Consider the following 115343-nt stretch of genomic DNA (forward strand, 5'->3'; position numbering starts at 1 on the left):
CTTGCCGGTCATTCCTTGCACATTTACGGCTATCAAGCGCTTGTTCGTGAAGACCACGTAGTCGCGGGCGCCTTTGAAGGCAGCAAGTAGCTCTTCGCCATGGACCAGCATGGGCATGACCTCTGGTGCTACGTGTGAAAGCTCCCAAGGGCCCAATTTGAAGACGGAGGAATTATTAAAATCAATCATGTCCTGAGCGTAGATGAGACTAGGGACAATATAGAAAGCGACAATTTGCGCAATTTATTGTAGGCGGGCTCAAAATGTCGGCTGGCTCGGGTTTGTTGAAATAATTAGAGCTTCAACCAAACAATGGGGGAATGATGCCGCAGCAACTTCGTTCGAAGATTGACCACGCTACCGGTGTGCGAGATATCCAAGAATACTTCCGGACGTTGGAAAACGGGCGGCCATTATTTTCTGGTTCGCGTTTCGAGACTCTTGGCGCAGAAAACAAAATTGATCCAAATTAGATAATGGCTACCGACCTAGTAGCTGTATCCATGCTCTCTGTAGATGTGCCAGCTCAGGCATCTTTGGGAATCCTCGAGACTTATGCAGAGGGAATTAGTGAACTACTGTCACAGATTCCTTCAGACTTGAAGTTCGAAGATCTGACGCGCGAGTCGTTCGATAAGTATCTGTCCACGGGGTCACCAGCAGACAAACTTTGGGCGCTTCTGCGCCAGCATGGCGACCGTTGGAACGTTGGCCCGACGACAGCTAGCAAGATCATGGCTCGAAAGCGGCCAGAACTGATTCCAATTTGGGACTCAGTCGTCAAAGAGGTATGTGGAATCAGGAGTAGTGCAGAGCAATGGGAGATTTGGTTCGCTGCTTTTCATGATGGCTCGACTGAAGCGGCGGAATTCGTAGACAAGCTCCGATCGATCAAGACTGAAGCAGGCCAACCTCATTTGTCGCTGCTACGAGTACTAGACATTGTTTTGTGGCGACAAGGCAAGCTTGGCATTTCTTCAAGCGAGCAGGAACAGAGCTGAGAGCAAAAAACAGCTCAGGCGTGTTGATTAGTCCTCATGAGTGGGACTTATCAACACGCCTGAGCGTTAGCTAACTGAAGCTTAGATTTCGATAGCTGCTACTGCTCGAACAGCTCGCGCTGCCTCGGCACCCTTCTTGAGGAAGTGCTCGAAGTAGAAGTTCTGGTGCTCATCGTTGGAGTGGAAGTGGTGCGGGGTCAGGCTGACTGAGAACGTTGGTACGTCGGTATCAAGCTGAACGCGCATTAGGCCGTCGACAACGGCCTGGGCTACGAAGTCATGGCGGTAAATTCCACCATCAACGACCAAGGCAGCGGCAACAATCGCATCGTATTTCCCGGTCTTGGCCAAGCGCTGGGCCTGCAAAGGCATCTCGTAGGCGCCGGGAACGCTGATGGTATCAACCGTGTACTGGGTGCCGGAGGCATCCATGTCAGCGGTGAAACCGGCCAATGCCTGATCGACGATATCTGCGTGCCAGCTGGCCTTGATGAACGCAACCTTCAATGGGGAACTCATAAAAATCTCTGCTTTCTGTCCGATAATGATCTGACTCTTAGACTCCAGCCTAATCACTGGTTGCCCAAGGGCTTAATGACCAAGAGAAACGGCGTAACTATGTGAAGTTAGCGCCATCCAAGCTGCGGAGCAACGTGTTTGAGTACCGACTCGATGACATGCGCGTTGTAATCCACGCCCAACTGGTTGGGGACGGTGAGCAACAAGGTGTCGGCAGCAGCGATCGCTTCATCTTCAGCCAGTTTTTTGGCCAGTTCATCAGGCTCGCCGGCATAGGATTTGCCGAAGACCGCACGGGTCTTCTCATCGATGTTGCCAATCTGGTCCGAGCTGTAGCGGTCGCGACCGAAGTACTGCCAGTCGCGCTCATCGGTGAGCGCAAAGATGCTTCGGCTCACCGAGACCCGAGGCTCGCGCTGATGGCCGGCTTCTTTCCACGCGTCGCGGTAGAGCTGGATTTGCTCGGCCTGCTGGACGTGGAACGGTTTACCCGATTCGTCGTCCTTCAGGGTGGAGCTTTGCAGGTTCATGCCCAGCTTGGCCGCCCAGACGGCAGTGGCGTTAGAGCCTGAACCCCACCAGATGCGTTCGCGCAAACCAGGGGCGTGCGGCTCAATGCGCAGGAGTCCTGGAGGATTGGTGAACATCGGGTTGGGGCTTGGCTCGGCGAAGCCAACGCCAGTAAGAACTTCGAGTAGGCGTTCGGTGTGCCGGCGTCCCATATCGGCGTCGGACTCACCGTTTTCTGGTTCAAAACCAAAGTGGCGCCAGCCATCGACAACCTGCTCGGGTGAACCACGGCTGATGCCTAGCTGCAGCCGGCGATTGGAAATCAAGTCCGCGGAGCCTGCGTCTTCGGCCATGTATAGCGGATTCTCGTAGCGCATATCAATGACACCGGTGCCAATTTCGATGCGGTTGGTCTTGGCGCCGATGGCTGCGAGCAACGGGAAAGGGGACGCGTATTGCTGGGCAAAGTGGTGCACGCGGAAGTACGCACCATCCGCACCGAGCTCTTCAGCGGCCACTGCAAGATCGATGGCCTGCAGTAGAGCATCCGAGGCGCTGCGGGTGCCAGATTGCGGATGGTCGGTCCAATGACCGAAGGATAAGAATCCGATGTTCTTCATACTTGAACCAACAAGTAGCTCTGGTCGGTTATTCCTAGGAGGATCTTGCTATCTGTCAGAACTGCCGGGCAGCGACGTCGGGTCGTTGTGAACCTAGGAGCACCGCTTCTAGCTGCGCGAAGGTCACCGGTTGACCGCGATCGGCGAGGTAGTCGGCAGCAAAACCAGCACGATCGGCAGCGTAGGTGAGCGTATAGCCCCCTGATTCGGGCTCGGTGCGCCAAGAATCAGCTAGGTTGCCAGCATCAACTGTGTCGAATCCCAGAGTTCGGATAAGTTCCAGCACTTCAGCCTTGGTGGCCTGATCATCCCCGAAAACGGGCAGTGCGGTCTTCGGTGTGGAGTGGGCAAGCAGTGGGATGTGGTGCGCCACGATGTTGTTAAAGGCTTTAACGATACTGGCGTCAGGAAGCAGAGCTGTTTCTAGCTCGGCCGTGGTGGATTTCAGAGAATCGAGAATCTCGATACGACCATCGCGGGCAGGGTAGTAGTTGCCGGTGGACAGTACCGTTTTGCCTGCTAGTGCCTGGGTGGGGAGTTGTGCGTAGGCCGAGAGAGGAATGGCCAAGATAATAATGTCACCAAACTCGGCTGCCTCAGTGGCGGTTGCAGCGTGCGCGTTGGAACCAAGGTTCTTAATGAGATCGGACAGGGATTCAGGTCCGCGTGAATTGGAAATGGCGACGGACAGTCCAGCTGCAAGAGCTAAACGTGCAATTTCTTGGCCAATCGCTCCACTGCCGATAATGCCGATGTTGTTAATGCTCATTTGTTTCTCCGTCTAAATCAACGTTGCTCTTGCGAGCGATTTCTTGTTGAACTGTGCTCATCAGTCCGGGGAATCGGTCGTCCAGTTCATCAGAACGCAACCAATTGCGGTGGCGAGTTCCGTCGACTTCTTGTCGGATTAGGCCTGACTCACGAAGAATGCGCCAATGACGAGTGAGTGCTGATTTTGAGACGCCAAAGTCAGAACTGCTGCACGCCCCGCCAGGCGTGGCAGCTATGTGGGCGATGATGGCGCGCCTGACTGGATCGGCCAATGCTGCCATGATTTGAAACAGATCCATCTCTTCCTTGGAAGGAAGGGAGAGGGGGAGTGTGAGGCGGCTTGCCACAATAAGTTCCTTCGCTCCACAGGGTGTATGTACGCATAAAAGCGTACATTGGCGTCAGGATGAAATGCTGCTGTTTAGCGGTGCGCTAGTTGCTTGGCGCGAGGTGGTACTGCATCTAAGGTTGCTTGCAGATTGATGGTTGACCAGATCTCGTCCAGCGATAGATTCAGTACGGCGGCTACGGCTGCAATGGTGGAGAAAGCGGGGGTGGCTACCCGTCCGGTTTCGATTTTCCGTAACGTCTCGGGGGATAACCCGGCTTCCAGCGCGACGTCAAGAATGGTGCGTTCGCCTCGTGCGCGTCGCAGGATTGACCCGAGAGTCTTTCCCTGTTCGAGTTCTTTGGCAGTGAGCGGCAATCTAACCATAAGAAAATTATAGTACCGGTACTATATGACCGGTATAGTTATTGGCATGATTGAAATTCTTACACCTGTTGAGGTGGATAAGGCTCGCGCATCCGGAGAACTAGTAGGCACCATTCTTGCCACGCTCAAAGAGCGGGTGCAAGTGGGCACAAATCTGCTAGAAATCGATGCCTGGACCAAAGAGATGATTTTGAGTGCAGGTGCCGAATCATGCTACGTCGACTACGCGCCATCCTTCGGCAATGGTCCATTTGCTCACTACATCTGCACCGGAGTAAATGACGCGGTGCTGCATGGGCTGCCACGCGATTACAAGCTGGTCGAGGGTGACCTGCTTTCGCTGGATTTGGCAGTCAAACTGCACGGCATCGCCGCGGACGCTGCCATTAGCTTTGTTGTTGGTTCCCCGGGTTCGGCTGAAGATCAGAAGCTGATCAAAACCACACAGCTTGCGTTGGCCGCCGGAATTGCCGCAGCGAAGCCCGATGCCAAGGTGGGTGACCTTTCCTATGCAATGGGGTCGGTCATCAAGGCCGCCGGGTACAAGGTCAATATGGAATTTGGTGGACACGGCATTGGTAGCACCATGCACCAGGACCCGCACGTATCCAACGACGGTCGCCCAAACCGAGGCTATAAACTGCGCCCCGGTCTGCTGCTGGCGCTGGAGCCATGGATCATGACCAACACGGATCGATTGATCATGGACAAGGACGGCTGGACCTTGCGCAGTGCTACCGGCTGCCGTACCGCTCACACCGAGCACACCATTGCCATCACCGAAACCGGTGCGGAAATCCTGACGTTGCCACGCAGCTAATGCCACTAGGCGTTGGGTAGTTGTTGTGTTCCGGCCCCTCGCCGACGTAATGCCGGTTCGGTATTTGTTGGCGAGGTGGTGCAGCAATCGCCACCGCACGAGTCATGGTCGGAGCACGGTTTATGCGTGCTGTCGGTCTGTGCGGAGATATCGGAATGGCTTTGGCCTAGAACGACAAAGCCAGCGTCGGTGATCATCTGAAGATCGGCCCGCGAATCCTGGCCCTCACTGGTTAGGTAGTCTCCGAGGAAAAGGGAATTGGCTACCTCCAGTGCGGTGGCCTGTAACGAACGTAGGTGCATTTCTCGACCGCCGGCAATCCTCACCTCCTTATCTGGGCAGGCCATGCGAACCAGGGCAAGAATTCGTAGGCAAGCTAGCGGGGTGAGGTTCCATGTTCCCTCAAGCGGAGTGCCGTCAAAGGGCATGAGGAAGTTGATCGGAATGGAGTCTGCGTTCAGTTCCCGCAACGCAAATACTGCCTCAACAAGCTGTTCATGAGATTCGCCCATCCCCACGATGAGCCCTGAACAAGGGGACAGGCCGCTGGCTTGGGCCTGCTGAACTGTGGCCACCCGCTCATCAAAGTCATGTGTGCTGCAGATTTCCGGGTACATGGACTCTGCGGTATTCAGGTTGTGATTGTAGGCGTCGGCACCCGCTGTTTTTAGGCGGTCTGCCTGACCATCCTTGAGAATTCCGAGGCAGGCGCATACTTCAACGTCAGGGTGCTCGTCCTTGAGTGAGTTAATTAGGCCCGCCACGCGATCGACATCGCGATCCGAAGGGGATTTTCCGGACGCAACAAGACAAACGCGCGAGGCACCACCTGCAATGCCCAGCCCGGCTTGGTGCACCGCCTCTTCGGTTTTTAGCCACGTGTATTTCAAGATTTGTGCTTTGGAACCAAGGCGCTGGGAGCAGTACGTGCAATCTTCGGGGCACAGGCCTGATTTGAGATTCACCAGATAGTTCACCTTGACCGTGTTGCCAAAATATCTACGTCGTAGTCGCCCAGCTTCATTGACCAATCTGAAGGTATCGGCGTCGCTGGTAGAAAGTAGGCCAAGGGCTTCACTGGTTGCCAGTCGGTGGCCCTGCTTGATGCGTGTAGCTAGTTCAGCGAAAGTTGTGGTGTTTTTTGGTTGGGTTTCGGCTGACATGGATCCCTTAGGTGTTGTTGGTAGCGGCGTTCTACAGATTCTTGAACACTGTTCAATTGTGATAACTAAACTAGCACGGAACAAATCAGGAATGGCGATTTCTGGATTATTACACTCTCGTTCGCCATGTCGGGACCCACGCTAGGGTGGGGACTACAGCTGAAATACGCTGCCTTGGAAAGGAGCGCCGTGAGAGCGAATCACGATTGGGAATTGGTTGGAATCGAACGAGCAAAGCTTGCAGAGATTCTAGGAAATCTGAGCACGCAGCAGTGGCAGGAATCCACGCTGTGTGACCAGTGGCAGGTTCGTGACGTCGTGGCGCATCTGGCCGCGGCAGGCGCAACAGGCACCGGCGCGTGGCTCGTCAACATGCTCAGCAGTGGCTTTAACACTGATCGGCATAATGACCGCCTGCTTGGTAGATACTTGGGGTCCGACCCCGAAGCAACGCGGGAAAATTTTGAGCAGACAGTACACAAAACGGTGGCGCCACTGAACTCAGTGCACGGCTTACTGACGGAAATAATCGTTCACGGCCAAGACATTGCCGTGCCGCTGGGCATCAAACTGGAGCCATCGCGTCAAAGCCTCAGGCTCGTCGCAAGTTTTATGGCAACGAAGAACTTTGCCGTCAACAGCCATACGTTGGTCAAAGACCTGAGAATCAGTGCCACCGATTATCCATTTGCCCATGGTGAGGGACCGGCGGTCACTGGAAAACTATTGGATTTGGTGATGGTCATGGCCGGGCGCAAAAACTTCGTGGCCAAGCTGGACGGTGAAGGTGTCGCTCAGATTGGACGGCGGCTTTCTTAAAAACCAGAAGAAAAACGCATCGCGCCACACGATGACTGTGTGACGCGATGCGTTCGAAAGCTACGGTCTAGCTTGCCGGAATCACCGCGGTAGCCAGCGGATTTTCCAGGTCGCCGGCATAAAGCAGACCTGAGGACTGATCGGTGAGATCAAGCATTTGCTGATGATTGCGCAACTGCAATCGGTTCAGGCACGAGAGCGGGAAGGAAGACTCAAAGAGTCCCAACTCGTCAAAGCGCCCAGCAAACTGCGGATGCTCTGAACGGTATTCCAGCAAGCGTTGCGCAACAACGCTCCAGAACTCTTCTTCTGCCAGTACACCTTCGTTGTCCAACAGCGGAGCAAGGAAGCGGAAGAACGAATCAAAGACGTCGGTGAAGACCGAGAGCACCGGATCACCACCGGTACGTACCCGACGAATTTCTTCAGGTAGCTCTACACTGTCAGAAAGCACCGCTACCTCTTCGCCCAGATCCTTATGCAGAACCTTGCGAACCGCACCGTTTTCCAGAACCATGATCACGTTTTCCCCGTGTGGCATGAAGACCAGATCGTAGGCGGCCAAACAGTGGACCAACGGCACCAAGTAAGCATCAAGATACTGCGCCAGCCAAGTCGACGGTGCCAAACCGCTGCGACGAATCAGCGCGGCGGCGAAAGAACGACCTTGGGCATCCACGTGTAGCAGGCTGGCCATGGTGGCCAACTTTTGGTCTTCTTCCAGGAGGTTGATCGGCGACTCGCGCCACAAGGCGGCCAGCATCTTGCGCTGTGGATCTGATTTCACGGTGGCCGCTTCAAACTGAGGATTGCGATAGCCCACCGCGGCCACTTCGCGCAGCAGCGAAACTGGTTGAGCGCTGAGTACTGGGTCGTTCTCGAACAGTTCTCCCAACCATTGATTGATAGCCGGGGTGACTTTCATGTACTCGGCGCTGAGTCCACGCATGAAGCCCATATTCAGGATCGACATCGCGGTTTTCACGTAGTGGCGAGTTGGCTTCGAGAGGTTGAAGAAGGTGCGGATCGACTGCTGGGCTTGGTACTCATCGTGACTAGAGCCAAGCCAGATGAGCTGTTTGCGGGCAATATCGTTGGCGAAGGTGATGGACAAACGGTTTTCCCACTGCCACGGGTGCACCAGCATGAAGATGTAATCCTCAGGCGAGTATCCGGTGCCAAACAATGCCGATGCTAACGCGTCATCGAGCTGTTTGCGTTCCTCCGGGCTCAGCTCTTCGGCCAGCAGCGTTTCATAATCCAGGGTGCTGATGGAATCGAACTGGGCACGCGATGTGTGGGCGGCAGCCCAGCCGAGGTTCAGCGCGGAACCGGTCTCGGGGGCAAAACGTAGATAGTCGCTACGTCCTACACCCATGCGTCCGTTGTTGGCGACAAAGCACGGGTGGCCTTCGGTCATTGACGACTCAATGAGCTGGAAGGATTGTGCTGCGGTGCCTGGGAATTGTGCCAAAGCCGCCGAATCATGGGTGGTGTGCACCTGCTTGTAGCAGTGGCTGGACAGCGTGGAGGAGAGCTCTTCCAAATAGGTCGGCAACTGCGCAGGGTTCAGCGTGAGTTCAGTGGCGAACAGCGTGACGAAGTTGATGACATCCACGTCTGCAGGTTGCCAGGATCCGTCGATGAATTCTAGATGTTCGATGCTGGCCGGCTGAACTAACCAGTGGTTAAGTTGAAAACGACGTGCGGTGAAGAGATAACGATGTCCCTGTTTCTGCACACAGTAGGTGTCATCACCTTGTTCGGCTGGTTCCAACAGTCGTTCGTGTGAGAATTCGCCCAGGGCCTTGGCCAGCACATGGCGGTTGGCTTGCTCCCACTGTTCGGGGCTAAGGAAGGAAGAACTTAGGTTGTTGCCGGTGGCGCTCTCAAAGTCGTTGCGGGTACAAATCGAGAGAAGTGCCTGCTTGGTGGAACCATCGTGCTCGGCCAGTTTGATGGGGCGAATCGGTCGGAAACCAATACGCGCATTCAGTGCGTGGATGGCCTTGTTGTGAACATCCGGTTCAACAACAAGGCGCTGAACGCCGGGCTTGGCGAAAGCATACTGCGCTGCGGCAGTCAGGGCTTCTAGGGTGAATCCCGGCGCAGGGCTCTGGGTTGCTGGAGACAAGAAGTGGAGGCCGCGATCACCTCGGACGTAGTTATACGTATCGGCTAGTGGCGAGGTGGCCGGGTTGTAGAGCTCGATGAGGAACCGAGCCGTGCCATCGTGATCCAGACCTAGGAGCACCTCGTAGTCTTCGGTGTCCAGCAAGGTGGAGTATTCCTCGAAGATTTCGTTAGACGTAGCGTTGGGCATGCCCCAGAAAGCGGCGTGTTCGGTGGCGATCCAGGAATGCAGCAAGTCGGTGTCTTGCGGCAGGGCAACGGAGCGGAAAGCGTAGTTTGTCATGAAAATTTGTCCTTAGGCGTGCAGATTGGCGGGGGAAGCGGTGGGTAGTCCGGTCAGCTGAGCTGCCCCAAATACTTGGAAGGCGATTCGCTCTTCGACCGGGTACACCTCGCGGCCGGCGATGCGGTTGATGATGACCGAATTACGGTAGGCACCCATGCCAAGATCTGGCGCGGTGAAGCCATGGGTGTGCAGTTCAGCGTTTTGCACAAAGATGTCCTGCTTACTACCGATTGAATACTCGCGGTCAACGTTGAACCGGCCATCGGCGAGGTATTCGATGCGTTGGGAAATCCCACTCAGGAAGTCTGGGACACCTGCACGGTAGCCGGTAGCCATCACCAGATTGTCGACGACAAAATCTAGGTCCTCTTCGGTGCGCTCATGATGCAAACTAATGCTGATGCCTTCGGCTACCGCGTCGATATTCTTCGCGGCGCAACCGGTGCGAAGGTGCACATTGGCTGCACCGTCAATGCTGCGTTCATAAAGTTCTTCGTGGATCTCATTGATCAGATCCGCGTTGATGCCCTTATATAGCCCTTTCTGCTCGGCATTAAGCTGATCGCGTTTGGCCATAGGCAGGCCGTGGAAGTGGTCGATATATTCCGGCGAAGTCATTTCCAAAGTGAGTTTGGTGTATTCCAGCGGGAAGTAGCGTTCGGAACGGGTAGCCCAGATGAGATGATCAGCTTCTGGCAGGCTCCGCAGTAGATCAAGGAAGATCTCGGCCGCGCTCTGACCGCTGCCTACAACGCAGTGCACTTGCGGGCGTGAGGTATCACCGGCAGACGCCAGTAAGGCATCACGCTCGAAGAGGTATTGGCTGGAGTGGATAATTTTGCCGGTCTTGGCAGCGGCGTCGGTAATCACCGGTGGCAAGAATGGTTGGGTGCCGGTTCCGAGTACTAGCTTGTTGGCGGTGAAGTGGCTCAGACCAGCTTCGGTCAATACCGACAGGTGGTAGCGGCCATCGCGGTATTCGGTTTCCAAGACGCGGTGGCCAAAACGCACACTGTGAATATTTTCAGCGGCCCACGCCAAATAGTTGGAGTACTCCTGACGTAGCGCGTAAAAGTCTTCGCGGATATAAAACGGGTAGATCCGCTCTTTGCTCTTGAGATAGTTCAGGAATGAGTATTTGTTGGTGGGGTCAGCCAGGGTCACCAGGTCGGCCATAAATGGAACCTGCAAGTGGGTCCCGGGCAACATCATGCCTGGATGCCAGATGAACTGGTCGCCGGCTTCGAGGACAGCAACGTTGAAGTCCTCAATTCCATCGGTCAGTGCAGCAAAACCAAGGTTGAAGGGGCCCGCTCCGATGGCAATAACATCAAAGTGTTCGTTTGGCTGATTCATGCGTTTTCTCCAGTGGTGCGCTCGGTGAGGATCTGCGTGCCGGTGCGGCAAATAGCGTCGAGGATTTCGCTGATATCGCTCAGCGTGGTGTTGGGGTTGAGCAATGTGAGCTTGAGCAGGCGTTTGCCAGCCACAGTGGTGGCAGCGATCATTGCTTCACCGCTGGAATACAGGCGTTGACGGATCTGGTTGGCCAGCTGGTTGTGCTCTTCAATTTCCAGTGGATGAATGGGGTCTTCGAAGGAGAAGACCAAAGTGCTTAGCTGGACATCGGCAACCAGGTGAAGTTGGGCGCGCATGGCGACTTCTTGTTGCGCGTCTTCGGCCAGCGCGATGACTTGATCAAACATTGATCCCAGACGTTGGGCGCCGAGCGTGCGTAGGGTTACCCACAACTTCAGAGCGTCAAAGCGGCGCGTAGTCTGCAAAGACTTCGACACCTGATTAGGAGTAGCGGCTGCCTCGGAGGCCGGATTGAGGTATTCGGCGTAGTGCGCGATCGATTCAAAACTTGATGCCGCTTTTACGATCAAAGCACTGGAGCCGATGGGCTGGAAGAAGGACTTGTGATAATCCACGGTCACCGAGTCAGCCTGCTCGATACCGTCCAGACGATGCCGGTGTCGTTCTGAAAGTAGTAGCCCGCATCCATAGGCGGCATCAACATGCAGCCAGGCGCCGAACTCGGTAGCCAGCTGGCGTAGGTCCGGTAACGGATCGATGGCGCCGAAGTCGGTGGTCCCGCTGGTGGCTGAAATCGCCATGGGTACCAGCCCGGATTCACAATCCTGAATTAGTTGGGCTTGTAGGGCCTGAGCGTCCATGCGGTGCTGGGCATCGGTAGGAATGGCAACTGCTGCTTCGTAGCCCAGTCCTAGAAGCATCGCTGCGTTGCGGATCGAGAAGTGCGCGTCTTCGGAGCAGTAGATTCTCAAGTTGGCCAGTCGCTGAGGCAACGGACCTTTCAGCTTGGCTGTGGCGGTGTTGCGAGCGATGAGCATCGCCTGCAGGTTGGACTGGGTGCCACCGGAGGTGAAGATCCCATCAGCCTGTACCGGGTCGTAGCCGATCAGGTTAGCGGTGAAGTCAACCAATTTTCGCTCAATGTGCGTGGCCGCGGCGCTTTGGTCGAAGGTATCCATTGAGGTGTTGATGCTGGTAACGAAGTTTTCTGCCACGACTGCCGGCAAAGCTACGGGGCAGTTTAGATGTGCTGCGTACTTTGTGTCGTGGAAGTAGGCAGCGTCTTTGAGGTACAGGTCGTTGAGTTCCGCGAATGACTCCTCGGTGGTACCGAGGGGAAAGTCCAGATCAACGTGGTTGATCTTGGTTGCCATCTCTTGTGGGGTCGGTCCGGTCGTGGGGGCGTGAACGGTTTTGAACTTGTTGGCGACAATGGTTGCTGCCCTGTGGGAGATTTCTTCGTAGATTTCCGCCGTACTCGCGCACAGGAGCGCGTCGTCGTAGAGCGGCACCGGAACATCAGGGAATTGCAGGGTAGGTAGTGAGGCACCCAAGAGCATGCTCCTCAGATAGGATCGAAAGATATTTGGTCAGGCTCACCTAACAAGAATCTATTAACAACACAAAGTAATTAGTTAATGCAAGCCGACTAACCCAAGTGGAGTCGCGGTGAGATTTTTTCGACATCTCGCTTGCTAGGTGTGCCAGTTGTGATAAATTGACCGTTGACCTGATGTTTGAAGCTTCATCTATTTACCCTGAGGGCGCGAAAACCGCATGAAGTCCTCGGGTTCTTGTCTTTTTAGGTATCACTAATTGTTTGATTGCAATTGGCGGGTAATCCGAATATGCTCAAGCGGTTAGATCAAGGAGACTCAGGTGACCATCGATGAGGCCAGGGGAAGTCAACGTAGCCAGCGCTACTTGATTACCTCCAATGCGTCCGACGCCGCCGGCCGAGGCCTTGGTGACATTACGATTGACTTGCTCTTTGTCTCAGCACTGGGCGCGAGTGCATTCCAGATGGGCCTGCTCAATACCTTGGGCTCGCTGGCTTTTGTTTTCGCCAGCATCCCGGCCGGTCATCTGGTCGACAAATACTCGGCACTGCGTTTCCTGCGTATTGGCCTGAGCGGAAAAATCGCCGTGATGATGTGCCTGGCGATCTTGGCGTTTGTCGGCGCACTAAGCATCGCTATGGGCATGCTGCTGTGCACATTGTTAGGTGTCTGCAACGTATTTTCGGAAACTGCACAGACCTCGGCCGTTCCTCGACTTATCGGAATGGACCCTGAACGCAGGTCTTCGAGCATCAGCAATCTCATAGCCCGACTCAGTGCGGCAGACCAATCGATGACGGTCATCGTGCCAGCGCTCGCCGGTACCGGATTTGCCTTGCTCGGTGCACCAGCTCTACTGGGCATATCTGCAGCGTTGGCCGTATTGGCACTCATGCTCGCATTGCGGATTCGCGATCATCACCATGAGCCCAAGGCAGATCTTACTCAGGGGTCAACGCCGGAAAAAGGTGCTGTCCTCGCCGGTATCAAGTACCTGTTTGCACACCGAGAACTTAGAACCGTGACGATGGTTGTGGCACTTTCCAATCTGGGATTAGCCACCGGCTCCTCCGTCGAAGCCATCTTCATCATCAACGACCTAGGTTTTGGCGAAGTCGGGTTCGGGCTTTATGCCTCGGTTTGCGCGGTTGGCGGACTGATTGGAGCCTTGGCCGCCAGCAAAGTAGTAGGACACTACTCGGCGGCGAAATTACTGATGTTCACCGGAGTAGTCCAAACTATCTTGGCCGGATTTGTATTGTTAGCCGCCTTCGTCGGCGATTTTTGGAGCATCGTATTGCTAGCCATCCAAGCACTGGGATGGGGGAGTGCGACGCTGATCTTTAATATCGCGGCCTCCTCATGGCTGGTGGAACTTGTTCCGGAAGCGTTATTAGGCCGAGTGCTTAGTGCTCGCCGACTCTTTACCTTTGGCGCCATACCGCTGGGAAGTCTGCTCGGTGGTGTTCTGGGTAGCGCCTTGGGAATCGTCGCTGCGCTCATTGGGTGGGTAGGCGCCGCTCTGATCGCAGTCGTGTGGTTCTGGATCATGCGCCACCCGGCGAAGCGCTAGGCTGGAATACATAAGCTTCCGAAGAACCGAAGGCAACTGCGCCCGTGAAATTAGTTATCGACGCCCGATACACCCGCATCACCCATCATGACGGAATCAGTCGCTACACCGCTGGTCTCATCGCGGCAACAAGCAAACTCGCCGACGTCACCATGCTGATCAACGACACCCGGCAATTGGCGATGCTCCCTGACGTTCCCTATCTGTTAGTCACGGCGCCAACTAGCGTGCTGGAACCATTAGTTGCGCTGCAGATTAATAAGCTCAAGCCCGATGTGGTCTTCTCTCCAATGCAAACCATGGGCACGATCGGAAGAAAATTCCCGGTCATTCTTACCTTGCATGATCTGATTTACTACGCGCACCCGCACGCACCGAAGTTCCTGCCAGCACCGATTCGGGCCGGATGGTTCCTCTTCCACCAGGTCTATTGGCCACAACGCTTGTTACTGAACCGAGCCGATGCGGTGGCCACCGTCTCGAACACAACGGCTGAACTTATGCGCAAGCACCGACTGACCAAGAAGCATATTGGTTTGGTATCCAACGCGCCGACCGGAAATTTTGTTCGCCGGGACCCCTCGCTGACACCCAAAAAGACGTTGCTCTACATGGGCTCCTTCATGGAGTACAAAAACGTTGAAACTTTGCTTCGCGCGATGCAATACCTGCCGGAATTCGAGCTGCACTTGCTTAGCGGAATCAATGAACAACGTTCTGCGGAACTGCGTGCGCTGATTCCCGATGGTGCCAGCGTAGTGTTCCACAACGGAGTCAGCGACGAAGAATACGAGCAACTGCTCAGGGAATGTACCGCTTTGGTGACGCTCTCGCGTGAAGAAGGCTACGGGCTTCCGCTGGTTGAAGCGATGAGTATGGGTACTCCTGTAGTCGTGACCGATATGCCGATCTTCAGGGAGGTCGCCGAAGACGCCGCGTTGTACGCCTCGCCGGATGACGCACAAGAGTTTGCGCAACAAGTACGTAAGTTGGATGAGCCTACAGTCTGGGAAGAGTATTCGCAGCGTGCAGTTCACCGTGCAGAGCACTATTCGTGGCAGCGCTCCGCACAGCAACTATTGGAGCTAGCCAAGTATGCCTCAGATCACAAGAAGCGATGAAGCGGATCTAGCTCTGGGGCCTAGCGAGGTAGTGGTTCAAATCGCCGAATTTTGGGGATAAATCACCGGTGGCGCCACCGAAGCTCACCGATTTGAAAACCTGAGTTGGCCAGTGCTAAAGTATTACTCGTTGCATTCCTCCATAGCTCAATTGGCAGAGCATTCGACTGTTAATCGAAGGGTTACTGGTTCAAGTCCAGTTGGAGGAGCCAAGAAAAAACTTCCCAGTTACTTAGGTAGCTGGGAAGTTTTTTTTATTTCCCCGACCCTAAAGTCAACTGGGTATTTCGACTGAAATAAGTCTGATGGGCGGATCTCCTATAACCTCAGGTGATAAGACGATAGACTTTCGAATCGTTAACAGTTACACCCTAAGCATGAGATTGAGCTATGGGTTTTACGCCTGAAGACTGAGTCGTTGAAGGTAGCCGGAATGTTAGCGTGAGTTATACCGGTTGCCGCGCGATCGAGAATATGGAGAAACCATGACTGAAGCTGAATCGATGCAAGCTGACGAAAGCCTGAAGTCGAGCGTCAAAAGTGCAAAGTCGCAGGTTGATGGACTTAAGGAGCTTGTTCCCCAACAGCTCTCCGACGAAGTCAAGCTCGCCACCACGGTACTCAAGGGCAAAGGAATCAGGCTCGGCACCGCCGCAGCGCTCGCGGGTGCCGCGTTGCTCTTGGTATTGCTTTTTGTGATCGCTGTAGTCGTGACCTTGGTAAATGTTCTGGCTATCTGGTTGCCCGGTTGGGCCGCCGCTTTGATCATTGCAGGATTCTTCCTCCTGGTCGCCGCTATTTTGGGATTGGTCGGATACGCCAAGATCAAGAAGGCTCTACCTTTGAAGCCGGAAGCAGCAATCCGTGGCCTGCGTCATGACTTCGGCGTGCTCAAGGACGGTAGTGGATTTGACGTTTCTACCCTCGACGAGCCGCTAAAGAAGAAGTCTGAAGAAGACGATGACAACGACAAGGACAAGAAGAAGGAACCAAAGCCGCCAGCACCAAGTGCTGACGAACTGATCCTTCGTACCCGTCGCCGTCGTCGCCAGATCCAGGCTTTGCGCGACAACCTAGGCGAGAGCGTTCAGGCGCCTCTGGCCAAGATCGATAAAGTACGTACCTTTACGCAGAATGCTGGAGATCGAGTTTCCGGTGCTGCTGCTAAGGCTCGTGGATTTGTCCGCCCTTCGTCTTCGGCTTCCGAAGATCAATCGGAGGCTGACAGAGTCAGCGGTAAACGCGCAGAGCAAGCACGCCCCTATGTAGTGATGGCTGGTTCAACGCTGGCACTCGGGGCTGTAATCCGCGCTTTATTCAAGCGCTCCTAAGTTTTCTGCTGACGGGGCGGTGCGACAGCGCCAGGGCGAAGAGGACCGCCCCGTCATGTACAAAAAATTTGGGCTAGAAAGGCACTGACATGGTTTGGATCGCTATTGCAGCGGCACTATGCAGTGCCTTTTGTCTTGCCTTTGGGGCCCACTTCCAGTCCAAAGCGGTACGTGAATCCGTGGATGGTCTGGAACTAACCCTAAGGAATTCAGGAAACCTCGCCAGCAATAAAGGCTGGATGGGTGGACTGCTCCTGATGATTTTGGGCATGGCTCTGAACGTTTTTGCCTTGGCCAGTGCCCCACTTACCGTGGTGCAGCCAATTGGTGCCATCGCTCTCGTGGTCACTGCAGTGGTTAATGCCAAAGAAACCGACATCTCCATGAACCGGCCAACGGTGCTGGCGATCATCAGTTGCATGATCGGCTCCGTTGGCTTTGTGTTGCTGGCAGTTACAGCTACCAACAGCAATCATGCAGTGACCGAAGAACAGTCACATTTGATTGAAATGATCCTGGCCGGGGTAGTTGCCATCGTGGGATTGGCCACGATCTTGTTCCACCGCAAGTTGGTAGCGATCTTCTTTATTGTTGGTGCAGGCGTGCTGTTTGGGTTTGTTGCGGTACTGGTTCGAACCATCGCCATCGCCGTGCTGGGTATCGGAAACAGTAGCTTTCTACAGCTTCCTTGGATCGCTGGAGTCGCCGTGGTGGTCGCTGGGCTCCTCGGTTCATTTTTTGTGCAGAAGGCCTACTCAAAGGGGCCTCCGGAGCTTGTGATCGCGGGACTGACCGTCATTGACCCGATTATTGGCATTGCTATCGGAGCGAGCATCTTGGGTGAATTGCGCCCCGATGTTCCACTTCTAGTCACCGTGCTGATGGTCGTGGCAGCTGGCTTTGCAATAGTCGGAGTTGTGGCTCTCTCGCGCTATCACCCAGACGTGATCGAGCGCCGAAATCGATCCGAGGCGAACAAAGAACTGCCCGAGCCCAAATAGACTGAACCTACAGACTTTTCATCAACCCAAATTTCTTGTGAACGACTAAGGATGCCCGTGGCCGAGGAAAAACCACTGACCATTGTCATTGCAGCTGACACCTACCTGCCGAACGTAAACGGCGCAGCGATGTTTTGCTATCGGTTAGCCACCGAAATGCATGCCCGAGGACATCGGGTGCACGTGCTAGCTGTACGTGGTGACGATGGTAAGACTTTCACCGAAATCCGTGAAGAAGCAATTGTGCATCGTCTGAAATCGCACTCGGTTCCGACCCACGAGTATTTCCGAATCGTCGCCCCCTGGGAAGTCAACAGGCAGATTGATAAGTTGTTGGCCGACATCAAACCTGATGTCATTCACGCGCAGAGCCACTATATGATTGGTCAGCGTTCCGTTGGATGGGCCAAGAAAAACAAGGTTCGCTCAGTGGCCACGAACCACTTCATGCCTGAAAATCTTGACCCTTTCCTCCCATTCCCTCAGTGGTTCAAACGCATCGTGGCGCATAACTCCTGGAAGGACATGGGCAAGATCTTTGCTCGCGCTGACGCCGTGACCACTCCAACACCTTTGGCTGCCAAAGCCATGCGCGAGCGTGCCAAGCTGATGAACGTTTTGCCTTTGTCTAATGGCATTGAGGTTGGCAACTACGAGTTGGCTCCCGGGGAACAGATCATCAAGAATGACTTCCCAACCATCCTCTTCGCTGGTCGTTTGGCTGTTGAAAAGAACATCCACGAACTCATCGAGGCGCTGCCTTTGATGACTCAGGTGCCGGACGCCATCATCGAAATCGTCGGTGGTGGCGAGCAACGAGTCCACCTGGAAAAGATTGCCGATGATCTGGGAATTCGGGACCGCGTACGCTTCCTCGGACTGGTCAGCGACGAAGAACTTCGACAGGCCTACTTGCGATGCGATGTGTTCTGTCAGCCAGGAACCGCGGAGCTCCAATCGTTGGTCACACTCGAAGCGCTCTCCGCGTCAAGGCCGGTAGTGCTGGCTAATGCCATGGCGCTGCCTCATCTAGTTGATGAAGGGGTCAATGGCTACATGTTCAAACCTGGCGACCGCCAAGATTTGGCCGACAAGCTCGACCGCATTCTGGCCCTGAGCGAAGATGAGCGGGCCAAACTTGGCCAGGCCGGACACCGTAAGGTGATGAACCACGCGCAGAAAAAGACAATGGACTCCTTCGAAGCGTTGTACCGCGGTGAAAAGGTCTCCACGCACTAAGTCTTGTGTCACGACGGGGTGCGCCAAATCGGTGTTTTGGCTAGTGATGCCCTAGAATATTTCGAGTGTGCTTGCACCAATAGGTGTTGAACACATGTGGGGAGTTAGCTCAGTTGGTTAGAGCAGGGGACTCATAATCCCTTGGTCATGGGTTCAAGTCCCATACTCCCTACCAACACTGATCGCTCGACAACTAGTTACATCTAGTTGTCGGGCGATTTTTCTTTGGGACGGGTTTTGAAGCTACTCGTGAAGCGGTAAGAGGATCGACGGGCGCATATCGCGCACCAGTAATGCGGGGTCAATATATTCGCCCTCTAGCCGCACACCCCAGTGGATGCAGCGCCCAGAGCAGTGAGCTCCAGTGGCTACGGTTCCCACCTGATCCCCGGCGTTCACCGTTGCGCCGACTTTCACAGTTGCGGTCACCGGTTCGATGCTGGTCTTAAACCCGCCACCGTGGTCAATAACCACCACAGGTCGGTCAACAACGGTAGAAGCGAAAGTAACTTTCCCGCGCTGTGGTGCATAGACCTTAGTTCCCTCGGATGCACCGAGGTCCACTCCGCGATGACCAGGTAACCAATTTTGGGCGGGTTTATCAAAGGGCTCAAGGACCTTGGGTTCACCGGCTAGCGGCCATCGCCAACCTGCCGCGGTACTTAACGCTGCGGGTTTGGCCAGTGATTGACTTGACCCGGTGGACGCTGAGGCAGCGGATGAGCCGAAGGTAAGTGCAAGTACAACTAAGAAGTAGAGACAGCGTTTAATATTCATTTATTCAGCCTGCGTGGTGCTTGTCAGCAACTGGAGGCAGTGGGGACGAAATGTGGGTAAGTTGATGGGCTCTAGATCACTTTCCTGCGTGTGGGTGGTTATCATCTCTGTAGTACACTTGAAACAGCAGTTTCCTGTCATAGGTGTGTCCAAAATTGGATGCAGCGGATAGGGGATTGACTTCGCGTATGAGTTTCCATGACCACTTTGGTTGTGGCCTGAGGTTCCAGTGGTCCGAGAGAATCGGTGGATCGAAGGCGAGATGCTAAGCATCTTCGGCGCTCGTACTAGGGCGGATAACCACAATGGCTATCTGCATCAACCCGAACAAACAAGAGCAGTTACCGCGGGCGCATCTGTGCCCGGTCCGCCACTGCTGAAAGGAGTTGCGACATGCCAGTCGTAACCATGCGAGAGCTGCTTGACAGCGGCGTCCACTTCGGCCACCAGACCCGTCGCTGGAACCCAAAGATGAAGCGCTTCATTTTCACCGAGCGCAACGGCATCTACATCATTGACCTGCAGCAGTCGCTGTCGTTCATCGACCGCGCTTACGAGTTCGTCAAGCAGACTGTTGCCCACGGCGGCAGCGTTCTGTTCGTCGGTACCAAGAAGCAGGCTCAGGAATCGATCGCCGAGCAGGCTAACCGCGTTGGCCAGCCATACGTGAACCAGCGTTGGCTCGGCGGTATGCTGACCAACTTCCAGACCGTCTCCAAGCGCGTTCAGCGCATGAAGGAACTGGAAGAGATCAACTTCGAGGACGTTGCTGGCTCCGGTCACACCAAGAAGGAACTTCTGCTGCTCAAGCGCGAGCTGACCAAGCTGCAGAACAACCTCGGCGGTATCCGTAACCTGACCCGCACCCCTTCGGCTATCTGGATCGTTGACACCAAGAAGGAACACTTGGCTATCGACGAAGCTCAGAAGCTGGGCATCCCAGTTGTGGCCATCTTGGACACCAACTGCGATCCAGACGAAGTTACCTACCCAATCCCAGGCAACGACGACGCTATTCGCTCCGTCAATCTGCTGACCCGCGTTGTTGCTGACGCTGTGGCCGAAGGCCTCATCGCCAAGAACAACAAGGCTGCCGGTAAGTCTGAGGGTGCTGCTGAGCCTTTGGCTGAGTGGGAGCGCGAACTGCTTGAGGGCGAAAAGGCTAAGGAAGAAACTCCTGCCGCTGAAGCTCCAGCTGAAGAAGCTCCTGTTGCAGAAGCTGCAACCGAGGCAGACGAAGCTAAGTAGTCACCTGCGTGACTCTAAGAATTTGCCTTGACACACTAGCGTGTTGATCGAGGCAAATTCGACTAAGTCTTGTGGGACGGGCCGGAAAACCGACCCGTCCCACAAGCAAATCAAACTTGAAACTCCTAGCTGAATGGGATTGCACGTGGCAAACTACACCGCTGCTGATATCAAGGCACTGCGCGAGCGCACTGGCGCCGGCATGATGGACGTTAAGAAGGCTCTGGACGAGGCTAACGGCGACGCCGAGAAGGCCATCGAGATCATTCGCGTAAAGGGCCTGAAGGGCGCTACCAAGCGCGAAGGCCGTTCGACTGCTGAAGGCTTGGTTGCTGCCAAGGTTGAAGGCACCGTCGGCGTTATGATCGAGATCAACTGCGAGACCGACTTCGTCGCAAAGAACGAGAAGTTCATCGCACTGTCCAACAAGGTTCTGGATGCCGCTGTGGCTTCCGGCGCAGCAGATGCAGAAGCACTGCTGGCTTACGAGCTGGACGGCAAGACCATCGGCGACACCGTCATCGAAGAGGGCGCAATCCTCGGCGAGAAGATCGTTGTTCGTCGTGTAGCACGCATCGAGGGTGCCAAGGTTGCAGCCTACCTGCACAAGACCAGCAAGGACCTGCCAGCTCAGGTTGGCGTTCTGCTGGCTGTGGATGCTGACAGCGAAGCTGCCGGCACCGTTGCACACGATGTTGCTGTTCACACCGCTGCATTGGCTCCAACTTTCCTTACTCGCGATGAGGTTCCAGCAGATAAGGTTGCCGATGAGCGCCGTATCGCTGACGAAACCGCTCGTGCAGAAGGCAAGCCAGAAGCTGCTTTGACCAAGATCGTTGAAGGCCGTCTGACCGGTTTCTTCAAGGAAATCGTTCTGGTTGACCAGGCTTTCGCCAAGGATGCCAAGAAGTCCGTAGGCAAGGTCTTTGAAGAAGCTGGCACCAAGCCAGTTGCTTTCGCTCGCTTCCGCGTAGGCGCCTAAGCTTTAGCGCATTAGGCACTAGCCGCACGTTTTAAGCGAACGGCGGGCAGGGTAACCTGACCGCATCAGAGAAAAGGGAGGTGAGCACCGAGAGAAAACTCGGTGACTCGCCTCCCTTTTCTCGAGCCCGGATCTCAAGATACCTTGGGAACTGGGAAGTACTACCCCCAGCTTGATTCCGACCTCCAGGAGTAAGACAACTTATGACAACCACCCCAGAAACCAAACGTCGTCGCGTCCTGCTCAAGCTCTCCGGTGAGGTGTTTGGCGGCGGCAAGGTCGGTGTTGACCCGGACACCGTGCGTGGCGTTGCACGGCAGATCGCTGCGACCGTTGGAGAAGTTGAGGTGGCCATCGTTGTTGGCGGCGGCAACTTCTTCCGCGGCGCAGAACTTTCCGCTGCGGGCATGGACCGTTCACGTGCCGACTACATGGGCATGCTGGGCACCGTCATGAACTGCCTGGCCCTTCAGGACTTCTTGGAACAGTGCGGTGTTGAAACCCGCGTTCAGTCCGCCATCGCTATGGCTCAGGTCGCAGAGAACTACATTCCACGTCGCGCCATCCGCCACATGGAAAAGAACCGCGTGGTCATCTTCGGTGCCGGCGCTGGTCTTCCTTACTTCTCTACCGATACCGTGGCCGCTCAGCGTGCCTTGGAAGTCGACGCAGACGAGGTACTGATGGCCAAGTCGGGCGTTGACGGCGTGTACACCGCTGATCCGAAGAAGGACCCAAGCGCCAAGAAGCTGGACACGCTGACCTACAGCGAAGCCCTGCTGAACAACATCCGCGTTATGGATCAGACCGCTATGACCATGTGCCAGGACAACAAGCTAGACATGCTGGTCTTCGGCATGGAAGGCGAAGGAAATGTCGCTGCAGCCATCCGCGGTGAGCGGATCGGAACCACCGTCACCGTTTAATCGGTGAACGTGGCCTAGGATTGAAGTAGATTTATTTTCCCGTAGCGGAAACACAGATGAAGAACTTGAGGAGTACCGGTGATTGAGGAAACGCTGGCGGAGACCGCCGATAAGATGGAACGCACCATTGATGCCGCCAAGGAGGACTTCGCGACGATCCGTACCGGTCGCGCCCACCCTGGTATGTTCTCAAAGGTCATGGTTGACTACTATGGTTCGCCAACCCCACTGCAGCAGCTGGCATCCTTCGCGGTTCCAGAAGCACGCACCATCACCATCACCCCATTCGATGTGACCGCACTGCGCGAAATCGAAAAGGCTTTGGGTGACCCAGAAGTAGGCGCTAACCCTTCTTCGGACGGCAAGATGATCCGCGTGACCCTTCCGGTACTGACCGAAGAGCGTCGCAAGGAATACGTCAAGCTGGCCAAGGCCAAGGGTGAAGACGCTCGTGTTGCACTGCGTAACCACCGTCGCAAGGCTAAGGACACCATCGACAAGTTGGTCAAGGATGGCGAAATTGGCGAAGACGAGGGTACCCGTGCAGAAAAGGACCTTGACGCGCTGACCAAGAAGCACGTTGATTCAGTCGATGAGATCCTGAAGAAAAAAGAAGCCGAGCTGCTGGAAGTCTAATGCCAGGCTCGACAGAGAACACTGAGGGCAACGCTTCGGCGGTGCCCTCAGTGGCATCCGGTAATTCTCAGCCGATGTCCCGGCGAGAGGCTCGCGCACTGCGTGAGGCTCAAAGCAAGGGGCAGCAAAATGCGACCGAGGCAAACAAAGGTGCAGACCAAAAGTCGTTGGGCGTAAGCAAGTCGGAACTTCGTGTGCCGGCCCCGCCGGAAACCGACTCAGAGGATCTTGCCGAAACTGGTGAACCCGATGCTAAGGAAGCGGCAATCCCGCCCGAACTGCTCATCGGCAACCCCGAACCCAAGGTCTCACGCGCCGGCCGAAACCTGCCGGCCGCTATCGGCGTCGGGGTAGTACTGCTGGGCGTTGTGCTCGTAGGACTATTCTGGGTGGAACCGTTGCTGGTCTTTGCCGTCACCGTACTAAGCGGCATCGGCTGCTGGGAAGTGGCACGAGCAACAACTCATGCCAAAACTGCGGTGCCTCAAATACCGCTGTATCTGGCATCGATCCTGCTCCCGGTCAGCGCCATACTTGGGGGAGTAGAAGCCCTCGGGTTTAGCTTTGTTGCCTGCGTTTTGGTTGCACTGCTCTTTAGGCTGATGGAAGGTCTGAAGGGTGCGGTCGCCTCGGTGATGAGCAGTGTGTTCATCATTAGCTGGATTCCGCTGTTGCTTTCCTTCGCGCTGTTGATGCTTGACGGAGAAGACGGACAGCTGCTGATTGCTACGATCCTGCTTTTGGCCGTTGCCAATGACACCTTCGGCTACATTGTTGGTGTGCTCATTGGTAAACATCCAATGGCGCCGAAGATCTCTCCGAAGAAATCTTGGGAGGGCTTTGGCGGATCGCTAATTGGCTCAATGGCTATTGGTGCTTGCGCAATGTACTTCTGGCTGGATATGCCGTGGTGGACTGGCGTGATCTTGGCCTTCTTCACCACTATCGCAGCAACCACCGGCGACTTCGCGGAGTCGATGGTCAAGCGTGAACTGGGCATTAAGGACATGAGCAACCTGCTTCCTGGGCACGGCGGAATTATGGATCGACTTGATTCGGTGCTCTTTGTTATCCCGCTGGGATACTTAATTTCGCACTTGCTTGCGTGGGGCGTAACGGTCTTCTGATCCGAGGTTTTCGCAGCGGGAATGGTGTAATCCTTGATTGGAGAACACCTGCTGGTGTGGCCATCGGGCCAAGTATTGGTTTGAACAAATAGAATATGAGGGTATCGCCTGAGGGTGATACGCCACTGACATCTCTCTAGAGAAAAAGGAACTGTCGTGTCGCAGCAGCAAGATGCTCCGTTTTCCCGCGTACCGGATGCGGAGTTTGGCTACAACGCAAAGCAAGTTGATGCGTTCCTTAGTCGTGCCCGTGCCACCTTCAACGGCGGGGGAAACGACGACAGCGTGGTGACCAGCCACCTGATTCGCCGAACCACTTTTGCTCCTCAAAAGGGCGGCTACCAGGCGCGCGAGGTTGATGGTGCGCTGGATAGGTTAGAGGACGTGTTTGCCAAGCGGGAACGCGACGATCTGATCAGCCACCAGGGCGAAGAAGTTTGGTTACAGCAGGTTGGACGACTAGCTGCCATTCTGCGTGGACGCCTGCACCGTGCCAAGGGTGAGCGCTTCCGCCGCCCATCGCGTACCAACGCCTCAAGCTACAACGTTGAAGATGTTGACCGTCTATGCGACCAGCTCATCGATTACTTCGAAAACGATGTTCCGATGGCCGTGGACGCCGTACGCCGTGTTGAATTCCGTTCTGCTCAGGGAACTGATGGTTATGAGGAGTCGCAGGTTGATGCGTTCCTCGACCGCGTAGTTGAGCTGATGGCATCCATCGACTAGTTCGCTGCGAACTACGCTGAACTTTAACCGCGAGGACGGACAGGAGATTTCTCCTGTCCGTCCTCGCTTTTTCTTATTGTGGGTGCCTCAGGCATGCGGGTCAGCCTTGCGGTGACTCATAGTGTTTAAGCCAGCTCTTTAGGGCGCCTTCAAGCGCAGATTGCTGCGTAAGAGAGAGCTGGGCGATTAGTCGAGCCTCATTATCGAGGTGGTCGGTCATGACTTCATCGATCTTTGTCTTACCTGTGGCGGTCAAGGAGATGCGGCGTCGACGTTGATCACCGTCCGCGCTCTGACGCTCGACATAGCCGGCCGATACTAGCCGGTCTAATCGCTTAGTTGTGGCTCCCGAAGTGACCATAGTCTGGGCAGCCAGTTCGCTTGGCGCTAGGCAGTAGGGTTCTCCGCTGCGGCGCAGGGTGGCCAGAACATCAAACTCGGCTTCGGTCAGCCCATGGTCTGCATACACGGTGCAGATATTTTCGCGCAGGAAAATTGCGAGTCGATGGAGTCTGCCAATGATCCCTTGGGGTGTTGGGTCCAGATCGGGGCGCTCGGCAGCCCACTGCTGTTGGATACGTGCAACGTGGTCTAAATGCTCCATACTCTTCATTATACTTTCCGCGGAAGCTATTATAGTTTCCATGGAAACTAATTTAGGAACGAGGCAAGCCCGCGGCTTCCAGCTAGGCAGGCTGGCCCTCACCGCCATCGCGCCCATCGCGTGGGGATCCACGTACTACGTCACCCGGGAGTATCTGCCCAGCGATGCAGCACTTTGGGGAGGTGTCTTCCGTGCATTGCCTGCGGGGCTGATTCTGTTGTTGGTTTGCCGAAGGCTTCCGCGAGGCAGTTGGTGGTGGAAATCCTTGGTCCTGGGCACCTTGAACATCGGAGCGTTTTTCGCATTGGTGTATGCGGTGGCTCAGATACTTCCTTCAAGTGTTGCGGCAACAACGATGGCTGTTTCTGCTGGGGTGCTGATGCTCATGGCGTGGCTACTGATGGGGGAGCGGCCGACTCGCTGGCCACTGATCGGGGCCGGGCTGGGGTTCCTCGGCGTGGCGATCATGGTCTTTGACGGGCAGAGCCAAATCAATATGCTCGGTATTCTCTTGTCGCTCACCGCCATGGGTATTTCAGGCCTTGGATTCATCCTCGCCAAAAAATGGTCAAGCGGGCAACCGATCCTAGACACCACCGCTTGGCAGTTGGTCGCAGGAGGGTTGTTGCTCCTGCCGGTCGCAGGACTCGTTCAAGGGCAGCCGCCGGCCCTCGATGGGCAAGCGATATTGGGATTCGGTTACCTCAGCATTGTTGCTACGGCGGCAGCATTTCTCGCGTGGTTCAGTGGCCTGCGCTACTTGCCATCTGCCACGGTGGGACTGCTCGGCCTGCTGAACCCGGTCACCGGTGTAATTCTGGGAACCCTGCTGGCCTCTGAAACCCTTGGTGTTCAAAGTCTGAGCGGTATGGCCATGGTGCTTGCCGGGGTGTTTTTGGGGTTCTTAGCTAATCGCGTGCAGGTTAGAACTTCGGATCATGATCAGGCACATGCAACAGTGTCATCACTCGATCAGCATTCTCAGGAACAGCGTGTTGCGTGCCCCGAGAGACTACAATCATCACCACAAAAGCTAGTGGAACGCTCCACGCGGCAGGTTGGCGCAACAGGTGAATCCACCACTGATCGGTAGCGGGCAGGAAGATGCCGATGATTAACGATGTGCCGCAGGTGATGGCTCCGACCAGCAGTCCGGCGATTGCTCCCTTGGCGGTCAGTGAACGCCACCAAATCCCTAGAAGCAACAATGGGCAGATCGTGGAAGCGGTAAAGGCGAAGACGTTGCCGATGGCTCCAGCCAGAGCCAGCGAGCTGGTGAGCACAGCAATAAGTACTGGCAGGGCCGTGGCCAGAACGGTGGAAATGCGGAAGCCTCGAACCGTTCCTTTGAAGAACTCTTGGGAGATTGCCCCGGAGAGCGAGACTACTAAACCAGAAGTAGTCGACAAGAACGCGGCGAAGGCGCCACCGACCACGATGGCCGTGAGGGCATCGGCGAGGAAGCCATCAAAGAGTCGGGATGGCAACAAAAGAATCGTGGCGTCGGTTTCATTAGTAGCCCCCAGCTCAGGGGTGTAAAGAATGCCAAGGACGCCCAAAGTGGTGGGTAAAAGGTAAAACGCGGAGAGAAGGCAGAGAACAATCACCGTGGTGGTGCGGGCGCTCTGACCGGTGGGATTGGTATAAAAGCGAACCAACACATGAGGAAGGCCCAAGGTGCCAAAGAGCAGGGCCAAGATGATTGAGATCGTCTCGTACATGTTCATGGTGTTGACCGATTCCAACTGCACGTAAAGGCTCTGCGCCCGTTCGCTGGCCGCGTGTTCTGGGACGGCACGGGAAAGCAGGAAGATGGTCGGGATAACCAAGGCGGCCAATTTGAACCAGTATTGGAAGGCCTGCACAAAGGTTACTGATCGCATGCCGCCGGAGAGCACGGTTACGCAGACGACCACAGCCACTACGACCGGTCCCACCCAACTGGGCAGGCCTGTGGCGATTGAGAGGGTCAGTGCCGCGCCGTGCATTTGCGGAACGATGTATAGCCAGCAGATCACCACCACTAGGTAGGTGGTCAGCTTGCGCAACATCGGTGAATTATCGAAGCGGATCTGTGCAAAGTCAGGAATCGTGTAGGCCCGAGATCTGCGCAACGGGGCAGCCACAAACAAGAGCAGCATCAGGTAACCGGCGGTATAGCCGATGGGGAACCACAAACCTGATTGACCGGAAAGCACAATGAGCCCGGCGACGCCGAGAAATGATGCGGCGGAAAGATATTCGCCACCGATGGCCGAGGCATTCCACCACGGAGGCACGGTACGCGAAGCAACATAAAAATCTGAGGTGGTGCGCGAAATTCGCAGGCCATAAAAAGCGATCAGCATGGTGGTCAGACAGACCACGATGAGGGCGGAAACCGAAAGTAAACTAGCCACGGCTGATGCTCCGATACCTGCGCTCATTGCGTGCTGCCGCCCGATTATAGAGTATTCCGGCCACAATGATCAGTGGGTACATCCCTACCCCGAGGACCCACCAGGGCAAGGGGATATGGAACAGATGAATATTCGAGACCACTGGCCAAAACACCAGTAGTGAACAGATGCCCACCAACAGTGCCAATAATCCTGCAGCCACCGAGCAGCCTAATCGCAGTTGGGAACGGATCAGCTGACGGACATAAAATTCTTCGGCTGTGTGCTCTGGTGGCTGACGAGTCACGGTCAGCGAGGCATCTTGCGGTGCCTGGACAAGCACTCGTTGTGGGCGCTGTTGTGCAAATCGTCCTGGCAAAGCTTCGTCAGGCGAGTTTGTGTTCTGGCGTTTGTCGCCAGCTGCTGGATTCTGCACGCGGGCCCCGGGCAATCCTAGAGTGGACGGACGCGGTTGGCCGCTAGACGCTCGCGGAGGTAGGGCAGGGCACGTCGAGAAATTGGAAGTTCAGCTCCGTGAACAACCACTGCCGCCTTGCCTGTCTGTAGCCGCACGGTCTCGATCTTATCCATGCAGACCAGATAGGAGCGGTGGATACGTACAAAGCCGGACTCACCCCACTGCTGCTCAAGATCATTGAGTGGAACACGAATCAGGTAGCTAGATTCTTTGGTGTGTAGCCGGGCGTAATCACCTTGAGCCTGAACGTAGGCGATGTCGCCGCGCGGGATGAGTTTGGTGATGCCACCCTGATCTACGGTGATCATTTCTGGCTTGGCAGGCGTTTCCTCCACCAGTTCACAAATGCGGCGCACGGACTCGGCCAAACGCTGTGGGCGGATGGGCTTGAGGACGTAGTCGATAGCGGCCAGTTCAAAAGCCTGGAGCGCTTGGTCTTCATCAGCGGTGACAAAAACGACCAGTGGGGGACGGGCAAAGCGCGTGATGACTCGGGCGATATCTAGACCGGAGAGGGCTGGCATGTGGATGTCCAAAAACAGGGCATCAACTTCGTTTTCTTCTAAGGCTTTTAACGCCGCAGCGCCAGAAGTAGCGCGGTGGATTTTGCCAATTCGCGAATCTTGGCTCAGCAGGAAACAGATCTCTTCCACTGCTGGGAGTTCATCATCGGCAACCACCACATTAATCATGCAAAAATTCTACCGTTTTCTTACTGTTTCTAAACATTTGGGATTCCTAAACCTCGGCACCCGTGGTGTCTGGCGCACGGAATTTAGGAACGCGCAGGGTGATCAAGGTTCCAGCTCCCGGGGCGGTCTCGATGATCAGCCCATTGGAGTTGCCGTAAAGCTGACGCAGTCGCAGGTCAACATTTCGAAGCCCCACATGCATGGTTGTGGTGGTGCCAGCGAGCACGCTGGCCAATTGCTCCGGGTCCATGCCCATCCCGTCATCTTCAACCGAGATCACCGCATGCATGCCGTCCTCGGTGGCGGTTATTGAAATGACACCACCATCGGGGCGAGCCTCCAGTCCGTGGCGGACGGCGTTTTCCACCAATGGTTGCAAGGCGAGGAATGGAATTTGAGTGGGGAGAACCTCGGGAGCAATCTGCAAGCTGACCTTGATTCGATCGCCGAAGCGGGCTTTTTCAAGTAAAAGGTAGCGGTCGATCGCTTCGAGCTCTTCGGCCAACGTAGTAAATTCTCCGCGGCGCCTAAAGGAGTAACGAGTGAAGTCGGCAAACTCAATCACCAATTCTCTGGCACGGGCTGGGTCGGTATTAATAAACGAGGCAATGGCGTTTAGCGAGTTGTAAATGAAGTGTGGGGAGATTTGCGCGCGTAATGCGCGCATCTGAGCTTCAAGCAACATTGCTTTGGACTCATCTAGTTGCGCAGTGGATACCTGTGCGGAGACAAAAACCGCGACTTCTGACACTGCACGAACAAAGCTCGCACCGGCGCGCTGCGAGAGAGCAATCACCGCGCCGACAACTTGATCGCCCACCATGATGGGAGCGGCAACAATGTCCATTGACGTTGAATGCTTCACCTGAGTTTTGCCGGTAGCCAGTGTAGAAGCCGAAGCCTCGGCGGCATCCTCTTCTAATTGTGCGGTGAACTCGATTCCGGAGTCGGTGGCGAGGATCCGGGTGCTGTCGCTGATCAAAAGCACCTGGCAATTGAGTAGCCGGCGCAGTGCCTTGGCGCTTTTTACGGCGCCTTCTTTAGTCAGCCCGCGTTCCAAATGGGGTACGGCAACTGACATATGGTGCAGGGTTTTGTAGGTAGCTTCTTCGGCATCGGTGCCCATCTCTCTGGTTGAGCGAGAAATCCTAAAACCGAAGTAGCCAACGATAGTAATGCCAAGCACCACGATGACCACGATCAGGGTGACTTGCAATGCTGGAGACATGTTCTCATCCTAAAGGCCTTCAAGACCCTGTGCGTTGAGCGCGATGGTGCGTGCCGTTGAGCGCATAAAACAGCCCGTTGAGCCACGCTCCCTCGAATTTCCCTAGTAGCGCGAGGAATCATCACTAATAGTGAATTGAGTCACACTTTCGATGTGAGCTCGCCCGCATCTCTAACTCGCTCAAGGAGGGCCTCAATGAGTGCCAACCCGGAACCCGACGTCACTGGCGACGTCGATTTCGTCAAGGAGAGTCAATCTGAGGAATTTCAGGAACTACGCAAAACTCACCGTAGCTTCGTATTCCCCATGGCGATCTTCTTCCTCGTCTGGTATTTCGCCTACGTACTGCTAGCTGACTATTTCCACGACTTCATGTCAATCAAGGTTTGGGGCAACGTCAACCTCGGCATTCTCCTTGGGCTCTTGCAGTTTGTTTCGACCTTCATCATCACGGCAGCCTATGTCAGCTACGCCAATAAGAAGATCGACCCGCAGGCCACGCGCATTCGCGAACGCCTAGAAGATAAAGGAGTGAAATAAATGCAGTCACTAACACTCCTTGCTCAAGGTGCGGCCGCATCAACCAAGGTGGGTAACCCACTGGTTAATATCGGCATCTTCATTGCCTTTGTTGGCATTACCTTGGTGATCGTTCTGCGAGCATCCAAAAACAACAAGACCGCCGCGGACTACTATGCCGGTGGCCGTTCCTTTACAGGAACGCAGAACGGTACAGCTATTGCCGGTGACTACCTCTCGGCGGCGTCCTTCTTGGGCATTGTCGGAGCCATCGCCATCAACGGCTACGACGGCTTCCTGTACTCCATTGGCTTCTTGGTCGCCTGGCTTGTCGCGCTGCTGCTCGTTGCCGAGCTGTTGCGAAACACCGGTAAGTTCACCATGGCGGACGTACTTTCCTTCCGCCTCAAGCAGCGTCCGGTTCGCATTGCTGCCGCAATCTCCACCCTGGCAGTTTGTGTGTTCTACCTGCTGGCACAGATGGCTGGCGCAGGCGCGCTGGTTTCGTTGCTGTTGGGTATTGATCAGAAGCTTGGTCAGTCACTGGTGATTGTCATCGTTGGTGCGCTGATGATTCTCTACGTACTGGTCGGTGGCATGAAGGGCACCACCTGGGTGCAGATCATCAAGGCCTGCCTGCTGATCGCTGGCGCGTTGATCATGACCGTCTGGACCCTGGCTAATTTCGGTTTCAACTTCTCGGAACTGCTGGGCAAGGCCGCCGAAGTGGCTGGCAACCCAGAGATCCTGAACCCGGGTATGCAGTATGGCAAGAGTGAAACTTCCAAGTTGGACTTCATCTCCTTGGCGTTGGCCCTGGTGCTTGGTACCGCTGGCCTTCCACACGTGCTGATGCGTTTCTACACCGTGCCAACCGCGAAGGAAGCACGTAAGTCGGTTGTCTGGGCCATCTGGTTGATTGGTGCTTTCTACCTGTTCACCCTGGTTCTTGGCTTTGGTGCCGGCGCACTGATTGGTCCAGACCGGATCAAGGCCGCCCCAGGTGGCGTGAACTCGGCAGCGCCGCTGCTGGCTTACGAACTGGGCGGAACGGTTCTGCTGGGTCTGATCTCGGCCGTCGCCTTCGCAACTATTCTGGCTGTGGTGGCAGGTTTGACCATTACTGCAGCTGCTTCCTTTGCTCACGACGTTTACGCTTCGGTGATCGCTAAGGGCAGGACTACCCCAGAGAAGGAAATGAAAGTAGCTCGACGAACCGTGCTAGTTATCGGCGTCTTTGCTATCGCTGGCGGTATCGGTGCTCAGGGGCAGAACGTGGCCTTCTTGGTAGCTTTGGCCTTCGCGGTCGCTGCCTCGGCTAACCTGCCAACCATCCTGTACTCGCTGTTCTGGAAGGGATTCAAAACCCGCGGCGCAGTTTGGTCTATGTACGGTGGTCTGGGTTCGGCCCTGTTGCTGATCATTTTCTCCCCGGTCTTCTCCGGGGCAGAAACCTCGATGATCCCAAGCATCGACATGTCCATCTTCCCGCTGGCTAACCCGGGCATCGTTTCCATTCCGTTGGCCTTCTTGCTGGGCTGGTTGGGATCGGTTACCGATAAGAGGATCGAGGATCCAACTAAGGCAGCTGAAATGGAAGTTCGTTCGCTGACCGGTGTGGGCGCTGAAAAGGCCGTCGATCACTAAACAAATAACACGTAGGTAAAACACAGTTCTGGGGATTAACCACCAATGGTTGATCCCCAGAACTTTTTGTGTGGTATCACTGGCTGCTGGTTTGCAGCGAATGTCGTAGCAGTGCGGTGGTTCGGTACGGGACCAGCTGCGCCATGGACAATGCTGAGTCAGCGCGATTGACCCCATCAATATGTAGTAGCTGGCCGTGGACCCTAAAAAGTTGTTCTGCATCCTTGGCTGCCACTCGTACCAAGATGTCGGCATTACCGGTGAGTCCGTGTGCTTCTAGCACTTCAGGGATGGTGGCTAACTTAGCGGTGATTTCCTCAAGATATCTCTGGTCCACATGTAATTCAATGAAGGAGAGTAGTCCGTAGCCCAATGCGGCCGGAGGGATGCGACGGTCCGGATTATCCAGGACTTCATTTTCAAGTCTGGTCATTCGAGTCTGCACCGTATTACGTCCGAGGTTCAAAGCCGTAGCGATGGCCGAACAGGTTCGTTTTTGGCAGTGGCTAGCGCCAGTAGGATTCGTCGATCTGTCATGTCCAAGAGGTGCATAATGAGCACGTTAGCACCGTAAAGGAAGGATAAATAGGGCGTTTTGCGCTAATTTTCCGCTGAACATTGTGCGTCTTGCGTTACGTGAGTAGCATCACATTTAGCGGGGTTCGACCAGGAATCTCGCCAACGACTACGTGAAAGTAAGGATGCCGATCGTGTCCACACAGCACATGGACGTAGCCGCCGGATGCCTACCAACGCATCAGCTGCTGAACGTCGACGGGAAACGAATTCCGGACGAAGAACTAGACCACCACCTCAAGGACCTCAAAGAAGCGGACCTTGCCGATTTCTTGCGCGACATGGTGGTGCTGCGACGGATGGACAATGAGGCCACCGCCCTGCAACGCCAAGGTCAACTGGGCCTGTGGGCTCCGTTGCTCGGCCAAGAAGCCGCACAAATTGGTTCGGTGCGCGCCACCGAAGACGACGACTTTATCTTTCCCTCGTACCGCGAACACGGAGTCGCGTGGGCTAGGGGAGTGAAAGCAGAAGACCTACTAAGCGTTTGGCGCGGAGCCCAAGCCAGTGGCTGGGATCCGAACGAAGTAAATATTGCTTGCCAACAGATTGTCATAGGTTCCCAGGCGCTACACGCTGCTGGGTACGGGATGGGCATCAAGTTTGATGGCGGCAAGCAAGTTTCCGTGGCTTACTTTGGCGATGGCGCCACCAGTCAGGGTGACGTTAATGAGGCGATGATTTTTGCGGCCAGCTACCAGGCGCCGGTCCTCTTCTTCTGCCAGAACAACCAATGGGCCATCTCAGAGCCCGTCGCCTTACAAAGCCGTACCCAGATTGCTGACCGTGCCCATGGCTTCGGGCTAAAAACCTGGCGGGTGGACGGCAATGACATTCTGGCCGTGTATGCGGCAACAAAGGCGGCTCTGGCCCACGCCCGACATGGACTTGGTCCAACGTTCATTGAGGCTGTTACCTACCGAATGGGTTCTCACACCACCGCTGATGATCCAACTCGATACCGTAAAACCGAGCAGCTTGAAGAGTGGAAAGCCAAGGATCCTATCGATCGCTTGGTGAAGTACCTGCATGAAATGGGTGCAGATGTTCAGTCTTATGAGCAGCGTGCGCAGAACGCCGCCGATGACATGGCAGCTCAGTTACGTGCCGCAATCACCACCATGGAAGATCCAAAGGTCCAAGAGCTGTTCTCCAATGTTTATGCAGAGAAGCATGAACCGACGCAGCGGGCAGCTAAAGAATATTTGGATTATCTTGGTGACTTTTCAGGTGGTGAATAATCATGGCAACAACTATGCTCAAAGCGCTAAATAAGTCGCTACACGATGCGCTCAGCGAAGATGAAAAAGTTATCTTGCTCGGTGAAGACATCGGAACCTTGGGGGGCGTTTTTCGTGTCACCGATGGGCTAAAGTCCGAATTTGGTGAGCACCGAGTGGTCGACACTCCGCTGGCCGAATCAGGAATTGTCGGAACTGCCATTGGTCTGGCCTACCGTGGCTACCGCCCGGTGGTGGAGATCCAATTTGATGGCTTCACTTACCCGGCTTTTGACCAGTTGGTTTCGCAGCTGGCTAAGCTGCATTACCGTTCACGCGGACGGGTGAAAATGCCGGTCACTGTCCGTATTCCTTACGGTGGTGGCATCGGATCTCCGGAGCACCACTCGGAATCACCGGAAGCGTACTTTGCTCACACCGCGGGACTGCGAGTATTTGCACCTTCCAGTGTGGAGGATGCCTACACAATGCTACGCCAGGCCATCACTTGCGATGACCCGGTGATCTTCTTTGAACCTAAACGCCGCTATCACGAAAAGTCTGACGCTGAACTCATTGAGCCAGAGCCGGATTCTTCACCTAAGGCAAGAGTGGTTCGAGAAGGAAATGACGTGACGATGGTCGGCTATGGGCCAACCACCTATACCTTGATCGATGCTGCCCTAGCGGCCGAGGACGAAGGTACCAGCCTAGAAGTCATTGATCTGCGCAGTTTAGATCCGTTGGATTTCGACACCATCGCTCAGTCGGTCCAGCGCACCGGAAAGCTGGTTGTGGTTCACGAGGCCAGTCGGACCGCGGGGTTGGGTGCCGAGATTTGTGCCGAGATCACCGAGCGTTGTTTTGATTACTTGGAGCACGCGCCCTTGCGTGTGACCGGATTTGACGTTCCCTATCCACCCTCGCGACTAGAGAGCCATCATTTGCCGGATCTAGACCGAGTGCTACACGCGGTAGATGCGGTCATGGCCCACCACGAAGCCACCGAAGGAGCTGCCCAGTGATGAGCAATCAAACTTTTAAACTGCCAGATCTGGGAGAGGGTCTGACTGAATCCGAGGTCTTGAACTGGAAGATCAAGGTCGGCGAGCAAGTGAGCCTAAATCAGGTCATTGCCGAGGTGGAAACCGCTAAAGCAGTGGTGGAGTTGCCTTCACCGTTTGCCGGAGTGGTCCAACAGATTCATGCGTCCCAAGGAGAAGTTGTTCAAGTCGGTGGCCCGCTAGTGACTTTTGGCGACGAAGCACCAGCTAAGGATTCACCGCAACAACAATCACCACAAGATGCTTCCGGAGCCGAACGCACCCCGACTCTTGTGGGTTATGGTGCCCCCGCTGCTACCGGTGCTCGACCGCAACGCAAAACCCGTAACTCTCGGCAGGCAACTTCTGTTGTGGTGGATCATGGGAGTAATCAGCGCACCGTTACTCGTTGTACACCCCCGGTGCGAAAGCTTGCCCGTGATCACGGGGTCGATATTTCGGTGCTTGCTGGAAGCGGCGAAGATGGGCTGGTGCTTCGGCGTGATGTTCAACAGGCCATTGATGCTTCTGGCTCGGTCAGTGATTCTTCGGTTGCTCAACCGAAGGTGGACGCGCACGCGGGGGATAGGCACGTAAAAATCACCGCAGTGCGTAGAGCTACCGCTAAGGCCATGGTGAGTTCTGCCTTCACTGCTCCGCATGCCACGGAGTTCCTGACCATTGATGTCACCGAATCGTTGGCTTTGGTTGAACATATGCGGGCCCACCGGTTGACGAAAGACGTCAAACTCAACATCACTACGCTCACTGCCTTGGTTGTCACTCGCTTGCTAGGGACCTATCGGGCATTGAACTCAACGTGGGACGAACAAGCTGATGAAATCGTTGAATTCGGATCGGTAAATCTTGGCATGGCTGTCGCCAGTGACCGCGGCCTGTTGGTGCCGGTAATCAAGGAGGCTCAGGCGATGCCGCTGGTTCAATTGGCTACCGGGCTGAGTGAGCTCATCGATCAAGGTCGGTCCGGAACATTGTCTCCGGCTCAACTTTCTGGTGGCACCTTCTCCATTACCAACGTTGGAGTGTTCGGCGTTGACGCTGGAACACCAATTCTTCCCCCAGGGCAGGCTGGAATTTTGGCATTAGGCCAAGTGAAGCGTCGGCCTTGGGAATACCAAGACGAAGTAGCGCTTCGCCATACCATGACTTTGGCTTTGTCCTTTGATCACAGGGTGGTTGACGGCAAGGAAGCAAGCGAGTTCCTCGCAGGTGTCGGATCAGTTTTACATGACCCCGGAATGATGAACATTTTTATTTGACATTCAAGTTATGTTGACCCGGACAGAATATCTTTGACGGAATGACTAAACCGATTTCAAGCATTGCTTTCATGAATATTCATTGGTTGTTTCGCAATTTTTGATGTAATCTCATTCACTACGTGCTACAGCTCACGCTTGCGCGCACGGCTCTGCGAAATGCAGAAGCAGCAACCTTATGTTGAGGAGAAATAGGATGCGATACTCGCACGCATCTAAGGCTGTCGTTCTTTCAGCAGCCTTGGCACTGACCCTGTCGGCTTGTGGAGGCGGTTCAAGTGACACCGCCAGCGGTGATGGGGACGGTTCATACGTCGTCACCGCTAACACCACAGAGCCGCAGAACGGTCTTCTACCTGCCAATACCAACGAAGTTGGTGGCGGTCGTGTCATGGACCTGCTCTTCACGGGCTTGGTCAGCTATGACGCAAAGGGTGCCCCTGTCAATGAACTCGCTGAGTCCATTGAGTCCAAGGACTCCCAGAACTACACCATCAAGATCAAGTCTGGCCAGACCTTCTCTGACGGCTCTCCAGTAACTGCTGCTTCGTTCGTGGATGCTTGGAACTTCGGTGCCGCAGCCAAGAACGCTCAGCTGAACTCCTACTTCTTCGAGTCCATCAAGGGCTACGACAAGGTAAGTGCTGAGAAGTCCAAGGAAGACAAGATGGAAGGTCTGAAGGTAGTTGATGACACTACCTTCACCGTCAAGCTTTCCCAGCCTGAATCTGACTTCCCACTGCGTCTGGGCTACACCGCCTTCATGCCGTTGCCAGAAGCAGCATTCAAGGATCCAAAGGCCTTCGGCGAAAAGCCAGTCGGCAACGGTCCATACAAGCTGACCGAATGGAACCACGACGTCAACCTGAAGATGGACATCAACGAGAAGTATGACGGTCCTCGCAAGGCTGCAAACGGTGGCATTGATTTCAAGGTCTACCAGTCCACTGACTCGGCCTACTCGGATCTGCAGTCCAACAACTTGGACGTACTGGATCAGATTCCTCCAGGACAGCTCGCTTCCTACCAGGATGACCTGGGTGAAAACTCAGTCAACTCGCCATACGCAGGTAACGCAACCATCACCATCCCAAGCTACCTTGATCACTTCAAGGAAGATGAAGAAGGTAAGCTGCGTCGTGCCGCGATCTCCAAGGCAATTGACCGTCAGCTGATCATCGACAAGGTCTACCAGGGTGGCAAGTCCATCGCTAAGGACTTCACCGCGCCTGTGCTTGAAGGCTACAGCGATGATCTGCCAGGCAGCGACGTGCTGGAATTCAACGGTGACGAAGCCAAGAAGCTTTGGGCTGAAGCCGACAAGATCAGCAAGTGGGATGCAGACAAGGAATTCAGCGTTGGCTACAACGTTGACGGTGCCGGTAACAAGGAATTTGTTGAAGCTGTAGTCAACCAGCTCAAGAACAACCTTGGTATCAAGGCAACCGCCCAGTCCTTCAGCTCCTTCAAGGAACTGCGCGCCAAGGTAACGACCTACGACATGTCCGGTAGCTTCCGCACCGGCTGGCAGGCCGACTACCCATCGCTCTACAACTTCCTCGGCCCACTATTTGGTACCGATGCAGGCTCGAACGATGGCAAGTACTCCAGCAAGGAATTCGACGAGAAGCTCTCTGAGGGCTTGGCGGCGACTGACCCAGCTGAGGGTGCAAAGATCTTCAACGAGTCCCAGGAAATCCTGTTCAAGGATATGCCTGTCATCCCACTGTGGTACCAAGCAGTTCAGGGTGGATGGAGCACTAATGTTTCCAACGTTGAGTTCGGTTGGAACGGTGTTCCAATCTACAACGAAATCACTGGTAAGTAAGTAATTTCAGCTTTCGGACTGGTCAAGTCTGAAATTCGCTGAAATGCATGTCAAGGGAGACCCGGATATTCATGGGTCTCCCTTTGGCGTGTTGATCTGCCTCCCAAAAATAAACGTCGCGCTAATTAGCGACGGAAAGAGGGAAATAATGGCCAAGTGCCCTCCGGCATCTCGAGGTGAGATGCACGCATGTTAAGTTTCATGCTGAAAAGAATCGCGCAGCTGATTCCGGTCTTCATCGGAGCAACCTTGCTCGTGTACTTCTTGGTATTTGCCACACCTGGCAACCCGATTGATGCACTATCCGGTGGCAAGCCGATGTCTGATGCGACTCGCGCTGCGCTGGAAGCCCAGTACAACTTGGACAAGCCTTTCTGGGTTCAGTACGGGTTGTACTTGAAGAATTTGGTGACCTTCGACCTCGGAACCTCGTTCTCAGGCCAGGAAGTTTCCGCCCTCTTGGGCCGTGCTTTCCCTGTGACCGCACGCCTGGCAATTCTTGCCCTGCTGATTGAAAGCGTCTTCGGCATCATTTTCGGTGTTATCGCAGGTATGCGTAAAGGCAAGTGGTTCGACTCGACCATCTTGGTTGCCTCACTGATCGTGATCGCTGTGCCAACCTTCGTTTTGGGTTTCGTGCTTCAGTTTGTTGTCGGCGTGAAACTTGATTTGGTAAAACCAACGGTTTCCGGTGCCGCGACATGGGGAGAGCTATTCCTCCCAGCACTAGTGCTCGGCCTGGTATCGCTAGCCTACGTAGTTCGATTGACTCGTACCTCGGTAATCGAGAACAAGAGCGCCGACTTCGTACGTACCGCAACCGCCAAGGGCTTGAGCCGTCGACGCGTTATTACAGTACACATCCTGCGTAACTCGTTGATCCCAGTGGTTACCTTCTTGGGAGCCGACTTGGGTTCACTGATGGGTGGCGCGATTGTCACCGAGGGCATCTTTAATGTCCCCGGTGTTGGACACTTGCTCTACCAAGCAATCCAAAAGGGTGAAACGCCGACCGTCGTTGCGGTCGTCGGTGTTTTGGTGATCGTCTTTGTCGTCGCCAACCTAGTTGTGGATATGCTTTACGCACTGCTTGACCCAAGGATCCGTTATGCCTGAGAACCAAAACTTTAATCCGGAAGACGGCCTGCAAATTAGCACGCCTCGCGCCGGCAAGGTTTCTAAGTACAAGATCGAGCACTTTGTTGCTCCGCTAGAGGAAACTCCGTTACAGGCAGTTGACTCGGTAAAGGAAACCGGCAAGCCGCTGTCCATGTGGGCCGAAGCTTGGCGTTCATTGCGCAAGCAACCGCTGTTTATCATTTCAGCGATCCTGATCCTTGCAGTCATTGTGGTCGCGGCATTCCCGCACTTGTTCACCTCGATTGACCCCAACGGTCAAAACGCTTGTCAGCTTGAAAACTCCAATGAGCCTGGGCGTCCGGGCCACTTCATGGGCTTCAACCTGCAGGGTTGTGACGTTTACGCGCGAGTTATTTACGGAACGCGTGCTTCGCTGCTTGTTGGTGTCTTCACCACACTCATCGTTGTCATCGTCGGCGGTGCACTCGGTGCCCTTGCCGGATTCTACGGTGGATGGATCGACGCCATCTTGGCTCGTCTGGGCGATATCTTCTTCGCTCTGCCACTGATCCTTGGTGCAATCATCGTTATGCAGCTTCCTGCATTCCGCGAACATCGCAGTGTGTGGACGGTTATCGTTACGCTAGCAATCTTCGGTTGGCCACAGCTGGCTCGAATCACTCGTGGTGCAGTTATCGAAGCGCGAGATGCTGACTATGTGAAAGCTTCACGCGCACTTGGCCTGTCGAGGTTTAAGTCGTTGGTCAAGCACGTGCTGCCGAACTCGCTGGCTCCAATTATTGTTGTCGCCACCGTGAACTTGGGTGTGTACATCGTGGCTGAAGCGACGCTGTCCTTCTTGGGTGTCGGTTTGCCGGGCGAAGTAATGAGCTGGGGTAACGACATTTCCCTGGCACAGCAGCAACTTCGTAGCAACCCAATGATGTTGATGTGGCCAGCACTGTTCCTTTCCGTGACAGTTTTGAGCTTCATCATGCTCGGTGACGCAGTGCGTGACGCACTGGATCCCAAGGCCCGGAAGGGAGCCTAGAATATGACTGAAACTGCAACACCTAAGCCGTTGCTGGAAATCAAGGACTTGGCGATTACCTTCTCCACCCCTGATGGACCAGTACACGCGGTACGCGATGCAAACTTCACGGTGATGCCAGGCGAGACCGTGGCCATCGTGGGCGAATCCGGTTCCGGTAAATCCACTTCAGCACTTGCTGCCATCGGTCTATTGGCCGGCAATGGTTCTGTCTCCTCGGGTCAGATTCTCTTTGACGGCGAAGACATTTCGCATGCCAGTGAAAAGCGATTTGTTGAACTGCGCGGAAATCACATTGGCATGGTTCCACAGGATCCAATGTCCAACCTGAACCCTGTGTGGAAAATTGGTTTCCAGGTCAAGGAAACGCTGAAGGCCAACGGTCTGGCGGGGGATAACCCCAAGCAGCGTGTAACCCAGATTCTGGCTGATGCTGGCTTGCCTAACCCAGAGGCTCGTGCAGGACAGTACCCTCACGAATTCTCCGGTGGTATGCGCCAGCGTGCGCTGATTGCTATCGGTCTGGCTTGCCGTCCGCGTTTGCTGATCGCTGATGAGCCAACCAGTGCGCTGGACGTTACCGTTCAGCAGCAGATCTTGGATCACCTAGACACGATGACCAGTGAACTGGGCACCGCGGTTCTGCTGATCACTCACGATCTTGGTTTGGCCGCAGAGCGTGCTGAAAAAGTTGTCGTGATGTACAAGGGCCAGGTCGTTGAGTACGGCCCTGCTCTGGACATCCTGCGCAACCCACAGCACCCTTACACCAAGCGTCTTATCAGCTCAGCTCCTTCCTTGTCCGCACAGCGTGGCGACAAGCACGAAGCTATCGTTGACGAGATTGTGCCGGGTAAGGCTGAACCGCTGCTGAAGATCAGCAACCTGACCAAGGTCTTCGACATCCGCAAGGGCTTCGGGCGCAAGGAAAAGTTCACCGCGGTGGACAACGTTTCCTTCGAAATCCCCAAGGGCACCACAACTGCCGTGGTGGGCGAGTCCGGTTCGGGCAAGTCCACGATTGCGCAAATGGTGCTCAACTTGCTCGATAAGACCAGCGGTGAGATCACCTTTGATGGTGAGCAGATTGGTAACTTGAGCGAGAAGAAATTGTTCAAGTACCGCCGCCGTGTACAGCCGATCTTCCAGGATCCTTACGGATCTTTGGACCCGATGTACTCGATCTTCCGAACCATCGAAGAGCCATTGCGAATCCACGGAATCGGCAATGCGGCTTCTCGACAGAAGAAGGTTGAAGAACTGCTTGATCAGGTCTCGATGCCGGCTTCGACCATGCACCGATTCCCGAATGAACTCTCCGGCGGTCAGCGACAGCGTATTGCTATCGCCCGCGCACTGGCTTTGCAGCCAGAGATGATCGTTTGTGATGAGGCAGTGTCTGCGTTGGACGTTCTGGTTCAGGCGCAGGTTCTGGACCTTCTTGATGAGCTGCAGCGAGAAATGGGATTGACCTACTTGTTCATTACCCACGACTTGGCTGTCGTCCGTCAGATTGCCGACAACGTTTGCGTTATGGAACGAGGAAAGATCGTTGAGCAGGGAACTGCCGACCAGATCTTCGCCGCTCCTAAAAGCCAGTACACCCGCAACCTGTTGGGTGCTATTCCAGGTGCATCGCTGATCTAATTGGCGTCACCTACAGCCAGAAGGGCCGTTGAAACCGAAAGGTTTCAACGGCCCTTCTGGCTTAACCAAAGGACCACACTTCGTCATATTCAACGAATATTTCAGATTTTTTCAACCTGAAGCAAACGTTGCAAAACTGTTATAAAACCATCCGTGAAACATACTGGTAACACGGTTGTTCTGATTGGTTTTTCTCAATGTGAAAGAAACCCTTGAAATCTCGCGGATGTGGCGTAGGTCGCTTGTACTGATGCGTAACAAGCGCGTTGCGAATCGGTCGCAGGAACGTGGCGTCGGGGGAGATGTGAAGCGAATCTTTCTCTATCCAAGCCAGAAAATTCAGGTTAGTGTATTGCTCAATGGATTGATCATGTGATTTGGTCCACAACGAATCGCACCGATTCACAACTCGTATCATCACGAATTCAAGGAGGCGAAATGCGGATTCAACGCGTTTCGAAAGCAGTAGCAGTAGGCGCTGCTCTAGCCCTAGCACTGTCGGCTTGTGCACCAGGCGGCGGCGACGCTACTAGCGATGCCAGCAAGAGTCCTGGCTCGAATGGTGGAGTCGAGGCCGAGAACTCGGGCCTCGCGGACTTGGGTGACGTCACCACCAAAGATGATGAAATCAAGACCACTATTGGCGCTCCTGAATTCATTAGCTACAACGGCTACACCCCGCAGACTTACTCCACCTACAACTCGGGCATCACTGACCGTTTGTTCGCTGGTTTCTACTACATGGGTACTGACGGCAAGGTCTACCCAAACACCGACCTCGGCTCCTACGAGAAGGTCAGCGATGATCCACTGACCATCAAGTACACCATCAATGACAACGCGAAGTGGTCCGATGGCACTCCGATCACCACTGCTGACGCAGTGATGGCTTGGGCGATGCAGAACCTGAACCTCAACACCGGTTCAAAGGACAAGCCACTCTTCTCCTCGGTTTCGACCGACCTCGGTGACACTGTTCCTAAGGGTCCTGAAGGGGCCGCGGACAGCAAGGAATTCACCGTAACCTTCAAGAACCCAGATCCGGACTGGCAGATTCAGACCTGGATGATGCATCCAGCTCACGTCGTTGCCAAGAAGGGTGGCCTGAGCACCGAAGAATTCGTGAAGGCTGTGCGTGACGGCGATTCCAAGAAACTTGAGAAAGCAGCCAAGTTCTGGAACGAAGGCTGGATGACCAAGCCAGGCACATTGCCTGATGAGGCAGATATGCCAGTATCCGGTCCATACAAGTTGGGCTCTTGGAAGGCCGGCGAGTCGGTCACCTTGACTGCCAATGAGAACTACTACGGTACCCCGGCAGCCACCAAGAACCTGACCTTCCGCTTCTTGGCAGACACCGGCATGGTCCAGGCTCTGCAGAACAAAGATGTTGACGTCATCGCTCCTCAGCCAACGGTAGATACCTTGGCGCAGTTGGAGGGACTGGGCAGTGCAGTCAACATCCAAAAGGGTGACACTCTAACTTGGGAGCACTTGGACTTCAACTTTGCCAAGGGCAATGAAATGACCAACTTGGAACTGCGTAAGGCATTCGCAATGTGCGTTCCTCGTCAGGAAATCGTTGACAACTTGATCAAGCCGCTGAACCCAGAGGCTCAGGTCATGAATGCACGCGAAGTCTTCCCATTCCAGGAAAACTACCAAGAGACTGTGGACGCTGCTTACGATGGCCGTTATGACCAGGTAGACATTGAAGGCGCCAAGAAGATCTTGGAATCTGAGGACGCTGTAGGAACCAAGATTCGCATCGGTTACTCGGCCCCTAACGAACGCCGCACCAACGAGGTCGCAGCGATCAAGTCTTCCTGTGACAAGGCTGGATTCAAGGTCGAAGATGCAGGCGATGCTAAATTCTTCGCACCAGGCGGAACCCAGGAACGCGGTGACTACGAAGTAGCACTGTTCGCTTGGGCTGGTTCGGGCCAGATTACTTCCGGTCAGAACATCTACGCAACGGGCAAGCCACAGAACTACGGCAAGTACTCAAACCCAGAGGTGGATAAAGCTTGGACCACGCTTGCAACCTCCTTGGACCCTGCAGTTCACGCTGAACAGACCAAGAAGATTGAAAAGCTGTTGTGGGATGACCTCTACGGAATCCCAGTATTCGCCCACCCTGGCCTGAGCGCTTCGGGTTCAGATGTCCAGAACGTCCGACACACAGCCACGCAGGGTGGCATTGTTTGGAACGCTGAACAGTGGTCCCGCGCTGAGTAAGCCGCAACGGCATACCAACAGCAAACACCAACTGTGAGCGCCCGCGGGGTCCGATCGATATCGGGCCCCGCGGTGCGTCAACCATCAGCACCGGATGGCGTCAACGCAAATAGGTGAATAGAAAGAGGACATTAGAACCGTGTTGAAGTTCATTCTCAAGAGATTAGGTTCCGCCGTAGGCGTGCTGTTCGGAGCTTCCCTGTTGCTCTACGTGCTGGTAATCAACGCCGGCGATCCGTTGGCCGACCTGCGTGAGAGCAACGCAGAAAATCGCGAATACCTGATGCAACAGCGCTCCGATTATTTGAACCTTGATCAGCCTTGGTACCTGAGGTACATTTCCTGGCTAGGAGGGGTCGGCAAATGCGTTGTCGGCTCGTGCGATCTAGGCAGAAATATCAACGGCGTTGAAGTCAGCGGGCTTTTGGCCAATGCAGCATCTTCGACTTTGCGCTTGGTACTTTTGGCGACATTCATCGCTGCGATTCTTGGTATCGCGATCGGCGTGATTACGGCCGTTCGTCAGTACTCTGGACTTGACTACATCATCACGTTCTTGACCTTCCTATTCTTCTCTTTGCCAGTATTCTGGGCTGCCGTTCTGCTCAAGGAGTACATGGCAATTGGCTACAACAACTGGTTGGAAAACCCTGAAATATCTTTGGGTAGAAGTATCCTCATTGGTGTCGTTGTTGGCTTGATCTTGCAGATGCTCTTGGCCGGTTCGCTCAAACGGCGCGGAGTGACTTTTCTAATCACCGCCATCTTCGTTCCATTGCTCCTGCAATACAGTGTTTGGTTGAACTTCTACCGCTATCCGCAAATGGGTCCAGCGATCATTGTGATCCTCACCCTGCTTCTTGCGCTCTCTGCAACCGCAATGACCGGTGGTCTAAAAGAGAAGAAAATTCTTTACCCGGCTTTGGTCACCGTTGCTCTCGTAGCAGCTCTGTACTACGCAACCTTCTGGCTACTCAAAGATGCGAATACCTGGATCTTGATTATGGGCGCGATTCTGGCCGTGGCTGTCCCGGGAGTAATCGGCAAGTTCATGGGTGGACGCCTTTCCAAAACTGCTGCCGGCGTATCCATGCTGGTTGGTTTTGTCGGCGCTACCCTTACCGTCGTGGATCATATTTTCCGCGCATGGCCTGGATTCCTTGAGCTGAAAGGACGTCCGATCGGAACTATCGGATCTTCCACGGCCAACCTTGGTGGCGGGTACTGGGATTCCTTCCTAGACAATGCAACTCAGCTTTTGTTGCCAACGATCGTGCTAGCGATCATTTCATTGGCGAGTTATTCCAGGTACACCCGTTCGTCGATGCTTGAAGTACAGCAGCAGGATTACATCCGTACCGCGCGTTCCAAGGGATTGAGCGAACGAACCGTAATTTTCCGCCACGCATTCCGCAACGCACTGATCCCGATTGCCACTATCGCGGCCTTCGACTTTGCAGGCCTCATTGGTGGTGCGGTAGTTACCGAGACGGTCTTTGGCTGGAAGGGAATGGGCGATATGTTCAGCACCGGCCTACACGCCGTCGACCCTGCACCAGTGATGGCATTCTTCCTAGTTACGGGTACCGCTGCGGTCCTCTTCAATCTCCTCGCCGACATAGTTTACGCGCTGCTTGATCCGCGGATCCGGGTCTAAGGAAATAAGGACTACCGATGAGTAATATAAACGACAAGACTCCAGAGAACCTCACCTCAATTGCTGAGGTGGAGGACGCGAAGCTTGCTGCTTCGACCGAACAATCGAAGAGCCAATCGCGGATCATTTTTGAGCGATTCCTCAAACATAAGCCAGCCATGATCTCCGCAGTGACGCTGGTGCTAATCACCGTAATCGCCTTTACCTCCATTGGTATCGGCCCGATTCCCGGCTGGTGGAAACAGAGCTACCTAGATGCTGGTTCCGTGATCAATGGCGGTAAGCCATCATTGTCGCTATTGCCAACATGGCTGGGCGGTTCGGGAATTCGGATTGGCGATCATCCTTTCGGCCAGGACTCGGTCGGCAAAGACTATTTTGCTTTGGTCATGAACGGCACCCAGAAATCAATCATTATCGGCCTTGTGGTCGGGCTCGTTGCCACTTTCCTTGGCGCAGTTATCGGAGCTGTGGCCGGATACTTCCGCGGGTGGGTTGATGAAGTGCTTATGCGCATCACCGACCTCTTCATCGTGATTCCACTGTTGGTTCTGGCCGCTGTTTTGGGCCAAATGGCAGGCCACGGCTCAGGGTCGATCATCACCCTAGCGCTCGTACTGGGCTTGGTCACTTGGACCGGACTCGCTCGACTTGTTCGTGGTGAGATCCTCAGCCTTCGCGAACGCGAATACGTCGCGGCGGCACAAGCCATGGGCTCAAAAACCAGCCGTGTGATCGCAAAACACTTGCTACCAAATACCGTCGGTGTGATCGTTGTGAACGCGACCTTCGCCATCGCTGGCGCCATTTTGCTCGAATCGTCGCTGTCCTTCCTTGGGTTTGGCGTACAGCCACCGGAGTCGTCACTTGGACTGCTCATTAGCCAGTACCAAAATGCCTTCGTGACCCGTCCATGGCTGTTCTGGTGGCCTGGCATGATCATCGTGGTGATCGCACTAGCCGTCAACTTCCTCGGGGACGGAATGCGAGATGCTTTTGACCCACGCCAAACCGGTAAGAAACGCCGTCGCCGTGCCGGACTATTTGCTATGCCAACCCGCAAGGACAAGCCATGAGCCATGCAGCGCCAATAAACGAACAGGACTCAAGCGGATACGCACTGAGTTTTAAAGACCTCAACGTCACCTTTGAGACCTCCGGATCAGACGTTCATGCAGTTAAGGGATTGTCGCTGACGGTTCGTCCAGGACGGGTCGTCGCATTAGTCGGTGAATCTGGTTCTGGTAAGTCGGTTACCTCAACGGCTGCGATGGGTTTGCTACCTAGTAACGCAATCGTTGAAGGTTCGGCCAAGGTCGGTACCGTCAATGTGGTCGGCTTAGAAGAAAGCAAGCTCCGCAAGATGCGGGCCACCGACATCGCCATGGTATTCCAGGAACCAATGACGGCGCTGAACCCGGTGCTCACCATTGAACGCCAGCTCACCGAAGCACTGGAACTGCACGACATTGCCTATGGCAAGGAAGCAACCGACAGAGCCATTGAGCTGCTGCGTTTGGTCGGCATTCCTGAACCTGAAAAGCGCGTCAAGCAATACCCACACCAGTTCTCCGGTGGACAGCGCCAGCGCATCGTGATCGCCATGGCCATCTCTTGTGATCCGAAGGTGATCATCGCGGATGAGCCAACCACCGCACTGGACGTAACCGTGCAGGCCGAAATCTTGGATCTGCTACGCGAACTCAAGGACCGTCTGAATACCGGTATCTTGCTCATTACCCACAACATGGGTGTGGTGGCAGATATGGCTGATGAAGTCGCCGTGATGTTCCAAGGAAACTTGGTTGAGACCGGTTCAGTTGATCAAGTTTTGCTACATCCGCAGCATGAGTATACGCAGCGTTTGCTGGCGGCAGTGCCGCGACTGTCGGCTCCGATTGATATCGCTGAGCATGCTCCACACAGTACCGCTACGGCTCCTCCGGGTCGTGAACTGGTATTGGAAGCCAAAGATCTTGTTCTCGAATATGACATGCGTGGAACTATTTTCCGTGCCGTGGAAAACGTGAGCTTTGATATTGCCAAGGGCGAAGTCTTGGGCATTGTGGGGGAGTCCGGATCAGGTAAGTCGACCATCGCTAAGGCAGTGCTCGGTTTGCTACCAGTGGCCGAAGGAACCCTGTCGGTCAAGGGGCACAACCTTCCGAAGCTTTCACCAAAGGAAGCTCGTGCGGTTCGCAAATCGATCGGTGTGATCTTCCAGGATCCGGCTGCCTCGCTGAACCCTCGTTTCCCAATTGGCGATTGCATCACCGAGCCGATGGTAGTTCACAAGGTAGGCACCAAAGCTTCTCGTATTAAGCGAGCGCAGGAACTACTCGATGCGGTAAAGCTTCCACGCAACGTGATCAACCGTTACCCTCATGAGCTCTCCGGTGGACAGCGTCAGCGTATATGTATTGCTCGCGCGCTGACTCTGAATCCTGAACTGCTGATCGCTGATGAGCCAACCAGTGCACTGGACGTTTCCGTTCAGGCCCTGGTACTCGAAATGCTTCAGGACTTGCAGCGCGACTTCAACTTCGCTTGCCTCTTTGTCAGCCACGACTTGGCCGTGGTGGACATGCTTGCCGACGCGGTAGTTGTTATGCAGTCCGGTAAGGCCGTGGAACAAGGCATGGTCAACACCGTGCTGCACTCGCCAACTCACGACTACACCAAGCGCCTCTTGGCTGCCGCGCCTGTGCCTGATCCGCATGCTCAGGCAGAACGTCGCGAAGCGTGGCGTTTGCTGAACAACGCACGATAGGTAGTACCAGAAAAACCACTCAAGGAGCCGGAGAACATCTGGCTCCTTGAGTGGTATTCGAGTACCGAAGGTCCGACGCAACGCTAACGGCGCTGTGCGTGTCCATTTATCATCGGCGCCTTCAGAGGCTTGGATAAAAGGGCGGATGCCTTAGAAGACCGTGACCCGCCCACATCAAGAGCGTTGTGCAAGGCACGCAAAGATATAGACCGAGGCAAAGGGGACTACGATCCTCGGTTCTGATTGATGGTGAATAGATGAGGAGCTGGCCCTAGTGGGCCAGCTCCTCATCTATTAAACGGCTATTTTTGGACTGTAGTTTTAGTCCAGCTGCATAACGTTTTCGGTGACAACCTCGGCACGAGCGTTCGAGAAGATCTGCTCAGTGCCAACGGTCTTAAAGCCGCGGCGCTCAAGTACCTTGATGGATCCCAGATTGTCCTGAACCACGTGTGCGGTCAGTGGACGCTTGGTGTACTCAGCGAGGAAGGCATCCACCGCGCTGGTGGTGATTCCCTTGCCCCAGTACTTAGTGGAAGTCCAGAAATTGATTTCTGGAGTTTCGCCGTCAAATACCAAGATTGACCCGACGACGTCACCGTCGTCTTCAATGGTGCGTACTAGAACACTTGGATCATTCAAGATCGAGTTCCAGTGGTGGTCGAATACCGCGCGGTCGGCTGGATTACGCGCCTGATAAGCGGCCATGAGGTTCGCCTCGGGTTCTTGCTGGTGAGCAAAGAATGCGTCCAAGTCGGAAGGGCGGACTTCACGTAGCTGCACGATAAAGGCCTTTCAATCGGGTAGGTCAGCATGCCGTTTTCGGAACGCTGCGGAACATTGGCTTGGGAACTACACTACCGGGGATGTGAGCGCAGCGAGAGCCATATTAGACAAAAGTGGCTTAAGACCAGACTTTTTAGTTCTCGGAGAGTGAGCTGAGTGGGCTGTCGAGTTTAACAGTCCAAATACGGCATGGGCCCGGAAGCGGTGAGATTGCTTGGAACCAGTCGGATGCAGCTTGGCAAGTTCATTGGTCCATAACGCGATATACGAGTTTTGGAGCTTGCGCACCAAGGCTAATTCCGCCGCGGGCAAGGATTTCAGATCGCGGTCTTGAACCTGAAGAATGTCCGGGCGAGACAGCGAAAAATCGGTGTGGAAATCAACTAGGCGGGAGAGCACTTCCAAGGCTGTGCCGCCAGCTTCGCAGGCCTTTTGTCCGCCGTCGTAGATGTCCTTTGACATGTCTACCAAGAGCGCAATTAATACGGCTTGTTTTCCCGCGAAATGACGGTAAACCGCCGGGCCTGAGATCCCGCAGGCAGCACCGAGATCTTCTAGAGAGACTCCTGCGTAACCGTGCTGGGCAAACAGTCTGGTGGCTTCGCGCAGTAGGGCTTCTCGTCGCTCGGCCTTGGCGCGTTCGCGGTCAGTTGGTTCATTGAGGGCTTGATATCTGCTCGCCATCACCATCATCTCCTTACGACTGCTACGCCGAACTCTGGACAAGTGTGACGCGTGCCACTACTGTCAAAAATGAAGCTGTTTACCGACCAGTAGGCGGCAATCAGTTAACAAGTATTAACCATACGCGTCGCGCAGTGTGCTTCCAAGACATATGCTCGCTGATCGCAACAAACGATCATCACTGGGCTCGTCAAACATTCTGCGTATCGCGTGCGTTAGTTCCTCAACGAAGAGAGAGTCTGATGATCAACCTCGAACTCGATGACCAGTACCAAGACCTGGTAGACATGGTCCGCGAATTTGCCCAAGAAGTCGTTGCTCCACAGAGCGCTGAAAACGACGCCAATCATGCTTTCCCTTATGACGTTGTTAAACAAATGGGACAAATGGGGCTTTTTGGATTACCGATTTCTGAAGAGTTCGGTGGCTCTGGTGGAGATTACTTCCATCTGGCTTTGGCACTCGAAGAACTGGGCAAGGTTGACCAATCGGTGGCCATTACTTTAGAGGCTGGAGTCTCTTTAGGGGCTATGCCCATATATCGGTTCGGCAACAAAGAGCAGAAGCAACGTTGGCTTGAACCACTTGCCACCGGACAGCGTCTTGCAGGGTTCGGACTCACTGAACCGGGCGCAGGCTCTGACGCCTCGGCGGCGCTAACCAAAGCATCACTGGAAAATGGTCAATGGGTTATCAACGGGGCCAAAGAATTTATTACCAACTCCGGAACTGAGATCACCTCTCACGTCACGGCCACGGCAGTAACCGGGGTGGATGAGGCAACAGGTAGAAAAGAAATTTCTGCAATTATCGTGCCCACCGGAACCGAAGGATTTACTGTAGAGAAGGCCTACGACAAAGTTGGTTGGCGCGCCAGCGACACCCACCCACTGAGTTTCAATGACGCACGTGTCCCAGAAGAAAACCTCTTGGGCGGACGAGGACGCGGCTATGCCTACTTCTTGGAAATCCTGGATGAGGGGCGCATCGCTATTGCCGCCCTTGCTACTGGGGCGGCGCAAGGATGTTTGGACGAGGCAGTGAAATACGCCAAGACCCGAACAACCTTTGGTACCGCTATCGGCAAGAATCAAGGCATTTCGTTCATGATTGCTCGGATGGCATCCCGAGCACACACCGCGCGACTGGCCTACTACGCGGCCGCAGCCAAGATGCTGGCCGGAAAAGACTTCAAGATCGAAGCTGCTCACGCCAAACTTATTGCTAGCGAGGCTGCCATGGATAACGCGCGCGATGCGACCCAGATCTTTGGAGGATACGGGTTCATGAATGAATCCCTCGTCGCACGGCACTACCGCGATTCCAAGATTTTGGAGATCGGCGAAGGCACCACGCAAGTACAGCAAATGCTCATTGCTCGCAGTCTGGGCCTGTAGTCCCTAGACCGGCAGAGCGCTGCACGTTAAACACAACGTGTGGCGCTCTTTGGGCGCTCACAGTTAAACGAACCATAATGGTTGAGTGAGCTCCCAAAAAACTTTCGTACCAACCGGGCATCCTCGCCGGGTCAGCTTGATCGGTTCTACCGGTTCCATCGGCACTCAAGGTCTAGACGTCATTAGTAAGGCGCCAGAAAACTTCTCTGTGGCAGCCTTGTCCGGTGGCTACAATTTGGATCTGCTAGCCCAGCAAGCGGTGAAGTTCCGCCCGGCAATTGTCGGCTGTGCGTCGGAATCAACCGATGATCTTGCCTCCGCGATCAAGCGGGCTGCTGCTGATGCTTCGGTTACCGGCTATGAACCAGAACTGGTGGCCGGAGAAGGTGCGGCGACCACCATTGCTGGGTTCAACGAAGCCGACGTGGTGCTCAACGGCATCACTGGAGCTATCGGCTTAGCGCCAACGATTGCGGCTTTGGAAGCTGGCCACTTACTGGCCCTGGCGAATAAAGAGTCGCTGATTATCGGTGGCCAAGTAGTCAAGCAAATTGCTGCCCCGGGCCAGATATCGCCAGTTGATTCTGAGCACTCGGCGCTGGCGCAAGCTTTGCGTTCGGGTACTCCTGACGAAGTTGCAAAGTTATTGGTCACCGCATCTGGTGGACCATTCTTTGGCTACACCTATGACCAATTGCGTGACGTGACTCCGGCCCAGGCGTTGGCTCACCCCACCTGGGACATGGGTCGCATGGTGACCACTAACTCGGCGACCATGGTCAATAAGGCGCTGGAAGTCATCGAAGCTCACCTGCTCTTTGATGTTCCACTGGAGAAAATCGAGCCAGTGGTACACCGCCAGTCAATCATTCACTCCATGGTGGAGTTCATTGACGGATCGGTGATTGCGCAAGCCTCGCCACCAGACATGCGCCTGCCTATTGCTCTGGGCATCAACTGGCCACACCGCGTTACCGGGGCCGCCACACCATGCGATTTCTCCAAGGCGGCTAGCTGGACCTTTGAGCCCCTGGACGAAGACGTATTCTTCGCGGTGAAACTTGCTAAGCAAGCCGCCGCGGCCTCGGGAACTCACATGGCCGTTTACAACGCAGCAAACGAAGTTGCCGTTGATGCATTCCATGAAGGACAAATTCAGTTCACCGACATCGTTGAGACCATTGAGTGCGTCCTAGATAACTACACGCCAATCAACGCTGAGCTCAGCGTTGAAACCGTTCTTGAAACCGACCGTTGGGCCCGTGCCCATGCAACGAAGATCGTGGGATCCAAAGCATGAGCGTCATCCTGTTCATAGGAGGCATCCTCTTTATGGTCGTGGCCGTTGGCCTGTCCATTGCGCTACACGAAATCGGTCACCTTGTTCCTGCGAAACTTTTCAAACTGCGTGTACCGCAGTACATGATTGGCTTCGGCAAAACTCTGATCTCGTTCAAACGTGGCGAGACTCAGTATGGGATCAAGGCCCTGCCTTTGGGTGGCTATATTTCCATGGTGGGCATGTACCCACCACGAGCCAAAACAGTTGAGGGGCAGCCGGAGAAAAAACCGAACCTGTTCCAAAAGGTTTTCGGCCAGATGGTTGACGACGCTCGCTCACAAGCGAATGAAAATGTGTTGCCCAGCGACGAAGGTCGCCTGTTCTACCAGTTGCCGGTCTACAAGCGGGTAATCATCATGCTTGGTGGGCCACTGATGAACCTGATCATTGGTTTTGTGGTCATTGCCATCGTGCTCACCAGCTTCGGCCAAGCAACTCCCAGCACCACCGTTTCCGAGGTTTACCAGTGCATTTCCACCGCGCAGGATGCGGATCAAAAGCAGTGCACCGATAAGGATGAGCAGGCGCCGGCCTATGCCGCGGGGCTCCGACCTGGTGACACCATTACCGCCGTCAACGGCAATGCCGTCAAAGAAGGCGAATGGTACGAGCTCACCGACGTCATTAGAGACAACCCGGGAAAGTCGATTACGTTGGACTACCAGCGTGATGGCAGTAGCCACTCCACCACGATGACGCCGTATCTGACTGACCGTCCTGCCACCGATGAAAACGGCTATGCGCTCACAGATGATCAGGGCCAGACCATCATGACCAAGGTTGGATTTGTCGGAATGAGTTCCTTACAAAAGGACATGACAAAGCCATTGAGCTCGGTGCCAGGAGTGATTGGTAATCAGCTTCTGACCATCGGAGACGTAATCCTGCATTTGCCTCAGCGCATGGTTGATGTGGCTCAGGCTGCCTTTGGTAGTAGCGAGCGAGATCCGAATGGGCCGGTCTCTATTGTTGGCGTCGGTCGGATCGCCGGAGAAATCAGTGCAGAAGACTCCATTTCCGTGGGGGACAAGTTCGCGACCCTGCTGTCCTTGGTCGGGGGACTGAACCTTGCATTATTCGCATTCAACCTCATTCCACTCTTGCCCTTGGACGGTGGTCACGTAGTTGGCGCGCTTTACGATGGCATCAAACGGCTCTTTGCTCGGATCTTCAAACTGAAAAACGTGAAGCCGGTGGACACAGTCAAGCTCCTGCCACTGACCTACGTTGTCGTAGTAGCCATGCTGGTTATGGGCGGCCTCTTAATATATGCAGATATTTTTAAGCCAATACAACTGTTCTAGGCGACAAGAATTAAGGTGTAGTTATGACTGTTTATGCTGTTGAATACGTGTACGCCCAAGACTCCGATGAACTACGAAACGAACACCGCCCGGCACACCGTGAGTACCTGTGCGATTTTCTTGTTGAAGGACCGGTTCGAGTTCTCGTTTCGGGTCCGACTCCGGTCAATAATGGTGCGTTGTTGATCTTTGCTGCCGAGTCCGAAGAGGGCTTGAATGAGTTCCTTGCCAATGACCCCTTTGCCAAGGTCGGCGCGATTGCAAAGACGACCGTCACCGAGTGGAATCCAGTTATCGGGCTATTGCAGGAATTCGCTTCCTAAATTATTGGTAGGCTAAGCCCTCGCGCTCCAGAAACTGGAGGGCGAGGGCATCAGCATTTAAGTAGCTATTGAGAAGTCATCTGGGACCGACCGGGAGAGGAGTCAACGATGGATCTGCATGTCAACGATTCGCTAGTCATACCGGACTCCGAGCTTTCGTGGAATTTCAGCCGTTCTTCGGGTCCCGGTGGCCAGCACGTTAATACTTCCGACTCTCGGGCTGAGCTTTCGTGGGTGATCGGCGCCTCGCGAGTACTTTCGCCCTGGCAACGTGAGCGGCTCCTGCAGAAATTGGCATCGCGGCTCGTTTCTGGCGCCGTGGTAGTTCGTGCCTCCGAGGAACGTTCCCAATGGCGTAATCGACAGATTGCTATGGACAAGCTTGCTCTGCTTGTTTCGAAAGCCTTGGCGCCGGATGCTCCAACCCGCAAGGCGACCAAGCCAACCCGCGGTTCGCAGCGACGCAGACTGAATGCAAAATCCAACCGCTCGGTCACTAAGCAACTACGGCAAAAGCCAGGGCGAGATTGATGTGTCTAAGGGTTAAGTGATCCCGGTCACCTTGTTTCGTGGAATGGATGGGCATCATTCATAGTTGGAAATAGATGAAGCGTCAGCTTCTTTTTCTATTTCCGTCTTTTAGGAGCACACCCATGGCCACAAAGGTCCTCACCCTCGTTGGATCCCTCCGCAACGGCTCGACCAACGTTCAGTTGGCAGAAGCTGCCGCTCACCACGCTCCAGAGGGCGTCGAAGTTTCGGTATTCAGCGGCCTAGAAAACATTCCTTTCTACAATGAGGATCTTGACGTCGAAGGTACCGTTCCAGTAACGGCACAGGTTCTGCGCGATGCAGCCGGCGAAGCTGACGCGTTGATCTTGGTGACCCCTGAGTACAACGGCACCATGCCAGCAGTTCTGAAGAACGCCATTGACTGGCTTTCACGCCCATTCGGTGCAGGCGCAGTTTCGGGCATGCCAACCGTTGTTGTTGGCACCGCATTCGGCCAGTATGGCGGCGTGTGGGCTCAGGATGAAGCTCGCAAGGCACTGAACATCGCTGGCGCCAACGTCCTGGAAGACGTCAAGCTGGCAATTCCAAACTCGGTTGTTCGCTTCGCTGAGCTGCACCCGAAGGATGACACTGAGGTTGTTGAGCAGGTTGCAGCCGTGCTCAACAGCATCAAAGAAATTGCTGAAGCCAACTAGGACCTAGTCAGCAAAATCAGCCTATTACTGCGAGAAAGGCCACGGTGACCCCGTGGCCTTTCTCGCATGAGTACCCGCTCACCTCGATACGGTGACATACTTGGACTAAGAGATTTATCCACAATTTACTCGGAGGCGTCCATTGACTTCGGTCAGCCTAGGCATGCCGGCAGGCCCACCGCCGGTTCTCACACCACGTCGTCAGACTCGCCAGTTCCAGGTCGGCTCGGTTGGTGTAGGTTCCGATTCGCCGATTTCGGTCCAGTCGATGACCACCACAAAAACTCACGACATCAACGCGACCTTGCAGCAAATTGCAGAGCTGACTGCCGCCGGTTGTGACATCGTGCGTGTCGCCTGTCCTACGGACAAAGACGCTGACGCGTTGAAGATCATTGCGATGAAGTCGCAGATCCCGGTCATTGCAGATATTCATTTCCAGCCGAAGTACGTCTTTGCTGCCATTGAAGCTGGCTGCGGTGCGGTTCGAGTGAACCCAGGAAACATTCGCCAGTTCGATGACCAGGTCAAGGAAATCGCTCAGGCCGCCAAGGATCACGGCACCTCAATCCGTATCGGCGTCAACGCCGGTTCGCTGGATCGCCGCCTGTTGCAGAAGTACGGCAAGGCGACTCCAGAAGCATTGGTCGAATCCGCTGTCTGGGAAGCTTCGCTTTTCGAAGAGCATGGATTCCACGACTTCAAGATTTCGGTAAAGCACAATGACCCAGTCATCATGGTTCGTGCTTATGAACTTCTAGCCGAACGTGGTGACTGGCCACTGCACTTGGGCGTGACTGAAGCTGGTCCCGCATTCCAGGGCACCATCAAGTCCGCTACGGCATTCGGCGCACTGCTTTCAAAGGGCATCGGCGACACCATCCGTGTATCGCTCTCGGCTCCTCCAGTTGAGGAAGTCAAGGTTGGCAACCAGATTCTGGAATCGCTGAACCTGCGTCCTCGCAAGCTTGATATTGTTTCCTGCCCTTCGTGTGGACGTGCCCAGGTGGACGTTTACACCTTGGCTGAACAGGTCACCGCGGGACTTGAAGGAATGAAGGCTCCATTGCGTGTGGCCGTTATGGGCTGTGTTGTCAACGGACCAGGCGAGGCGCGCGACGCTGACCTTGGTGTGGCATCGGGCAACGGCAAAGGCCAGATCTTCGTCAGGGGCGAAGTCATCAAGACCGTTCCAGAGGACCAGATTGTTGAGACTCTGATCGAAGAAGCTAACCGTATGGCTGATGAAATGGGACTGAACGATGACGAGAATCCTACCTCGGGTTCTCCCGTGGTCTCCGTCAGCTAAAGAAAGCCGACGAGACGACACAAGGGTGCCGCGGACTCTGGGCCGTCGTGATACGACGGCCCTCATCGAGCTACTCGACCGCGACCCCGTCGCCAATATTTTCACCCGTTCTCAGGTGAGTATGCACCGTTCAGCCGTCCCCGATGGCTTTGCCCATATTGTTGGGGTCGACGGTGACGATGGTTTGGCAGCTGCATGTTGGGTGGGTGCCAACGTGGCGCCCACCGCCATGAGCGAAGATCAGGCGCAAAAGTTTGCAGTCCACGCCTTGGATTCTCGACAGCGCTTTGCCTCGGTTTTCGGGCCCGCCACGTCGGTTCTTCCGATGCACGAAGTGCTGCGCGAAGGACCGCAGCCTATCTTTGATGTGCGGGAAAATCAGCCGTTGATGACGATTTCGCAACTTCCTGATGGCATTGAGCAGAATCCCTTGCGAGCCGCAAAGATTCACGAATTTGATCTGGTACTTCCCGCCAGCGCTGCCATGTTTGAAGAAGAGCTTGGGTATTCGCCGCTAGAAAATGGCGGAAGCTTCTACCGCAGCCGAGTACGCCAACTCATTCGAGACGGCCACACAGTCATTGACTGCGATGAACATGGTGACGTGATTTTCAAAGCTGATTTGGGAACGGTCACTGATGAAGCGGTCCAGATCCAGGGAGTCTGGGTCAATCCACGCTACCGTGGACTTGGCCTAGCAGCTGCTTACATGAGCTCCACCGTCCAGTACGCGCTGCAATTTGCGCCCATTGCCAGCCTTTATGTAAATGACTTTAATGTGCCCGCGATGAAGACTTATCAGCGCATCGGTTTTGAGCAGGTCGACACGTTCGCGACCATCTTGTTCTAACTGATCTGAGATAGGAAAATTTGTGGCTCCTTCTAACGGTTCTCGATTGTTGCTGGCCATGGCGCTGTGCATTGGTGCCGTTGCCCTGAGTAGTTGTAGCCAGGCTGAGCCAATCCCTGAACCAACTCCTGAGCCAAGTTCCCAAAAGCTAGTTAGCCTTGATAGCGACCAGTTGCAACGTAAATTAGCGGACTTCACATCTTCGGATAAAAACGCTGTTGTACTCTCTGACCAGCAGTTGCGCTCAACTATTCCAAAGGCGCAGGAATGGCTCGAATCAATCAAGGTCAATCCAAGTAAGTGCGGAGTCACCTTCGCCCAGCCGGTGGCCGACCAGCTGAAGAATGCCACTATGGCCGCGGTTGAATTCGAAGGCCGTCACCTCACGGTTGCCATCTACAAAGATGAGCAGCTTTTGAGAAAGCATTGGGAAACCAAAAATGCTGCCAATGAGCAATGCTCGCGCTATTCGGTGACCGCCAATGGAGAACGACGGGCCTACCACCTAGCTGAACAAGCGTTGGACTCGGACGCGGATCACGATGAGGCCTCCGTGTCCACAAGCAGTAACGGTAAATCTACTCAGCAACAGCTTGTGGTCAGTTCCAGCAATTCAAATGTGCTGATCGGCTTGCAGCAATCCACAACCCCAAGCCAAACGAAACAACAAATTCAAGCGGCACAATCGACGATCAACGAGTTGCTCAAGACGCTGAAATAGGCGATCCAGATCGCCAGGCGGCCCAATTTCAACACTCGTTAAGGACAACTTATGACCAAGCGTTTCGTATTTTCCATGGTTGCACTGACCGCATCTTTGGCCTTGGCCGGTTGTTCTGGCGGTGTGCACAGTGAAGAAAACGGGACGCCGGGTCAGCCTTCTGAATCTGCAAAGAGCCAGAGCCAGGGCGCAGGAGACGGTAAGAGTCTGGACGCAAAGCAAGTAGAAACCGTCGCATCCACATTGTTAAAGTCCGACCAGTCAGTACAGGTTATAAGCAACGAGCAGATGCAACCCCAGCTTGAAGCTGCCAAAGACGCAGAAATGCCAGCCGGAATTAAGCCTGAAAAATGTGCAGAGCTCAACGCCAAGTATTCGGTTACAGACCTAACCAGTTCGGTGGCGGCGACCTCGACTAGCAGTTCGGAAGAAGTGGGCAAGGTGGTCCAGATATTTTCCATCACCGATGAAGCCACCAGGGCGAATGTATTAAATGCACTGGCCTTTGACGACCTAGAAGACTGCAGCACGGTGACTATCGAACAGAGCGGCAAAGAACTCAAAGCAAAACGTCAGATCTTGCCTATGGACGTGAATGCCGAACACGCGCTGACCATGTCCACGGTTATGGATGCAGGTGGTGGGCAAACGTTGAATTCAGTCGCAGTTCAAGCGCTAGATGGCAATAATTTTGTTCTAATTACGCTGCAGACCGGATCCGTGCAACCGGCCGAACTTGCCACCGAAGCAGTCAAGTTAACGGATCAAGCTTTTGATGAAATCAAATCGGTGCAATAGTTCTGGTAAATACTTTTATTTCGAACGTGTTGTGTAATACTGTAGTTGGAATTTCATCACCGACGTGAGGATTACATCATGAAGAAGCATGCTTTCTGGGTGCTGCCGATCGCGGCAGCATTCGCTTTGACCGGTTGTGGCGGCTCCAGCGACAACGCTGCAAGCAGTTCCGGTGCCACTGAAGCCGCTGAAGCACAGGCTCCCGAAGCCAAGGCACTGACCGCGGATCAGACCACCGCCGTCGTCAAGTCCATGGTGGGTGATGACTCCAAGGCTCAGGTCATGGACAGTGACACCATCAAGGCAGCACTGCCTGACTCCAAGAAGCTCATCGAGCAGATGAACATCAAGCCCGAGAAGTGCGCCGAACTGGTCACTCAGCAGGGAACAGAGAACCTCGACGGTACTAACATGGCAGTCGCCATGGTGACCGGTGAAGGCACTGCGTCCACCACCTATTCAGTCATTGGATATGAGGACACTTCCAAGCTGGACAAGGCAAAGCAAATGGCGGAAAAGAAGGATATGCAGGGCTGTGACAAGTTCACGATGTCCATGTCCGGCCAGGAGATCGCCGCATCGGCAAAGATCCTGGATGCGACTTCTGACGCTGACACCACCATTGCCACCCAAACCACCATGACGGTCAATGGCCAGGAGTTCCCGGGCGGTTCGTACCAGGTACAGGGGCTCGTGGGAAGTAATGCTGTAGTCGTCGCCTACTCCGGTGGCGACGGTTCAGAATCAGCGGAAGACGTACTGAAGAAGCTCACCACTGAGCTGAACAAGGGCGTTGCTGAAATCAAGGAAACCGCTAAGTAGTCAGTAGCAAATTCGGAAGGCTCTCCTACAGTTCACATCGAACTGTAGGGGAGCTTTTCTAATTCGTCGTGCCGGTGCGCTGAGCAATGCTCGGCCATGAATCTCCAAGTGGCAGGAAGCTCTGCCCATGTCTTGCTCGGGCGTAACCAAAGATGCCGGTGAATAGACAGCAGATGTACGGTAAGGAAAATCCGCAACACGAGCTAGCCGATTCCCCTTGAATTTATTGGGAAGTGACGCGAAGCGGTAGCATTAGAACTGGTCGACTTTGCGGCCAAAAACCCTTTTGATTTTGCATAGCTAGTCGGCACCGAAATACCCTTTCGGCGTCGACGGACGGAATAGGACGCCCCTCAGTGGTCTTGAAGCTTTCCACTACCTTCTTGCGCACCTTGCGTGAAGATCCGGTTGACGCCGAAGTCGCCAGCCACAAGCTGTTGGTCCGCGCTGGTTATATCCGCCGCGCAGCCCCGGGTATCTACACCTGGCTGCCGCTGGGCTTGAGGGTCCTTGCGCGTGTTGAAGCTATTGTGCGCGAAGAAATGAACGCCATCGGTGGCCAGGAAGTACATTTCCCAGCACTGCTGCCTCGCGAACCATACGAGCAGACCGGTCGTTGGACCGAATATGGGGATGGACTGTTCCGCCTCAAGGACCGCAAGGATGCCGACTACCTTTTGGCCCCAACCCACGAGGAAATGTTCACCTTGCTGGTCAAGGACCTGTACAACTCGTACAAGGACCTGCCGGTTTACCTGTACCAAATCCAGAACAAGTACCGCGACGAAGCACGTCCACGCGCGGGCCTGCTACGTGGACGCGAATTCATCATGAAGGATTCGTACTCCTTCAACATCGATGATGCCGGTCTGGACGAGGCCTACATGGCTCACCGTGGTGCGTACCTGAAGATCTTTGAGCGCTTGGGTCTGGAAGTTGTTCCGGTCTTCGCGCAGGCTGGCGCCATGGGTGGCTCCAAATCCGAAGAATTCCTGCACCCAACACCGATCGGTGAGGACACTTTTGTCCGCTCGGCTGGCGGTTATGCTGCAAACGTTGAAGCCGTCACCACCGTGGTGCCTGAGGACATTGATTTCACCAATGCACCGGCATACGAAGTCATCGAAACGCCCGATACCCCAACCATCGCCACGCTGGTAGCTGCAGCCAACGAGCTGCGTCCACGTGAAGATCGCGCTTGGGAAGCCAAAGACACCCTGAAAAACGTGGTGCTGGCTGTTATTGATCCTGAAGGAAACCGCCACCTAGTTGTTCTGGGCATTCCGGGTGACCGTCAGGTCGACGAGAAGCGTTTGGAAGCAACCGTTGGTATCGCACTGGGTATCAACGGCGAAGTCGGTGTTGAGCAGGCTACTGCGCAGGATTTGAAGAGCCACCCTGAGATTGTTACTGGCTACCTCGGCCCAGCCTTGGGTCTGGATAACCAGTTGCTGGGCAAAGATACCGAAAATGCCATCCCGTACTTGGTTGATCCTCGCGTGGTTTCAGGTACTACCTGGATCACCGGCGCCAACGAGCAGGGCAAGCACGTCTTCGGTCTTGTTGCAGGCCGCGACTTCACCTTTGACGGCACCATTGAAGGCGTCAACGTACTCGAAGGCGATCCTGCTCCGGACGGCTCCGGTCCACTAAGGACCGAGCGTGGCATCGAGATGGGCCACATCTTCCAGCTGGGACGTAAGTACGCACAGGCATTGGACCTGAAGGTTCTTGACCAGAACGGCAAGCTCACGGTTGTCACCATGGGCTCCTACGGCGTCGGTGTAACCCGCGCAGTAGCCGCACTGGCCGAAACTTACCATGATGAAAACGGTCTTGCTTGGCCTAAGCAGATTGCTCCAGCCCAGGTTCACATCGTGGTCACTGGCAAGGGCGCCGAAATGCTTGAGGCTGCGGAGAAGCTGGCTAATGAGCTTGAAGCTGCCGGCCAGGAAGTCATTTTGGATGACCGTCCAAAGCTATCTGCTGGTGTGAAGTTCTCTGATGCAGAGCTCATCGGTGTGCCGACCATCGTTGTGGTTGGCCGCGGTTTGGCTGACGGAGTGGTTGAGGTCAAGGACCGCGCCACTGGTGAACGTCGCGACGTCAAGGTCGAAGATGTTGTTGCTGAGCTGACAGCCTAAAAGGCCGTACGTAAAAACTAAATAGGGGAGTAGCGCGGTGCAAGAAGTATTGGAATTCCTGTCCGTCAACGGTGAACCCGTATCCCTCTGGCCCTTGGCATTGCTGTTATTAGCTGCCTTGGGTGCTGGATGGATCGACGCGGTGGTTGGCGGTGGAGGACTGATTCAATTGCCCGCGCTACTACTTTTTCCGGGCATTACTCCGGTACAGGCGCTCGCTACTAACAAGCTTGGATCAATTTTTGGTACCGCGACCAGTGCGGTCACGTACTATCGGCGCACTAGTCCGGATCTGAAGACCGCACTCCCTATGGCGGCTACAGCGCTGGTTGGTGCATTCGGTGGAGCGGGATTGGCAACAATTCTGCCTGCACAAGCGATCAAACCGATTATCATCGCCGCTCTAATTGCGGTGTTACTCTTTACCATCTTCAAACCGAAAGCCGGCGAACTTTCACGGCTTCGCTACACCGGACGCAAGCACTACCTGCGCGCCCTGGCGATTGGCCTCATTATCGGCGGTTATGACGGCATGGTTGGGCCCGGAACGGGCTCGTTCTTGATCATCTCCATGGTCACCGTGCTCGGTTACAACTTCCTGCAGTCTTCGGCGAAAGCAAAAATCGTCAACCTGTGCACCAATGCTGGCGCGCTACTTTTGTTCGTCCCCACCGGACACGTACTTGTTGGGCTGGGACTGGCCATGGGTGTTATGAACATGATCGGCGGATACCTCGGTGCGCGCATGGCGATTTCCAAAGGCAGCGGGTTCATCCGCATCGTATTTGTTGTTGTCGTCAGTGCGCTCATCATGAAGCTTGGATCGGACATGATCTTCGCCGGCTAGTGATGCGCCTAAAGCGCAGGGTTAGAGACTGTGTGAAGTGGAAGCTTCCACCGTTGTGTAGCCGCCCTCATGCTTAACGTGCTGTGGGGCGATTGCATGGACCACCGAGCTGGCCGGCATTTGAGCAATGCGGAAAGTTAAGAAACTTGTTGGGATTGCCGAGCGGTACAGCTGCTCGATGGTGGTCTTTTGAGGAAGGGGCTCAACAACCTGCAAAGCAGTGCAACCGATGGAGACGTACATAAACCACAGATCACCATTTGTTGGGTCAGTGGTGGCGACCAGTACTGGAGGTTGGTGGGCCGCTACCAGTGACATCACGTCGCTGAGGCTCTCTTCCGGTTGCGCAATGACAATCGGCATTCCTTGAACCCAGCCGTGAGCGCTGAGCTGAGCACGGCCCTGTCGCGAATTAATGATTTCGCTGACAAGTTCCGCAATCTTGGATCGTACAAATCGACCTGGCATTATCCATCCTCCTGTGTACGTTTTTGTAACGAGTGTCTGGATTCCCATGTAAGGCCCTCAGGTTTCGTGAATTCTCCGGAGCTTGTGCCGGTGAATACTTGAACCGTTGAACCTTGATTTCACCATAGCCGTTTTATTCAGGAATTGCGAGAGAACGATCTTGCGAAGGACAATTCGATAATCGCGAATACGATTCCGTATAGCAGTAGGGCGGATATATCTGGTGAAACTGAAAACGATCTAAGACTCTAAAGACCGGTTGTCTTGGGAGTTTGCACTAAGGATCCAGAGAGCTGGCCAAGGTGACCAACAATAATGTGCTGATAGCTCTCCGCATATCTGCGTAAATTATCGTCACGGAATCATGCCACGGGTGAGCAAATATCAACGTTGTGATTATTTTGTAATAGCTATCTTCGAGGTGAACTCCACGAAAATCTAGGATGGATTCAGCTCTAATTGACGCTGGCGCCGGACACTAGGATGCGGTGCTCAGGATTGGCTTTAGCTTCGTTGTCCAGCACTTCAAAAGCAACAGCGGCGATGCGTTGGCCAGTGCCTTCATCCGAGCTGCCAGCGGCAAGAACTAACGCTTGATCAAAATCCTCGGTCGCATCTGAAACGACGTTCCCCAGATCCTTCAGGCCATCTTTGGGCAACGCGTAAGCAGGCTGGCGCAAATCTTCACACTTTGCATCTACCGCCGAACGCAAGCTTGCTAACTGCTTGCTCAGTGCAGTTCGTTTCTTCTCAATCGCGGCTGATTGCGAGGAGACACCACGGGCGGCCTGTAGCTGCAACGCATAGTCCAAGGCATAACCGCGGTCCAATGCACGAGCTACGGTGACGGACTCAAAGTTCTTTGAGTCTTTAACCTCGGCGTCAGCGTTAAGCAAATTTGGATCGGGAAGGCACGCCACTGGCTGGTTCTGATCCTGGTCGGCGACGGCACCGAGTGGCTTGGCAAGCTCCGGTGGGTTCTTTTCACCCAAGGAGTCCATCGCTTTGTTGGCATCGAGGTTGGTCTGGAACGCGATCTGAGAAAGAAGCTTTGTGCTCTGTAGCGACGGCTTCTTCAGCGCAGGCAGCGAAGCTGAAGACTTGGCCACATCTTGAGCCAATTCTTGTACGAGTTCGGGGGAGTAGGACTGCGGTAATGCAGTTGGTGTCTGCTCTTCGAACTGCAATTCGCCGAGTAAGGCAGCGCCCTGCGCCAGCGAAGCGCCTAGGTTTGCCAAAGCTTCAGCGCTGGAACCATCGGTTAGCTCGGCGAGCTTGTTGGCTCGGGCCGCGAGGTCTGCGAGCTCGCCTCCTCGAACCCACAAGGCACGTTTATCGTCCGAGGCGGACTGGACCTGTTCTGGTAGACCCTGATCAACTAAGGCCCCATGAAATATCGTGCTACCAATTCCCCAGGTGAGTGCTGCAGCAACAACACCGCCTAACACTGGTGCGATCCAGCTCGGCGCACGAGAAGCGATTTTCTTCTTGCGAGCATCGGCGTGAGGGAATTTTTCAGTCATAGCGATTCGATCATTTCACGTTCGAGCTCGAATTTAGGTCAATTCTCGTGTTGCGCACCACCACGAGAAGAAAAACTTCGTGAGTTCTTTCACCTGAGCGCGGTTGATAGTTCTCAACAAGCGAAACGCAATATACGCTTAACGGACAACATCGAATAGCGTGGGAGGATATCCATGACCGGAATACCGGCCGATACCGAACAGGAAGCGCAGCGTCTGACTGCTTTGCTTTCCAAGGAAGTAGAATCCCACGGGCTTCTCCTAGAAGAAGTTACTTTGCGCCCCTCTGGCAAGCAGATGATCGTTCAGATCATCGTTGACAAGCCAGACGGCAACGATTCGGTGATTCTTGATGAACTCGGTGAAGTAACCACCACCATCTCCAACGCTCTGGACAAAGACGCAGCTTATGCGTCGGCTGACCCTTATGAACTGGAAGTCAGCTCGCCAGGTCTTTCCCGCCCGCTGACTGCCAAGCGTCACTGGGTTCGCGCCCTAAACCGCATGGTTAAGATTTCCTTGGCCGACGGAACCAAACTGCGCGGCCGGCTGTTGGAAGTTAACGACGCTGATGTGTTGGTTGCTGAGCACCGTGAGCCAGCCAAGAAGGGTATGAAGACTAAGGTCCTAGAACCTGCCCTCCACACTTTTGAAAATATCCGTAAAGCTGTCGTCGACCCAGAACTGAACTTCGATGACGCACCACTAGACACCGTTGATTCTGAAGATTTGGAGGGCTAAGCGTGGATATTGATCTCAACGCTCTGCGTATTCTGGAAAAAGACCGCGACATCCCCATGGATGTACTGATTCCAACCATCGAGTCGGCTTTGCTGCTGGCTTACAACAAGACCGAAGGCGCAATGCCAGGGGCGCGTGCTTTTATTGAGCGCGCTACCGGTCACGTTGCCATCTTGGTGGAGGACCGCGATAACGCCGGTGTTCTGCTCGGCGAATTTGACGACACCCCACACGGCTTTGGACGCATCGCTGCTTCCACCGCTCGTCAGGTCATCATGCAGCGTTTGCGTGAAGCTGAAGATGCACAGGTTGTCGGTGAATACACCACCCGCGTAGGCACCTTGATCTCCGGCGTGATCCAGCAGGGCTACTCGGCTCACATGGTTCAGGTAAAGATTGGCGACCTGGAGGCATTGCTGCCACCAGTAGAGCAATCTCCAGGCGAGAAGTACCAGCACGGCAACCGCCTGCGCGCTTACGTCGTCTCGGCTGAACGCGGCAACAAGGGTCCAGCTGTGACCCTGTCACGTTCGCACCCAGGCATGGTTCGCTTGCTCTTCGAAATGGAAGTGCCTGAAATTGCTGACGGCACCGTTGTTGTTGAGGCACTGGCTCGTGAAGCTGGTCACCGCACCAAGATCGCTGTTCGTGCAACCAAGCCTGGCGTGAACGCCAAGGGCGCTTGCATCGGTGAAATGGGTACCCGCGTTCGTGCAGTAATGAATGAACTGAACGACGAGAAGATCGACATCGTTGACTACAACGAAGATCCAGCGAAGTTCATCGCCGCAGCACTGTCCCCATCCAAGGTCGTCTCGGTAGAGATCCTTGATGAGGCAGAGCGTCGTGCTCGCGTCGTCGTTCCAGACTCCCAGCTGTCGTTGGCTATCGGCAAGGAGGGGCAGAACGCCCGCCTGGCCGCCAAACTGACCGGCTGGCGCATTGACATCTTGGCTGCATCCGGCGGCAAGGAGCCACAGCTCTAAAGCTGGATTGCTAAGAATTGCTAGTTAGTCGCGTGCAAGCCTAGCGTGTGTGAGCCACAACTCATGCGCGCTATGGCGTGCAAACGCGCTAGACTAGTAGATGGCTCGTACAACTAGGGAAGGTGGCGACGGCGCTCGCATGAAGCTGCATCAGCAACGCACGTGCATTGGCTGTCGAACCATTACCAGTAAAAACGAGTTACTCAGATGGGTCCTCAATGAAGGTACTCCGCTTCGTGCGGTGAGCTTGGATTTGCAGGGTTCCGCCTTCGGGCGAGGAACCTGGACCCACGGTACACAAAAGTGTGTGCGGCAAGCAGTACAGCGAAAAGCATTCGCGCGGGCCTTCCGGTCCGCCGTCGACGATTCGCAGGTAGTGCAGGAATTTACCGCATACGAAGATCAGCTGGCGGCACGTCAGCAATCTGGCAAACATGATGAAAGCGGGTCAGAAATCTGATGGCAACCCGATGAGTCGACAATGTTGAGCGCACAACGATGAACTATCAGTTCTGCGTGATCCACCGTGCGACGGAAGAATTTCACGAATTACACAGCTGATTTGCCAGACCTCCTGCATAGAAGATTTTTCTTTGAAATTGGGGTTTGAGCAGATCACATCGATACAGGAGAGATGTGGCTAAACCCCGCGTTCACGAGCTCGCTAAAGAGCTCGGAATCACTTCAAAAGAAGCACTAACCAAATTGCAGGATATGGGCGAATTTGTTCGCTCCGCATCCTCGACCGTTGAGCCTCCAGTAGCGCGCAAGTTGCGCGATGCTTTCCCAGGTTCCAACGCTGCTGCAGCCAAGCCGGCTGCAGCTAAGCCAGCAACCTCGGGCGCACCAAAGCCGGGTTCGAAGCCAGCGGCAGCTCCGGCTGCTTCTTCAGCAGCTAAGCCAGGCACCAAGCCTGCCGCTAAGCCTGCAGCAGCGACCCCAGCACCGGCAGCTCCAGCGGCGCCGGCAGCCCCAGCAGCACCGACTGCTAAGGCAACCCCGGGCGCACCACTTCCAGGTGCAGCACCAAAGCCAGCGGCCAAGTCGGGCCCAAAGCCAGGTGCTCCACGCCCAGGCAACAACCCATTCTCATCCCAGCAGGGCATGCGTTCGGGTGACTCGGGCGAACGTCGCGGCCAAAACCGCGAAGGTAGCCGCGAAGGCGGCCGTGCACCACGTCCGGGCGCTCCTCGTCCAGGCGGTCCACGCCCAGGCAACAGCCCGTTCTCTTCCCAGCAGGGTATGCGCGGCGAAGGTGGCCAGGGTGGCGCACGTCCAGCACGTGACGGCCAGCGCGGTCCACGTCCAGCCGGTCAGGGGCAGGGTGGCGGTCCACGCCCACCACGCGAAGGTCAGGGCGGTCCACGTCCGGCACGCGAGGGTCAGGGTGGACCACGTCCAGCACGTGACGGCCAGCGTAGCCCACGTCCAGCAGGTGCAGGCGCAGGTGGACCACGTCCAGCCGGTGCCGGTGCAGGTGGACCACGTCCAGCAGGCGCAGGAACCTCCGCAACTCCACGTATGATGCCTAACCGCACTGATCGTCCAGCTCCAGCAGCTGGCGGTCGTCCAGGTGGCGCAGGTCGCGGGCGCCCAGGTGCCGGTGGCGGCGCTGGTGGCGCAGGTGGCGGTACCGGTGGCGGCTTCCGCCCAGGTGCACCACGTGGTCGCGGTGGTGTTGGCGGTGCTTTCGGTAAGGGAGGCGCCGGTCGCGGTAAGCAGCGCAAGTCCAAGCGCGCAAAGCGCCAGGAATTGGAGCAGATGAGTGTTCCAAGCCTGGGCGGTGTCAACGTACCTCGCGGTACCGGTGAGACCGAGATCCGTATGCGTCGTGGTGCCTCGATCACCGACTTCGCAGACAAGATTGGCGCAAACCCAGCAGCACTGGTGACCGTACTATTCCACCTCGGTGAAATGGCTACCTCCACCCAGTCGCTCGACGAGGCAACCTTCGAGGTCCTCGGCGAAGAGCTGGGCTACAAGGTTTCTGTCGTCTCCCCAGAGGACGAAGACAAGGAACTGCTTGAAGGCTTCGGCCTTGATCTGGAAGCCGAACTTGAGGCTGAAGGCGAAGACGAGCTTGAAGAGCGCGCCCCAGTTATCACCATCATGGGTCACGTTGACCACGGTAAGACCCGACTGCTTGATGCTATCCGTAAGTCCAACGTTATTGAGGGCGAGCACGGCGGCATCACCCAGCACATCGGTGCTTACCAGATCAACCACGAACACGAAGGTCGCACTCGTGCAATGACCTTCATCGATACCCCGGGTCACGAGGCGTTCACCGCCATGCGTGCTCGTGGTGCCGAGGTCACCGACGTGGCCGTGCTGGTTGTTGCAGCGGACGACGGCGTTATGCCACAGACCGTTGAAGCACTGAACCACGCACAGGCTGCTGGTGTGCCAATCATCGTTGCAGTGAACAAGATCGATAAGGAAGGTGCTAACCCTGACAAGGTCATGGGTCAGCTCACCGAATACGGTTTGGTTCCTGAAGAATACGGTGGCGACACCATGTTCGTGAAGGTTTCGGCATTGCAGAAGGAAGGCATCGACGAGCTGCTCGACGCTGTCTTGCTGACTTCCGATGTGCTTGAACTTCAGGCCAACCCAGACAAGTCCGCTCGTGGTGTAGCCATTGAAGCGAACTTGGATAAGGGTCGCGGTTCGGTTGTTACCGTGCTGGTTCAGTCCGGTACCTTGTGCGTTGGCGACACCATGGTTGTGGGTACCGCCCACGGCCGCGTGCGTGCAATGTTCAACGAAAACGGCGAGAACCTGGACGTGGCATTGCCATCGCGCCCGGTTCAGGTCTTGGGTATGTCTTCGGTGCCACGCGCCGGCGACGGCTTCTTGATCACCGACGATGAGCGCACCGCTCGTCAGATCGCTGACAAGCGCGAAACCGCAGAGCGTAACGCAATGCTGGCTAAGCGTCGTAAGCGCATCACCTTGGAAGACTTCGATAAGGCCGTCGCTGATGGCAAGATCGATACCTTGAACCTGATCCTTAAGGGTGACGCTTCGGGTGCTGTTGAAGCACTGGAAGATTCGCTGATGAAGATCGAGGTTGGCGACGACGTTCAGCTGCGCGTAATCCACCGCGGCGTGGGTGCTATCACCCAGAACGACGTCAACCTGGCTACCGTGGACAACGCCATCATCATTGGCTTCAACGTCCGCCCAGCCGAGCGCGTGTCTGAACTGGCTGACAAAGAAGGCGTGGATATGCGCTTCTACTCGGTCATCTACTCCGCTATCGACGACATCGAAGCAGCGCTCAAGGGCATGCTCAAGCCGGAATACGAAGAAGTTGCCCTCGGTACCGCCGAGATCCGCATAGTCTTCCGTTCCTCGAAGTTCGGCAACATTGCCGGTTCGATCATCCGCTCGGGCACCATCAAGCGTAATTCCAAGGCTCGCTTGGTACGCGATGGCAACGTGGTTGGCGACAACCTGTCGATCGAATCGCTACGTCGCGAAAAGGACGATGTCACCGAGGTCCGCGAAGGCTTCGAATGTGGTATCGGCCTGGGGTCGTTCAACGACATCAAGGACGGCGACATCATCGAGACCTTCGAGATGCGCGAAAAGCCACGCGACTAATTGCTCACCAGCAATTAGCAGTGTGACTCACTGATTCGTGGGCGTTTGACCGATAAGATTTGGTCAAGCGCCCACGAGTTTTGAACCATTAGGAGAAAACCATGGCTGATTCAGCCCGCGCCGCACGCTTGGCTAAGCGCGTGCAGGTCCTCATGGCCCAGTCGCTGCGCACCGTCATCAAAGACGAACGCATCGATAATGTCACCGTGACCGACGCCCGCGTTACCAACGACCTGCAGCACGCTACGGTGTACTACACCGTCTTTGGTGATGACGAGATGAAGAAGGGTATCGCCGAAACGCTGGAAAAGCGCGGCGGTGCGCTGCGCAAGGAATTGGGCCGCAACCTGACCATCCGTCTGACCCCAACGCTGGCCTTCGTAGCCGACGAAATCCCTGAAGGTGCCTCGCACCTTGAGGAACTGCTGGCTAAGGCCCGCGAGAAGGACGCTGAAGTTGCAGCCCTTCGCGAAGGCAAAGACTTCGCAGGGGACCAGGACCCATACAAGAAGGACGAAGAGGAAGAAGAAGCTTAAGCTTCCTTGTTCTAGTCCTACTTAGTTTGATGCTCGGATCACTACGCATAATGCGTGGTGGCCCGGGCATCTGACGTTTAAACGCCAGAACCCTAGTGCTCACGTTGCTGATGAGATAGCGTGAGAAACCACTAACGGATTCGAACAAAGGTGCAAGTAGATGCCAGAATTCACCACCACCCTGATTGCCAGCACCGGGAACAATGTAGGGCTGGTCGTGCCCGATGAAATTGTTTACGGATTTGGTCGTGGCAAACGTGTACCGGTGACAGTTCAAATTAATGGCGACTACACCTACCGAACAACTATCGCCTCCATGGGCGGACAGTTTCTTGTTTCTTTTAACTCCGAGACTCGTGCAAATACCGGCAAAGGTGCGGGGGACGAAATTACCGTGAAGCTAGAGCTGGATGAAGAACCACGCACCGTGGAAATCCCTGAACCGCTGGCTGTGCTGCTCTCTGCGGAACCAGAGCTACTTGATGCGTGGAGCCAGCTGTCCTACAGCAAACAACGTGGGCACGTAGACCCGATCGTTCAAGCTAGGGGAGAAGATACCCGCACCCGCAGGGTTGAGAAAGTCATCAAGGTGCTGCGTAGCCAGTAGGCTACAGTCAGCGCCTACTGCACGGTGAATTGCAGGCGTTGCCAGCCGCTGGCGCCATTGGGCACCGGGTTGGCTTTCTCGCTGGTCTGCAACTGGCCCTGTGCGTCGTAGGCGCGTACAGTTGCCGAATGTGCGCCGGGCGTCGCATCCTTCCACACGAAGCGCCACTGTCGCCACGTATCCAAGGAGGCCTCGGCTGCCAAGTCGGCATCTTCCCATGGTCCGTCATCGATCTGCACTTGCACGCGGGAAATGCCGCGGGTCTGGGCCCAGGCGGTACCGCCCAGCACGACGTCCCCTGCGGGTACCTTGGCGAATGGGCGAGGCGTATCGATCCGGGAAGACATCTTGATGGGACCGCGTTCGGACCAACCGCGAGTCGTCCAATAGGCAGCCTTGTCCTGGAACCGGGTGACTTCCAGATCGACCACCCATTTGGTAGCAGACACGTAGCCGTACAGGCCAGGAACCACCATGCGCACCGGGAACCCGTGCTCGAATGGCAGCGGCTCGCCATTCATGCCGATCGCCAGCAAGGCCATCCGGTCATCTCTCAGGACTTCCAGCGGGGTTGAAGCACTGAAGCCGTCATGCGACGTGGAGAGCACCATATCTGCGCCGGCTTGGGGAATGGCGCGTTCCAGCAGGTGGCGCAGTGGATAGCCCAGCCATTGTGCGTTGCCTACCAGGTCGCCGCCGACCGGATTCGATACGCAGGTCAGCGTCAGATAGGTTTCCACGAGCTCTTGGTCCAGCAGCTCGTCGAAGTTCATGGTGAATTCCTTCTCCACCATGCCGTGAACCCGCAAGGACCACTGTCCCGGGTCGATTTGGGGCACCGAAAGTGCGGTGTCGATACGGTAGAAATTCCGGTTCGGGGTAACGAAGCGTGGCATATCCGCTTCCTCGACCTGAACCCCTGCCGGCAGGGGTTTTGCCTTGGTACGGGGCGCAGGCAAGCGCAAGGCCTTGCGGGCAGCCTCAGCCATGTTCCGCGCAGCGGAGATCGAGCTCGAAGCGCCGGTAGCTATGGCCGAGGCGGCCAGGGCCAGGACCGAACCGAGCAGGAAGGTTCTGCGGCTTGGACCCGGGATGCTGGCGTCCTCGCCCGGAGGCGCGACCGTGGCTGAAGCCAGCCGGCTGAGCCACTGCAAAACCCCGATGCCGGCAATCGCGCCGAGTACCGTTGGGACAATATCAAGCAGGCTGGTGGACGCACGGGTGACCACTGCGCTGGACATCACCATGGCCAAGGCAACGATGGCGGTGCAGGCAAGGGCGAAGCTTCGCTTGGCCAGCAGGCCGACTACCGCGGACAGGACCGTTGCGACGACGCCAATGGATATGAACAGCGCCAGCTTGTCGTTGGTGCCGAAGGTCGCGATGGCAAAGTCCTTGAGCCATGGCGGAGTCAGGTCGATAATGGCCGAGCCCAAGGAGAAAAACGGCGACGAGGCGCCGTTGAAAAAAGCCGAGGCGAACTGAGCCACGGCGAACATGGCTGCTGCCGAACAGATTCCAGCCACCGCGTGGAATACGAGAACTCTGTCGTTGCGTTTCGTTGAAATGCCCACTGCCACTCACCTCATGCGTTGCGATCCATGTTCCCCTGCCGATCACAGGGGAACAACCACTCTCCATGTATTCGGAACATCCTGCGATGCGGATTGGAATCGGCTACGAGAATTTTTGCGGATTCACAGCGCCTGGACCATGATGGGATCTGTTGTCGGGGCAGGGGATCCAGCAGCTGGCTCCACAGTGATCCCGAAGTGCGTGATGTCCTTCATCGGATCTGAAACCATGATCATGCCATCGGCATCGGCGCCGGCGAGCATGCCCGCAGAAACTGCTCCATCGGCCGAAATTAGCCATAGCTCATAGCCCTTGTCGCTGGACAAAGCCGGCATGCCGGAGGTGGAAACAGCCATCAAGCCCTCATCGGCCGAATAGGAAAGCGTGATACGGGCTCCGTCCTCCAGGGTCTGCGTTCTTGACTTCGCATCAGGGGCGCCCAGAATCCGCGTGAGCTCGTCTTCATGCGAGGCCATGGCGGCCATCTTGTTCTCCATCTCGCGCTGCTCGGAAGTCTGGTTGATCGCCAATCCTCCCAAGGCCACTGCTGCCAGCAGCAGCACGCCGGCGGCCAGGGCAAAGAAGCGCTGCGTGCCGCGTCCTGTTCCTGTCTGCTGGACCGGAGGTTCTGCAGCGGAACCAGGTTCCCCTGGAGCCTCGGTGGCTGGGACGGCTGCGGGAGAGCTGCCCAGGGTGGGTGCCTGGTCCGCAACGGGAGGGAGCTGCTCGGTGGTGCGGATGGCGGACATGATGTTGGCCTTCAACCGTGGCGGAGGCGCAACCGGCTGTGCCGCCAAGCCAAGCAATCCTGCAGTTTCCTGCAGTGCATCGAGTTCCTGGCGAGCCTGGGCGGAATTCGGAGACTGGTTGAGCAGGTCCTCGCGTTCTTTGTCCTCCAGGGCGTCCCGGGCGAAGCTATCGGTTCGCTCGTTTTCATGCTTGTCCATTACGCCACTCCCATCAGGTCTCGAAGTTTGCTCATTCCATCGCGTATTCGCGTTTTGGCGGTTCCCACCGGTATTTTCAGAATCTCGGCGACTTCCAGGTGGGTGTATCCGCCAAAGTAGGACAGGTGTATGGCCTCGCGCTGAGGCGCGCTGAGCCGTTGCAGTGCCTGGGAAACGCGCACGGTTTCATCGTGCAAGATGGCGTTCTCTTCCACATCATCGTAGCTGTCTTCGAAGTCCTTGATTCCAACGCGCAAATCCCGTGCTTGGCTTGCTTGGCTCGAACGCACACGGTCCACGGCTCGGCGGTGGGCAATGGTCAGCAGCCAGGAGGCTGCGGTGCCGCGTGCTGGATCAAAGCGCTGGGCCTGCTGCCAGGCTTCGACGAAAACTTCTTGGGTGACTTCTTCGCTCTGTGCCCTGTCGCGAAGCACCCGCAGCACGAGTCCGAAGACTCGGGAAGCCATGGCATCGTAGAGCGATTCGAAGGCAACTTCTTGTCCCAGCGCGACCTGTTGCATCAGGGCGTCCGGCGTTTGAACGGAATCGTCTTCCATGGAGTCGAGTCTATTTGAACTCATGAATCCTAGAGTCTCACGCATCTGTGTCTGTTTCGCTGTCTGCTGTTCCGTGGCGCTTTGCGAAAGTTGCCGATGGGGGAGCACGGCCCGTTGAACCAGCGAAGGTGATGCCTGGATTTGGACTCCATGCATCACCTTCAGGCCATCGGCCTTGCAATTGCGCCGTTGCTACTTTTTGGCTGGTGGCATCAGGACGGTGTCCACCAGGTACACGGTCGCGTTGGCGGTCTGCACGCCACCGCAGATGACCGAAGCGCCATTGACCTCGAGGTCGTCGCCGCTGCCGGTGACTTCTACATCCTCGCCCTGGACGGTTGCATGGGTTCCGGGAAGATCATCTGGTGCGATCTGGCCGGGAATCACATGGTAGGTCAGGATGCTGCTCAGGGTGTCCGCGTCCTTGGCCACAGCGGCCAGGTCATCCTTCGGGATTGCGGCGAATGCGTCATCAACCGGAGCGAAGACGGTGAATTCGTCGCCATTGAGGGTGTCGACCAGGTCAACGTCCGGGTTCAGCTTTCCGGAAACTGCGGAAGTCAGCGTGGTGAGCAGCGGGTTGTTGGAAGCTGCAACGGCCACTGGATCCTTGGCCATGCCTGCTACCGAACCGTCACCGGTTGGCACTGCTTCGGCATAGGCGGCGCAGCCGCTGCCCACGAGATTGCTTGCCGGATCCATTGCAGATTCGCTTGCCATCGGCGAGCTGCTTTCCGATGCGGAGGTGGTGGGTGATTCCATGGTTTCCGAACCGGTCGAGCAGGCGCTCAGTCCCATGGCGGCGACTGCGATGAGCCCGAATGCTCCAGCGACTTTGCTGTATGTGCGCTTCATGATTTTCTCCTTGCTTCGCCGCGACTGATGTCGTCGGTCCTTTTCCTGTCCGTGCGGATCAGGTTGTCAATGAGCATTCGGGGCAGGATGCCCAACGGATTGGAATCTCTTGAAAAAATTTATTTTGCGGCCAATTCGCAGAGCCTGGAAGGACTCATCTGCAATCCGTGGCAGGAACAATCTGGGATGCGACGTGGCATCGGCCACGGTTGAACGGCAAGACGGGTGAATTTTCTGCCTAAGCCATATACTGGAAGGCGTGAGTAAAGCCGGGCAGAACACGCAAGAGCAGGCCTCGGGCCTGGTACTAGTCGACAAAGATCAAGGATTGACCTCCCACGACGTGGTTGGTCGTATCCGTAGACTCGCAGGGACCCGCAAGGTGGGCCATGCTGGCACCTTAGACCCGATGGCCACAGGTGTGCTTGTTGTCGGTGTTAACAAGGCGACCCGCTTACTCACCTACATCGTTGGTCACGATAAGACCTACACCGCCACCATCCGTCTGGGACAAAACACTGTCACCGACGATGCTGAAGGCGAAATTATCTCTCAGCGTATTGCTGCTGCGGTCACCGATGAAGATATCGAGCGTGAAGTAGCAAAGCTCCGCGGTGATATTGAGCAGATACCAAGCCAAGTTTCAGCCATCAAGGTTGATGGTAAGCGCTCCTATGCACGTGTGCGAGCCGGCGAGCAGGTAGAACTCAAGGCGCGTCCGGTGACTATTTCACGCTTCGAGATTCACGAAATCCGTCGAGAAAACGGCGGCAAGATCCTTGACGTGGACGTCACCGTTTCTTGCACCTCCGGAACCTACATCCGTGCACTGGCACGCGATCTGGGCGAAGCACTCGATGTTGGTGGACACCTGACGGCGTTGCGCCGTACCGAGGTTGGCCCGTACAAGATTGATCTGACTAGCACTCTGGAACAGCTGGCAAACGAATTCACCATGCTGCCCCTTGAGAAGGCTGCCGCTGCGTTGTTCCCTAACCGTACGGTGAGCGTGGATGAAGCGATGGAGCTGTCCTTCGGGCGCACCATTGCCGCATCCCACCTGAGCATGGACATTGAGCCTGGCCAGACCGTCGCAGCCTTTGCACCCAATGGGGTGCTGGTGGCATTGCTGGAGGACAAGGGCGAAAAAGCTCGTACGGCCCTAGTCTTCACCGCTAAGTAAAGGTTGAACCGTTGTTTGCCTTGAACGGATTTTTCATCGCCGGAGTCATCGTTTGTGCACTGGCATTGCTTGTTGCTGTGGTGGCGACCATCATTCGCAAGCACCCGGATGACTGGGCTCTTATCGGCGCAGCTGCAACTGAAGTCTTCTTGATTGTTTACGGCGTTGCTGCCGCGATCAGGCAGGCCGGCGGAAACGCTGTACAGGGCGACCCGCTGGAATTCTGGGGATATCTGATCACCGCGCTGATCATGCCCCCGCTGGCATTCTTCTGGGCTGTCAGTGAAAAGAGTCGCTGGTCCAATGCGGTGTTGGGTGCCTCGGCAGCCGTCACCTTCATCATGCTGTTCCGTATGGAACAAATCTGGCACTAGGAGTAAACAACATGAGTCAGAATCCTCGTAACTCACGGATCATGCAGGCTGCACAATCTCGCAATGCCACTAAAGGTCCAAAGCCAAGCCGCTCCACTGGCCTAGGCCGAGTGATTATTGCGGTCTATGGCATCTTGGCTCTGGCGGCAACCGTTCGTGGTGCGTACCAAATCGTGAGCAAGTTTGATGAAGCGCCGGTGGCCTACACGCTGTCATTGCTTTCCGGCCTGATCTACATTGTCGCCACGTTCTCACTGTCATCTTCTAAGTCGCGCGCATGGCTTGTCTCGCTGTGGGCAGTGAGCGTTGAACTTGTTGGTGTGATCGTTGTGGGCATTTTGTCATTGACTCATCCTGAAATTTTCGCCCACCCATCGGTGTGGAGTGGTTTCGGTGAAGGCTACGGTTACATTCCGCTGGTATTGCCAATTGTTGGCTTGTGGTGGCTTTACCGTAACCGCAGCGAGCGTCTGGCCTAAAGACGTGTAAGAATTGCCTCGGTGGGTTCTCTACTCACCACAAGAATTTCTAAAGGAGCAAAGTGCACTATTGGAAGGGCTTGGACGCCGTCCCCACGGATGTGGCTCCCACTGTCGTGACCATTGGCAACTTTGATGGTGTTCATTTGGGGCACTGCGAAGTGCTCGACGCAGCAGTCACTCAAGCCAAGGCGCGCTCTGCTCAATCGGTGGCCATCACCTTTGACCCGCACCCAGCACTGGTGCATCGCCCCGAGGCTGCTCCACAGCTGATCATGGGAATCGCTGATCGGATCGATACCTTGGCCAGCGTTGGCTTGGATGCCACGCTGATGATCCATTACACCCTTGAATTTGCTGACCAAAGCGCTGAAGATTTTGTCCGCTCACTGATCGTTGAAAAGCTTCACGCTGTCGCGGTCGTGGTTGGTCACGATGTCCGCTTTGGCCGTAACAACTCCGGCGATTTCAGCTACATGCAAGAGCTGGGCAAGAAGTACAACTTCGATGTCATCGGCGTGCAAGACGTAGGGGATAAGCGTCGTTTGTCTTCGACCTGGGTTCGCGAAGAACTAGCTGCAGGCAACGTTGAAGCAGCAGCCCAGATCCTCGGCCGGCCCCACAGGATGCGCGGTGAAGTGGTCCACGGGCATGCCCGCGGACGCGAGTTGGGTTTTCCAACGGCAAACCTTGATCCTGAAGCCACCGGCATCATTCCTGCCGATGGTGTGTACGCCGGTTGGGTTATCGACGAGGCCGAGGTCCGTTGGCCAGCCGCCATTTCGGTGGGTTCCAACCCAACATTTGATGGTGTCTCCCGGGTGGTAGAAGCCCACGTGATCGACCGCCCAGATGAAGGTGTTGAAGACTTTGACCTTTATGGTCAGCAGATTGTTGTTGAGTTTATCTCACACCTGCGCCCTATGGTCGCCTACCGCGGTATCGAAGCTTTGATTGAGCAGATGACCCAGGACGTGGATCAAGCTCGCGCAGTGCTGGCCGTTGAACCGCGCTAAGTCTCATGTCTGAAATTCCATCTCTGCCACAACGTGCTTTTGTGGTCAGTGCCAAGCGTCGTGACGAATTAGCGTCAGCATTCCAGTCCGGTGCTGAGAGTTACGACAAGATCCGTCCGTCCTATCCACAGCTGGCCTTGGACTTCACCCTGCAGGACCAGCCAAAAGTGGCAGTTGATATTGGTTGTGGATCGGGGATCTTTACCGAACAACTGGTAGCACAGGGGTTGGACGTCACTGCTGTTGATCCGTCCCAAGACATGCTCTCGGTCTTGGCGAAGCGACTTCCACAGGTGGCCACGGTGTGCGCCTCGGGCGAAGCTACCAGCTTGGACGAGGACAGCGTTGATCTGGTGACCTACGCGCAAGCATGGCACTGGGTGGATCATCCCAAAGCCAGTGCTGAGGCTGCCCGTCTGCTGCATGATCACGGTTGGCTCACTTTATTGTGGAATCAACTCGACGTCTCTGTTCCGTGGGTGCACCGGCTAGCCCGCATTATGCATGCTGGAGATGTACACCGTCCCGAGCTTGAACCGCCTTTGGGTCGTGAATTCAGCAAACCTGAACACGGTATTTGGCACTGGTCGATGTCGCTGGATTTTGAAGAGATCGTTGAGCTGACTAAGTCGCGCAGCTACTACCGCAAATCTTCGCCGACAACCCAAGCCAAGGTTGAATCAAACCTACGGTGGTATTGGAACGAGCATCTGGGTCATGAACTGGGCGACAAGGTACAGGTGCCGTATCTCACCCATGCCTGGAGGTCCCGCCGGCGTGCCCGTCGGTGATATGATTGACGATGGTTCTCGCTGCAGTCCGCGGTTGCGAGTTTCCACCGTAGACGCTTCGGCGTTTGCACTGACTTATGAACGCGGTCCAACTCTAGGAGTTTGTTATGGCATTGGATGCCACTATCAAGAACGAAATCATCAAGGCTTACGCTACCCACGAGGGTGACACCGGTTCGCCTGAGGTTCAGATTGCCGTCATGTCCCGCCGTATCTTGGACCTGACCGAGCACCTGAAGATGCACAAGCATGATCACCACACCCGCCGTGGCCTTATGGCTCTGGTTGGTCGTCGTCGTCGTATGCTCGGCTACCTGAAGAACACCAACATCGAGCGTTACCGTACGCTGATCGAGCGCTTGGGCCTACGTAAGTAGTCTTTCGCACTGGTGCGAAGATCCCCGCCTTCCTTTTTGGAAGGCGGGGATTTTTTTATGCCCGGATAACACCTGTGCGACATGTTCACTGCACGAATGAACTGGAGATCATCATAAAAATCGACAAGCTGATTTTCTGCTGCCGCACACATACTGAACATGTCTTTCTATGACTGATACGTAGAGTCGCCCGCGCCGATACCTGCTAAAAACACGAGACTCTGTGCGACTTGTTAAACCAAATTAACGCCGTGCTGAAGGCACTATGACCCGATGTTTCCTCAGGCTACAACAGGTGCAGACATCAAGGACTTTTCCGGACATCTGATAGCGACTTTGACTTCGCGTTTCACTGAATTTCACCAGGTTTCAGAGCCCCTTTCTGACCCTTTCCAAAGGTGCTTGTATGGCTAGCAACAGCCCGCACCGGCAAAGGAAATGGAATACCAAAGATGTTCAAGACCCCGCTTACTCGACGGCAGCGCCAAGGCGCGGCAACGCTATTGCTGGCACCAGCACTTTTGCTGGCGTCATGCACAGCCTCGGCACACGGCACTGATCTGAAGAATGCAGACGGCACCATCAATGTCCGCTACGAAGGCGCAGCCAACACCGTAACGCTCATTGAGCTGGCTGCCGGCCTCGGATATCTTGACGGCATTAAGCTGGAATGGGTAGGCAATAACTCCAGCGGTCCGCTGTCCATTCAAAACACGGCGACCGGCGAGACCGACATCGGTGGCGCATTTGCCGGCGCAGTTGTAAAGCTACAAGAAGCTGGCTCCCCGGTGACCGCGGTCGCCTCATACTACGGCTCCAATGACGATTACTTTGTTGGTTTTTATGCCGCGAAAGACAGCGGCATTAAAGAAGCCCGGGATCTGATTGGAAAGACTGTCGCGGTCAACACCCTCGGAGCTCACTCCGAAGCCGTGATCCACACCTATCTGAAAGCACAAGGATTAAGCCCGGACGAGATTGACCAAGTTCAGCTAGTCGTTCTGCCGCCGACAGATACCGAGCAAGCGGTTCGCACCCATCAGGTAGACGTCGGGGCACTCTCTGGTGCAGCCCAGGTCCATGCCGTGAAACAAGGGGATCTGCGGGAAGTCTTCCGGGACACTGAAGTTTTTGACAACTTCAATGGTGGTGAATACGTATTGCGTGACGATTTCATCGCTGAATATCCCGAAGCGGCACATGCTCTGGCAACGGGTACCGCCAAAGCGGCGAACTGGGCGTCATCGCATTCACGTGAAGAAGTGCTCAGAAAATTGACGGACATCATCGAGTCCAGAGATCGTGGCGAAGATGTTGAAGCTCTGCAGTATTTCAACGGTTATGGCGTAGGCAAGAATGCGCCGATCTCAGATGAAGACTTCAGCCGATGGTCCGAATGGTTGAAGAGCACCGGAATCGTTGACGGTGAAATAACGCCCAGCGAGTACTACACCAACGAATTTAACGATCTCGCGAGCGAAGGGTAATGACCGATCATGTCGAGAATTGAAATCAAAAATCTGAGCAAGAAGTTCCAACGTACTGGCGCTAGCGACCAAAGCGCAGTCACGGCCATCGATTCACTTGATCTGTGGATTGAGGACGGCGAATTCTTCACCTTGGTGGGACCGAGCGGATGCGGTAAGTCCACCTTGTTGGACATCCTTGCTGGGTTGAGCACACCGAGCCAAGGCGAAGTTCTCGTTGACGGGCAGCCTATTTCTGGGCCTAGCCTGGAACGCTCAGTTGTCTTTCAACAATATGCGCTGTTCCCGTGGCTCACCGCAGCAGCCAATGTTCAGGTCGGCTTGGAAAGCCAAGCGCGACATGGCCAGGGCCTGAACAAGGCTGAACGCCGGATACGAGCGCACGAATACCTACGCTTGGTTGGCCTAGAAGGCGTGGAAGATAAGTACCCGCACGAACTTTCCGGAGGAATGAGACAGCGTGTAGCGATTGCGCGAGCTCTTGCCCACGAACCAAAGGTCTTGCTCATGGACGAGCCATTCGCAGCGCTGGATGCGCAAACTCGCGAACAGCTTCAAGACCTGTTGCTGGACATCTGGAAACGCACCAAGACCACCATCGTTTTTATTACCCACGGTATTGAAGAAGCGGTCTACCTAGGGCAGAAAGTGGCGGTCATGTCCGCCAGACCAGGGAAGATCAAGGAAATTGTGAACATTGATCTTCAAGATCGCCAGTCGGTAGATGACATCCGCTCAACCCAGCAGTTCGGTGAGTACCGTCATCACATCTGGTCACTGTTACATAGCCACAGTCGCCAAGACGTAGCCGCGTCGGTCGAAAAAACCTTGATTTCTTCAGGAGCCACAGCATGAGCACACTAGCATTGCCAGATCAGCAGATCAGAGTTGAAACTTCGTCCGCGCAACGAGCAGCACCAACGGGACGAGCTGGGGCAACGATAAGCAAAACGCCCTACCGTTCCGGAGCAATCATCGGGTTCTTACTGGTGTGGGAACTGATTCCACAATTTCTCCTTGAACCGGCCTCCAAGGTCTTCCTTCCACCATTGCACGAGGTACTTCAGCAATTATGGAAAATGATCGTGAGCGGAGATCTGCTGACACATATTTCCGCCAGCTTAGGACGCTCAGCCATCGGTTTCCTTCTTGCCGTGGTGATCGGTGTACCGGTGGGGCTAGTGGTGGCATGGTTCTCGCGAATCGGAGATTTTCTGAATCCGCTTCTGGAAGTATTCCGAAACACTGCGGCCCTGGCACTGTTACCGGTATTCACTCTCACTCTTGGCATTGGCGAACTCTCCAAGGTCACCATCGTGCTCTACGCAGCGTTCTTCCCGGTTCTGCTCAACACCATTCTGGGCGCACGCAGCGTAGATCCACTGCTGATTCGTGCAGGCAAAACGCTGGGACTAAACAACTTTGAGATTTTTTCAAAGGTCGTCCTATCGGCCTCTGTGCCGATTATCTTTACCGGCATTCGCATGGCAGGAACTTCTGCAGTGCTGGTTCTAATTGCTGCTGAAATGATCGGTGCAAAAGCTGGTCTTGGATATCTGATCACCAACTCGCAGGCCAGCTTCCTCATTCCAAAAATGTATGCAGCGATCTTGACCGTCGCCATTCTCGGCTTTGTTGTTAATGCAGCCCTTGTGGCATTGGAGCGACACTTTTCGCGCTGGGCTCGCGCCTAACTCTCAACTCTCACGGATAAGGACCAGAATTATGGCACGCACTTTAACCCTCAACGCATTCTTGCTAACTACCGGGCACCACGAGTCCTCGTGGCGATTGCCCGAGAGCGACCCCCATGCAGGAACAGAAGTTGACCACTACATTCGCTTGGCGCAGCTTGCGGAAAAGGCCAAACTCGACGCAATCTTCTTTGCTGACGGACCGGTGCTTCAAGGGCCGGTGGCACAACGACCAGCCGGAATCCTGGACCCGGTGACACTGCTTTCCGCTATTGCGCCGGTGACTAAAAATATTGGACTGATCGCTACGGCTTCCACTAGCTACAACGATCCTTATAACCTTGCTCGCCGGTTCGCAACGTTGGATCTGATCAGCAATGGACGAGCAGGCTGGAATGTTGTGACCACTGCCGGTGACGCAGCTGCGCAGAATTTTTCCCAACAGTCACAGCTTGATAGTTCACAGCGCTACGCCAGGGCGCATGAGTTCCTGAGCGTGGTGAAAAAATTGTGGAATTCGTGGGAGCCAGATGCGGTCATCGCTGACAAGGCAAGTGGCACGTGGGCGGATCCGGCCAAGATTCATCCAGCCGCTCATGTGGGGGAGCACTTCCAGATAGCGGGAGCGCTGAACGTTCCGCGTTCGCCTCAAGGACACCCGGTGATTATTCAAGCCGGAGCCTCACAGGCGGGCAAGGAATTTGCCGGTCAATGGGCTGAAGCTATATTCACGGCTCATCAGTCCTTCGAATCAGCAAGGGACTTCTATCAAGAGATCAAGACCAAGGCCGTGGGCTACGGACGCTCCGAGCAGTCCGTCAAAGTTTTGCCGGGTATCGTTCCCATCCTCGGATCAACGGAAGCTGAAGCTCTTGAGCTGGCTGATGCCTTGGATGACTTGATTCTTCCGGAGTATGCAAAGAAGACCTTGGCGCAGCAACTGCACGTAGCCCCGGATGTTTTGGAGCTTGACGAGGTGCTCCCCGAGGGGCTGGAGACAGCGACTTCCAAGGAAAAATCCACCTCACGTCGCGACCTGATTTTGGATCTGGGATACCGCAAAAATCTGACGGTTCGTCAGATTATTCGTGAACTCGGCTCAGGACGTGGTCACCAGACATTTGCTGGAACCCCTGAGCAGCTGGCGGACCGAATCGAATACTGGTTCAAGGCAGGAGCCGCTGATGGCTTCAACATCATGGCTCCGGTATTGCCCTCGGGCATTGAAACCTTCACCGAACACGTTGTTCCGTTGTTGCAGCAACGCAAGCTCTTCCGAACTGACTACGATCAGAGCACTCTGCGTGGTCACTATGGGCTTGAAGTGCCCACCGTCGATCATGCGGGCCTTGTTCACTAGTTACACTCAAACGCGCTGATGGCTCAAAGATCTAGTAGCTCACGCCAACAAAAATCGCGGATGCCATGGGAGCGGGTCCCATCGGTCCTTGCACCAATTCACCCTTGGAACTACTGGGCACAAAACGACGCTTGGGCTCGTGATTTCACACGAGTCCAAGCGTCGTTACTGCGTAACTTCAGAGGTTGTTGCGTATCAGCCTAGTCGGCTTCAGCTTCGGCTTCTGCGGCTTCTTCCTCAGCCTTTTCCTGATGGATGGCTTCAGCTAGAAGCTTCTCCATCTCCTTGGCAACACCCGCGGCTGATGCAGGGTTCTGTCCGGTCACCAATCGTTCGGAAACCTGAACATTTTCTTCGAAGTTATCGACGGCAATGTGGTTTGCGCCCTGCTCGGTGAGCTTGTCTGCAAGGAAGAACGGAATGACCTTGTCCTTGCCCGCTGCAACTTCTTCATCATTCGTGAAGGCTGCGACATCCTTGCCACTAAGGAGCTTCAAACCGTGATGCAACTCGACATCAAGGAGTCCCGCTGGACCGTGGCAAACAGCGCCGACAACGCCACCCTTGTTGTAAATGCCACCAACAAGTTTCTGAAGGCCTTCGTTATTAGGGAAGTCCCACATGGTGCCGTGTCCACCTACGAGGTACACGGCGTCGTACTGTTCTGGATCAACAACTTCTACCCTGGCAGTGTTGTAAAGCCCAGCACGGGTGGTCTCATCTTCAGTAAATTGAACTTGGATTGGGTCGTCGGTATCGACCGTGTCCCGTGGCGGCTGACCGCCCTTAATTGAAGCAAAGTCGACAAAGTGTCCTGAATCTCGGAAGACCTTCCAAGGGTGGGCTGCCTCTGCCACGTTGTAGCCGGTGGGCTCTCCTCCTGCACCGAGTTCGGAAACGCTGGTTACGACCATGAGGATTTTCTTCACGGAGTACTCCTTTCGCATTTGTCCCTTCAGACTTATACAAACGGCGTTCAAGTTCAACCTGACTGATGGGGTTTTCAGACTTCTATATGATTCTTCCCTGACTTGGTGATGGTTTATTTGAGCAAAGCATCAGCCTTGCCAGCAACCTGTTGGCCAAACCGATCGAAGCTAGCGAACACTGCTCGGCGCTGAGCCCGCGATCTCGCAACGAAGTAACGGAGCATGTGAGTGCCAAAGCGGCTCATCATCATGTGTCATCTCGAAAATGGCGCTCTGGCTACAATTCATAAATTTCTACAATGTGGAACTAACCTTTCGTTTTTCAGCCTCTTGCGGATACGCTGAATCTCGATTGGAACAATTCATATAAGTGAAAGTGAGCAGTCATGAGTCAGACCGTTCTTCAGCGTCATCTTTTCGGCCCAGGTCCATGTAACCCGTACCCGGAAGCAACGGCAGCTCTTGGCCTGCCACTGCTGGGACACCTGGATCCTGCGTTCATTGCCCGGATGGATCATGTAGCCGAGGGACTGCGAACACTGTGGGGCACGCAAAACCTGCGCACCCTTCCGCTGAGCGCTACCGGATCAGCTGGAATGGAAGCTGCGTTTGTTAACACCATCAATCCCGGTGATGTCGCTGTGATTGCTATTAACGGTCTGTTCGGCGAGCGCATGTGCGAAGTTGCCTCACGTGTTGGTGCCGAAGTGGTCCGCGTGGATCACGAATACGGCACTCCGATTGATGCGCAGCGTGTGGCTGACGCTCACCCGAATCCTTCGGTGATTGCTGGTGTGCATGCAGAAACAAGCACCGGTGTGCTTTCGGACATTGCTGCCTTGGGCGCTATCAAGGGTGACGCGCTGCTAATCACTGATGCGGTAACTTCCATTGGCGGTATGCCGGTACTGGCTGATGAGTGGGGGATCGATGTGGGATACGCCGGCACCCAGAAGTGCATTGGTGTGGCCCCAGGTTTGGCTCCGTTCACCATCTCTGACCGTGCCTTTGAACGTCGAGTACAGAAGCCACAATCGTGGTACTTAGACCTCGGACTGCTCGGAGGTTACGCCACCGGTTCTGCAGGTGGCGGTCGTACCTATCACCACACTGCACCGGTGGCCATGGTTGCCTCGCTGGAGGCGGGAATTGATCGAATTCTGTCCGAAGGATTGGATGCGGTGACCGCTCGGCATCAAGAAGCTGGCTCGTTGTTGCAAGATGGTTTGCAAGAGATGGGCCTGACGCTCTTCGCCCAAGAAGGACACCGACTCCCACAGTTGACCACCGTGAACGTCCCAGAAGGTGTGGACTCGGCGAAGGTGCGCGGCTATCTGCTGGATCGCTTTAACATCGAGATTGGTGGTGGTGTAGGTCAGTATGCCAGCACCGTATGGCGTATTGGCCTGATGGGGCCAAACGCCAACCCGGGTTCGGTAGCGCTGTTGTTGACGGCGCTGAAAGAAGCCATCTCCAAGGCGTAAAGAAGACCAAGGGAAATCAAAAAACACTACGACGGCCAGTACTTATTTTCTAGATCAGCTTTCCTCATGGCTCATAGTCCGATACTGTCGGCTATATCATTCGTTTCGACATGAGAGAAGGCAGAAGGATGAAAGCCCTTTTTGATTTCAGTTTCAAAAAGTTCGTAACTCCGTCCATCGTCAAGTTTGTCTACATCTTGATCATGGTCCTGTTGGTTATTGCCTACCTCGGCATGGTGATCAGCGCTTTTACGGAAAGCACCATGCTCGGACTGTTGGTTTTGATCATCATCGGACCACTATTCGTTTTGATCTACCTTGTTTTGATCCGCGCTGGACTTGAGTCGCTGATTGCTTCGATCCGTACCGCGGAGAACACTTCGGAACTTGTCCGACTTGCTGGTGGCACACCACCAGCTGAAGCAGGACATGGATCGTTGCCAAATAACCCACCAGCACCACAGGGTTATAACCCAACAACGCAGTACCCATCGCAGGGTGGCGCACAGGTTCGCCCGGCTGATCCGGACAACGGTGGTACCACTCCACCACCAAATCCGTACCAGAAGTAAAGTCAGCAAAGAGAAATGATCCGCACCAATTGGTGCGGATCATTTCGCTTAAATTGAGGGTTCCACGTTTTGCTTACCAGTCGTTAGTTGCTTTGAGCGAAAGCACCGGACAACCAGCTTGAAGCAGCACTCTTTGAGCGACACTACCCATGATGAACTTTCCCATTGGGGTGCGCTTGCGCAGTCCAATGACAATGAGCTCGGCTCGTTGAGCTTCTGCCACTTGCAAAATCTGGTCTGCGGCATCGATGCCCTGGGGTTGACGCTGAATCCAGAAATCTACTCCGGATTCAGTCAATCGTGCTTCCAGATCGTGATGCTGTTTAGCATCGATGAGCCGATCATCAACTAGTTGGTCTCCTTTGGAGGAGTTCACCACAATCAACCTTGCTTGTCTTGCTGTTGATTCTTTGATGGCCCGCTCCAAAGCAGCTTCACCCTCAGGGGAGGGGATGTAGCCTACAACGATGCTCATGAGTTCTCCCTTTCGTCGTCGTCTGCGGTCGTGCCCGAAACTCCGGCCTTGTGCTTTGGATGGTCGGCCACTTCGCCAAGGACAGCTTCAGCAACAACATCATGGCGACCACGGGAACGGCGGATGTAAGTAATCACGGCTGGCAGTACTAGTAGTACCGCGATCAACACGTAGATCCCGACCGCTAATGGTTCACTCCAGATTCCTGACACACTGCCCGAGGAGAGCTGGAAGGTTTTGCGCAGTTGTTCCTCGGCCATCGGGCCGATGATGACACCAAGGATCAGTGGCAGCACTGGCAATCCGAAGCGACGCAGTGCAAAGCCCAACAGACCAATGAGCAGCAAAATCCACAAGTCTGCTACCTGCATGTTCACCGAGAACGCGCCCAGGGTAGCGAAGAACAAGATGCCCGCGTACAGGTAGGGGCGAGGAATTTTCAAAAGCTTGGCCCACAGTGGCGCCAACGGCAAGTTGATCAGCAGCAACAACGTGTTGCCGATAAACAGGCTGGCAATCAGTGCCCATACCAAATCGGGTTCATTCTCGAAGAGGAACGGGCCAGGCTGGATGCCCTTCATGGTCAAGAACGCCAACATCACCGCAGCGGTCGCGTTGGTTGGCAGGCCCAAGGCCAGCATTGGCGTCAGTGTTCCGGCAGCTGAAGCGTTGTTAGCAGCTTCTGGACCAGCAACACCTTCGATGGCACCGTGGCCAAATTCCTCAGAGTGCTTGGAGAGCTTCTTCTCTGTTACGTAAGACAAGAAGGTTGGAACCTCGGCGCCGCCGGCAGGCAATGCACCAAAAGGGAATCCGAAGGCAGTGCCGCGAAGCCATGGCTTCCAGGAACGCTTCCAATCTTCCTTACCCATCCAAGGAGTGCCGACAGGAATGGTGTGCGCCGGAGTACGGCGCAGGTGAGCGGCGATCCACAGCGCCTCGCCAATCGCGAAAATTGCCACGGCGACAACCACGATATCGATACCGTCAATCAACGGAGCAAAGCCGAAGGTCAGTCTCTTTTGGCCGGACACTGGATCCATGCCCACAAGACCAATAGCCAGCCCCAAACCGAGGGCAGCAAAACCGCGGATCTTTGACGAGCCCAAGACGGCAGTAACCGTGATCAGTGAAAGCACCATGATGGCAAAGTAACTTGGTGCGCCAAGGCTCACCGCAAACTTCACCACGATTGGTGTGACAGTCACCAGCAGCGCTGTACCGATGGTTCCGGCAACAAATGAGCCGATCGCAGCGGTGGCTAGTGCCTGAGATGCCCGTCCAGCCTTGGCCATCTTGTGGCCTTCAATGGCTGTGATGACGGTGGCCGACTCGCCTGGAGTATTAAGCAGGATGGAGGTGGTGGAACCACCGTACATACCGCCGTAGTAGATACCCGCAAACATGATCAAGGCACTAGATGTTTCCATGCCGAAGGTTAGTGGCAAAAGCAGTGCCACGGCCATCGCTGGACCAATGCCAGGAAGAACGCCAACTGCAGTACCCAAGACCACGCCAGCGAAAGCGAACAGCAGGTTGATCGGGGTCAGAGCGGATTCAAATCCGCCCATCAATAAATTGAATGTATCCATTTACAGCACCCCCGAGAGAATTCCGGCGGGCAGTTTGATGCCCAACCCCAAGTAGAAGCCGTAGAAAGATCCAAACGCCAGTACCAGCGAGATCACCGCGGTGAGGGCCCAACGGCGAGCGCCCAAGCTAGTTGCAACGCCGAAGAACAAGATCGTTCCGGAAATAACCCAACCGGCCCAGTTGATCAGCAACAGGTTCAAGACGAAGAAGCCAAGTAGCGGCACAAGTACCTTCCAGTCCGAAGGCTGGCTCAGATCAACGTCTTCACCCTCATCTCCTTCAGCGAGGTTGCCTCGGGCCACGGTGATGCTCAGGGCAATAGAGGAGAGCACCAGGATTCCTGACACCAGGTAAGGCACTGCCTTAGGCCCGATAGCGTCAGCCTGGGAATACGTCGCATGTAATTGCGACGCGTCAACAAACACAATGATTCCGACGAGAAGAAGAAACGCGGCGAACAACAGTTCGACGCGTTTCTTCTTTGCGGTATTTACTGCGCTCACGCCAGACCCAGGGTCTTCAGGACGCTTGCTACGCGCTCATCCTGTTCGGTGAGGAAAGCAGAGAAATCATCACCGGTCATGAACGCGTCGGTCCAGCCGTTAGTTTTCAGTGCTTCTTTCCACTGCTCGGAGTTGTGCATTTCGGTCATCAGCTCAACCCACTTGGTCTTGTCCTCATCAGAGATTCCTGGAGGGGCAACCAGCCCACGCCAGTTCGAGAACACCAAGTCGATGTCAGATTCCTTCAACGTTGGAGCGTCAACACCTTCAAGGCTCTTTTCGCCACTGGTTGCCAGAACTCGAACCGAGCCCTTTTCGATCTGCTGCATGTACTCGCCAGCACCCGAGGCTGCAAAGCCGACCTTGTTGCCCAGGATGGCTGGCAGTAGATCGCCACCACCATCGAAGGAAACGAAGTTCACATCCTTAGGGTCAATGCCAACAGCTTCTGCCAACTGCATTGGAAGCAGGTGGTCAGGACCGCCAGGGGAGGAGCCGCCACCGACGGAGATCTTTCCTGGATCCTTCTTCCATGCTGCGACCAAGTCGTCGATGGTCTTGTATGGCGAATCCTTGGAGACCATGATGGCTCCTGGCTCTTCGATCAGCTTGGCGATTGGGGTGGTATCGGTCAGCTTTCCATCGGTGTCATTGGTGTAGCTGGCACCAACTACGCCCAGTCCCATGAGCATGGCCAGATCGCCATTGCCCTTTTCGTTGATCATGCGGGCCAGACCTACGGTGCCACCAGCGCCGGCTAGGTTAAACACTTCTGGATTGGTGGCCAGCTTGGCTTCGTCCATGACCTTGGCGCCCACGCGTGCGGTGGTGTCGTATCCGCCACCTGGAGTATTAGGGACCATGATGCGCAGGTTGGCGATTGGTGCGTCTGACGTTCCGGCGTCGGATCCCGACTTCTCAGAGGTGACGCCACAGCCGGTGGCTCCCAAGGCCAGAGCTGCAGTGGCGGCGAAGACCGTCAGGGCACGGAAGGATTTGAAACTTTTCATTGATTGCAGCCTCATTGCTTGAATCGTAGTTGCGAGTAGTTCCACAGTAAGCATGGATGTGAACTAGGTCACTCTTACGTACGCAAAGAAAATACTGTTCATTGTGTAACCGCGAATTGTGATTTGAGTCATCAAAAAGTTCGGTAAAGTTGCTGGGTGCCCCAAAGGCGGGGAAGAAATGAATCTTGGATAAGGATGTGTCTGTGAGTATAAAAGCTTCAAAATTCACCGACATCTTTGCTCGCAGGATTTCCTTGGCCGGACAGTACCTCATCTTGCAGTTACTGATTATCGCGGTAGTGCTGGCGGGAGTAGTTGCTGTCTCGCTAACTCAGTCCACCAACAACTTTGAAAAGGTGGAAGGCCGGCGCAGCCTTTCAGCGGCAGAGTCTTTAGCTGCTAACCCGCTGATGCGCGCACTCATGCCTAAAGCAGCACCGGAAATGGGATCAGCGCTTCCCGCGATGGCTGAAACCACGCGAAGTACCTCGGGGTTGCAATTTGTCACCCTCGCAGATGAGCATGGCACCGTGGTCACCTCCACCTTCCCTGATGAAGTTGGAACCTCAATCCTGCAGCCAGAATCCTCTGTGGCCCAAGGTAGGGGCTGGGCCGGCGAAATAGACCGCAACGGCAGTCACGTGCTCATTGCGCAGGTGCCGGTACTCGACGATGACGGAAAGCTTGTAGGCATCGTCAGTGCCGGGCAAAGCTACCCCAGCACTCAAGAACTCATCCAAGAGATTGCACCCAGCGCGCTGATTACACTGTTCATCTCAGTGATCCTCGGAACTGTCGGTTCAGTTTTACTTTCGCGCAGGGTCAAGCATCAAACCCGCGGCATGGAACCGCAGGAGATCGCCGAACTCTTTGAACACCGTGAAGCGCTGTTGCATGGGGTGAAGGAAGGAATCATTTCGGTCTCACCGGATAGCCGAATCATGCTGGCCAACGATACCGCCATCGAACTATTGCAACTGCCGTTACATTGCGTGGGTAAAAAGCTCACAGAACTGGAAATAGCACCACAGGTCAGTAGGGCCTTGATGACAAAGCAACAACACCCCGACCGGCAGTTCCTCATTGGAGAACGCGTTGTTGTCTTCAACCGAATGCCCGTGAAGACTGCCCGCAAAGATCTTGGATCTGTGACGACCTTCCGTGACCGGACCGAGCTGACTTTACTTGAGCAAGAGCTTGGCGACAGCAAGGCCACCGCAGACATGCTGCGAGCCCAGACGCACGAATTTGCCAATCATCTACATGCCATCTCCGGGCTCATCCAGCTAGAGGAATACAACGAGGTGGTTCGCTTCATCGATGGCGTCAGCTTCAGCCGCAGCAAAGTCTTTGAAAACCTCGCGGCGCAAATAGCCGAGCCCACGATCTCTGCCTTGCTCATAGCCAAAGCCAGCGTGGCTGCAGAACGAGGAATCCGACTTGAAGTTTCGCAAGACTCGAGTCTGGGACGAGGGGACGACCAGAGTGCAAGGGACCTAACCACGGTGCTAGGCAATCTCATTGATAACGCCATTGATGCTGTCGCCGAGATTGATCAGCCAACGATCAATCTCTCCATCAATGACCTCGATGGACTGATAACCGTCATTGTCGGTGACAATGGATCTGGGATTGCTGATGAAGCGATGAATGAAATTTTCACTCAAGGATTCTCCACAAAGGACACCACCGTCTCAGGCGGCAGGGGCTTTGGCCTGGCACTGAGCCGACTGGTTTGTCGGCGCCGTGGAGGAGATATTGAAGCGATCAATGACAATGGCGCACGATTTACCGCAACACTCAGAAAGTAGGACCTATCCAGTGATCAAAGTTCTGGTGATCGACGATGACTTTATGGTGGCAAGAGTGCACGCCGGATTTGTCAGCAAGGAGCCAGGGTTCACCGTTGCAGGGATAGCGCACACCGCCAAGGACGCCATCACGGCCACCCAAGAGCTGAACCCTGACTTGGCCATACTGGACATCCACCTGCCAGATATGAATGGTCTGGACCTATTACAACGGTTACGCAAAGTTCAACCGAACCTAGATATTTTGGTGATTAGCGCCGCCCGGGAAATGGATACGGTTCGCCGCGCACTACGAGGCGGTATCGTGCATTACCTGATGAAGCCCTTCTCGTGGGATGACCTACGCGAAAGGTTGGGGCACTATGCCAAGACGTACCAGCCATTGGATGAGGCTACCGATCAAGAACTGCAACAAGCCGATGTAAATCGCCTCTTCGGCCTTGGCGGGCAGACTCGGCGCCCACTGCCTAAGGGATGCAGTGCGGAAACTATGGTGCTGGTGGAAAATATCGTCAAGGACGCAACCGATCCCATTTCGGCCACAGAGACGGCAGAAAAACTTGGCACCTCGCGAGTAAGCGCTCGCCGGTATCTGGAGTACTTGGCTGAGGAAAGTCTGGTTCAAGTGAACCTACGATATGGGGGAGTTGGGCGTCCCGAACGCCGGTATTCTTGGCGAGACTAACGCCGCGGGGTGCGCTTCACTGCCGAGAACGCTGGGAAAGGCGTCCACGAAGTTACATCAGGATGAACCTGGTGGAAGCAATTGAAAAGCGGTAATTTTCTCTGTTGCTTACTACGAATCGTTCGATAATCTGCTGGCATGGACGGCAACGGGTTGTACATCTTTTCAGAAACCATCCCCAACTGGATCATGGCGTTCAGTGCAATGGCGGCTGTCGTGGTGTTTTGGTGGCGAAAGCAAGACCAGCGAGAACAGGCCGAGCAACGCGAAGAAGAAGTTCTCAGTGGCGTCAATGCAGTCTGGGTCAAAGCGGATGTAGGAGAAGCGGCTGAGTCAAAATGGGGTGTCATGGTCACTAATGATCTGCGCATCCCGGTGACGAACGTTCGGATTGAATGCAGTGGCAATAAGCACGCCGATGTATTGAACCATCCAAATGTTCAGCGCGGACAGCACTTTTTTGAGTCTTTGTCGCACATTGATCGTGGCAGATCATGGGCGCTACCCACCACAAACTTTAAGAACCCAGACCCCCATCACCAGCTCGCAAAAGTACGACACTAAAAATCTCAGCTTTTCCTACCGTGGCAAGACGTATCAGAAGGCAATTACCGAATGTTCGCCACCATGAACTGGACAGCTCAACGAAACTGAGATGACGTTACCGTCGTTGGTCAGACTAAACGAAGGCCGCTGAAACGGTGCTGCGGTGCTCGCTGGCAGCGTAGGTCCCGAGTACCTTGATTTCCCAGGTGAAGAATTCTAGTTCTTCCAAAGCCAAGCGCACCGGTAGGTCCTCTGGGTGCCCTTCAACATCAATCATGAAGGTTGTGGCAGCGAAGGAAGAGCCAACCATGTAGCTTTCCAAACGCGTGATGTTCACGCCGTTGGTAGCGAAGCCACCCAACGCCTTGTACAGCGCGCTAGGAACGTTGCGGACCTTGAAGACCAAAGTGGTCACCGTTGATTCGGGAAGCTCAGAGCGCACGGGTAAAGGCTGTTCGCGCGCCAAAACCACGAAGCGTGTGGTGTTTGTGGGGTCATCCTCAACACCTGATGCCAGCACCTCAAGCCCATAGAGCTCGGCGGCCATTGGGGGAGCCAAAGATAGTTTTGTTGGATCGTTCCATTCGCTTACCTCGCGTGCAGATCCTGCGGTATCTCCGGCAATAACCGACGTTAGCTTGTGCTCGCGAATGATCTTTCGGCACTGTCCCAACGCGTGAATGTGGCTATGCACTTCCCTGGCGTCTTGAACTGACGCTCCGGGCAGACCCAGCAGGTCAAAACGGATCCGAAGATAATGTTCACCGACAATTTGTAGGTCGGACTCTGGCAATAGAACATGGATGTCAGCAACGCGACCAGCCAACGAATTTTCGATGGGAATCATCGCAAGATCAGCTTCCCCATTTTCTACCATGGCGAAGGCGTCCTCGAAACTAGCGCATGGCACTGCCTGCATTTCGGGGAATTGTTCAGTGCAGGCCATATTTGAATTGGAGCCAGCTTCACCTTGGTAAGAAATCTTGTTGCCCATCATTTCAAGGTACAGCTCTTTGCCCGTTGCAATGATGTCCGTGCCAATTCATGACGTAGTACTCCCATGAGGTAACAGCAAACAGCTGCAAGCCCAGAATGCGTTGAAGCCCCGAAGCATTCTTATGCTTCGGGGCTTCAACATCTTGTCTGATGCGCGGTCTAGGACTGCGAGTAGTGTGCGGTCAGCTTGGCTATACCTTCATCAATGCTGACGGCCGGCTTCCAATCAAGGATTTGGTGAGTCTCGCGCTGATCAAACCAGTGAGCTGTAGAAAGTTGCTCGGCTAGGAAACGAGTCATCGGAGGCTCGTCGTGAACCAAATTGCGAGAACCAGCAGCTAACCAGAGCTTCTCAATGATTGAACCGGCCCCGCGAGCCAACCAGCCTGGCACATTGAGCTTGGGTGCTGGAGCGCCGCCGGCCTGACAGATGTCTGCGATGAGCTCACCGACCGGTCGCGGCTCCCCGTTGGTCACCACCAATGCTCGACCATGGGCGTGGTCCATGCGCTCTAAGCCGCGAACGATGGCTGCGGCCGCATTATCGATGTAGGTGGTGTCAATGAGCGCAGCTCCGTGATCTAGCAACGGTAGGCGACCGCCTTTGGCGCGTTCGATGACGCGTTCTACCAGCTGTGTATCGCCAGGTCCCCACACCACATGCGGACGGATGGCTGCCACACGGAAATCCGACGAGTCTTGCGCCAATGCGTTGAGCTCGGCCGCAGCCTTGGACCGGGCATAGTTACCGTGTGCAAGATCAGGATTGGCAGTACCAGCTGTTGCGCCAGCTAGGGAATCACCAAAGTGGGCCACAGAAGGTGAAGAGACAAAAACAAAATCTTTGATTCCGGCCTTTTGTGATGCCTGCAGCAGATTGTTGGTACCGGTGATGTTGGTATCAACAAATTCTTGCCAGTGTCCGGTGAAGGAGACCTTGGCTGCCAAGTGAATCACTGCATCCATGGACTCAACGGCCTGGGCCACCGCCACGGCGTCGGTTAAAGAACCGCGGACTTCATCCCCGGCATGACTCGAAGAGCTGCGCTGGAAGGTGCGCACATGGTGGCCCTTATCGCTGAGTAGCTGGGCTACGGCGCCACCGAGCAGACCGCTGGCTCCGGTGACCAGAACCCTACGCGGGGTCAATTGGTCAGTGCTATCGCTCATGGTGTGCGGATCCTTCCGCCAGCTAGCGTCGTGCTGGCCCATTGAGCCAACGCTGCGCGGTCAATCTTTGAATTATGGCGAATGTCGGTAGGCAAGGTTGGCAACACTAGTACGGCGGCCACCTCTGTACCGGTCTGTGCAACCGCGGCGCGAACCTTAGTGGCCAGAGCGTTCTCGGCAGGCCCAGGTTTACGGGACGCGGGGACGGTTTCCATGACTACCACTGCGGCTTGAGTTCCTGCTGGTCCAACACCTACCAGGGCGGCGCGTCCGGCGCCGACGACCGATTGCACTGCATGCTCGGCGGCGACCGGGGTGATAGCACCATTGGTGGTGCTCAACACATGACCCAGACGTCCTTCAACCCAGAGCAAACCGGCATCATCAAGATGCCCCACATCTCCGGTACGGTGCCAGCCATCGATGGAGCTGCTGGCCGCTTCCGTGATCCACAAACGGTCGTAGCGATCTTTGACGTGCGGTGCACGGACCAGAATTTCGCCGGTGACGTTGGGGGTGTACTGCGGCTCATCGCCCGCAATGCCGAGCGCGTCAATGGGGGCGATGGCTACCGTGGCGCCGGCAACCGCGGTGCCAACACACACGCCGTTTCCGTCCCCAGCGGCACGAATGCCTGCCAGATCAATATCGGTGACCGGTAGCGCTTCGGTCATGCCATACGGGGTATGAACCTTCGCGTTGGGTACCAACTCTTGAACCTTTGCCAACAGCGGCTCAGGAATAGGAGCACCAGCAGAGAGCATTAGGCCAACGCCTGCCAGTGTTTTGCGCTGTGCGGTGTTTAGCTCGGATTTGGTCTCTAGTACGTTGGCCAGGGCTGCCGGGGAGGCAAATACCGTGGTGGCGTTCACTGCGACGGCGGCATCAGCCAGAGCAGAAGCGGTCAGCGTTCTAGGCGCAGTCACATCCATATCGGGGGTGACTGAGGTGGCGCCGAGGGCAGGGCCAAGCAACGCGAATGGTGCAAAGCCAGCTACCAGTGCTGAACCGGCCTTCAAATCGTAGGTTTCACGCAGGGTGTCTCGCATGGCTGCAAGTTGGCGGTGCGTGTATACAACGCCCTTGGCGGGGCCGGTGGATCCGGAGGTGAAGAGCACTGCAGCATCAGCATCAGGATCAGCAGCGGTGAAGTTCGCCTGACTGGCCGATAGCTTGCTACCGGTTTCTAGTAGTTCATCTAGGGTGTGCGCGACACCCAAGAGCTTACGTTTGGTAGCAGGCAAGGAGTCGACGGCGATCTTGGTGCCAGGCCAGTTAAGCACTCGGGCACCGGTTAGCGCGCGGTCAATTCCTACCAGGAAGCTTGGGCCAGCGCCCTTGATGGCACGGCCAAGTCCCTTAGTTCCAAGTCCGGCATCGGCCACAACAATGACCGCGCCCAAACGCAGGCAGGCATAAATCAACGAGGTCAGCTCAATGCCTGGCGGAACCAGAAGATTGACGCGGTCTCCGGATTTCACACCGACCTGCTGCAATCCAGCAGCTAGCGCGTTAACACGTTCGCCCAGTTGGGACCACGACAAGGATTGTGGCGGGTGAATGTCCACCACTGCGGTGCTGTGGTCATCGGAACGCGAATCCAGCTCTGCAAGCATTGGCTGATAGGGCGTGGAGCTTTGTGCTCGTGCTGACTCGGCGACGTGCTGGTTTCCAGCAAGCCAAGAAAAAATCGGGGAAGCGATATCTCGGTCTTCGCCCACCAGGTGGCTTGCACCTTCAAAGCGGTGCACCTGAGCGTGGGGGAGTCGTCCTAAGAGATCACGAAGGTAGCGGTCAGAGAAGACCGGGTCTTTCGGGCCCCACAGCATCAGTGCTGGAACCGATAGTGAGCGCACAGCCTCAGAAATTTCATCCAGCGCCGGACGGCTTGGATGCGAGGGATCAAATGGAATGTCCGCCACAAAGTTTGCCACACCATCGCGCACATCTGCGCTGGTGTAAGGGGCCATAAAAGTCTTACGAACCTCAGGCGCCAAAGCTGGCTGTGCCAAGGAATGGGTGACCTGAAGGAAAGCACGCGTGGTTTTGGTTCCCCAGCCATGTACGGCAGGGTGGGTCGCCAGCTTCAGTGCTGACGGCAGTTCAAAACCAGCAGGGTGAATGGCGGTATTCGTCAAAACGACATTGGCCAGACGGTCCTGATGAGACACAGCCCAACCCAGAGAAATAATGCCGCCCCAGTCGTGGCCCACGGTGGTGACATTGTCACCTAAATCCATTGCCTCGGCCAGATCGCCCAGGTCATTAACGCGGTCTGCCAGTCGACGGAACTTGCCGGTGCGCTGCGAGAAGCCCATGTCTAGCTGGTCCACGGCAACTACACGCCAGGCCAACTGATTCTCAGAAACATGGTTGAGCAGGCTGCGCCATAGGTAAGACCACGTGGGATTGCCATGGACACATAAAAGCGTGCCTACTGGCGTGATGCCACGTTGAGCTAGTTCTTCCTGGTTGTCCAAGACATGCCACCGGTAGGTGGCGCCAGCGCCGTCCACCGGTGAGGTGGATGGAACATCGAGATATTTTGAGTAGATTTCCTTGACGCCGGGGAAAATCTCGGTCACCAGACAATCTCCATCATCGCGGTATTCAGTCCTGAACCAACACCCATGCACAGCACTCGATCGCCTGGCTTGAGCGTTTCAGCTTCCTGGGACAGAGTCATAGGCAAGGAAGCCGGTCCAACGTTGCCCCACTTGGAGAAGGTGATCGGCACACGATCCTTGACCAGGCCGACGGCCTTGATGATCGCGTTGGTGTAAGACTTTGAAACCTGGTGGGTGACGTAGCGGTCCATGGACTTCCACTCCCAGCCGGTGCGGTGAGCTTCATCCCACGCATCAACAACGAGCTCTAGGCCGTTATCGAGCAAGCCCTTGGTGTCGGTGTACATACCGTTGGGACCGCCAACACACAGCTCGTGGTGCTCGGTACCTGCACGGGAGACGCCACCAAGAATGCGGTGTGCATCTGGGTGGGCGTCGGCTGGGCCGATGACCGCTGCAGCGGCTCCTGAACCTAAGGTTAGGGTCGCGAATTCACGCATGTAGTCTTCGCGGGTGGATCCTTCAGCGTTCAGACGCTCGAAGGTGGTTTCCTGAGTTGCTTTGGCATCTTCGCCGGCAACGATCAGCGCGTACTTGATCTGACCGGAATCGATCATGTTCGCCGCAAGGCTCATGCCGTTAACAAAGCCGAGGCAAGCGTTGGCCACGTCGAAGTTCATTGCAGAGGATGGCAGGCCCAGTCCGTTGTGAATCTTGGAAGCAACCGATGGCTCCAGATTGCGACGGGTTACCGAAGTATTGATGAGCAGTCCGATTTCACCGGGCTCAATACCAGCTTCAGCCAAGGCTTTTTTGCCGGCGATAATTGCGGCGTCATCAAATTCGACGCCCTTGGACCACCAGCGTCGTTCTTTAACGCCAGAAACGCGTTCGAGCAGTTTCTTGGATAACCGCAAACGTTTCAAACTTGGAGCCAGCCGCTCATCAAATTCGGATGAGGTCACCACCTCGGGTGCGAGGACGCTGTTCACTGATAAGAGCGCAACGTTGTGGTGTTTAAAGGTGGCATTGCCGTTCAAAGTGTTGCCTTCGTTTCTGCTGGACTATCTGTGTGGTGCATGCTGCGATGAAACGCGATTACCAACGGGCAGGTGATGCCGAAGATAAGTTTGTACTCCTAGATTATTCCCTGCCAAGCCATTCGAAGAACTTGGAAGGCCAATTTCAGCCGAGGGCTGGAAACGGGAATAACGCAGACTCTCTTGATCCTACAGAGTTGTCCTATGAGAATCATGGAAAGATCGAAAGCTCACATTTAGATTTGGCCTGCGGGAGCGCCCCTTCGTTGGCGCAGTCCGTCCGCTTAGGCGCTATTTGGCTGTTCTTAATGGATAAGCCAGCGATGATTTTTAGCCATTTGGCGTCTCTTTCAGGGCTGGGAATCTTTGGACTCAGGCCAAAAGAGGTGAGGTCAGCTTCGTAAGAGGTCTTGTTTTGTAGCAATACAGAGCCAAGGGTTCTGTTCTAGTTATCTCCCCGTAGGATTTCAGTCATGACTTACCGTTTTAGCCAGGTGGATGTTTTCTCCGCTGATCCATGTTTAGGTAACCCAGTCGCAGTCATTTTGAATGCCGAGGGACTCGATGATGAACAGCTACGTCGCTTCTCTGTATGGACGAACCTTTCAGAATGCACTTTTGTACTTCCTGCAACGAGCCCTGAGGCCGATTACCGAGTCCGCATATTCAGCATGAACACCGAATTGCCGTTTGCTGGACACCCTACTCTTGGCACTGCGCGTGCGTGGCTGGAAGCCGGAGGCGTTCCAGCGACCGACGGAATGATCGTCCAAGAATGTGCAGCTGGATTGATTCCTATTCGAGTTGAAGACGAGATCTTGTCATTCGCAGCGCCATCGCTGCAACGTGGCGGCCCAGTGGAACCTGAATTAGTGGAACAACTTCGCGCGATTCTCGGTGTAGAGAAAGAAGAGGTCGTTGACACCCAGTGGATTGATAACGGCCCGGGCTGGGTCGGTGTGCTGCTCGATAGCGCGCAGTCGGTTCTTGCCTTGCGTCCCGATGCCTCGAAATTCCCCGGCCGGTGGGACATTGGTGTTATCGGTGCTCATCCTGAAAGATCTGAAAAGGCGTTTGAAGTGCGCGGTTTCTTTACCGAGGGGGAGGACCCGCTGCGTGAAGATCCAGTGACCGGAAGCCTCAATGCGTCAGCCGCCCAGTGGCTTATTAAAACTGGTCGTGCCACTGCTCCCTATGTTGCAGCGCAGGGAGGCGCGATGGGAAGAAATGGTGAAATCTTTATCACCAGTGTCGACGATCAGGTTTGGGTTGGCGGACGTGCCGAAGTAGTGCTCAGCGGCGTGGCAAAAATCTAGCTTAGGTAGTGCATGCCTTTTGGATCATTGACAATCAATTCCTCCTTGAACCAGACATCTTTGAGTTTGGTTTAAAGGGAAAAGAAATTGTGAATAGAATAAAGGCATGAATAATAAGCTCGGTTCCTCTGCCCGAGTAGGCATCAGGGACGTCGCCGCCGCTGCGGGAGTGTCGCTGACGACTGTTTCGCACGCTTTAAGCGGTGCAAGGGCAATCAAGCCCGAGACGCGCGAACGTGTATTGGAGATTGCTGAACAGCTAGGGTACTCACCTGATTTACGTGCGCGCGGAATGCGAAGTTCGCGGACTTTCACTATAGGTCTGCTCAGCGACACCATCGCCGTGACCCCGTATGCGGGCCGACTAATCAGCGGTGCACAAGACGCTGCCGCCGAACATCAAAGCGTAGTGCTGGCCATCGATTCAACCGGGGACGCGCAACGTGAACTCATGGGAATCCGAACTCTGATGGATCACCGCGTGGATGGTCTGGTCTACGCCAAGATGTGGCACCAGCAGATTCAAGTTCCGCAAGAACTTGCTGGGGCGCGGGTGGTAGTTGCCAACGCGACTGATGCCGATTCGAATTATTCATCCGTTGTACCTGATGAGCGTCAAATAGGGATCGACGCAACCAACCATCTGATTAGCTTTGGTCATCAACAGATCGGTTTTATCACCGTCTCGCTGAGCGTACCGGCAGCGATTGGGCGCGAGCAGGGGTATCGCAACGCGTTGAAAGATGCGGGTATTGCTGTTAATGAGTCGTGGATCTGTGCCGCCAGTAATGGAGCCAAAGGCGGACGTGAAGCTGGACGTGACTTACTGGATCGCGAAGACCGACCGACAGCTATCTTCTGCTTTAACGACGAGATGGCCATGGGCGTTTATCAGGCTGCAGCAGGTCTTGGTATCAGAATTCCCGAGGACCTATCGGTTATCGGAGTTGACGACCTTCAGCTTATTACCAAGGCACTGGTGCCAACTCTAAGTACTGTCGCCTTGCCGCACTACCAAATGGGGCATTGGGCAGTCTCTCAACTGTTTGCTGAGACAAAAGACAACCCAGAATCCAAAACCTCAAAGCAGTTACGTTGTGAGCTAGTGAGCAGGGAATCGGTAGCTGCGCCGGGGCGGTAATTATTTTCCGCCATCTTTGGCTTTGACGGTGTTGAAGATTCAGTGCAAATAACGGTGTGGTCTCCGCTTAGGAGGCCACACCGTTATTGGCTGAAGTGTACCCAGTTGCTTGGATTACTGTTCTGCGGTCTCGACAACTGCCATCGGCGCCAAACTGGCACCGCGCAAATCGGTGGTGCCACCCAAAGACTTCAAATTGAGTTCATGATTTCCAGGGGACAGGAACGCGGTTGAACTCAACGAGGCCTGTCCATCTTGGGCAAATACTTCAACCGAAGTTGTATCGACCAGTACATCTAAGCTGACCGCTCCGTTGTCGCTGGGAAGATGCTCGCTACGAATCTCGCGGTAAGCCTCGGGCATGGTGGAGGCTACCTTGTCTTTGTCGCGGTTGAGGAAGAGAGTTTGGTCTTTGAAGTTGTAGCCGACAGTCACGGTCGCACCATTGGCGTCCTTGATCTCAACTTGAGCCTCATCGCTTGGCGAAGTCTCATCTTGGGCAAGATCAACGTGGAGTCGGTAAGAATCCGTTTCAGCTTTGCCCACCGAAGCGCTGTGCCCCGTGGGCACATCTTGCGCTGTGGTTTGGGCTGGATCGCCGGCGAGCTTATCAACCGCTGCAATAGGCTCCGAGAATAAGGTCGATTTTCCTGAAACCTCACGCAACGAAAGCTGACGAACCGTGGACATAGATCCGCCGGACCAATCGCCCAATGGAAGATCTGAGGCGTAAGCCCAATTGTTCATCCAGCCCAGTGCGTAACGGTGGGCCAAAGGATCTTCTGCTTGAGGATCCTCCCACGACACTGCCGCGTAAAAGTCGGATCCGGCATCAAGCCATTGAGGTTCTTGTTCGGCAGGGGTAAAGGTCTTGCCATCAAAGTCACCGGACCAGTAGGTGTAGCCGGTGGTACGTCCAGAACTTTCCCCGTTGGCGCTGATGCCTAAGACCCACGTAGTGCGTTCGGGGTCACCGTCTACGGACATTTGGAAGAAATCTGGGCATTCGACTGTGCCAAGGTCTGGCGCTTCGAAACCAGACTGGTAGTTCCAGGACTTGAGATCTTTGGAGGTGTAGAAGCCGACTTTGCTTCCTTCGGCCAACAGCATGAGCCATTGATTGCGTTCTTTGTCCCAGACAATTTTCGGATCTCGCCATGCGTCGACGCCGGGATTGTCCATGACTGGGTTGCCCTCGTACGAGGTGAAAGAGTATCCGCCGTCGGTTGAGTAGAACAACGACTGACGTTGAACACCGTCTACTTGCTGGGTAACCAACGAGATGACTGCGTTTTTACCGAAACCTGCGGTGTTTTCTGTATCAACGACCGCACTGCCGGTCCAGATATCACCTAGACCGTTTTTGTATTTCTCAATGGCAACGCCTTCATCTTTCCAATGAACAAGGTCAGTGGAGGTGACGTGATACCACTCGGTACCGTTGCCGTCCGGGTAGTCAGCGTTATAGAGATAGTAGAAGTGCCACAGTCCGTCCAGGAAGAACGGGCGTTGCGGATCGTTCATCCAGTTTTGGCTCGGCGTGAGGTGATTGGCTGGGCGGAACTGCGACCAAGATTCTGGCCGTTGAAACTGTTCGGCTTCTTGAGCGTTGTTGTCGCTCTCAGTTTCTGGTGATTGTGGTGCAGGGCGTAGGAATTGCCAAGCCAGCAAAGCCACGAGGACCAGTGCACAGGCAGCTGCGGCAGCAATAAGAATCTTGGAGTTCTTGGTCTGTGGCTGAGTCATCGGTCTTTCCAGTAGGTCAATTCAAACGCCGGTAAAGGGCAGCAACGATGGGTGTCGTCGCAAAAGATTTGGGGAGAGATCGTGCGTCGCTACGAGTGACAGTTACCCACGCTAACGAAAAACCAAAACGTTTTGCAAAGAATGTGATGAAGCTTTCGTTAAGAATCCTAAAAAATGTGATCCTACTTCCAAAACGTTTTGAATCGATTGACAGGAGCTATGTGATTCCTTAGATTCGACTGTGGAGAGAGCGTGTGTCGCAGCCCGAGCGATTGTCCGATTCCGTATCGAACGAAGGCAAACAATCGTGAATAAGCAACGCACCAAACGCGGCATTCTTGCTGCTGTACTGAGCATTGGAGCGCTCGGTGCAACTTTGGTTTCGGCCCCAGCAGTGGCCGCAACCGAGCCGGTACCAGGTTTCCCTGCGCCAACTGAGCACACCCAAAAGGCTTACAGCCCAACCGATGATTTCACGTCGCGTTGGACCCGTGCAGATGCTAAGCAGCTGAAGGCAATGTCTGATCCAGACGCTGCTTCCCGCGAAAACTCGATGCCAACCGAGTACACCATGCCAACCGTTCCTCAGGATTTCCCTGACATGAGCAACGAAGAAGTATGGGTCTGGGATACCTGGCCACTGACTGACGCAGACGCTAACCAGTACAGCGTTGGCGGCCAGGAGATCATCTTCTCGCTAGTTGCTGACCGCGACTTGGGCTTCGATGAGCGTCACCAGTACGCGCGCATCGGCTACTTCTACCGTCCAGCTGGCGTCCCAGCTGACGAGCGTCCAAAAGACGGCGGCTGGACCTACGGCGGCGAGGTCTTTGACGAAGGCGTCACCGGCAAGATCTTCGAGGATAAGTCCTACAGCCACCAGACCCAGTGGTCTGGCTCGGCTCGTGTAGACAAGAACGGCGAAATCAAGCTGTTCTTCACCGACGTTGCCTTCTACCGCGATAAGGATGGCAAGGACATCAAGCCTTACGATCCACGTATCGCATTGAGCATCGGCCACGTTCACGCAAACAAAAAGGGCGTAAAGTTCACCGGTTTCGACAAGGTCACCGAACTGCTCCAGGCAGACGGTAAGTACTACCAGACCGCTGAGCAGAACTCCTTCTTCAACTTCCGTGACCCGTTCACCTTTGAAGATCCAGCACACCCAGGCGAGACCTTCATGGTCTTCGAGGGCAACACCGCGCAGAAGCGTGATGCAGCAAAGTGCGATGCTGATGACCTTGGCTACAACAAGGGCGAAACCAACGGTGAAACCGTTGCAGAGGTCAACAAGTCAGGTGCAACCTACCAGATCGGTAACGTTGGTTTGGCTCGTGCAAAGAACAAGGAACTCACCGAGTGGGAATTCCTGCCACCAATCTTGTCGGCTAACTGTGTTACCGACCAGACTGAGCGTCCACAGATTTACATGCAGGACGGCAAGTACTACCTGTTCACGATTAGCCACCGCTCCACCTTTGCTGCTGGCATCGATGGACCAGAAGGCGTTTACGGCTTCGTAGGTAACGGTATTCGTAGCGATTACCAGCCACTGAACCGCGGTTCAGGCTTGGCTTTGGGTAGCCCTTCAAACCTGAACTTTGCAGCAGGCAGTCCATTCGCTCCTGACTACAACCAGCACCCAGGCCAGTTCCAGGCATACTCGCACTACGTCATGCCTGGCGGACTGGTTCAGTCCTTCATCGACACCATTGGCACCAAGGACAACTTCGTCCGAGGTGGCACCTTGGGCCCAACTGTTAAGTTGGACATCAAGGGTGCGTCGGCAACAGTTGACTACAACTATGGCGACAATGGACTTGGCGGCTGGGCAGATATTCCTGCCAACCGCGAGCTGAAGAGCGGCAAGTTCGGCAAGTAATTCATCAACAACAACGGCCGGTTCAGCACCTAGGGTGCTGGGCCGGCTGTTGTCGTGTCTGATGCCTATATCCCACAACGGCTTCAGGCTGATCTTCACGGAATATGCATCCGAGATCTGTGCTTTAGGCTTTGCGCTCTTCGAGTTTCTGCGGCGGCTGAACAGTGACATCATGGCGTACCCCGCGCCCGGGTAAACCGTTGAGGTCAATGGCCAAATACCACGGACCCGAATGTGGAACCTTAATTCGAAAGGGTGCCCGGCGGGCAAGACCGCCATGAAAGTCGTACTTTTCGCCGTCTTGATAGGCCGCAAAATTCTCAGGGTCCATCAGTCGCACATTTGCTGGCCCGCTCAGTGTAATAACCAGAACACTGCGGCGTTCAAGGTAGTCCCACGAGTGTTCTGCAAAATTTGGTTCAGTCACGATGAAACTTTCCGAAGAAGAATTACTGGTTAAACAAACGGCTTAAACAAACGGCGCCCGAGCCACCAACTTATCAGTTGATGTTTCGGGCGCCGCGTGCGTTTGTGGCTTTAGGCCATGGTCGCGGTGTCAATCACGAAGCGGTAGCGAACGTCCGACTTGAGGACGCGCTCGTAAGCTTCGTTGATCTGATCGGCCGAGATAACTTCGATCTCTGCACCAATGCCGTGCTCACCACAGAAGTCCAGCATTTCCTGGGTCTCCTTGATGCCGCCAATTGCGGAGCCGGCGAACGAACGACGTCCACCGATCAAAGCAAAAGCGTTCACTGGAAGTGGCTCAGCAGGTGCACCAACGTTGACCATGGTTCCGTCAACACGTAGCAACTGAAGGTAGGAGCTGATGTCGATCGAAGCGCTGACCGTGTTGATGATCAAATCGAAGGTCTTCTCAAGCTCAGTGAAGGTGCTCTTGTCACTGGTGGCGCGGTAGTCGCTAGCGCCCAACTTGAGTCCATCTTCCTTCTTCTTCAAGGACTGGGACAGTACGGTCACGTCGGCACCCATGGCGCTGGCGATCTTTACTGCCATGTGGCCCAAGCCGCCCAAACCGACAACTGCAACCTTCTTGCCTGGGCCTGCGCCCCAGTGGTGAAGTGGCGAGAAGGTAGTGATACCGGCGCAAAGCAGGGGAGCGGCAACATCAAGCTCGATGGAATCTGGGATGCTCAGTACGAAGTCTTCGGTGACAACCACGTTGGTGGTGTAACCACCCTGGGTGATGGTGCCATCGCGGTCGGTAGCACCGTAGGTGCCAACCGAGCCCTCGGTGCAGAACTGCTCTTCGCCAGCAACACAGTATTCGCACTTGCCACAGGAGTTGACCATGCAGCCAACGCCAACGCGGTCGCCGACCTTGTGCTTGGTGACCCCGGAGCCGACCTCAGCTACGATGCCAGCGATTTCGTGGCCTGGAGCCAGTGGGTAGGACTGTGGTCCCCAATCACCCTTGACGGTGTGGATGTCCGAGTGGCAGATACCTGCAAACTTGATGTCAATCAGAACATCTTTTGGACCCACGGCCCGACGCTCAATCTGAAGTGGAACAAGTGCCTCAGTGGCCGATGGTGCAGCGTATGCGTTTGCCATAGTTGTCATAGGAGATTTTTCCTTTGTCTATCTGTTTACTTCTCATCGTGCACCGGTTCGGCGCACGGTGGTATTCAGTTACTGGCGGGTCCAGATTTTCACGCATGAGGGTAATCGAATCTTGAAAGATTCCCGTGCTCTGCTCACAGGCGCACATGGTGCACCCAGAAGCATCAACGATGCCGGATGCGTAAATAATCCCATCTCGCCGAGATTAGTGTTCTATTTTTAGCCAATGCACAGGAGCGGTGCACTAGCTGTGAGCGGGAACGAGCTTTTGATTATTAGCGTTGCGTCGGGCAATGACGGCCAGACTGATAACGGGGATGAGCGTCAGCATGGCGATGCTCGCTCCAACAACTACCGGACCGGTGGTTCCAAGCTCAGTTTCCAAGGCTTTGCCACCGAGCCACGAAGCGATTGTAGTTCCCACATTAAAGCCCGCGACGGTGAGCGAAGAGGCCAACGTTGGTGAACGATCCCCATACTTGATGGCCAAGGAGGCAAGGATCGGGTTGGCGCCCAAACCAAAAAATCCGAGCAGGGTGATCAACACAATCATGGGCAGTTGCAGGCCGGAGAACAGGCACACTGAAACAAGAATCAGTGTGGACATGGCCGGTGCAATGACTGTCATCACGTGTGGATGCGCGTCCCCTAAGCGGCCACCAATCAACGAACCGATCAGCGATCCCACACCAAAACCGATCAGCACCAAAGGTATGACCGATTCGCTGAAGCCGGTGCCGGTGATGAGCAACGGCGAAATATAGGAATAGGCCGAGAGCACGCCACCGGTGGTTGTGGCGCAGGCGGCCAAGGTCAGCCACAACCGCAGTGAACGCAGACCCGCCAGTTCACGAGGAATTGAGACCTGGGAATGTTTGGAAATATTGTGCGGAACAAAACGCGCTATCAGCGCCGCCGAGATGACCGCCAGGACAGCCAAGCCCCAGAATGATCCGCGCCAACCGAAGTACTGGGAAGCAAAGGCGCCCAAGGGAACACCGAGCACGGTAGCGAGCATGCCTCCGGCATTGATAATTCCCAGCGCCCTAGAGGCCATGCCCGGGCCAGCACTTTTAGCTGCAACGACTCCAGCGATGGACCAGAAAGCTCCGGTTGCCAGAGCGGTAACAAAACGAGCCACCATCAGCAGCGTGAAATCTGATCCCAACGCGACAACCACATGTCCAGCAGCAAAGACTGCCAAGGACAAGATCAAGGTTAAACGCTGTGGCAATCGCAGGGTCAGCAGTGCCATCAGTGGTGCACCAATGACCATGCCCGCTGCAAAGACGGTGATCAGTAGACCCGCTCGTCCCACGCTGACGTCAAGCTCGGCCGCCAACTGGGTCAAGATGCCGGCCACGATGAACTCGGTGGTGAGCATCGTAAAGGTACCTACCGCCAAGACATATACGACCAGCGGGATTGACCGGTTGGCCTTGCCCCTCGTCGTAGCATCAGATCGCACCGCTACGCGGCGATCGTCTACGTTCATCAACGTCCTATTCTATAAGAAGGAATCTTTCCATATCCATTACACCGTGACTGGAGCTATGCGAGAAAGGTTGCGTTTATAGGGGTACTGGTTGTACCCCCGAAAAACTTCAATCCTGACTTACCTTTAAAACATGACCGACCCGAAAAACCAGCGCAGCAACATCAAAGACTTCCTCACTAGCCGTCGCGCCCGCATCCGTCCCGAAGAAGTTGGGTTCGCTGTGGGGACTCGGCGTCGGGTCCCTGGGCTACGCCGGGAAGAAGTTGCAGTGCTCGCCGGGGTCAGTCCCGAATGGTACGCCCGACTAGAAAAGGGCAACATTTCAGGCGTCTCAGAAGAAGTGTTGCTCGCCGTGGCCACCGCACTGCGGCTAAATGAAGAAGAGCGCATTTATTTGCTGGAGCTGGCTCAGACCGCCCGGGGGAGCGCAAGTAAACCCGCGAGGCGTAAAAAGGTTGATCCGATCTCGCCCTCGGTGCAGTGGTTTATGGACTCAGCCACACTCTCGGCGACCTTCGTCCGAAACGGGCGATTAGATGTTGTGGCGTCAAACAGCTTGGGCCGGGCCTTGCACGCGCCCATGCTTAACAGTGACACCACCAAAGCCAACGCACACGCTAACTTTGCAAGGTTCCATTTCTTGGACCCAGCAGCCAAGGAGTTCTTCCTTGATTGGGAAGCTGGCGCGGCTGCGACCGCGGCACTTCTTCGCGCCGAGGCCGGACGCGAGCCCAACGATAAGGCGTTGCAAGATCTCATTGGCGAGCTATCCACACTCAGCGACGACTTTAGAACACTGTGGGCCACACACAACATCCGCTTCACCCATGAGGGCATCAAGCGGCTGCAACATCCTGTGGTTGGTCGTTTGGATCTGGCCTACCGTTCCTTCGGCATCGCCCAGCTACCGCGTGCTGCCCACGAAATGAGCATTTATGTTGCTGAGCCAGGATCTGTGAACGAAGAGAGTCTAAAGATGCTTTCCAGTTGGGCTTGCGCGCCAGAAGAGAAGTCTGCGCGCAGTAGCTAAGCGGATCATGATGATGTTCTCAGTTTGGGCTGGCCCGTCGAGATCTGCAGCTTTGGCCAATTCCCGGTAGGCTAGTACTTGGGTCAGCATGTTCTATGCAGACCCCGAATGAAAATAACTCCCAGGGCTGACCAACCGTTGGTCCCGACCGCCAGCTTCGCGGTCCTCGGTAGTGGCTTTCGCTCAAGTGCTTATCGCACGCTAGCGCGAGTCTCGATCGAAGACCAGATCTGGGTAGGGCCACGCGGTTCGCTTATCCACCTAGCTGGGAGCGAACGAAAGGAGAACCCCCTTAATGGAGGGTCCAGAAATCCAATTCGCCGAAGCACAGATCGACAACGGTCGCTACGGCACCCGCACCATTCGCTTCGAGACCGGCCGCCTTGCTAAGCAAGCTGCAGGTTCGGCAATGGTTTACATCGATGATGAAACCGCATTGCTTTCGGCAACCACCGCCGGCAAGCACCCACGCGAAGGCTTCGACTTCTTCCCACTGACCGTGGACGTTGAAGAGCGTATGTACGCTGCCGGTCGTATCCCAGGTAGCTTCTTCCGCCGCGAAGGCCGCCCATCGACCGAAGCCATCTTGGCTTGTCGTCTGATGGACCGCCCACTGCGCCCAGCTTTCGTCAAGGGTCTGCGCAACGAGGTTCAGGTTGTTGTTACCGTCCTGTCCATCGATCCAGATGAGCTGTACGACGTTGTAGCAATCAACGCGTCCTCGATGTCCACTCAGCTTTCGGGTCTGCCATTCTCCGGCCCAATCGGTGGCGTTCGCGTTGCACTGGTTGACGACGGAAACGGCGCACAGTGGGTTGCTTTCCCACGCCACTCCGAGCTGAAGAACGCTGTCTTCAACATGGTCGTTGCCGGCCGTGTTGCAGGCGACGACGTTGCCATCATGATGGTGGAAGCTGAAGCTACCGACAACTCTTGGGAACTGATCAAGGAACGCGGCGCTCAAGCTCCAACCGAAGAGGTTGTTGCAGAAGGTCTTGAGGCTGCAAAGCCATTCATCAAGGTTCTGTGCGACGCTCAGGCTGATCTGGCTGCTCGCGCTGCCAAGGAAACCGTTGAGTTCCCAGTCTTCCGCGATTACGAAGAAGATGCTTTCGCTGCTGTTGAAGCTGCTGCTTCGACCCGCTTGGCTGAAATCTACACCATCGCTGACAAGCAGGAGCGCGACAACGCTGCTAGCGCTTACAAGGACGAAGTTCTTGCATCTCTGACCGGTGAAGGCAACACCTTCGCTGGCCGTGAGGGCGAGATCTCCAAGGCCTTCGGCGCAGTCACCAAGCACATCGTGCGCCAGCGCATCTTGACCGATCAGATACGTATCGACGGACGTGGATTGGCTGACATCCGTCAGCTCTCCGCCGAGGTTGAGGTTCTGCCTCGCGTTCACGGTTCGGCAATCTTCGAGCGTGGCGAAACCCAGATCATGGGCGTAACCACCTTGAACATGCTGAAGATGGAACAGCAGATTGACTCGCTGTCCCCAGTGAAGTCCAAGCGTTACATGCACAACTACAACTTCCCTCCATACTCGACCGGTGAAACCGGCCGTGTTGGTTCACCAAAGCGCCGCGAAATCGGCCACGGTGCACTGGCAGAGCGCGCACTGGTTCCAGTGTTGCCAAGCCGTGAGGAATTCCCATACGCAATCCGTCAGGTCTCTGAGGCACTGGGCTCCAACGGCTCGACCTCCATGGGCTCGGTTTGCGCTTCGACCCTGTCGCTGCTGAACGCTGGTGTGCCACTGAAGGCACCAGTCGCCGGTATCGCTATGGGTCTGGTTTCGGACACCGTCAACGGCGAAACCCGTTACGCTGCCCTGACCGATATCCTCGGTGCCGAAGATGCCATGGGTGACATGGACTTCAAGGTTGCCGGTACTTCTGAGTTTGTTACCGCAATCCAGTTGGACACCAAGTTGGATGGTATTCCAGCTTCGGTTCTGGCCGCTGCGCTGACCCAGGCTCGTGAAGCTCGCCTGCACATCCTGAACGTGCTGAACCAGGCCATCGATACTCCAGATGAGCTGAACGTCAACGCTCCACGAATCATCTCCGTGAAGATTCCAGTGGATAAGATCGGTGAAGTCATCGGCCCTAAGGGCAAGATGATCAACCAGATCCAGGAAGACACCGGCGCTGACATCTCGATTGAAGATGATGGCACCGTGCTGATCGGCGCAACCGGTGGCGAAGCCGCTGAAGCTGCCCGCTCGGCCATTAACGCTATTGCTAACCCTCAGGTTCCTGAGGTTGGCGAGCGTTACCTGGGTACCGTCGTGAAGCTGACCACCTTCGGTGCGTTCGTTTCATTGACTCCTGGCAAGGACGGTCTGCTGCACATCTCTGAGCTGCGCAAGATCAACGATGGCAAGCGTGTTGAGGACGTCGAAGACGTTGTCGGCGTTGGCCAGAAGCTACAGGTTGAGATCACCAAGATTGATGACCGTGGCAAGTTGTCGCTGGCTCCAGTTGTTGAAGAGGACGAAGAAGCTGCTGCAGAGTAGTTTCTAGACTCCATCAAAAAACCTCGGTTCTCCACTTGGTGGGGGACCGAGGTTTTTTATACCCACTGCAGCGCCGCTGGGATTTCTTGGCTTGTGGTATTCAGCAAAAACACAAAACGCACCGGAGCTAAAAACCATGTGGTTCAAAGATCCGGTGCGTTTCAGAGAACTTAGTGCTTAGACCAAGTTCTTGTCGTAGAACTCGCGTAGTGCAACGCTCTTCTGCTTAGCGATCTCGTCCCACTCATCAATGGATGCCGAGTCGTCAGCGTAGTCAGATGGAATCTTGAAGATCTGCAGCGGAATATCAAAGCGCTGGCAGATGCTGGCGTAGGCGTAGCCTTCCATGTCCACCAAGGAAGCACCGAGCTCCTTGATGTGAACGCGCTGCTCATCATTTGATACAAACACGTCACCAGTAGCCATCACGGCTTGGAAGTCGGGCAGAACGATCTCGCCGGTGGGATCTACGTCCGCCGAAGGCAATGGGAAATCATGCTGGATGAGTTTCGTGACCTGGTAGATGGTCTCAAGGCTTGGACGGTCTTCGCCTGCATGTCCCACAACACCAGCGGTACCCAGAACGATGACATTCTTGATATTTCCGTCAGCAAGGGCGCCTGCCAGAGCAACCGATGCATTGATCTTGCCGACGCCTGAAATCAGGTGTTCTACATCTGCAAAGGCTACTGCTTCGTCTTGATGCGCAAAGACGAGCAAGGACTTCTGATCCGACATGAATTTCCCCTCTAAATGAAGTCAGCTCGGGTAGATTACTGCACCCGAACGTCCTAAGAAGTCTACCGGTTACGACTCATTAACAGGCATCGATTCTCGGTAGGCACAACGGATACACTTTATTCATGAGTGATATTGAACTTGCTGAAGTTGAAAGCTTTGCCTTGGATCACACCAAGGTCAAAGCGCCCTACGTGCGAAAAATTGGAGTTGAGCGTGGGCCTAAGGGCGATGCAATCACCAATTACGACATCCGCTTTGTGCAGCCAAACCACGGTGAAATCCCTACCGCTGGTCTGCACACGATTGAGCACACCATGGCCGGACTACTGCGCACCCGCATCGATGGCCTGATTGATTTCTCCCCATTCGGCTGCCGTACCGGCTTCCACATGATCTTGTGGGGCGAGCCCGAGCCAGCAGAGGTCGCTGCAGCGGTCAAAAGCTCGTTGGAAGACATTGCAGAGAAGATCACCTGGGACGATGTTCCAGGCACCGAAGCAAAGAGCTGCGGTAACTACCGCGACCACTCGCTGCACTCGGCACGCGAATGGGCCAAGGTAATTCTGGAACAAGGAATTAGCCTTGATGCCTTCAAGCGTTCCAAGCTTGCATAAATAGCTCGCTAATTTTCTCGGGATCTCGTGCTTCTTCTACGGAGAAGCACGAGATCTTTTGCGTTTTGCAGGCCACGAATAAATCAATGGGGCGCACCGTCTCAGCCAAACCCTAGGTGCTTTGGGTAGCATGGTTGATATGCGCAAAGTTCTTTCCTCAGCTGCCGTAGTAGCCTTCATTATTTGCTCAACCAGCGGATGCGCGGATCTAGATTCGGCCAGAACGGCCACCATCTCTCAGGGATGCCAAGATGCCATCTCGGCACAGAACAAGACTTGGTCAGATAAAGATGCCTCCGAAACCAAGATCAAAGAGGCTGAAGCCAAGGGCTTAGACGCATGCAAGGACTTGGACGAATGGAGCACCGCAGTTTCGTACAATCCGGGCTCCGTGGGTTACGAAGAGTTGAGTGTTGAAGAAGCGGCGAACTCTGCCTACCTAGCTTGTTCTTCGATTGACCCGGAACACAAGACGCCAGTATGTGATGACGCTGCAAAGCGTGGATACCTCGACGAGTCCTAAACAAACTAGTTTTGCGCCAAGCCGCGCGCGGGTTGAACCTGTAGAGAACAGGGGCGGCCCGGCATGGCCTGTTCCTGTTTTGAGCAAATCTGAAGTTATCTCGGGGATCTTGGCCCTTCTGGCCAAAATTTAATGTGAACCGTGGCACTTAGTGACTCGGTTTTCGCTCGCCCTCGCATCTCTGAGCGAACCCTGAAAAAGACCGAATTTTCGGCACTCACCAAAATGCTTGTGACGCACCTCTTGTTTCATTGGATAGTTGTTGCCCAAGCTTTTGTTGATCTGTATGAGGGTTGGGGCACCTTCAAGACTCTAGAGTGAGTCGGGTAACAAATGAGCTTTGAGAAACACGGAAAGTCGCAATGTCGCGTTCGTAGAGCAGTACGCTTCTGCGAGCTTTTCGCGGTGCCTATGGGCCAAGGCTGATCTTCACATTTTTGGAAAGCGGAGACCGACCACAATGCCAAACACTGAACTCGACGAGCAAGATCCGAGATTAGAACAAGCCGAGGCCGCCTCGGCGACGGCAGATAGTAGCGATAAGCCACGCGTACCACGCGGCGTAGGCACGCTAGCCTTTACCGAATTCTGGGAACGTTTTTCGTTCTACGGTCTCAACGGCATCCTGACCTTCTACCTTCTGTACACCGCCTCCGAAGGCGGCCTAGGAATTGACGCGGCGTCCGCATCGGGCATCGTTGGCGCCTACGGTGGTTCGGTCTACTTGGCTCAGCTGCTCGGTTCGTGGATGGGCGAACGAGTCATCAGCCCAAAGTGGATGGTATTCATCGGTGGCATCAT

The 115343-nt window shown here is 55.1% G+C and carries 108 protein-coding genes, 2 tRNA genes and 1 pseudogene (2 of these 111 cut by a window edge); 72 read left to right on the plus strand and 39 right to left on the minus strand.

Annotated features, from left to right (window positions below):
• Positions 1 to 189, minus strand: partial view of a PH domain-containing protein gene (locus tag AC1Z3F_RS01845; protein WP_483566469.1) — the 5' portion only. It extends 186 nt beyond the left edge of the window; only the first 189 of its 375 coding nucleotides appear in the window; the start codon lies at positions 187 to 189; its stop codon lies beyond the left edge, outside the window.
• A 287-nt stretch (positions 190 to 476) separates the two neighbouring features.
• Between AC1Z3F_RS01845 and AC1Z3F_RS01850 the strand changes: the two genes are divergently transcribed.
• Positions 477 to 1001 (plus strand): DUF6308 family protein, encoded by a 525-nt coding sequence (locus AC1Z3F_RS01850; protein WP_483566470.1) that lies wholly within the window; start codon positions 477 to 479, stop codon positions 999 to 1001.
• Between the two features lie 81 nt (positions 1002 to 1082).
• On the opposite strand, the gene AC1Z3F_RS01855 is transcribed toward AC1Z3F_RS01850, so the two are convergent.
• The 5 genes from AC1Z3F_RS01855 to AC1Z3F_RS01875 form a co-directional block, all read right to left on the minus strand.
• The gene (locus tag AC1Z3F_RS01855; RefSeq protein ID WP_444612945.1) at positions 1083 to 1520 is read right to left on the minus strand and encodes a 6,7-dimethyl-8-ribityllumazine synthase; all 438 of its coding nucleotides are present in this window, start codon (positions 1518 to 1520) and stop codon (positions 1083 to 1085) included.
• A gap of 107 nt (positions 1521 to 1627) precedes the next feature.
• Positions 1628 to 2650: an LLM class flavin-dependent oxidoreductase gene (locus AC1Z3F_RS01860; RefSeq protein ID WP_483566471.1), complete on the minus strand. Its 1023-nt coding sequence runs from the start codon at positions 2648 to 2650 to the stop codon at positions 1628 to 1630.
• Between the two features lie 55 nt (positions 2651 to 2705).
• Entirely contained in the window at positions 2706 to 3419 is a 714-nt protein-coding gene (locus AC1Z3F_RS01865) for an NADPH-dependent F420 reductase (protein ID WP_483566472.1), read from the minus strand.
• Positions 3409 to 3720 (minus strand): ArsR/SmtB family transcription factor, encoded by a 312-nt coding sequence (locus tag AC1Z3F_RS01870; RefSeq protein ID WP_207306522.1) that lies wholly within the window; start codon positions 3718 to 3720, stop codon positions 3409 to 3411. The genes AC1Z3F_RS01865 and AC1Z3F_RS01870 overlap by 11 nt, the downstream gene beginning before the upstream one ends.
• Positions 3721 to 3842: 122 nt before the next feature.
• On the minus strand, positions 3843 to 4136 hold the full coding sequence (locus tag AC1Z3F_RS01875; RefSeq protein WP_483566473.1) for a helix-turn-helix transcriptional regulator: 294 nt from the start codon (positions 4134 to 4136) through the stop codon (positions 3843 to 3845).
• A 46-nt stretch (positions 4137 to 4182) separates the two neighbouring features.
• On the opposite strand from AC1Z3F_RS01875, the gene map reads away from it, so the two are divergent.
• Complete coding sequence (map, locus tag AC1Z3F_RS01880) at positions 4183 to 4956, plus strand: type I methionyl aminopeptidase (RefSeq protein ID WP_483566474.1); 774 nt, start codon at positions 4183 to 4185, stop codon at positions 4954 to 4956.
• A 5-nt stretch (positions 4957 to 4961) separates the two neighbouring features.
• On the opposite strand, the gene bioB is transcribed toward map, so the two are convergent.
• On the minus strand, positions 4962 to 6119 hold the full coding sequence (bioB, locus tag AC1Z3F_RS01885) for a biotin synthase BioB (RefSeq protein WP_483566475.1): 1158 nt from the start codon (positions 6117 to 6119) through the stop codon (positions 4962 to 4964).
• A gap of 174 nt (positions 6120 to 6293) precedes the next feature.
• Here bioB and AC1Z3F_RS01890 point away from each other — a divergent pair, with 174 nt between their 5' ends.
• Positions 6294 to 6938 carry a maleylpyruvate isomerase family mycothiol-dependent enzyme gene (locus tag AC1Z3F_RS01890; protein ID WP_483566476.1) on the plus strand — a complete coding sequence of 215 codons (645 nt, stop codon included), beginning with the start codon at positions 6294 to 6296 and terminating at the stop codon, positions 6936 to 6938.
• A gap of 67 nt (positions 6939 to 7005) precedes the next feature.
• Here the strand turns inward: AC1Z3F_RS01890 and AC1Z3F_RS01895 are convergent, their stop codons facing one another.
• Genes AC1Z3F_RS01895 through AC1Z3F_RS01905 form a run of 3 tightly spaced genes read right to left on the minus strand, consistent with a single transcriptional unit; the run spans position 7006 to position 12230 of the window.
• Positions 7006 to 9354 carry a GNAT family N-acetyltransferase gene (locus AC1Z3F_RS01895; protein ID WP_483566477.1) on the minus strand — a complete coding sequence of 783 codons (2349 nt, stop codon included), beginning with the start codon at positions 9352 to 9354 and terminating at the stop codon, positions 7006 to 7008.
• Positions 9355 to 9366: 12 nt separating this feature from the next.
• Positions 9367 to 10713: a lysine N(6)-hydroxylase/L-ornithine N(5)-oxygenase family protein gene (locus AC1Z3F_RS01900; protein ID WP_483566478.1), complete on the minus strand. Its 1347-nt coding sequence runs from the start codon at positions 10711 to 10713 to the stop codon at positions 9367 to 9369.
• Positions 10710 to 12230, minus strand: coding sequence for a pyridoxal phosphate-dependent decarboxylase family protein (locus AC1Z3F_RS01905; RefSeq protein WP_483566479.1), 1521 nt, complete (start codon positions 12228 to 12230; stop codon positions 10710 to 10712). Before AC1Z3F_RS01905 ends, AC1Z3F_RS01900 begins: the two co-directional genes overlap by 4 nt.
• Before the next feature lie 325 nt (positions 12231 to 12555).
• On the opposite strand from AC1Z3F_RS01905, the gene AC1Z3F_RS01910 reads away from it, so the two are divergent.
• The 7 genes from AC1Z3F_RS01910 to AC1Z3F_RS01940 all read left to right on the plus strand — a co-directional run bounded on the left by AC1Z3F_RS01910 (position 12556) and on the right by AC1Z3F_RS01940 (position 18676).
• The gene (locus AC1Z3F_RS01910) at positions 12556 to 13809 is read left to right on the plus strand and encodes an MFS transporter (RefSeq protein WP_483566480.1); all 1254 of its coding nucleotides are present in this window, start codon (positions 12556 to 12558) and stop codon (positions 13807 to 13809) included.
• 44 nt (positions 13810 to 13853) lie between these two features.
• Entirely contained in the window at positions 13854 to 14930 is a 1077-nt protein-coding gene (locus AC1Z3F_RS01915; RefSeq protein WP_483566481.1) for a glycosyltransferase family 4 protein, read from the plus strand.
• A gap of 136 nt (positions 14931 to 15066) precedes the next feature.
• Positions 15067 to 15142: transfer RNA gene (locus tag AC1Z3F_RS01920), tRNA-Asn, on the plus strand.
• A 273-nt stretch (positions 15143 to 15415) separates the two neighbouring features.
• Positions 15416 to 16261, plus strand: coding sequence for a phage holin family protein (locus AC1Z3F_RS01925; RefSeq protein WP_483566482.1), 846 nt, complete (start codon positions 15416 to 15418; stop codon positions 16259 to 16261).
• Between the two features lie 89 nt (positions 16262 to 16350).
• Entirely contained in the window at positions 16351 to 17262 is a 912-nt protein-coding gene (locus AC1Z3F_RS01930; protein ID WP_483566483.1) for a DMT family transporter, read from the plus strand.
• A 51-nt stretch (positions 17263 to 17313) separates the two neighbouring features.
• Positions 17314 to 18501: a glycosyltransferase gene (locus AC1Z3F_RS01935; protein ID WP_483566484.1), complete on the plus strand. Its 1188-nt coding sequence runs from the start codon at positions 17314 to 17316 to the stop codon at positions 18499 to 18501.
• Positions 18502 to 18599: 98 nt separating this feature from the next.
• A tRNA-Ile gene (locus AC1Z3F_RS01940) sits at positions 18600 to 18676 on the plus strand.
• A gap of 68 nt (positions 18677 to 18744) precedes the next feature.
• On the opposite strand, the gene AC1Z3F_RS01945 is transcribed toward AC1Z3F_RS01940, so the two are convergent.
• Positions 18745 to 19278: a M23 family metallopeptidase gene (locus AC1Z3F_RS01945; protein ID WP_483566485.1), complete on the minus strand. Its 534-nt coding sequence runs from the start codon at positions 19276 to 19278 to the stop codon at positions 18745 to 18747.
• A gap of 393 nt (positions 19279 to 19671) precedes the next feature.
• On the opposite strand from AC1Z3F_RS01945, the gene rpsB reads away from it, so the two are divergent.
• The 6 genes from rpsB (at position 19672) to AC1Z3F_RS01975 (ending at position 24926) form a co-directional block, all read left to right on the plus strand.
• Complete coding sequence (gene rpsB, locus AC1Z3F_RS01950; RefSeq protein ID WP_131090033.1) at positions 19672 to 20526, plus strand: 30S ribosomal protein S2; 855 nt, start codon at positions 19672 to 19674, stop codon at positions 20524 to 20526.
• A 145-nt stretch (positions 20527 to 20671) separates the two neighbouring features.
• Positions 20672 to 21508: a translation elongation factor Ts gene (tsf, locus tag AC1Z3F_RS01955; protein WP_131090032.1), complete on the plus strand. Its 837-nt coding sequence runs from the start codon at positions 20672 to 20674 to the stop codon at positions 21506 to 21508.
• A 203-nt stretch (positions 21509 to 21711) separates the two neighbouring features.
• The gene (gene pyrH / locus AC1Z3F_RS01960) at positions 21712 to 22434 is read left to right on the plus strand and encodes a UMP kinase (RefSeq protein WP_131090031.1); all 723 of its coding nucleotides are present in this window, start codon (positions 21712 to 21714) and stop codon (positions 22432 to 22434) included.
• A gap of 78 nt (positions 22435 to 22512) precedes the next feature.
• Positions 22513 to 23070, plus strand: a complete 558-nt coding sequence (frr, locus tag AC1Z3F_RS01965; protein ID WP_131090030.1) for a ribosome recycling factor — start codon at positions 22513 to 22515, stop codon at positions 23068 to 23070.
• Positions 23070 to 24197, plus strand: a complete 1128-nt coding sequence (locus AC1Z3F_RS01970; RefSeq protein ID WP_483566486.1) for a phosphatidate cytidylyltransferase — start codon at positions 23070 to 23072, stop codon at positions 24195 to 24197. Before frr ends, AC1Z3F_RS01970 begins: the two co-directional genes overlap by 1 nt.
• A gap of 156 nt (positions 24198 to 24353) precedes the next feature.
• A complete protein-coding gene (locus tag AC1Z3F_RS01975) occupies positions 24354 to 24926 on the plus strand; it encodes a DivIVA domain-containing protein (RefSeq protein ID WP_131090029.1) in 573 nt (190 codons plus the stop codon).
• 100 nt (positions 24927 to 25026) lie between these two features.
• On the opposite strand, the gene AC1Z3F_RS01980 is transcribed toward AC1Z3F_RS01975, so the two are convergent.
• Complete coding sequence (locus tag AC1Z3F_RS01980) at positions 25027 to 25530, minus strand: MarR family winged helix-turn-helix transcriptional regulator (protein ID WP_483566487.1); 504 nt, start codon at positions 25528 to 25530, stop codon at positions 25027 to 25029.
• 40 nt (positions 25531 to 25570) lie between these two features.
• Between AC1Z3F_RS01980 and AC1Z3F_RS01985 the strand changes: the two are divergent.
• A pseudogene (locus AC1Z3F_RS01985) lies at positions 25571 to 26416 on the plus strand (EamA family transporter); the annotation flags it as partial.
• A gap of 37 nt (positions 26417 to 26453) precedes the next feature.
• On the opposite strand, the gene AC1Z3F_RS01990 reads toward AC1Z3F_RS01985, so the two are convergent.
• From AC1Z3F_RS01990 to AC1Z3F_RS02005, 4 genes are read right to left on the minus strand one after another with little or no spacing between them, the layout of a single operon-like run.
• Positions 26454 to 27956, minus strand: coding sequence for a sodium/solute symporter (locus AC1Z3F_RS01990; protein WP_483566488.1), 1503 nt, complete (start codon positions 27954 to 27956; stop codon positions 26454 to 26456).
• Positions 27922 to 28344 (minus strand): hypothetical protein, encoded by a 423-nt coding sequence (locus tag AC1Z3F_RS01995; RefSeq protein ID WP_242632571.1) that lies wholly within the window; start codon positions 28342 to 28344, stop codon positions 27922 to 27924. The genes AC1Z3F_RS01990 and AC1Z3F_RS01995 overlap by 35 nt, the downstream gene beginning before the upstream one ends.
• A 17-nt stretch (positions 28345 to 28361) precedes the next feature.
• Positions 28362 to 29078, minus strand: coding sequence for a LytR/AlgR family response regulator transcription factor (locus tag AC1Z3F_RS02000; protein ID WP_483566489.1), 717 nt, complete (start codon positions 29076 to 29078; stop codon positions 28362 to 28364).
• A gap of 46 nt (positions 29079 to 29124) precedes the next feature.
• Positions 29125 to 30306, minus strand: coding sequence for a sensor histidine kinase (locus AC1Z3F_RS02005; RefSeq protein ID WP_131090024.1), 1182 nt, complete (start codon positions 30304 to 30306; stop codon positions 29125 to 29127).
• Between the two features lie 195 nt (positions 30307 to 30501).
• Between AC1Z3F_RS02005 and AC1Z3F_RS02010 the strand changes: the two genes are divergently transcribed.
• Together AC1Z3F_RS02010 and AC1Z3F_RS02015 are read left to right on the plus strand one after the other, a co-directional pair.
• A complete protein-coding gene (locus AC1Z3F_RS02010; protein ID WP_131090023.1) occupies positions 30502 to 30846 on the plus strand; it encodes a DUF485 domain-containing protein in 345 nt (114 codons plus the stop codon).
• Complete coding sequence (locus tag AC1Z3F_RS02015; RefSeq protein WP_131090022.1) at positions 30847 to 32472, plus strand: solute symporter family protein; 1626 nt, start codon at positions 30847 to 30849, stop codon at positions 32470 to 32472. It abuts the gene before it with no gap.
• Positions 32473 to 32548: 76 nt separating this feature from the next.
• On the opposite strand, the gene AC1Z3F_RS02020 is transcribed toward AC1Z3F_RS02015, so the two are convergent.
• Positions 32549 to 32905 (minus strand): Lrp/AsnC family transcriptional regulator, encoded by a 357-nt coding sequence (locus AC1Z3F_RS02020; RefSeq protein WP_315973714.1) that lies wholly within the window; start codon positions 32903 to 32905, stop codon positions 32549 to 32551.
• A 268-nt stretch (positions 32906 to 33173) separates the two neighbouring features.
• Between AC1Z3F_RS02020 and pdhA the strand changes: the two genes are divergently transcribed.
• The 11 genes from pdhA to AC1Z3F_RS02075 all read left to right on the plus strand — a co-directional run bounded on the left by pdhA (position 33174) and on the right by AC1Z3F_RS02075 (position 48862).
• Entirely contained in the window at positions 33174 to 34289 is a 1116-nt protein-coding gene (gene pdhA / locus AC1Z3F_RS02025) for a pyruvate dehydrogenase (acetyl-transferring) E1 component subunit alpha (protein ID WP_131090021.1), read from the plus strand.
• A gap of 2 nt (positions 34290 to 34291) precedes the next feature.
• Positions 34292 to 35293, plus strand: a complete 1002-nt coding sequence (locus AC1Z3F_RS02030) for an alpha-ketoacid dehydrogenase subunit beta (RefSeq protein ID WP_131090020.1) — start codon at positions 34292 to 34294, stop codon at positions 35291 to 35293.
• Positions 35293 to 36591, plus strand: a complete 1299-nt coding sequence (locus AC1Z3F_RS02035) for a dihydrolipoamide acetyltransferase family protein (protein WP_131090019.1) — start codon at positions 35293 to 35295, stop codon at positions 36589 to 36591. The genes AC1Z3F_RS02030 and AC1Z3F_RS02035 overlap by 1 nt, the downstream gene beginning before the upstream one ends.
• Before the next feature lie 196 nt (positions 36592 to 36787).
• Complete coding sequence (locus AC1Z3F_RS02040) at positions 36788 to 38419, plus strand: peptide ABC transporter substrate-binding protein (protein WP_131090018.1); 1632 nt, start codon at positions 36788 to 36790, stop codon at positions 38417 to 38419.
• A gap of 189 nt (positions 38420 to 38608) precedes the next feature.
• Positions 38609 to 39535: an ABC transporter permease gene (locus AC1Z3F_RS02045; RefSeq protein WP_131090017.1), complete on the plus strand. Its 927-nt coding sequence runs from the start codon at positions 38609 to 38611 to the stop codon at positions 39533 to 39535.
• Positions 39528 to 40550 (plus strand): ABC transporter permease, encoded by a 1023-nt coding sequence (locus AC1Z3F_RS02050; protein ID WP_131090016.1) that lies wholly within the window; start codon positions 39528 to 39530, stop codon positions 40548 to 40550. Before AC1Z3F_RS02045 ends, AC1Z3F_RS02050 begins: the two co-directional genes overlap by 8 nt.
• A 3-nt stretch (positions 40551 to 40553) precedes the next feature.
• Positions 40554 to 42197, plus strand: a complete 1644-nt coding sequence (locus AC1Z3F_RS02055) for an ABC transporter ATP-binding protein (protein WP_131090015.1) — start codon at positions 40554 to 40556, stop codon at positions 42195 to 42197.
• 438 nt (positions 42198 to 42635) lie between these two features.
• Positions 42636 to 44435, plus strand: coding sequence for an ABC transporter family substrate-binding protein (locus AC1Z3F_RS02060; protein ID WP_131090014.1), 1800 nt, complete (start codon positions 42636 to 42638; stop codon positions 44433 to 44435).
• A gap of 139 nt (positions 44436 to 44574) precedes the next feature.
• On the plus strand, positions 44575 to 46092 hold the full coding sequence (locus tag AC1Z3F_RS02065; protein WP_131090013.1) for an ABC transporter permease: 1518 nt from the start codon (positions 44575 to 44577) through the stop codon (positions 46090 to 46092).
• Positions 46093 to 46109: 17 nt separating this feature from the next.
• Complete coding sequence (locus AC1Z3F_RS02070; protein WP_131090012.1) at positions 46110 to 47168, plus strand: ABC transporter permease; 1059 nt, start codon at positions 46110 to 46112, stop codon at positions 47166 to 47168.
• Positions 47165 to 48862, plus strand: coding sequence for an ABC transporter ATP-binding protein (locus AC1Z3F_RS02075; protein ID WP_131090011.1), 1698 nt, complete (start codon positions 47165 to 47167; stop codon positions 48860 to 48862). Before AC1Z3F_RS02070 ends, AC1Z3F_RS02075 begins: the two co-directional genes overlap by 4 nt.
• Positions 48863 to 49183: 321 nt before the next feature.
• On the opposite strand, the gene AC1Z3F_RS02080 is transcribed toward AC1Z3F_RS02075, so the two are convergent.
• Both AC1Z3F_RS02080 and AC1Z3F_RS02085 read right to left on the minus strand, forming a co-directional pair.
• Positions 49184 to 49645 (minus strand): GNAT family N-acetyltransferase, encoded by a 462-nt coding sequence (locus tag AC1Z3F_RS02080; protein WP_131090010.1) that lies wholly within the window; start codon positions 49643 to 49645, stop codon positions 49184 to 49186.
• 69 nt (positions 49646 to 49714) lie between these two features.
• Positions 49715 to 50332 (minus strand): TetR/AcrR family transcriptional regulator, encoded by a 618-nt coding sequence (locus tag AC1Z3F_RS02085; RefSeq protein ID WP_242632570.1) that lies wholly within the window; start codon positions 50330 to 50332, stop codon positions 49715 to 49717.
• A 242-nt stretch (positions 50333 to 50574) separates the two neighbouring features.
• On the opposite strand from AC1Z3F_RS02085, the gene AC1Z3F_RS02090 reads away from it, so the two are divergent.
• The 13 genes from AC1Z3F_RS02090 to AC1Z3F_RS02150 all read left to right on the plus strand — a co-directional run bounded on the left by AC1Z3F_RS02090 (position 50575) and on the right by AC1Z3F_RS02150 (position 63397).
• A complete protein-coding gene (locus AC1Z3F_RS02090) occupies positions 50575 to 51729 on the plus strand; it encodes an acyl-CoA dehydrogenase family protein (RefSeq protein WP_131090008.1) in 1155 nt (384 codons plus the stop codon).
• An 85-nt stretch (positions 51730 to 51814) separates the two neighbouring features.
• The gene (gene dxr / locus AC1Z3F_RS02095; RefSeq protein ID WP_131090007.1) at positions 51815 to 53029 is read left to right on the plus strand and encodes a 1-deoxy-D-xylulose-5-phosphate reductoisomerase; all 1215 of its coding nucleotides are present in this window, start codon (positions 51815 to 51817) and stop codon (positions 53027 to 53029) included.
• Entirely contained in the window at positions 53026 to 54375 is a 1350-nt protein-coding gene (locus AC1Z3F_RS02100; protein ID WP_131090006.1) for a M50 family metallopeptidase, read from the plus strand. Before dxr ends, AC1Z3F_RS02100 begins: the two co-directional genes overlap by 4 nt.
• Positions 54376 to 54398: 23 nt before the next feature.
• Entirely contained in the window at positions 54399 to 54698 is a 300-nt protein-coding gene (locus tag AC1Z3F_RS02105) for a YciI family protein (RefSeq protein ID WP_483566490.1), read from the plus strand.
• 108 nt (positions 54699 to 54806) lie between these two features.
• Entirely contained in the window at positions 54807 to 55229 is a 423-nt protein-coding gene (gene arfB, locus AC1Z3F_RS02110; protein WP_131090004.1) for an alternative ribosome rescue aminoacyl-tRNA hydrolase ArfB, read from the plus strand.
• 122 nt (positions 55230 to 55351) lie between these two features.
• The gene (locus tag AC1Z3F_RS02115; RefSeq protein ID WP_131090003.1) at positions 55352 to 55906 is read left to right on the plus strand and encodes an NAD(P)H-dependent oxidoreductase; all 555 of its coding nucleotides are present in this window, start codon (positions 55352 to 55354) and stop codon (positions 55904 to 55906) included.
• Between the two features lie 142 nt (positions 55907 to 56048).
• On the plus strand, positions 56049 to 57215 hold the full coding sequence (ispG, locus tag AC1Z3F_RS02120) for a flavodoxin-dependent (E)-4-hydroxy-3-methylbut-2-enyl-diphosphate synthase (protein ID WP_131090002.1): 1167 nt from the start codon (positions 56049 to 56051) through the stop codon (positions 57213 to 57215).
• A gap of 25 nt (positions 57216 to 57240) precedes the next feature.
• On the plus strand, positions 57241 to 58065 hold the full coding sequence (locus AC1Z3F_RS02125; protein ID WP_262198130.1) for a GNAT family N-acetyltransferase: 825 nt from the start codon (positions 57241 to 57243) through the stop codon (positions 58063 to 58065).
• A gap of 22 nt (positions 58066 to 58087) precedes the next feature.
• The gene (locus tag AC1Z3F_RS02130) at positions 58088 to 58786 is read left to right on the plus strand and encodes a hypothetical protein (protein ID WP_131090001.1); all 699 of its coding nucleotides are present in this window, start codon (positions 58088 to 58090) and stop codon (positions 58784 to 58786) included.
• A 51-nt stretch (positions 58787 to 58837) separates the two neighbouring features.
• Positions 58838 to 59584 carry a hypothetical protein gene (locus AC1Z3F_RS02135; RefSeq protein ID WP_483566491.1) on the plus strand — a complete coding sequence of 249 codons (747 nt, stop codon included), beginning with the start codon at positions 58838 to 58840 and terminating at the stop codon, positions 59582 to 59584.
• Between the two features lie 78 nt (positions 59585 to 59662).
• Positions 59663 to 60406: a hypothetical protein gene (locus AC1Z3F_RS02140; RefSeq protein ID WP_131089999.1), complete on the plus strand. Its 744-nt coding sequence runs from the start codon at positions 59663 to 59665 to the stop codon at positions 60404 to 60406.
• A gap of 356 nt (positions 60407 to 60762) precedes the next feature.
• The gene (locus tag AC1Z3F_RS02145) at positions 60763 to 62550 is read left to right on the plus strand and encodes a proline--tRNA ligase (RefSeq protein WP_131089998.1); all 1788 of its coding nucleotides are present in this window, start codon (positions 60763 to 60765) and stop codon (positions 62548 to 62550) included.
• 58 nt (positions 62551 to 62608) lie between these two features.
• Positions 62609 to 63397 (plus strand): sulfite exporter TauE/SafE family protein, encoded by a 789-nt coding sequence (locus AC1Z3F_RS02150; protein WP_396268674.1) that lies wholly within the window; start codon positions 62609 to 62611, stop codon positions 63395 to 63397.
• A 21-nt stretch (positions 63398 to 63418) separates the two neighbouring features.
• On the opposite strand, the gene AC1Z3F_RS02155 is transcribed toward AC1Z3F_RS02150, so the two are convergent.
• Complete coding sequence (locus AC1Z3F_RS02155; RefSeq protein ID WP_131089996.1) at positions 63419 to 63865, minus strand: hypothetical protein; 447 nt, start codon at positions 63863 to 63865, stop codon at positions 63419 to 63421.
• A gap of 455 nt (positions 63866 to 64320) precedes the next feature.
• Positions 64321 to 65388: a hypothetical protein gene (locus AC1Z3F_RS02160; protein WP_131089995.1), complete on the minus strand. Its 1068-nt coding sequence runs from the start codon at positions 65386 to 65388 to the stop codon at positions 64321 to 64323.
• A gap of 174 nt (positions 65389 to 65562) precedes the next feature.
• Here AC1Z3F_RS02160 and rimP point away from each other — a divergent pair, with 174 nt between their 5' ends.
• From rimP to AC1Z3F_RS02190, 6 genes are all read left to right on the plus strand, one after another.
• Entirely contained in the window at positions 65563 to 66129 is a 567-nt protein-coding gene (gene rimP / locus AC1Z3F_RS02165; RefSeq protein ID WP_131089994.1) for a ribosome maturation factor RimP, read from the plus strand.
• Between the two features lie 2 nt (positions 66130 to 66131).
• Positions 66132 to 67115, plus strand: a complete 984-nt coding sequence (nusA, locus tag AC1Z3F_RS02170; protein ID WP_131089993.1) for a transcription termination factor NusA — start codon at positions 66132 to 66134, stop codon at positions 67113 to 67115.
• Positions 67116 to 67215: 100 nt separating this feature from the next.
• Positions 67216 to 67575 carry a YlxR family protein gene (locus AC1Z3F_RS02175; protein WP_131089992.1) on the plus strand — a complete coding sequence of 120 codons (360 nt, stop codon included), beginning with the start codon at positions 67216 to 67218 and terminating at the stop codon, positions 67573 to 67575.
• A 176-nt stretch (positions 67576 to 67751) separates the two neighbouring features.
• Complete coding sequence (gene infB, locus AC1Z3F_RS02180) at positions 67752 to 70724, plus strand: translation initiation factor IF-2 (RefSeq protein WP_483566492.1); 2973 nt, start codon at positions 67752 to 67754, stop codon at positions 70722 to 70724.
• 101 nt (positions 70725 to 70825) lie between these two features.
• On the plus strand, positions 70826 to 71260 hold the full coding sequence (rbfA, locus tag AC1Z3F_RS02185; RefSeq protein WP_483566493.1) for a 30S ribosome-binding factor RbfA: 435 nt from the start codon (positions 70826 to 70828) through the stop codon (positions 71258 to 71260).
• Positions 71261 to 71420: 160 nt separating this feature from the next.
• Positions 71421 to 71867 (plus strand): YdeI/OmpD-associated family protein, encoded by a 447-nt coding sequence (locus AC1Z3F_RS02190; protein ID WP_131089989.1) that lies wholly within the window; start codon positions 71421 to 71423, stop codon positions 71865 to 71867.
• Positions 71868 to 71881: 14 nt separating this feature from the next.
• Here the strand turns inward: AC1Z3F_RS02190 and AC1Z3F_RS02195 are convergent, their stop codons facing one another.
• The 4 genes from AC1Z3F_RS02195 to AC1Z3F_RS02210 form a co-directional block, all read right to left on the minus strand.
• Complete coding sequence (locus AC1Z3F_RS02195; protein ID WP_483566930.1) at positions 71882 to 73366, minus strand: molybdopterin-dependent oxidoreductase; 1485 nt, start codon at positions 73364 to 73366, stop codon at positions 71882 to 71884.
• Between the two features lie 198 nt (positions 73367 to 73564).
• Positions 73565 to 74389 (minus strand): anti-sigma factor, encoded by an 825-nt coding sequence (locus AC1Z3F_RS02200; protein ID WP_483566494.1) that lies wholly within the window; start codon positions 74387 to 74389, stop codon positions 73565 to 73567.
• Positions 74389 to 74970, minus strand: coding sequence for an ECF RNA polymerase sigma factor SigK (sigK, locus tag AC1Z3F_RS02205; protein WP_483566495.1), 582 nt, complete (start codon positions 74968 to 74970; stop codon positions 74389 to 74391). Before sigK ends, AC1Z3F_RS02200 begins: the two co-directional genes overlap by 1 nt.
• A gap of 168 nt (positions 74971 to 75138) precedes the next feature.
• Positions 75139 to 75801, minus strand: a complete 663-nt coding sequence (locus AC1Z3F_RS02210) for a fasciclin domain-containing protein (RefSeq protein ID WP_483566496.1) — start codon at positions 75799 to 75801, stop codon at positions 75139 to 75141.
• A 259-nt stretch (positions 75802 to 76060) separates the two neighbouring features.
• Here AC1Z3F_RS02210 and truB point away from each other — a divergent pair, with 259 nt between their 5' ends.
• The 10 genes from truB to AC1Z3F_RS02260 all read left to right on the plus strand — a co-directional run bounded on the left by truB (position 76061) and on the right by AC1Z3F_RS02260 (position 84562).
• Positions 76061 to 76984: a tRNA pseudouridine(55) synthase TruB gene (gene truB, locus AC1Z3F_RS02215; protein ID WP_444613014.1), complete on the plus strand. Its 924-nt coding sequence runs from the start codon at positions 76061 to 76063 to the stop codon at positions 76982 to 76984.
• Between the two features lie 11 nt (positions 76985 to 76995).
• On the plus strand, positions 76996 to 77358 hold the full coding sequence (locus tag AC1Z3F_RS02220; RefSeq protein WP_131089985.1) for a hypothetical protein: 363 nt from the start codon (positions 76996 to 76998) through the stop codon (positions 77356 to 77358).
• An 11-nt stretch (positions 77359 to 77369) separates the two neighbouring features.
• On the plus strand, positions 77370 to 77837 hold the full coding sequence (locus AC1Z3F_RS02225) for a hypothetical protein (protein WP_483566497.1): 468 nt from the start codon (positions 77370 to 77372) through the stop codon (positions 77835 to 77837).
• 62 nt (positions 77838 to 77899) lie between these two features.
• The gene (locus AC1Z3F_RS02230) at positions 77900 to 78853 is read left to right on the plus strand and encodes a bifunctional riboflavin kinase/FAD synthetase (protein ID WP_131089984.1); all 954 of its coding nucleotides are present in this window, start codon (positions 77900 to 77902) and stop codon (positions 78851 to 78853) included.
• A gap of 5 nt (positions 78854 to 78858) precedes the next feature.
• Positions 78859 to 79644, plus strand: coding sequence for a class I SAM-dependent methyltransferase (locus AC1Z3F_RS02235; protein WP_131089983.1), 786 nt, complete (start codon positions 78859 to 78861; stop codon positions 79642 to 79644).
• Positions 79645 to 79751: 107 nt separating this feature from the next.
• On the plus strand, positions 79752 to 80021 hold the full coding sequence (gene rpsO / locus AC1Z3F_RS02240; RefSeq protein ID WP_131089982.1) for a 30S ribosomal protein S15: 270 nt from the start codon (positions 79752 to 79754) through the stop codon (positions 80019 to 80021).
• 452 nt (positions 80022 to 80473) lie between these two features.
• Positions 80474 to 81508 (plus strand): ABC transporter substrate-binding protein, encoded by a 1035-nt coding sequence (locus tag AC1Z3F_RS02245; protein ID WP_483566498.1) that lies wholly within the window; start codon positions 80474 to 80476, stop codon positions 81506 to 81508.
• A 6-nt stretch (positions 81509 to 81514) separates the two neighbouring features.
• A complete protein-coding gene (locus AC1Z3F_RS02250; RefSeq protein ID WP_207306528.1) occupies positions 81515 to 82363 on the plus strand; it encodes an ABC transporter ATP-binding protein in 849 nt (282 codons plus the stop codon).
• On the plus strand, positions 82360 to 83202 hold the full coding sequence (locus tag AC1Z3F_RS02255; protein ID WP_483566499.1) for an ABC transporter permease: 843 nt from the start codon (positions 82360 to 82362) through the stop codon (positions 83200 to 83202). Before AC1Z3F_RS02250 ends, AC1Z3F_RS02255 begins: the two co-directional genes overlap by 4 nt.
• A gap of 31 nt (positions 83203 to 83233) precedes the next feature.
• Entirely contained in the window at positions 83234 to 84562 is a 1329-nt protein-coding gene (locus AC1Z3F_RS02260) for an LLM class flavin-dependent oxidoreductase (protein WP_483566500.1), read from the plus strand.
• Positions 84563 to 84762: 200 nt separating this feature from the next.
• Here the strand turns inward: AC1Z3F_RS02260 and AC1Z3F_RS02265 are convergent, their stop codons facing one another.
• Positions 84763 to 85491 (minus strand): type 1 glutamine amidotransferase domain-containing protein, encoded by a 729-nt coding sequence (locus tag AC1Z3F_RS02265; RefSeq protein ID WP_131089977.1) that lies wholly within the window; start codon positions 85489 to 85491, stop codon positions 84763 to 84765.
• 386 nt (positions 85492 to 85877) lie between these two features.
• Between AC1Z3F_RS02265 and AC1Z3F_RS02270 the strand changes: the two genes are divergently transcribed.
• Both AC1Z3F_RS02270 and AC1Z3F_RS02275 read left to right on the plus strand, forming a co-directional pair.
• Complete coding sequence (locus AC1Z3F_RS02270; RefSeq protein ID WP_483566501.1) at positions 85878 to 86975, plus strand: pyridoxal-phosphate-dependent aminotransferase family protein; 1098 nt, start codon at positions 85878 to 85880, stop codon at positions 86973 to 86975.
• A 128-nt stretch (positions 86976 to 87103) separates the two neighbouring features.
• Positions 87104 to 87547: a DUF4282 domain-containing protein gene (locus AC1Z3F_RS02275; protein ID WP_131089975.1), complete on the plus strand. Its 444-nt coding sequence runs from the start codon at positions 87104 to 87106 to the stop codon at positions 87545 to 87547.
• A gap of 73 nt (positions 87548 to 87620) precedes the next feature.
• On the opposite strand, the gene AC1Z3F_RS02280 is transcribed toward AC1Z3F_RS02275, so the two are convergent.
• The 4 genes from AC1Z3F_RS02280 to AC1Z3F_RS02295 are packed head-to-tail and all read right to left on the minus strand — an operon-like array spanning position 87621 to position 91128.
• Complete coding sequence (locus tag AC1Z3F_RS02280; RefSeq protein ID WP_483566502.1) at positions 87621 to 88022, minus strand: universal stress protein; 402 nt, start codon at positions 88020 to 88022, stop codon at positions 87621 to 87623.
• Positions 88019 to 89614 (minus strand): tripartite tricarboxylate transporter permease, encoded by a 1596-nt coding sequence (locus AC1Z3F_RS02285; RefSeq protein WP_483566503.1) that lies wholly within the window; start codon positions 89612 to 89614, stop codon positions 88019 to 88021. Before AC1Z3F_RS02285 ends, AC1Z3F_RS02280 begins: the two co-directional genes overlap by 4 nt.
• Positions 89615 to 90118, minus strand: coding sequence for a tripartite tricarboxylate transporter TctB family protein (locus AC1Z3F_RS02290; protein ID WP_262198114.1), 504 nt, complete (start codon positions 90116 to 90118; stop codon positions 89615 to 89617).
• Positions 90115 to 91128, minus strand: coding sequence for a Bug family tripartite tricarboxylate transporter substrate binding protein (locus AC1Z3F_RS02295; RefSeq protein WP_483566504.1), 1014 nt, complete (start codon positions 91126 to 91128; stop codon positions 90115 to 90117). Before AC1Z3F_RS02295 ends, AC1Z3F_RS02290 begins: the two co-directional genes overlap by 4 nt.
• A 203-nt stretch (positions 91129 to 91331) precedes the next feature.
• Here AC1Z3F_RS02295 and AC1Z3F_RS02300 point away from each other — a divergent pair, with 203 nt between their 5' ends.
• The 3 genes from AC1Z3F_RS02300 (at position 91332) to AC1Z3F_RS02310 (ending at position 94188) form a co-directional block, all read left to right on the plus strand.
• Positions 91332 to 92939 (plus strand): sensor histidine kinase, encoded by a 1608-nt coding sequence (locus AC1Z3F_RS02300; protein ID WP_483566505.1) that lies wholly within the window; start codon positions 91332 to 91334, stop codon positions 92937 to 92939.
• Positions 92940 to 92949: 10 nt separating this feature from the next.
• Positions 92950 to 93624 (plus strand): response regulator, encoded by a 675-nt coding sequence (locus AC1Z3F_RS02305; RefSeq protein WP_483566506.1) that lies wholly within the window; start codon positions 92950 to 92952, stop codon positions 93622 to 93624.
• A gap of 138 nt (positions 93625 to 93762) precedes the next feature.
• Positions 93763 to 94188: a hypothetical protein gene (locus AC1Z3F_RS02310; RefSeq protein WP_483566507.1), complete on the plus strand. Its 426-nt coding sequence runs from the start codon at positions 93763 to 93765 to the stop codon at positions 94186 to 94188.
• A gap of 115 nt (positions 94189 to 94303) precedes the next feature.
• Here the strand turns inward: AC1Z3F_RS02310 and AC1Z3F_RS02315 are convergent, their stop codons facing one another.
• From AC1Z3F_RS02315 to AC1Z3F_RS02330, 4 genes are all read right to left on the minus strand, one after another.
• Positions 94304 to 95164 (minus strand): prephenate dehydratase, encoded by an 861-nt coding sequence (locus tag AC1Z3F_RS02315; RefSeq protein ID WP_483566931.1) that lies wholly within the window; start codon positions 95162 to 95164, stop codon positions 94304 to 94306.
• Between the two features lie 161 nt (positions 95165 to 95325).
• Positions 95326 to 96336, minus strand: coding sequence for an NAD-dependent epimerase/dehydratase family protein (locus AC1Z3F_RS02320; protein WP_483566508.1), 1011 nt, complete (start codon positions 96334 to 96336; stop codon positions 95326 to 95328).
• Positions 96333 to 98921 (minus strand): alpha/beta fold hydrolase, encoded by a 2589-nt coding sequence (locus tag AC1Z3F_RS02325; protein WP_483566509.1) that lies wholly within the window; start codon positions 98919 to 98921, stop codon positions 96333 to 96335. Before AC1Z3F_RS02325 ends, AC1Z3F_RS02320 begins: the two co-directional genes overlap by 4 nt.
• Positions 98918 to 99943, minus strand: coding sequence for a 3-oxoacyl-ACP synthase III (locus tag AC1Z3F_RS02330; RefSeq protein WP_444613026.1), 1026 nt, complete (start codon positions 99941 to 99943; stop codon positions 98918 to 98920). The genes AC1Z3F_RS02325 and AC1Z3F_RS02330 overlap by 4 nt, the downstream gene beginning before the upstream one ends.
• Positions 99944 to 100416: 473 nt before the next feature.
• Here AC1Z3F_RS02330 and AC1Z3F_RS02335 point away from each other — a divergent pair, with 473 nt between their 5' ends.
• Together AC1Z3F_RS02335 and AC1Z3F_RS02340 are read left to right on the plus strand one after the other, a co-directional pair.
• A complete protein-coding gene (locus AC1Z3F_RS02335; RefSeq protein ID WP_483566510.1) occupies positions 100417 to 101259 on the plus strand; it encodes a PhzF family phenazine biosynthesis protein in 843 nt (280 codons plus the stop codon).
• Positions 101260 to 101365: 106 nt separating this feature from the next.
• Positions 101366 to 102400: a LacI family DNA-binding transcriptional regulator gene (locus tag AC1Z3F_RS02340; protein ID WP_483566511.1), complete on the plus strand. Its 1035-nt coding sequence runs from the start codon at positions 101366 to 101368 to the stop codon at positions 102398 to 102400.
• Between the two features lie 114 nt (positions 102401 to 102514).
• On the opposite strand, the gene AC1Z3F_RS02345 is transcribed toward AC1Z3F_RS02340, so the two are convergent.
• Positions 102515 to 104146: a glycoside hydrolase family 32 protein gene (locus tag AC1Z3F_RS02345; RefSeq protein ID WP_483566512.1), complete on the minus strand. Its 1632-nt coding sequence runs from the start codon at positions 104144 to 104146 to the stop codon at positions 102515 to 102517.
• 307 nt (positions 104147 to 104453) lie between these two features.
• Here AC1Z3F_RS02345 and AC1Z3F_RS02350 point away from each other — a divergent pair, with 307 nt between their 5' ends.
• A complete protein-coding gene (locus AC1Z3F_RS02350) occupies positions 104454 to 106031 on the plus strand; it encodes a glycoside hydrolase family 68 protein (protein WP_483566513.1) in 1578 nt (525 codons plus the stop codon).
• A 124-nt stretch (positions 106032 to 106155) separates the two neighbouring features.
• Here AC1Z3F_RS02350 and AC1Z3F_RS02355 read toward each other — a convergent pair whose 3' ends face one another.
• From AC1Z3F_RS02355 to AC1Z3F_RS02365, 3 genes are all read right to left on the minus strand, one after another.
• On the minus strand, positions 106156 to 106458 hold the full coding sequence (locus AC1Z3F_RS02355; RefSeq protein WP_131089961.1) for a DUF1883 domain-containing protein: 303 nt from the start codon (positions 106456 to 106458) through the stop codon (positions 106156 to 106158).
• Between the two features lie 110 nt (positions 106459 to 106568).
• Entirely contained in the window at positions 106569 to 107615 is a 1047-nt protein-coding gene (locus AC1Z3F_RS02360; protein ID WP_483566514.1) for an NAD(P)-dependent alcohol dehydrogenase, read from the minus strand.
• A gap of 244 nt (positions 107616 to 107859) precedes the next feature.
• Positions 107860 to 109110, minus strand: a complete 1251-nt coding sequence (locus AC1Z3F_RS02365) for an MFS transporter (RefSeq protein ID WP_483566515.1) — start codon at positions 109108 to 109110, stop codon at positions 107860 to 107862.
• Positions 109111 to 109243: 133 nt separating this feature from the next.
• Here AC1Z3F_RS02365 and AC1Z3F_RS02370 point away from each other — a divergent pair, with 133 nt between their 5' ends.
• Together AC1Z3F_RS02370 and AC1Z3F_RS02375 are read left to right on the plus strand one after the other, a co-directional pair.
• A complete protein-coding gene (locus tag AC1Z3F_RS02370) occupies positions 109244 to 110143 on the plus strand; it encodes a helix-turn-helix transcriptional regulator (protein ID WP_483566516.1) in 900 nt (299 codons plus the stop codon).
• A gap of 295 nt (positions 110144 to 110438) precedes the next feature.
• Positions 110439 to 112664, plus strand: a complete 2226-nt coding sequence (locus tag AC1Z3F_RS02375; RefSeq protein WP_131089957.1) for a polyribonucleotide nucleotidyltransferase — start codon at positions 110439 to 110441, stop codon at positions 112662 to 112664.
• 177 nt (positions 112665 to 112841) lie between these two features.
• On the opposite strand, the gene AC1Z3F_RS02380 is transcribed toward AC1Z3F_RS02375, so the two are convergent.
• On the minus strand, positions 112842 to 113402 hold the full coding sequence (locus AC1Z3F_RS02380) for a phosphorylase family protein (protein ID WP_131089956.1): 561 nt from the start codon (positions 113400 to 113402) through the stop codon (positions 112842 to 112844).
• 125 nt (positions 113403 to 113527) lie between these two features.
• On the opposite strand from AC1Z3F_RS02380, the gene AC1Z3F_RS02385 reads away from it, so the two are divergent.
• The 3 genes from AC1Z3F_RS02385 to AC1Z3F_RS02395 all read left to right on the plus strand — a co-directional run.
• Positions 113528 to 114019 (plus strand): S-ribosylhomocysteine lyase, encoded by a 492-nt coding sequence (locus AC1Z3F_RS02385; protein WP_131089955.1) that lies wholly within the window; start codon positions 113528 to 113530, stop codon positions 114017 to 114019.
• Between the two features lie 130 nt (positions 114020 to 114149).
• A complete protein-coding gene (locus tag AC1Z3F_RS02390) occupies positions 114150 to 114542 on the plus strand; it encodes a hypothetical protein (RefSeq protein WP_262198100.1) in 393 nt (130 codons plus the stop codon).
• Between the two features lie 460 nt (positions 114543 to 115002).
• Positions 115003 to 115343, plus strand: partial view of a peptide MFS transporter gene (locus tag AC1Z3F_RS02395; RefSeq protein WP_131089953.1) — the beginning only. 1168 nt of this gene lie beyond the right edge of the window; the window shows 341 of its 1509 coding nt (coding positions 1-341); its start codon is at positions 115003 to 115005; the stop codon falls past the right edge of the window.

This window comes from Glutamicibacter sp. MOO4 (genome assembly GCF_056934395.1).

Bases quoted from the DNA above. Each gene is read 5' to 3' on its own strand.
- AC1Z3F_RS01850 (WP_483566470.1), top strand. From the start codon at position 477: ATGGCTACCGACCTAGTAGCTGTATCCATGCTCTCTGTAGATGTGCCA.
- AC1Z3F_RS01855 (WP_444612945.1), bottom strand. From the start codon at position 1,520: ATGAGTTCCCCATTGAAGGTTGCGTTCATCAAGGCCAGCTGGCACGCA.
- AC1Z3F_RS01860 (WP_483566471.1), bottom strand. From the start codon at position 2,650: ATGAAGAACATCGGATTCTTATCCTTCGGTCATTGGACCGACCATCCG.
- AC1Z3F_RS01865 (WP_483566472.1), bottom strand. From the start codon at position 3,419: ATGAGCATTAACAACATCGGCATTATCGGCAGTGGAGCGATTGGCCAA.
- AC1Z3F_RS01870 (WP_207306522.1), bottom strand. From the start codon at position 3,720: ATGGATCTGTTTCAAATCATGGCAGCATTGGCCGATCCAGTCAGGCGC.
- AC1Z3F_RS01875 (WP_483566473.1), bottom strand. From the start codon at position 4,136: ATGGTTAGATTGCCGCTCACTGCCAAAGAACTCGAACAGGGAAAGACT.
- map (WP_483566474.1), top strand. From the start codon at position 4,183: ATGATTGAAATTCTTACACCTGTTGAGGTGGATAAGGCTCGCGCATCC.
- bioB (WP_483566475.1), bottom strand. From the start codon at position 6,119: ATGTCAGCCGAAACCCAACCAAAAAACACCACAACTTTCGCTGAACTA.
- AC1Z3F_RS01895 (WP_483566477.1), bottom strand. From the start codon at position 9,354: ATGACAAACTACGCTTTCCGCTCCGTTGCCCTGCCGCAAGACACCGAC.
- AC1Z3F_RS01900 (WP_483566478.1), bottom strand. From the start codon at position 10,713: ATGAATCAGCCAAACGAACACTTTGATGTTATTGCCATCGGAGCGGGC.
- AC1Z3F_RS01925 (WP_483566482.1), top strand. From the start codon at position 15,416: ATGACTGAAGCTGAATCGATGCAAGCTGACGAAAGCCTGAAGTCGAGC.
- AC1Z3F_RS01930 (WP_483566483.1), top strand. From the start codon at position 16,351: ATGGTTTGGATCGCTATTGCAGCGGCACTATGCAGTGCCTTTTGTCTT.
- AC1Z3F_RS01935 (WP_483566484.1), top strand. From the start codon at position 17,314: ATGCCCGTGGCCGAGGAAAAACCACTGACCATTGTCATTGCAGCTGAC.
- AC1Z3F_RS01945 (WP_483566485.1), bottom strand. From the start codon at position 19,278: ATGAATATTAAACGCTGTCTCTACTTCTTAGTTGTACTTGCACTTACC.
- rpsB (WP_131090033.1), top strand. From the start codon at position 19,672: ATGCCAGTCGTAACCATGCGAGAGCTGCTTGACAGCGGCGTCCACTTC.
- pyrH (WP_131090031.1), top strand. From the start codon at position 21,712: ATGACAACCACCCCAGAAACCAAACGTCGTCGCGTCCTGCTCAAGCTC.
- AC1Z3F_RS01970 (WP_483566486.1), top strand. From the start codon at position 23,070: ATGCCAGGCTCGACAGAGAACACTGAGGGCAACGCTTCGGCGGTGCCC.
- AC1Z3F_RS01980 (WP_483566487.1), bottom strand. From the start codon at position 25,530: ATGGAGCATTTAGACCACGTTGCACGTATCCAACAGCAGTGGGCTGCC.
- AC1Z3F_RS01990 (WP_483566488.1), bottom strand. From the start codon at position 27,956: ATGAGCGCAGGTATCGGAGCATCAGCCGTGGCTAGTTTACTTTCGGTT.
- AC1Z3F_RS02000 (WP_483566489.1), bottom strand. From the start codon at position 29,078: ATGATTAATGTGGTGGTTGCCGATGATGAACTCCCAGCAGTGGAAGAG.
- AC1Z3F_RS02005 (WP_131090024.1), bottom strand. From the start codon at position 30,306: ATGTCTCCAGCATTGCAAGTCACCCTGATCGTGGTCATCGTGGTGCTT.
- AC1Z3F_RS02010 (WP_131090023.1), top strand. From the start codon at position 30,502: ATGAGTGCCAACCCGGAACCCGACGTCACTGGCGACGTCGATTTCGTC.
- AC1Z3F_RS02015 (WP_131090022.1), top strand. From the start codon at position 30,847: ATGCAGTCACTAACACTCCTTGCTCAAGGTGCGGCCGCATCAACCAAG.
- AC1Z3F_RS02020 (WP_315973714.1), bottom strand. From the start codon at position 32,905: ATGACCAGACTTGAAAATGAAGTCCTGGATAATCCGGACCGTCGCATC.
- pdhA (WP_131090021.1), top strand. From the start codon at position 33,174: ATGCCGATCGTGTCCACACAGCACATGGACGTAGCCGCCGGATGCCTA.
- AC1Z3F_RS02030 (WP_131090020.1), top strand. From the start codon at position 34,292: ATGGCAACAACTATGCTCAAAGCGCTAAATAAGTCGCTACACGATGCG.
- AC1Z3F_RS02035 (WP_131090019.1), top strand. From the start codon at position 35,293: ATGAGCAATCAAACTTTTAAACTGCCAGATCTGGGAGAGGGTCTGACT.
- AC1Z3F_RS02040 (WP_131090018.1), top strand. From the start codon at position 36,788: ATGCGATACTCGCACGCATCTAAGGCTGTCGTTCTTTCAGCAGCCTTG.
- AC1Z3F_RS02045 (WP_131090017.1), top strand. From the start codon at position 38,609: ATGTTAAGTTTCATGCTGAAAAGAATCGCGCAGCTGATTCCGGTCTTC.
- AC1Z3F_RS02050 (WP_131090016.1), top strand. From the start codon at position 39,528: ATGCCTGAGAACCAAAACTTTAATCCGGAAGACGGCCTGCAAATTAGC.
- AC1Z3F_RS02055 (WP_131090015.1), top strand. From the start codon at position 40,554: ATGACTGAAACTGCAACACCTAAGCCGTTGCTGGAAATCAAGGACTTG.
- AC1Z3F_RS02060 (WP_131090014.1), top strand. From the start codon at position 42,636: ATGCGGATTCAACGCGTTTCGAAAGCAGTAGCAGTAGGCGCTGCTCTA.
- AC1Z3F_RS02070 (WP_131090012.1), top strand. From the start codon at position 46,110: ATGAGTAATATAAACGACAAGACTCCAGAGAACCTCACCTCAATTGCT.
- AC1Z3F_RS02075 (WP_131090011.1), top strand. From the start codon at position 47,165: ATGAGCCATGCAGCGCCAATAAACGAACAGGACTCAAGCGGATACGCA.
- AC1Z3F_RS02085 (WP_242632570.1), bottom strand. From the start codon at position 50,332: ATGGCGAGCAGATATCAAGCCCTCAATGAACCAACTGACCGCGAACGC.
- AC1Z3F_RS02090 (WP_131090008.1), top strand. From the start codon at position 50,575: ATGATCAACCTCGAACTCGATGACCAGTACCAAGACCTGGTAGACATG.
- AC1Z3F_RS02100 (WP_131090006.1), top strand. From the start codon at position 53,026: ATGAGCGTCATCCTGTTCATAGGAGGCATCCTCTTTATGGTCGTGGCC.
- AC1Z3F_RS02105 (WP_483566490.1), top strand. From the start codon at position 54,399: ATGACTGTTTATGCTGTTGAATACGTGTACGCCCAAGACTCCGATGAA.
- arfB (WP_131090004.1), top strand. From the start codon at position 54,807: ATGGATCTGCATGTCAACGATTCGCTAGTCATACCGGACTCCGAGCTT.
- AC1Z3F_RS02115 (WP_131090003.1), top strand. From the start codon at position 55,352: ATGGCCACAAAGGTCCTCACCCTCGTTGGATCCCTCCGCAACGGCTCG.
- AC1Z3F_RS02135 (WP_483566491.1), top strand. From the start codon at position 58,838: ATGACCAAGCGTTTCGTATTTTCCATGGTTGCACTGACCGCATCTTTG.
- AC1Z3F_RS02140 (WP_131089999.1), top strand. From the start codon at position 59,663: ATGAAGAAGCATGCTTTCTGGGTGCTGCCGATCGCGGCAGCATTCGCT.
- AC1Z3F_RS02155 (WP_131089996.1), bottom strand. From the start codon at position 63,865: ATGCCAGGTCGATTTGTACGATCCAAGATTGCGGAACTTGTCAGCGAA.
- AC1Z3F_RS02160 (WP_131089995.1), bottom strand. From the start codon at position 65,388: ATGACTGAAAAATTCCCTCACGCCGATGCTCGCAAGAAGAAAATCGCT.
- rimP (WP_131089994.1), top strand. From the start codon at position 65,563: ATGACCGGAATACCGGCCGATACCGAACAGGAAGCGCAGCGTCTGACT.
- AC1Z3F_RS02175 (WP_131089992.1), top strand. From the start codon at position 67,216: ATGGCTCGTACAACTAGGGAAGGTGGCGACGGCGCTCGCATGAAGCTG.
- rbfA (WP_483566493.1), top strand. From the start codon at position 70,826: ATGGCTGATTCAGCCCGCGCCGCACGCTTGGCTAAGCGCGTGCAGGTC.
- AC1Z3F_RS02190 (WP_131089989.1), top strand. From the start codon at position 71,421: ATGCCAGAATTCACCACCACCCTGATTGCCAGCACCGGGAACAATGTA.
- AC1Z3F_RS02195 (WP_483566930.1), bottom strand. From the start codon at position 73,366: ATGTTCGCCGTGGCTCAGTTCGCCTCGGCTTTTTTCAACGGCGCCTCG.
- AC1Z3F_RS02200 (WP_483566494.1), bottom strand. From the start codon at position 74,389: ATGGACAAGCATGAAAACGAGCGAACCGATAGCTTCGCCCGGGACGCC.
- sigK (WP_483566495.1), bottom strand. From the start codon at position 74,970: ATGAGTTCAAATAGACTCGACTCCATGGAAGACGATTCCGTTCAAACG.
- AC1Z3F_RS02210 (WP_483566496.1), bottom strand. From the start codon at position 75,801: ATGAAGCGCACATACAGCAAAGTCGCTGGAGCATTCGGGCTCATCGCA.
- AC1Z3F_RS02225 (WP_483566497.1), top strand. From the start codon at position 77,370: ATGAGTCAGAATCCTCGTAACTCACGGATCATGCAGGCTGCACAATCT.
- AC1Z3F_RS02235 (WP_131089983.1), top strand. From the start codon at position 78,859: ATGTCTGAAATTCCATCTCTGCCACAACGTGCTTTTGTGGTCAGTGCC.
- rpsO (WP_131089982.1), top strand. From the start codon at position 79,752: ATGGCATTGGATGCCACTATCAAGAACGAAATCATCAAGGCTTACGCT.
- AC1Z3F_RS02245 (WP_483566498.1), top strand. From the start codon at position 80,474: ATGTTCAAGACCCCGCTTACTCGACGGCAGCGCCAAGGCGCGGCAACG.
- AC1Z3F_RS02255 (WP_483566499.1), top strand. From the start codon at position 82,360: ATGAGCACACTAGCATTGCCAGATCAGCAGATCAGAGTTGAAACTTCG.
- AC1Z3F_RS02260 (WP_483566500.1), top strand. From the start codon at position 83,234: ATGGCACGCACTTTAACCCTCAACGCATTCTTGCTAACTACCGGGCAC.
- AC1Z3F_RS02270 (WP_483566501.1), top strand. From the start codon at position 85,878: ATGAGTCAGACCGTTCTTCAGCGTCATCTTTTCGGCCCAGGTCCATGT.
- AC1Z3F_RS02275 (WP_131089975.1), top strand. From the start codon at position 87,104: ATGAAAGCCCTTTTTGATTTCAGTTTCAAAAAGTTCGTAACTCCGTCC.
- AC1Z3F_RS02280 (WP_483566502.1), bottom strand. From the start codon at position 88,022: ATGAGCATCGTTGTAGGCTACATCCCCTCCCCTGAGGGTGAAGCTGCT.
- AC1Z3F_RS02285 (WP_483566503.1), bottom strand. From the start codon at position 89,614: ATGGATACATTCAATTTATTGATGGGCGGATTTGAATCCGCTCTGACC.
- AC1Z3F_RS02295 (WP_483566504.1), bottom strand. From the start codon at position 91,128: ATGAAAAGTTTCAAATCCTTCCGTGCCCTGACGGTCTTCGCCGCCACT.
- AC1Z3F_RS02310 (WP_483566507.1), top strand. From the start codon at position 93,763: ATGGACGGCAACGGGTTGTACATCTTTTCAGAAACCATCCCCAACTGG.
- AC1Z3F_RS02315 (WP_483566931.1), bottom strand. From the start codon at position 95,164: ATGGGCAACAAGATTTCTTACCAAGGTGAAGCTGGCTCCAATTCAAAT.
- AC1Z3F_RS02320 (WP_483566508.1), bottom strand. From the start codon at position 96,336: ATGAGCGATAGCACTGACCAATTGACCCCGCGTAGGGTTCTGGTCACC.
- AC1Z3F_RS02335 (WP_483566510.1), top strand. From the start codon at position 100,417: ATGACTTACCGTTTTAGCCAGGTGGATGTTTTCTCCGCTGATCCATGT.
- AC1Z3F_RS02340 (WP_483566511.1), top strand. From the start codon at position 101,366: ATGAATAATAAGCTCGGTTCCTCTGCCCGAGTAGGCATCAGGGACGTC.
- AC1Z3F_RS02345 (WP_483566512.1), bottom strand. From the start codon at position 104,146: ATGACTCAGCCACAGACCAAGAACTCCAAGATTCTTATTGCTGCCGCA.
- AC1Z3F_RS02360 (WP_483566514.1), bottom strand. From the start codon at position 107,615: ATGACAACTATGGCAAACGCATACGCTGCACCATCGGCCACTGAGGCA.
- AC1Z3F_RS02365 (WP_483566515.1), bottom strand. From the start codon at position 109,110: ATGAACGTAGACGATCGCCGCGTAGCGGTGCGATCTGATGCTACGACG.
- AC1Z3F_RS02370 (WP_483566516.1), top strand. From the start codon at position 109,244: ATGACCGACCCGAAAAACCAGCGCAGCAACATCAAAGACTTCCTCACT.
- AC1Z3F_RS02375 (WP_131089957.1), top strand. From the start codon at position 110,439: ATGGAGGGTCCAGAAATCCAATTCGCCGAAGCACAGATCGACAACGGT.
- AC1Z3F_RS02380 (WP_131089956.1), bottom strand. From the start codon at position 113,402: ATGTCGGATCAGAAGTCCTTGCTCGTCTTTGCGCATCAAGACGAAGCA.
- AC1Z3F_RS02385 (WP_131089955.1), top strand. From the start codon at position 113,528: ATGAGTGATATTGAACTTGCTGAAGTTGAAAGCTTTGCCTTGGATCAC.
- AC1Z3F_RS02390 (WP_262198100.1), top strand. From the start codon at position 114,150: ATGGTTGATATGCGCAAAGTTCTTTCCTCAGCTGCCGTAGTAGCCTTC.